This is a genomic window from Cytobacillus sp. T106, assembly GCF_040492155.1.
GTDB lineage: Bacteria > Bacillota > Bacilli > Bacillales > Cytobacillaceae > Bacillus_AB > Bacillus_AB infantis.
This window is the reverse complement of sequence record NZ_JBEUMK010000008.1, coordinates 1-115,343: the sequence shown is the minus strand read 5'-3', so window position 1 is coordinate 115,343 and position 115,343 is coordinate 1. Positions and strand designations below refer to the sequence as shown.

Below are 115,343 nucleotides of genomic sequence, written 5' to 3'. Positions count from 1 at the left end.
TACCCTTATGAGGTGTATGTGCAGATCATTGAAGAAATGCTGCAGATGAAGCCTGAACCTTCTGAGCCGCCATCCCTTGAAGCATTCCTGAGATACTTCAAGCTGGTAGCAACCAAGGAAATTGCAGTTGTATACAATATGACGGTTTCACAAGTAGAAAAAGAAATGAAAAAACTCCAATTGAAGCAGCTGGTCGAACAGCTCCCTGCAAAATACGGGACTTTTTGGAGATATTGCGGAGAATAACACAGGATATAAGAAAAGCCCTGCAGATGCAGGGCTTTTCTTATATTTCAGGATGGGAGTGTATGTTTCAATAATAGAAAGGGGGTTTGATCATTTGTGAACTATGTCACAAATACATCATATCATACTGGCTGCAGAATGAACAATAGATTGTTCATCTCTTCACAAAATTGTCACGAAATTATCCCCCGCTTTTTGCATATACATATACAAGCCCTGAAGCCTGAAACCATAACCAGGAGGTTAAGTATGCTTAAAAGCAAAGTCATCTTATTTCTGATCATACTGGCAGTCACTGCTGCTTTCATTCTGAATATATTGGGCCTCATGAAAATGCTGCCCCTCATCATCACCTCCCCTCTTTTATTCGTGGCCCTACTAATCCTGGTGCTGTATATAAATGAAAGGAGGCGTTTTAAAGGTTTTTAAGCGGAAGTGCGGAGGTGACTGCTCAGGTGAGACCAGCAAGTCTGGAGCAGTTTTAAAGGGATGCCGAGGTGAAGGTTTGCAGAGTTGCTAATATATGGCGGAAGTTGCTAATATAATTGAAAACTTGCTAATATATGGTGAAAGTTGCTAGTAAACCAGGAAAGTTGCTAATAAACAGGAAAAGTTGCTAATATCGTCCTGCAGCAGCTTCCTTCCTGCCCGATGCCCGCTCAACTCCGCCAGTCCCTCCCATCCCTGCTCGCAAATAAGAACGGAAACCCGCAAATAAACTCAGCAGAGTCGCAAATATATTAAAATTCCCGCAAATATCCTCACAAACTCGCAAATAAACGCCCTCCTCCTCCCAATCAAACTATCTCCAGTCCACTAATAATGCGCTAAATCTCCAGATTCAGCGCATTACTCACCTTAAGTCTTCACTGCCGCACTTCTCCAATATACATCAGCCCATCAAAATGCTTCACCGGCAGCATTTCTTCATTTCATATTGCAGTCCTAACTTGCAAACAGAAATATCAAAACATTAAATTTACCACTAAAAAAAGCACGCTAAATCATATACGATTTAACATGCTTTTTGAGTGGTTTCTCACATGGTGTGGACTTCACAAAGGGAATAAGTCCATCCCCTTTTCTGTTTACTGCTTAACCCTGTTCAAGAGTTCTTCCATCTCGTTCAGCTTCTCCTCGAATACCTTGCAGGCATCTGCAATCGGAGCAGGGCTTGTCATGTCAACACCCGCTTTTTTCAGCACTTCGATCGGATAATCCGAGCTTCCTGCTTTCAGGAAGTTGATATACCTTTCGACTGCCGGCTCACCTTCTTCGAGGATCTGCTTGCTTAGTGCAGTTGCGGCGCTGAAGCCTGTAGCATATTGATAAACATAGTAATTGTAATAGAAATGAGGGATCCGGGACCATTCCAGCCCGATTTCCTCGTCGATGATGATATCTTCTTCGCCGAAATACTTTTTATTAAGCTCATAATAATCCTGTGTCAGTGCCTCTGCTGTTAATGCCTCATTATTTTGGGCTTTCTGGTGGATCTGATGTTCAAATTCAGCGAACATGGTCTGGCGGAACACCGTGCCCCGGAACCCTTCTAAATAATGATTCAGCAGATAAAGCCTTTTTTGGTCATCATCAATCGTTTTCAGCAGATAGTCGTTAAGGAGGGCTTCATTGCATGTGGAAGCCACCTCTGCCACAAAGATTGAATAATTTCCGTAAGGATATGGCTGCGTTTTTCTTGTGTAGTAGCTGTGGACAGAATGCCCGAATTCATGCGCAAGGGTGAACAGATTGTTCACATTGTCCTGCCAGTTCATCAGAATATATGGATTTGTGCCATATGCACCTGAAGAGTAAGCCCCGCTTCTTTTTCCTTTATTCTCATGGACATCGACCCAGCGGTTTTCAAACCCTTCCTTTAATACTGAAAGATATTCCTCTCCCAGCGGCTCCAGTCCTTTTAGTACATAATCCTTTGCTTCATCATAAGGAATTTCCATCTTCACATCTTTGACAAGAGGTGTGAAGAGATCATACATATGAAGCTTTTCAAGGCCCAGGACCTCTTTTCTCAGCTTAATGTAGCGGTGGAGAAGATGGAGGTTGTCATTGACTGTGTTGACCAGATTTTCATAGACACTTTCAGGGATATTATTATCCGAAAGTGCAGCATGGCGCGCAGAATCATAATTCCTGACACGCGCATAGAAATTATCTTTTTTGACATTGCTGCTCAAGGTGCTTGAAAAAGTATTTTTGAATTTACCATAAGTATCATACACCGCCTTAAAGGCATCCCTACGGACCCGCTGGTCGTCACTCTCCAGGAAACGGATATAGCGGCCATGTGTAACCTCGACTTCTTCCCCGTTTTCATCTTTAATGGATGGAAATTCAAGATCGGCATTATTGAGCATGCCAAATGTGTTCCCTGGTGCATCAAGGACTTCTGAAGCCTGAGCCAGCAGCGCTTCTGCTTCTGCAGATAATACGTGCGGCCTTTGAAGATTAATTTCCTCCAAAGAATGCTTATAGAGTCTTAGCTCTTCTTTTTCATCAAGGAAGCTGCTGATCTTCTCTTCATCGATTGCCAGAATCTCTGGCACAATATAGGCAAGGCTGCTCGCTGCCTGGGAATACAGATTTTTAATGCGGTCATCCAGTCCCTGGTAAAAGGAATTGGTCGTATCCTGGTCATATCTCATATGGGCATATGAGTAGAGCCTGCCCAGCCTTTCAAGGAGATGATCCTGGTATTGAAGCGCTTCATACAGCTTGTCTGCGCTGTCCCCCAACTTGCCCTGGAACCCGCCCGCATCAGGAAGCAGCTGCTTCACTTCCTGGAATTCTTTTTCCCAGGCATCGTCAGTTGAAAAAATATCTTCAAGCCTCCATGTATCTTCCGGCTTTATTTCACTTCTTGAAGGCAATTTCTTTACCGCAGTTTCATTTGCCATGTCTATATCCTCCATTTCAGTTATTTCGTGGTCCGAATAAAAATTCGGTTCACTAGTTATTTCTACCTTTAAAGGGAAATTCCTTCTTTATTATAAATCTCTCCTTATTGTATGTCAGTGATGCTGTTTTCATTATTCCCCATTTCATATGGGAAGGGAGTGTCTTCAGATCTCGCCATTCCTGTATAAAAGCGCATTCTCAGTAGTCCGGCTTCATCCATTGTCTTAGGGATAGTCCATTCGTGAACGAGCCTGTATCTCCCCTCTCCTTCAAACTGAAAGACTCCGGATGCTGATAAATGGCAGAAATATTCTGTAACAGCCAGGCTGTATTCTCCTTCTGAAAGAGGGAGCTCCCTGACTTTCACATCTCCAGCACGTATGCGCCGCTTCAGAGACTGCAGGATTTCATTCTCAGTCACCTTCTCTCCAGGTTTCAGGCCTATGAAACAGTCAGTATGCAGATACGCCTGCCAGACTAGCGGAGGTGTTGAAATCCAGAGAGAATGAAGGACAGGAATGCCGATATGCGGCGGGAGCAGGGAGAGATGTAAGCCTGCTTGATATATGGCCATGTAGAAGGGATGTTTGAATGTATTGGGGGTCAGCGAATAGGTTTGCTGGAGCTTGCAGATTTCCTTCTGCCAGTCTGCCGGCGGAAAACGGACAATCCGCGGGGCAGTTATTAGATTTGGAAATTTCATTTGATGCAGCGGTATGACAGAGAAGTCTGTCAGGACATTACGGGTGGTAAGCGGGCAGATGTTGGAGAGGAAAATAAAGCTCTGTACATCGGGGCAGTAAGAAAGCAAATGATATGGAGCATCTGATGAACGATTGACAAAAGAATAATGGAATTCAGAGAAGCTTGCTTTTCGGGCTGAGGTCCGCCTGATCTCTTTTCCTCCGAGTATCCAGATGGGCGTGAAGCCTGCCTCTTTGTAAGCACTCGTCCTGCTGGCGAACAGCGATTCTGGAATAGGGGAGCACTGGAATTCAACGGCAAATTTCTTCCCGGCATATACAAAGCATATATCAGGGCGCTGTTTGATGCTTTTTATATAAGTTTCCAGCCTGGCATGCACATTATTGGCTATCAGCCACCGGTAAATATCCAGCTTTCCCTTCATATGGTACTCTGACTCATTTTCAAAGGATGCTTCACAGGAATGTTCCTTATAATGGGCAAAGTGGGGTATCTTCCTGGTTCCAACCTTAAGCATTACCTTTTCCCTGCATACTGGACAGAGGAAGCTGCCCTCCTTTACCTTGAGCTTCCGCAGTGTTTCCCTATCCGTGAAGTCAGCAGAGTTGATAAACTTGCCTGATTTACGGATTGCTGTCAGCATAATTCTCCTCCTTTCTTTTTACATTACTATATAATTCGCTGTTTGAAATCGATATCCTGCCAGAGATTACCCCTTCATAGAAAAATGCCGCAGCAGCTGCTGCGGCATTCTCCTCATATGTTATGGTCATAGATCCTAAAGCAGTGGTGACAGCAGGCGTGCAGTTGATTCAAGCAGCCTGTACCCAATATGCCGCTTTCCGAACAGAGCACCTGTAATTTCCTGAGAATCATTAAGATCAAGCAGATATTCAGAAGCAAGCTTTTGGGAACTGTGAGTTTTAAAAAGGAAAGCATTGACTTCAAAATTCAGGTGAAAGCTTCTCATATCCATATTCGATGTTCCGATAGAAGCCAGCTCATTGTCGACAATCACAATCTTGCTGTGCATAAAGCCTTTTTGATACTCATAAATCTTGACGCCTGCATCAAGCAATTCAGGAAAATAAGACCTTGATGCATGGAAAACAATACGCTTATCCGGTCGATGCGGCACCAGCAGGCGGACATCCACCCCGCTCAGGGCAGCCACTTTGATGGCGGTAAATATGTCTTCATCAGGGATGAAGTAAGGAGAAGCAATCCAGACGGACTCTTTCGCAGAAGTAATCATCGAGAAGAAGATGTTCTTAATGACACTCCATTCATTATCCGGGCCCCCGGCAATCAGCTGTACTCCGCCATGATTGTTCTCTTCGGGAACCGGAGTAAGATATTCAGCTGTCAAAAAGCTGTCATTGGTCATATAATACCAATCCTGCAAAAAAATGAGCTGCAGTGTACGGACCGCTTCCCCCTGCAGCATCAGGTGGGTATCACGCCAGAAACCGAAATGCGGATTGCGCCCCAGATACTCATCACCGATGTTAAGGCCGCCCATAAAACCTGTATTGCCGTCAATGACAATGATTTTACGGTGATTCCGGAAGTTGAATTTGCTGTTCAGGAGCGGCATTTTTACTGGACCGAATGCAACTGTCTCCACCCCGGATGACCTGAGGTCGCGAATATACTTCTTGGACATTTTCCAGGAGCCCACCGCATCGTACAAAAATTTAACCTTGACCCCTTCCCCCGCCTTTTGCATGAGTATCTCTTTAATCTCCATCCCGATTTGATCATGGCGGACAATATAATATTCCATATGGATATGATGGGTGGCATTCCGGAGAGATTCAAGGATCTGATTGAAGGTTTCTTCTCCATTTGTAAGGATTCTTGTGCTGGTAGCAAAGGAAATGGGGCTGTTCCCGATTTCATGGGCCAAACGGAAAAGCTTTCTTTGATGCTCCCCCATCTGCCGTACTTTTTCAGCATAATTTCTCCCATGGTTTTCCTGGACTTTCCTGAAAGCTTCTTTGTCCAAGAAATATTTTTTCCGGAACATCTTTTCCTTCCGGTAGTTCCGCCCGAAAAGGAGGTAGAAAATAAATCCGAGCAGGGGGAAACCGCCTAAAACCACGAGCCAGGTCAAAGTCTGTGAGGGGTGGCGGTTTTCAAGGAAAATGATGAACCCGATAAATATGACGGATAAAGTTACCAACAGGCTGAAGTAGCCCAGAAAGCCGCCATTGACCGGAAAAAATTTATTAATGGCAAAAAGGAGTAAGATCAGGAATCCGCTGAATATGGTAATCCTTACGGCGTTTTTCATTATGGCTGTCACCTGTCCCAACCGGCAAAATCATGCTGCCTTCTATATACAAAGAAAACACCGATTTCATTCAGAAATCGGCATTGTTTAATCAAAATATTTCCTGAGCTCCCCGAAGACATCTCCATCTATTATAAGCTTACCGTATTCTTCAATCCGGTGAATCGTCGTCTGGGTTTCATGCCCGAATTCAAGCAGGATGCTCAAAGCATTATCAATCTGCTCTTCATCAAGATCTTCCTCATCAGGAAATTCAACATACAGATAGTATTTATTTTCAAATGAATAAAGCTTTGTTTCCAAGGAATCCAGGCTGGAAGTTTTGGAAAGGGAAATGATATCTTCAAAATCATCAAATTTCAGAAGAAACTCAAGATTATCTTCATAAGAAGAGTCTTCTTCATCTTCATGCTTTGTGAAATGCTGATCCAGCAAATCCTCGATCCTCTCTTCAACAGGCAGATCTTTCAGCTTATCCTCAGGAACGGGAAGTTCAAATTTCTGGCCGTCTTTGGAAAGCTGCGCCTTGGTGACCAGCACCTCGAGCCCTTTATCCAAAGCTTGTACCTGAATCCATAAAGGCCCTTCCACCATGAACTCTTCTTCCTGATGCACTTCGTCCATCATTTCCCAAAAGAGTTCCTCGCTCCGCTCGCGGTTGTACCAGATTTCATCCCGGTCAAAGCCTCTCTCTTCTATATCAATATAAGAAATGTAAAACTTGACAGTATTATCATTAATCCGTTCAATTTCCATTCAGAACTCTCCCTTCCGGCGATTGTTGAAGGGACTAAATACCCCCATAAGATGTTGTTTATATCCTTTACCCAATATAGTTGGCTCTAATCTTTCTAGGAAGGTAACAGTATTGTTGCCTTATACTCCTATTTTATGACAAAAAGGGGATAAAGGGAATTAAAATGAAGCAGGTTTCAAAAAACCATTGTATGCCTATATGCTTCATTTTAGTACATTTAATCTTACCAAAATTTTTAATTGTGTACAAACAACTGGCTTGCCGGAAAGCCAATATGGCCCATATAATTAATCAGTCAAGGAAAGGAACAAAATAAAAAGCCCCTTATCTCAAAGAGATAAAGAGCTGATTCATCAGTTAACCATACGCTGTGCTTCCCGCAGCTGATACGTGCGTACTTTGCGCGGAAGGAATCGTCTGATTTCATCTTCGTTATAGCCAACCTGAAGACGCTTTTCGTCAATAATGATTGGACGGCGCAGCAGGCCGGGATTATCCTTAATTAACTCAAACAGCTCTTGAAGCGGCATGGTTTCCAGGTTCACGTCAAGTTTTTGGAACGTCTTTGATCTCGTAGAGATAATTTCATCCGTACCATCTTCCGTCATACGGAGGATTTCCTTGATTTCATCAATTGAAAGGGGTTCGGAAAAAATATTCCGCTCTTTATAGCCTATTTCATGCTCCTCAAGCCATGATTTCGCTTTCCTGCAAGATGTGCAACTTGGTGAAGTGTATAATGTGACCATTTTACAAATTCACACTCCTTAAATTAGACATATATAAAGATCTTTTACAAGAATTATACTCAGAAAATATGAACCCTTAATTAAAATTACTTTAAATTAGTAATTTATATTAATTATTATACACCATTAAAGATGCATTTGGTATCCCTTTTTAGAAATATGCTAAAAGACTTATGCAAAGGTTCTACAGTTCATTTTTCTTAAGCATTCTACTATATAAGACGTATGAGAAAGATAAAAGTTTCAAAAATTTTAATAGATTCCATCTTTCCCCGCTTGATGGCCATATTTATGTAATACTTATAATGGCCCGGTGCCGCATTTGACCTTTATATGTTTTATACCCATACTGTCCAGGCAGTAAACCTTATTTTAAATTCTCAATTAATTTATGAAAATGAAAATGCTGCTATCAAAAATAGCAGCACTTTTCCTAGAGCCCTTTGAGTACATCTCCAGAACTTTTGTCTTCTTCAAATGTCAGTACTTCCTCTACCGGCTGGTAGGATTCTCCGTAGAAATGAGCATCTTTATACGTATGAATCAGCTCATATGTCTTCTTCATGCTCTCGTAGATCAGTTCTTCCGATTCATTTCCAGGGGCCCAATAAAGGATTTCCATACTGTTGATTTCCTTTGTTGCCAGGGAACGCCTTCTATATCCGATCGATTGGGCATGCTCAAAGCCTTCCCGCTTGTAAAACTTGAGCCTTTTTTCTGTGTCGGTGTCTTCATAATCGACCGGCTCTACTTCAAGGATGATCGGTTTTCCCTTTTTCTTAAGCTTATCAAGGAGTTTATGGCCAAGACCCTGTCCCCTGGCTGCCTTTGAAACAAACAGGTAGTCGATGAACACGAAGTTATCCAGTTCAACATACATCAAAACATGGTTCTTTCCTTCGTCCTTATGGTAGATTTCAGAGCGTTCCTTGAGCAGCGTCTCCATATGCTCGCGGGATTTCATTTCTTCGATAGGGAAATATTGATTCAATTTTTCATACCAATGCATATTTTGGCTCCTTTTATTTAATAGTCCAGTCCGATAAGCATCCATCTTTCTCTACACTTCCCCGGCTGCTGCAGAGCTTAATTGCCCCGCTCTGAATCTCACATGTAAAATACACTAATAATTTGCCAAAATGTAAAGTATTTATACAATAGACCTTTTCTAATAACTGCTGTTCTTTTACAATAAATAGAAAGGACACTGGCATTTGGCATTACAAATTATTCGCAGCGCTGCTGTGAAAAGAAAGATGGAGGTTTATATGATTGAATTTGCTGCGGATTTATCGATTGTTGCCCTGCTCGTGATTGGGATTACTGCTATAATTGGAGTTGCAGCGAATGGAATCGGCGAGAAGCTGTTCGGCGGTAAACGAAAATCCGAATTTGTGGATCAATCCGCAAAGGTGCAGACTGGGTGGAAAAATGTAGGCGGCAGAAAGTAAAACTGATCCTGCCATATACTATGATACCGCATACAGCTTCTGTGTCAAATAACATCCTGCTATTAACGCTCTTTAGGATATAACAGCCATTAGCATGCGGTCTTGGCCTGAAAATGGCCGCTCAATTGAACAGAGATGAAGCCGGGTCAATTGCCCGGCTTTTCCTTTTTTATTCCCCTGGTGTATAGTCAACGCCTTCTGTGTAGGAATTGCCTGCATTCCAAAGGAGATATTCATTGATCCCCTGGTCTTTAAGGGCTTTAATCTGAGCTTCTACCTCTTGCTTTCCGTATGCCTTGTAATTCCCTGCCCCCAGCCACGATGCCGTAAAGTCCTGGAGCCATGGCCTTGATACAGGCGCCTCTTCCAGCTCTGCAAGCTTCTTCTTCTCAAGCTTAGAATATTCTGCCACAAGATTATATGGTTCCAGATCTGGCTTGCTGATCCCGAAATAGGACGTCCAATGACTCGGATAAATCATTGATGAAATTACATCAACATTGGAGGAAATCTTAGAGAAATTCTGGCCGATTCCGGGTGCTTCCGGCAGTGTTGCGCTGTAGCCAAAGATATCAACAGAAACTTGTACATCATAAGGCTTAAGCTTTTCCCTCGCATAAGCTACAAAGTCAGTGACAGCCTGAACCCTTTTTTGAACATTATCATCAGCGCCATTATACTCTCCAGTAGAATAAGTTAAAGTCTCTTCACGTTTTTCAAACCCTTCAGGAAAACGGACATAATCAAATTGAATTTCCTGGAATCCCATCTTAGCGGCATCAATGGCTATACCGACATTATAATCCCAAACCTCTTTCAGGAATGGGTTTACGAATGATTCACCTCTGCCATTTGACCAGACCTTATTCCCGTCCTTATATGACCATTCCGGCTTGCTATTGGCCAATACGCTATCCTTAAAGACTACCACACGGGCTATAGGATAAATCTTCTTCTCCTCCATTGTTTTCAGAACCGTTGCAGGGTCTTTTATATAGGGTTTGCCGATGGAGCTGTACGGGGATTTCCCTTCAGGAATATAGGTCAGATTGCCCCAGTCATCCTTTATATCGATAACCATGGCATTTAAGTCAGTTTTGCCGATCAAATCTACTAACTTATTAAATTTTTCTCCGCCGGCAGAATGCCCGGTAACATAGACTCCTCTTACAGCGTCAGGGTATTCAAAGGTATAGCCTGAGTCATATTTAAAACGTGCCATGGCTGCTGGCAGTTCTTTTTTCATTTCTATGTATTCTCTTACGGGCATGGAGCTGTTTGTCAGCTTTTCACTCTCTTCCGCACTGGCATGTATTGTGATGAGCGAAGACAAAGCAGCAGCAGCCGCAGTCATTTTCAGAGCCTTCATAGTCCGTCTCCCTTCTATCCTTGTATTTTCATTATAAAGGCAGCCTGCTTCCATTTACATATGTAAAAAGCAATAACATAGTACTCATTCCCTCTCTTCTTTCCTATTACACTTGAAATAAGGATTTTTTAAGATTTTAATAGGAATAATGAATATATAGAAAATTTATAATAGTAATTGTTGTCAAAATGTTGTATTATTATTACAAGAAAAATGCGTTAATGAGAAAAAGGGTTAAAGTGATACTTCACATTCCGAAATAGGTCGTTTTTACAGCTTAGCTATTTACATCACCTGCAACGATAATTCTAAAATTTTTGCTGTTCTTTTTATTTGATGTAATTAAAAGCCAAAAGACGATCTCGGAATGAGATCGTCTTTTGTTATTTTTTGTATTGGGCCTTATATTGTGCTGCTTCCTTTTCAGAGCAGTAAACATAATGTCCTGGTGCAATTTCCCGCATCTCCACTTGGTCACTGTCCGTATAATTGTGGACAGCAGGATCATAGCTTGTACGCTTTCTGGTCCTCTCAGTTTCTGGATCCGGAAGCGGAATGGCAGAAAGAAGGGACTGTGTATAAGGATGGAGCGGGTTATTGTAGAGATCATCGGCCGGAGCAATTTCAACCAGCTTGCCGAAGTACATAACTCCAATCCTGTCACTGATATATTTAACCATGGAAAGGTCATGGGCAATAAACAGATAAGTCAGCCCTTTTTCGCGCTGCAATTGCTTCATCAGGTTTACTACCTGTGCCTGGATGGAAACATCGAGAGCTGAAATCGGCTCATCAGCAATGATGAATTCAGGCTGTACAGCAAGAGCGCGGGCAATCCCGATCCGCTGGCGCTGACCGCCTGAGAACTCATGCGGGTAACGGTTAGCGTGCTCTTTGTTCAAGCCGACCGTTTCAAGAAGCTCATACACTCTTTCCATACGCTCTTTCTTACTTGTGGCAAGGCCATGGATGTCAATGCCTTCAGCAATGATATCAGCTACAGTCATCCTAGGATTCAGGGAAGCGTAAGGATCCTGGAAAATCATCTGCATTTTGCGGTTGAATTTCTTCAGCTCTTTAGCAGATTTCCTTCCGTGGACGTTCTCTCCTTCAAAAAGGACTTGTCCGTCTGTAGCATCGTACAGTCTGATGATCGTTCTTCCGGTCGTCGATTTTCCGCAGCCTGACTCGCCTACAAGGCCAAGCGTTTCACCTTTGTAGATGTCAAATGAAATGCCGTCTACTGCCTTTACCATATTAGGGCGGCCGACATTAAAGTGCTGCTTTAGATTTTTGATTTCAATTAACTTTTCAGCCATTTTATTTGCCCTCCTTCACTAAAACAGGCTTATCGAATGTGGAAGAGAGCTTGCGGATCCTGCGCTTGACAGCTTCAGGCGGTTCTACTTCCGGTGCATCCGGATGGAGCAGCCATGTTTTTGCAAAGTGCGTTTCAGAAATCTGATACATTGGCGGTTCTTCTTCAAAATCTATGGCCAATGCAAACTGGTTCCTCGCTGCAAATGCGTCTCCCACTGGAGGGTTAGTTAAATCAGGAGGAGTACCTGGAATTGCTGCAAGTTCAGTCTTTCCATCATTATCAAGGCTAGGCATGGAAGCCAGAAGCCCCCATGTATAAGGATGGCGCGGATCATAGAATATTTCATCAACTGTTCCCATTTCTACAATCTGGCCGGCATACATAACAGCAACACGGTCTGCTACATTGGCAACTACACCAAGGTCATGAGTAATGAAGATAATGGAAGTATCCATTTTGCTCTGAAGATCCTTCATTAGATCCAGAATCTGAGCCTGAATTGTTACATCAAGCGCTGTTGTAGGCTCGTCCGCGATCAAAAGCTTTGGACTTGCGGCAAGTGCGATGGCAATCATAGCACGCTGTCTCATACCGCCTGAGAACTCATGAGGATATTGGTTTACACGCTTCTCCGGCATTGGAATCCCAACAAGGCGCAAAAGCTCTGTCGCCCTATCCTTAGCAGCAGAAGATGACATATTCTGGTGCTTGATCAGCACCTCCATGATTTGGCGGCCAATTCTCATTGTCGGGTTCAGAGAAGTCATTGGATCCTGGAAAATCATACTGATTTCTTTACCGCGGATCTTTTCCATTTCCTTTTCCGATTTTGGAACGATATCGTCGCCATCAAGGAGAATTTGTCCTCCAGCAATTCTGCCTGGCGGCATTGGAATCAATTTCATGATTGTCTGGGAGGTAACACTTTTACCTGAACCGGACTCGCCGACAATCGCGAGGGTCTCACCTTTATGAAGATCGAAGGACACGCCGCGGACAGCCTGGACTTCTCCTCCATAAGTTTGGAATGAGACTCTTAAATCTTTTACTTCGAGTAATTTTTCCATTTATCTCACTCCTTATTTGCGTAGTCGCGGATCTAGCGCATCACGAAGTCCGTCGCCGATTACGTTAAATGCAAAGATGGTCAAGCAGATAAACGTTGCCGGGAAGAACAAGCGCCAAGGATAATATCTAAGTGCCGGAAGGCCGTCATTTGCCATGGTTCCCCAGCTCGCTACAGGCGGTGTCAGACCAAGACCCAAATAGCTAAGGAATGCCTCAGTAAAGATAGCTGATGGCACTGTAAGTGTCATGGTTACAAGAATAGGGCCCATTGTATTCGGGATCAGGTGCTTGAACATGATGCGCGAAACATTTGCTCCCAAAGTTCTTGAAGCAAGGACATATTCCTGATTCTTAAGTGAAAGGACTTGTCCACGGACAATACGTGACATATTGATCCATCCGGTAATGGTCATGGCAAGGATCATCGTGCCGACACTCTGGCCTAATACAACCATAAGAAGGATAACAAGCAGCAAGTAAGGAATCCCATAAAGGACATCCGCTGCACGCATCATATATTCATCTGTGCGTCCGCCTTTGAAGCCGGCGATGCCGCCCCATAGTACGCCAATGAAGAGGTCAATTAATGCAGCTGCCAAACCGATGAACAGGGAGATTCGTGCACCTTCCCATGTACGGGCAAATACATCGCGTCCCAGATCATCTGTACCGAACCAGTGCTCGGAAGATGGTGACTGATTTTTATTGCCTAGATCGTTTGATGCATAATCATATGGTGTCATATATGGTCCAAAGATCGCCATAAATACAAGGATGGCCAAAAGCACAATCCCAAACATGGCAAGCTTGTTTTTTCGGAATCTAAGTGTAACATCTTTCCAGAAAGATAGGCTTGGTTTACTGATTTTTTCTGCATCAGTTGTTTGTGTGCCAACAACTCTGAATTTATCTTTTGATAACTGTCCCATAATTTACTCTCCTTTCTTCCCGCCTGCAAGTTTGATGCGCGGGTCAATGAGTCCGTACGCAATGTCGACAAGGAGAATAGACACTAACAGAATGATACTGTAGAATACGGTAACTCCCATAATAACAGTGTAATCACGGTTTCCGATGCTTAATACAAAGTGGGAGCCGAGTCCCGGAATACCAAAGATCTTTTCAATTACGAAGCTGCCTGTAATAATACCTGCTGAAAGAGGTCCCATATAGGAAACGACAGGAAGCATAGCATTTCGGATTGTATGTTTAATGGTAATAACACCCTGGCTCAAACCTTTAGATTTAGCCGTTTTAATATAATCATTCGAGAGCACTTCCAGCATGGAAGAACGCGTCAGACGGGCGATAAACGCCATTGGAGATGCCGCAAGCGCCAACGCAGGCAATATCGTATGCATGAAGGACTCCCACCTGGCTACCGGGAAGACGCCAAGTTTAATCGCAAGGAAATATTGCAGGAATGTGGCCATGATGAAGGAAGGAACCGAGATCCCCATAACTGCAACGATCATTGCAGTGTAGTCCTGCCACTTATTGTGCTTGAGGGCTGCAATAACCCCTAAAACAACACCGATTGAAACTGCGATCAGAATCGCCTCGATACCGAGCATAAGAGATACAGGAAAACCTTCGCTGATTAAATCATTGACAGTCTGGCTCTTATACTTAAAAGATGGGCCAAAATCCCATTTTATGATTCTTAATAGATACTCCCCATATTGAACATACCATGGCTGGTCGAGCCCGTAGTGGGCATTCAGGTTTGCTTCAATTTCGGGAGGCAGTTGTTTTTCTGATGTAAATGGATTCCCTGGTGCAATGCGCATAAAGAAAAACGTTGCTGTGATGATAAGCCACAGCGAGACAATCATATAGATTAAGCGTTTTCCAATATATTTCGCCATTGTCAAACACCTCCAATTTTATTTCTGCTTCATTCAGAAACGAAGGTATATGGGGGAAAAACCCCATATACCTCTCGTTTAGACAGCTATTAGTATTAGCTATTCTTATTCAAAGTACGCCCATTTGTATTGAACGTCGCCAAGTCCGGAAACAGCTACGCCTTTAAGGCTTTCATCCTGAACCCAGTTGTTTGTGTAGAAATAGATAGGAGCTACAGGCATATCTTCCATGAAGATTGCTTCAGCATCTTTAAGCAGCTGCTGACGTGCTTCTGCATCAGCTTCTGTTGCAGATTGCGCTAACAGATCCTGGAATTCTTTGCTTTCCCATCCAGTATCGTTGTTACCTCCATCAGCATCACGGTAAAGCTCAAGGAAGTTGATTGCATCGTTGAAGTCTCCAAGCCAGCCCATACGAGCTACCTGGTAGTCAAGAGCGTGAACCTTATCAAGGTATACAGCCCACTCAGAGTTATCAAGTGTTACTTCTACGCCAAGGTTCTGCTTCCACATATCCTGGATTGCCTGAGCAATCTTCTGGTGTGCTTCAGAAGTATTATAAGAAAGAGTTACTGCAGGAAGCTCAGAAGCATCCTTGTAGCCAAGCTCTTCCAGACCTTTTTGCAAGAATTCTTTAGCTTTTTCTACATCATTGTCAGCAAAATAGCCTTCTTCATTTTCAGCGAACATTGACGGCGGAACGATAGCCATCGCTGGAAGCTGTTCACCCTGAAGGATGTTGTCGATAAGCTCCTGACGGTTGATTGCATATGTGAATGCCTTACGGATATTCACATTGTTGAAAGGTTCTGCAGTTGTGTTGAATTTGTAGTTGTAAACACCAGCGATAGGCTGTGTTACAAGGCGGTCTTCGTCTTTAAGGGCCTGCATAGCATCAGTCGGAAGTGCTCCAGTCGGTGCTCCTGCCCAGTCAAGCTCGCCGTTGTCAAGCATTGACAATTCAGTGTTTGGATCATTTACCATGATCATTTCGATCGAGTTAAGCTTTACAGTATCTTTATCCCAGTAAGTATCGTTCTTTTCAAGAACAATCTTGTCACTGTGTGACCATTCAGTCATCTTGAATGGACCATTTGAAGTATAATCGTCGCCTGCATCGTTTGCCCAGTCAGGGTTTGCTTGTGCAACCTTGCTGTTGATCGGCAGGTACGTATAGAATGCAGTCAATTCATCAAAGAATGGAGTAGGATTTGCCAAAGTTACTTTAAGCGTTTTTTCATCTACAACTTCGATTCCTACGTCATCAAGTGAACCGCCGCCAGTGTTGGCAGCTTCAGCACCTGCGATGTAGTAAAGCTGGTAAGCATACTCAGACTGGTTGGCAGGATCGATAGCCCACTTCCATGCATATGCAAAGTCTTCTGCTGTTACAGGATCGCCATTAGTCCATTGAGCATCCCTTAATGTGTAAGTATAAACTTTCTGATCTTCAGAAACTTCAATTTTCTCAGCTGCTGCCGGTTCAGGCTTTCCATCTGGATTGATGCGTGTCAGACCTTCGAAAGTCTGGCGAAGAACAGTACCGGAAGTTGCATCCTTTGCAAGGCCCGGGTGAAGTGAAGGCGGTTCAGAGTTAATGTTAACCGCTAAGTCCTGAGGTACGTCTTTCCCTCCGTCTCCATCGCTTCCGCTGCCGGCATCATCGCCGCCGCCGCTGCACGCTGCAAGGAACATGCTTAGAACAAGCAACATACTAAAAAAGATCGATAATCTTTTGTTCACGGTGTTACCCCCCTATATAATTTCCACAAATGCCTTTTGCAGGAATCTGTCCACGCTTCCATAAACAACTGTCCGCCTTGGATATATTGCTCAAATAGTCAGTAAATTAACTGTAAAAATAAACTGATTATCCGCGCAGCAAAAAAAGTAAGCTTATAACTCAAAAGACAAAGATTATCCTCTATTCTGACAATTCGAGAGAAAAATCAAAAGGATAAGCCAAAATTCTGTAAGCTATAAACTTACTACTAATCTCTTTATCCATAGGTTTTCAGAACTATATGCAAGAATGTTACAGATTCGTAAAGAATCATTTGTTACGTTTATTATATGTATTTTAAAACTTGTTTGCAAGGGGCTTTTATTTTTCAATGGAGGGTATAGTGAGAAAATTGTCGAAAAAATACTTTTAAATCAAGAGTTTGCTAGTTTTAATTTTTTTGAAATTTTTCTTAATTCCCCTTTTGCCGAAGGTTATTTGGACCTTGATTTTTCCCATATTTTTCTTGTTTTCCTATACGAATTCCAGGTGTGTTATTTCGAATTACCTTGATTTTTTCTGCAGTTTTGGTATATTTTAATGTATAAAACCAATACTGTTGATGATAAAGCAATGACAAAGAGTAGTACATTTGCTCAGGGATTAAAGAGAGTTTGTGGCTGGTGGAAACAAACATCCCGGCAAATCGAATGGACTTTAGAGCTCCGGCTGCGAAAGGCTGCTTCCTGCTGCCTATTAGCTTCCGGCGTATCCCGCGTTATGGGAAGCCCGGCCTGCAGGCAAGCCGGGGTTAAGAGGCCTCAGCCGAGGCACTTAGGGTGGCACCGCGGACCATTCGTCCCTATTTTTCAGGGGGACGAATGGTCTTTTTACGTCTTTTGCGGAATTTCCGCCACTTTTTCGGCTCACTTTTTGTCTGCTGATACATCCAAGGAGGAATATATATGAAAACCATTTTTTCCGGCATCCAGCCCAGCGGCACTCTTACACTGGGGAATTATATCGGTGCCATGAAGCAATTCGTGGAATTGCAAAACGAATATAACTGCTATTTCTGCATTGTCGATCAGCATGCCATCACTGTCCAGCAGGACCGGATGGAGCTCCGCAAAAATATCAGGAGCCTTGCAGCCCTCTATCTTGCTGTCGGGATCGACCCTGAGAAAGCAACACTTTTCATCCAGTCTGAAGTCCCTGCCCATGCACAGGCCGGATGGATGATGCAATGCGTTTCCTATATCGGGGAGCTTGAGAGGATGACCCAGTTTAAAGATAAGTCCCACGGAAAAGAAGCAGTATCTTCCGGCCTGCTGACCTATCCGCCGCTCATGGCTGCCGACATTCTTCTATATAAGACAGACCTGGTTCCTGTAGGGGAAGATCAGAAGCAGCACTTGGAGCTTACAAGGGATTTGGCAGAAAGATTCAACAAGAAATATAATGACATCTTTACAATCCCGGAAGTGCGGATCGCAAAAGTAGGGGCAAGAGTTATGTCCCTCCAGGATCCGGCTAAAAAGATGAGTAAATCTGATTCTAACAAAAAGTCTTTCATCTCTTTGCTTGATGATCCAAAGCAGATTGAGAAAAAAATTAAAAGCGCAGTTACGGACTCTGAAGGAATTGTAAAGTTTGATAAAGAAAATAAGCCTGGAGTTTCCAATCTCTTATCTATCTACTCCATCCTTTCCGGCAGGACTATAGAAGAGATCGAGGCGCAATACGAAGGAAAAGGCTACGGAGACTTCAAAGGCGATCTTGCAAAAGTGGTTGTCGATACAATCGTGCCAATCCAGGAAAAATACACTCAGCTCATGGAATCAAGCGAGCTGGATGAAATCCTGGATAGAGGAGCCGAAAAGGCTCAATTCACTGCCAATAAAATGCTGGCCAAAATGGAAAACGCCATGGGGCTCGGCAGAAAACGCCGATAATGAAAAAAAGGAGCTGTGATCAGCTCCTTTTTTCATTAAACCAAAGAGGGCATGGTTTTGTAATCCCTCTCCCCATAAATCAGGTCTTTAAATGGGGCTGTTGATTTCCGTTCCAGACACTTCGCTTTCCGCGGGGCGGAGTTGAGCCTCCTCACCGCAAGCGGTTGCGGGGTCTCAACTCTTCCGCTATTTCCCGCAGGAGTCTACGTGCCTTGCACTCCAATCAACAGGGTTTTCAAACTTTATTTGGTCTTTAGGAAAAAGATACTCCTTTTTCCTTCAGTATAGAATTATGCATATTAATTCACTTTCGAGCCATGCTCCATTTCCCACAGTTTCTCAAAAAATGGCTGCCCTTTAATGATATTTTCGCAAAAAGCTTCATGTTTTCCTGACCATCCCAGCTTCGTTTCCTCATACAGTGACTTCCAGGCCTGTTCGAATTCCAGCTGCTGGATTATAGTATATTTCTCTGGATTCCACTCTGTATACCAATAGCGGATTTCAGCTGTATTCCCAGATGAATGAAGCTGATCAAGAGCCATAAAGAGCAGCTGCTTCAGCTGCCTTTCTTTTCTGGTAAGGCCGTTCATCATTTCCGGGGCTGGCGAAAGGATGTGAAAATCCTTTAAACAGGATTGGTCGTTAAATGCATATTGGATGGTTTCCTGATTATCAAGCATTTCGTAAGCAAGCTGCTCCTGCCTTGGAATCAGCCGGCTTTTGCGGATGGGTATATTATAGCTGATCGTATCGACTGCCAATATGCCTGAACCGTCGGAGACGACAAAACAGTAATCAAGCTGTGTCCGTTCGTGGTTTTTTCGCAAATATGCTTTTTGGTAGATGTCGTTCAGCAGCTGTTGCGGCAGTTCTGATAAGTCGTTTTCTATGTAGTTGAAAAGGAGCGGCTCTACCTTTAACAATGGGACCTGATCAAGCAATTCCACACTGTCATCTTTTCTCCATTCATGAAAGTGGCATACATTATATCCGTTTTCTTCTCCTTCAAACCAGTTCACCCATACATCATGAAGATACAACATCTTATAACCCCTCACTTCAAGTAACTATTTGTCACTCAGTATGAACAGGAAATAGTTAATTTATTCCTCCACGTGCAACAGTTTACTCCTCAGTTCCCTGCGGAAAGTATACGGCCACTGTAATAATGACAATCCCGGCCGGGAGCAGTCCGCACTCAGGCCTTTTAAGAATGTATGAAAAATAGTCACTCAATTCATGCCCGGCAATTAAGAGATTTAAATAAGCCACCGAGCTGATCCCGCCTGCTACAGCCAGTCCAAAACCAGTAATAAAAATAAACAGCCTGAAGATCATTGGGCTGGATCCCTTCTGGCTTGTCCCATATATACTCCTGCTCTCTTGTTTTTTTACATATATATGATAGAAAGCGTTAAATCATACGGCAAAAACAAAAAAGACCCCCAAAAGGATCTTTAATTGCGGATTTCATTAAAAAAGGGTGAGCACCTGAAGTGTCTCGCCCTTTATGGTTCCGGCTGATGCCAGCCGCATTATCTATTTGACTTAGGGTTAAATGCGTCCTTCAGACCCTCGCCAACGAAGTTGATTGATAGTATTGTCAGTGTCAGAACCGTTGCGGGCGGTATCCATATCCACCACTTGCTGGTCAATACATCCGGACTTCTTGCATCCTGAAGCATATTGCCCCAGCTCGGAATGTTCATCGGTACACCGAAGCCGAGGAAGCTTAAGCCAGTTTCCGCCACGATCATGGCAGCAAGTGTCAATGTAGCCTGTACAATAATGGTAGACATTACATTCGGCAATAGATGCTTGAAGATCGTTGTAACTGACGAACAGCCGATAGAGATGGAACTCATGATATACTCGTTTTCTTTCTCTACCATTACCTTGCTTCGCACCAGACGGGCTATTCCGGTCCAGCTCAGCACACTAATGACGAAGATGAGTGTAGCTGTACTTGATTCTATGAAAATAGACTTTAGCACGATGACGAAAAGCAGGAACGGAAAGTTCATCATAAAGTCGGTGAAGCGCATAAGCACATTGTCAACCCAGCCTCCGAAGAATCCGGCTGTGGCTCCTACGATCGTTCCAATCACAACTACCGAAATGGTGATGGAGAAAGCAAGAGTCAATGACGTTTTTCCGCCATGGAGGGTCCTGGCAAATACATCTCTCCCAGACTTATCTGTGCCAAAATAGTGTTCTGCTGAAGGCTCTTTGCTGATTTCAGTCAAATTCAGCTTAGCCGTTTCCTCAATCGGCATGGACAGCGGCTCGGCAAATATTGATACTAAGACAATGAGCACAAGATAGCAGAGACTGATCATGGCAAGTTTATTCTTTAAAAATTTCCTGCGGGCGAGAGCCCATGGCGACTGGCTCTTGGGAGGCTTTACAGGCTCCTCAATAGCCGTTGTACTTTGCTGCGAAATTGTTGGTTCCATAACTCTCACCTACCTAACTTAAACGTATGCGCGGATCTACTATTCCATATAGTATATCTGCCACTAAATTTCCAATAAGCGTCAGGATGGTCAGCATCATGGTGATGGCCATCATAACGGAATAATCACGTGAGTTTACTGATTCTACAAACAGGTATCCGATTCCCGGATATGTAAAAATGGTTTCGGTAATAATAGCTCCCCCGAAAAGACCTGCAATGTCAAAGCCCAGCAGTGTAATAATCGGAATGACCGAATTTCTGAGGATATGCTTATTATAAATCGCGGATTCTTTCGTACCCTTTGCTCTGGCTGTACGAACATAATCTTTGCGAGAGCTTTCGATCATATCATTGCGCAGGAACTGGGTATATCCAGCCGTAGCCATGGTGCCCAATACAAGCGCAGGAAGAATTGTATGCTTGATTTTACTCAAATAATATTCAAAAGATCCTGGTTCAACTCCTGAACCGATACTTCCAGTCGCCGGGACCCATCCCAGCTGGAAAGAGAAAACGTAAATCGCCACTAGGGCTGCAACAAAGCTTGGAATGGCCAAGGCCAAATAGTTTATTCCTGATATTAGATAATCTCCTGGACTGTAGGCAAATCTGCCTGAGAACCTGCCCATCATAAAAGCTAGAATATACGTAATCATGAGTGAAGTAAAACCTAAGAAAACTGTGTTCGGCAGCCTGTCGCCGATCAATTCCATTACATCGCGCTTATGGATGAATGAATCCCCAAAATCCCCTTGAACCACTCCGCCTATCCAGCGGAAATACTGTGTATGGATTGGGTCATTCAAGCCCATCTTTTCACGCATTTCCTCGATATATTCCGGATCGGAATTTAGCGGGTCGATTTTTCCAGAGAGGGCGTCCCCTGGCATAAGCTTTGCCAGGGTAAACACCACAATGGAGATAAGGAAAATTATTGGGATCATACCTATAAGTCTTCGGATTGTGTATTGCAGCATACTCCATTCCCCTTATCTAAACCTTATTTCTTATTACTCAACAATGTGCCAGTTGTAGAACTCATCTGTGCCGCCTGGAGTTACTTTGACTCCGCCAACACGTTTGTTGATTGCCCATGCATCTTCCCTTTGGTCGAAGAAGATTACAGGAAGCTCTTCGTTAACAAGTTTCTGCCACTCGTTGTATACTTCTTTACGGTATTCGATAACATCCTGGTTTTTATCTTCAGGGAATTGAACACCCTTCTTGATAAGCGCATCGGATTCTTCATTCAACCAGCGCCACATATTCCACTTGTCAGTTGACAGCCAGATGCCGGATGGATCTGGATCATATGAAAGTCCCCATGCACCATGGAAAGTTTCAACAGATGGATCATCTGCTTCGATAGTGTCATAGAACAGGTTGAAGTCTTTCAGGGAACCGCCGTTAAGCTGAGCCTTGACTCCAACTTCACCCCAAGATTGAAGAATGAACTGAGCACGCGCTTCAGAAGTTTCAGCACTTGCCATCGCATCGAAGTTGATAGAGAAAGGCTTTCCGTCTGGATCTTCACGGAATCCGTCGCCGTCAACATCTTTATAGCCGGCTTCATCCAACAGGCTCTTTGCCTTTTCTGGATCATAGTCATAAGTGTTGATTTCTGAATCGTCGATCTTAGCCCATGAAACGGACGGGAATGGAACGTTAAGCGGTTTACCTAAACCGTTTGTGAAAGCATCGATATAAGCTTGGCGGTCCAGTGCATAAACCAATGCCTGGCGCACGCGCTTGTCAGAGAATTTAGGGTTATCCATTACAACTTTTCCTGATTTTGCATCATAGCGTCCCTGGTCGATACCGATATAGCTGTAAGACATAGCATCGATTGTTACAGGGTTGATATTGCCAAGTTCTTTAATTTGTCCCCACTGGTCAGAAGGAGCCTGGATAACATCCACTTCGCCGTTTTCGATCAGGCCGGCAGCAAGGGATGGATCAATGATTTTGTAGACAACGCCGTCAAGCTTGGCAGGGCCTCTCCAATAATCATCATTACGCTCATATTCAATCATTTCGCCAGGAACAATGTTCGTTACTTTAAACGGCCCGACACCAATCGGGTTTTTACGGACTTGGTCAGAGTCAGGAAGTTCTTTAGAAGAAATATCTCCATAATAATGCTTTGGTTCTGGAATAGACCAGATGTTGTCAATCAGGTTGACAGAAGGTTCTGTAACTGTAACTTCTACTGTCAGGTCATCAATAACCTTGATACCTTCAATCGTGTCAGCTTTTCCATCTTTGTATTCCTGTGCACCCTTAATCATCGCCACGTTTGCGAAACGTGCTCCCTCATATGTAGGATCTGCGATCAGGTACCAGGCATATTCCATATCTTCAGCAGTCAATGGTTCGCCGTCATGCCATTTTACGCCGTCTTTCAACTTGAAAGTTACAACAGTGTTGTCTTCATTGAAAGTCCATTCAGCAAGGTTAGGGATCGGCTGCAGCTCATCATTGTAAGCAACCATTCCTTCGTGCATGAACTGAAGGGCATTTGCATCGTCTTCCCCTTCATAATAGGCATAAGATAAAACGCCTTTAAACGCCTGAGTATAACCAAATGTTACTTTTCCGCCTTCTACTTCAGTTGTTTTAGCATCTGTGTCATCGTCTTTTTTATCAGTGTCATCGCCTGAAGTCTTTTCATTCCCAGAGCAGGCAGCAAGGAACATGGACATTACCAGCAGGACTGAAAATAGCCAAAATGCTGATTTCTTCATCGTTTTCCCCCCATAATTATCGTTTCTTTTTTTTCAAAATGGCCAAGCTTTAGTTATATAAGTGACATGCAACCCTATGTCCAGGCTTCACCTCCTTTAATTGAGGCTTGATCTTCGAGCACTCCGGCATTGCGTGTGCACAGCGCGGATGGAATGTGCAGCCGGAAGGCGGGTCGATCGGGCTTGGGACATCGCCTTCAAGGATGATCCGGTCTTTCTTTTTGCGCGGATCAGCCTCAGGGATAGCCGAGATCAGAGCCTGTGTATACGGGTGCAGCGGCTCTGCATATAAACTGGACTTATCTGCTACTTCAACAAGGCCGCCGAGGTACATGACGCCAATCCGGTCGCTCATATGCTTCACGACGCTAAGGTCGTGGGCAATGAAGAGGAAAGTAAGGTCAAACTCTTCCTGAAGCTCTTTCAAAAGGTTCAGCACCTGGGACTGGACTGATACATCCAGGGCGGAGACCGGTTCATCTGCGATGATGAGCTTAGGCTTCAGTGCCAGGGCCCGCGCGATTCCGATCCGCTGCCTCTGGCCGCCGGAGAATTCGTGCGGATATTTATAATAGGCATCTTCCGGAAGGCCTACCCTTGCCAGAAGTTCCATGACCTCAGGCTTCAGGTCCTTTTCTGAACGTTTTGTATAGTTGCGGATCGGCTCGGATATAAGATGGCCTACCATCATCATCGGGTTCAGGGAAGCATATGGATCCTGGAAGACCATCTGGAAATCCTTGCGAATCTTCCTGAGAGTTGTTCCGCGGAGATTTGTAATATCCTGGCCGTCGAAAATGATTTCCCCTTCAGTAGGCTCCAGAAGCCTCAGGATTGTCCTTCCTGTAGTGGACTTCCCGCAGCCGGACTCGCCGACAAGGCCGAGAGTCTCGCCTTTTTTGATTTCAAAAGATACATCGTCTACTGCTTTAACGGCAGCTACTGTCCTTCTCAGGATTCCGCCCTTGATAGGATAGTAGGTTTTCAGATTCTTGACTTCAAGCAGCGTTTCATTGGCGCTTTTGTCTTTTTTCAGTGCCGGGGATGTTGTTGCTGTCGTCATTATAATGTCACTCCTTCTTTCGGCCTGCTAGTTTCATAGAGCAGGCATGCTACCTCATGCCCATCTTCATTTTCAGCCAGCAGCGGGGTGACGGCAGTACATTCCGGCATTGCCTTTGGGCACCTGGCTGCAAACTTGCATCCCGTTTTAGGCATGTTTTTCAGTGATGGGACAATCCCCTTTATGGTGCTTAGCGATTCGACTTCTTCATCCATTTTCGGGATGGCGCCCATCAGCAGCTCTGTATATGGATGCTTCGGGTTATGGAAGAGTGTGTCGACATCTGTGCGCTCTACAATTCTTCCTGCGTACATGACAAAGACGTCATCGCACATTTCTGCCACTACCCCGAGATCATGCGTGATCAGGATGATGGACATATCATTTACTTCCTGTATTTCTTTCAGGAGCTCAAGGATCTGGGCTTGTACGGTTACATCCAGGGCAGTGGTCGGCTCATCTGCAATAAGAAGCTTCGGCTGGCAGGCAATCGCCATGGCGATCATAACCCTCTGCCTCATTCCTCCGGACAGCTGGTGAGGATACTCATCAACTATTTTTTCCGGACGGGAGATGCCAACGCTCTTCAGGAGTGCGATGCTTTTTTGCCTGGCTTCTTTTTTTGATAATTTCATATGGTTGAAGAGCACTTCCTGCAGCTGGAACCCTATTGAAAACACCGGGTTGAGCGAGGTCATCGGCTCTTGGAAGATCATTGCGATATCCTTGCCCCGTATTTTGTTGATCTGGCGTTCACCCATGTCTTCGAGGTGAACCCCATTGAAGACGACCTCTCCTGATTTGATTTTGCCGATCCCCTTCGGAAGCAGCTTCATGACGGAAAGGCTCATGACCGATTTACCGCAGCCGGATTCACCTACGATGCCTACTACCTGGCGCGGCTTGACTTTGAAAGACACATTATCGACTGCATTGTAGTATTTTCCATCGATAGAAAAAGCAGTCTCTAAATTATTCACCTCTAGCAAAGGTGCATCTGAATTGGAGTGTGATTTAAAGCTCATGGGACACCTCTTACCTTTTTGAATTGTCTGTTAATTCATTGTATTTGATTAAAATACTATTACAGATTTATTACAATTGCAAGATTTTTTTAAAATTTATTAACTTTCATTATTTCAGAAAAAACAGAAAGCCCTTAGTTTAGGGCTTTAAAGCGCTTTAATATACTAAAAGATTATAATTTGGTCTCCTAAAATTTCGGGTTTTAAATTAAAAGAAACTTTTGTAGAAAAGTTATTCTTTTCGAAATATTGTTTCACAATCCAGTATCCTGCAGCATATCCGAGCAGGTCCGGGTATCTGCCTTTTCCGAAAAGGATCTGATCATGAACATGATCCTTTTTGGTTTTTTTCAAGTTTTCTTTAATATATTTCTCCCACCAGTTTCCAAGCTCTTTTTCCGTATAGCGGGTGCACCATGCTGCCACATATGCTTTGCCGCAATTCATTTCAACCGCATATTCCGCCATTCCTTCCAGCACCATGGAGTCCATAAGGGTGTAGTCCTGGAGTTTTTTCTTTTGCTCCCTGATCCGGCAGACGTGATGGTACTCATGGATAAAAAGGGATTCCAGCTCCTTATCATCCTGGGCATGTTCAAAGAAAAGAAACATCTTATCGGGAAATGAGACCCCTGATTTTACCGTTCCTGAACGCCTGGCCCTGCTGCCGCTCCTGTTCACCGGAAAGATATAAACAGGTATATCCGGCCCGTTCCACTTTTTCCGGTATTTCTTAAAAAGCCCGCCTGCTGATTTCCAAGTGCCTTGGCCGGCCAATTCCTCGTACACCCTGAAATTCACCCGGTCCGGCCTGTACATCCCAAACCGTGTTAGATAACCATAAATAGGCTCCGGCTCCTTTTCCCCGAATTCATCCAGAAGCCGGCTGCAAATTTTCTCGGGCTCCCAGAAATCCTGTTCAAGCCATTTATCTGTTTCCATGATCCCCAATCGCCCTGCGCCTCCCTATAAGATAATCTTTATATTCTATGGGCTGACGGCAGGAATGTTTCCCTGAAGACTTGCAGAAATGCAAAAAGGCAGCACAGGCCGGAACCGGCGTGTGCTGCCTTTTTTGTTTCTATTTTTTATTCTGTATACTGTTTGAAAACGATGGTGGCATTATGGCCGCCAAAGCCCAGCGAGTTGCTCATTGCAGCCCTGATATCTTTCTTTCTGGATTCGTTTGGCACATAATCCAGGTCGCATTCCGGGTCAGGCGTTTCATAATTGATGGTTGGAGGGAGAATAGCATCCTTCATAGCGAGAAGCGTGAAGATTGCCTCTACCCCGCCTGCTGCCCCAAGAAGGTGGCCTGTCATTGACTTGGTTGAGCTGACGGCCAGTTTGTAGGCATGGTCCCCGAAAACTTCCTTGATGGCAAGCGTTTCAAATTTGTCGTTATAATCTGTGCTTGTGCCATGTGCATTGATATAGTCAATATCCTGCGGGGAGAGACCGGCATCATCAATCGCCATTTTCATCGCCCGTGCTCCGCCCTCTCCGGCAGGAGCTGGAGCCGTAATATGATAGGCATCGCCAGTAGAGCCATAACCGACGATTTCTGCATAAATTTTGGCGCCCCTTGCCTTTGCATGCTCAAGCTCTTCCAGAACAACAATCCCAGCGCCCTCGCCGATGACAAAGCCATCTCTATTTTTATCAAAAGGGCGGCTCGCGGTTTTAGGATCCGGATTAGTCGACAATGCGGTATTGGCACAGAAGCCGGCAACAGACATACGTGTGATCGGAGCTTCAGCCCCCCCTGTTACCATGGCGTCCGCGTCACCCCTCTGGATGACCTTGAAGGCATCTCCAATGGAATTGGTCCCTGTCGCACAGGCTGTGACCGTACAGGAATTAAAGCCTTTCGCCCCGAGGGTGATGGATACCTGCCCTGTCGCCATATCCGGGATCATCATAGGGACAAAGAACGGGCTTACCCTTCTGTATCCTCTGTTTAGGAAGGTTTCAAACTGATTTTCGAATGTTTCCATACCGCCGATCCCCGAACCGATCCAGACGCCAATCCTTGGCGCATTCTCATCATTGATCGTTAAATCGGCATCCTTTACCGCCATCAGCGCAGAAGCTACTGCATAATGAGTAAAGCGGTCCATTTTCCTTGCTTCTCTTTTATCAATGAACTCATGGGGGTCAAACCCTTTGATTTCAGCTGCAACCTTTGCAGGATACTCATCGCTGTTGAGCCTTGTCAGAGGCCCTACACCTGAATTTCCCTCTATTATATTCTTCCATGCAGTTTCTGCATCATTACCGACTGGAGTTACTGCTCCGATTCCTGTCACGACAACTCTTCTATTTTCCATTATTTACACATCTCCTTCTTTGCCAAGGATACTTTTTCTTCATACACTTCCGGCCGGCCCGGCTTTCAGGCTGGCATTCTGTTATCTGCCCCAGCGCATAGCAATGGCGCCCCATGTAAGTCCGCCCCCGAAACCGACCATGACAAGGAGATCTCCGTCCTTGATTTTGCCGGCTTCCAGTTCATCGACTATCGAGATCGGAATGGAGGCTGCTGATGTATTTCCATACTTATGGACAGTTTTGGACATTTTCTCTTCCGGCAGCTCAAGGCGCTGGCGTGCAGCTTCCATGATTCTTATATTCGCCTGGTGAGGGATAAGGAAATCAACATCTTCCTTGGACAGCCCCGCTTTTTCCAGGACATTCAGGCTGCTTTCCCCCATTTGCCTGACGGCGAATTTGAAAACTTCCCGGCCGTTCATGTAAATGTGGTCATTCTCATTCTGATACAAGTGCTTTCCGCCAGTGCCGTCCGCCCCAAGCTCAAAGGACAGGATTCCCTTATCATCTGATACCGGTCCTATCACTGCAGCGCCTGCTCCGTCGCCGAAAAGAACCGCTGTGTTCCGGTCTTCCCAGTTGGTTATCTTTGACAGCTTTTCCACGCCTATGACAAGGATATGTTTATATGCACCGGTTTCAATGAACTGCTTTGCAGTTATCATACCATACATAAAACCTGCACACGCAGCACTGATATCCATAGCAGCAGCCTTGACAGCGCCAAGCCTCTCCTGCAGCATACATGCAACAGTCGGGAACGGCTGGTCCGGAGTTACTGTTGCCACCAGAATCATATCAAGGCTTTCTGCAGAGACCCCTGAATTTTTAAGGGCGGCAACCGCAGCATTATAGGCTAAGTCGGAAGTATCCATATCGTCACCCGCTATCCGCCTCTGTTCTATCCCTGTCCTTGTTCTGATCCACTCATCGTTTGTATCAACCATTTTTTCCAAATCAAAATTTGTCAGTATCTTTTCCGGAACGAACTTTCCGATTCCAAGTATGCCTGCATTCATGGAAACCCACTCCTTCTCACAATTTAAAAGCCAGCCGGCGAATCAGCCGTATTTATACTCATATTATTATCAATTATTATGACTTGGTACTAATTTTAGCAAAAATAATAAAGAAGAAGCAACCTTTTTACTCGAAAATTTCTCTTGCGCCACGGCTTCTGCCCTATCACAGGAAATCCCGCGGCATACGTTATTATAAAGATATTCAGGGGAAGGGGAATGCACGATGGACACGGACAGCAGGGAAGAAAAGCAGCATTCGGAGCTGGACGGATTCTCCAGGTTCATGTTCGGCCCGAGGCAAAGGGTACAGGATGATATGGCAAATGAGGCTTCAGAGAGCAAAGGCCCATCAGTGAGACCAATGGGGGATTGGATACTAGGCGGCCCGGAGCGCAAGCCGGCAAACGGCCGGGAAGATGCGCGGGAGCCTGGCCAGATTGAAAAGATTCTCGATGGTGTAGACCTTGGACAGCTGATGGACAATATTGATACTCTGATGACTTCAGCCGGACAGCTGAAGCCGCTTTTTAAAAAGGTGACACCTCTATTCCAGCAGCTCCTGAAAAAAGGATAAGAAGAGTTTTCCATTAATTTGAATAAAAAACAAGCTGCCTGATTATGGGCAGCTTGTTTTATGTATCGATATCCGTTTTATTCCCCGCTTTGGGCATCCTGCCTGCCTAGCTCGTATGCCTCATTCATAACTTTTGTGAAAAGTGTCATAAATGGCTGGATCATCTCGAGCGACAGCTCAATACCTGCCTTTTCAAGCTCCTGCTGGGCTTCAGGCATATATTTCATGGCTATTTGCATAAACTCCATCGTTTTATCATTGGATTGCATAAGGACATTCCCTCCTTTTCCTCAACTTTGGCCAGGCAATTTGCCTGTCTCTTTATACCTTTCAATAGATGAGTTTAGCTCATCCCGATAATTTGGGTCAACATCCGGGCTGTATTTTCCAAGCGAAATCACACCATCATCAAAATCAAATGACAGATTCCCCGATTTAAGCTCCCCATTATTCATCCTTTCAGCCACCAGCTCATAAAGTGCATCTACATGCTGGATCGTACTCGTAAGGACGGTCGATTCCCCGAGGTCTGACTGGTCGGATATATAGCCGATCGCATACAGACCCAGTTCTTTTACTTTTTCGATCACAGGCACATTAAAGCCGTCGCCGGCAGGGTAAATCACATCAGAATGATTCCTGGCCATGACATCCAGAAGCTCCAGGGCCCTCTGTTCATTATCCCATTCTCCGACATAGCGTATCTCCACCTCTGTATCTTCATTCTGGTAGATGGCTCCCTCATAAAAACCCTCGACCTCAGGCTGCCATTCAAAGGCTGCCATCACTCCAACTTTATTGGTTTCTGACATTTCTGCCGCAAGCATCCCTGCAAAATAACCCATAGCATACCCTTCAAAATTCAAGCTGGTGGTGTTCTCATTATTGGCATCGCCATTAAAGCTGACAAAATGGATGTCAGGGTATTCATCCGAAATTTCATTGAAATATAAGGCGTACTCGTTTCCGTGGCCAAAAATAAGGTTTACCCCCTTCTGGGCGTACTCCCTTACAGCACGCTCAACAACGGGAAGAGAGTTCATTCCTTCTTTATAGAATACATCCACATCGAATTTGGACTGGATTTTCAGCATCCCTTTATAGCCTTTCGTGCCCCAGACCTGGTCATTGATCGTATCGGGCACCAGCAGCCCTGCTTTCTTCAGCTCTCCGCGGGGAGAAGCTTGTCCGCATGACGACAGCACCAGAAGGAGCAGCAGAATCGGGCTTATGAATTTCACAAAACGGAGCATGTATATCTGACCGCCTTTCCAAGTGCACTGATAAAGGCTCTCTAAATGGTGCCGCTGGCCATTAGAACAGGCCAGCAAAAAGGCAGTAGTGCAGCTTCAGTATTTAAGGACGGCACCGGCTGTTCCGGCACCGGATGAAAGAGTCATAAGACCCATAATTTCCTCGTCTTTTTTCATTTTACCCTTAATTCAGCGGAATGAAAATATTTTTCCTCCATTAGAAAACTTTGGGGCTGCCCGGCCCGCTTAGCCGGCTGGAAGAATCAACGCTTCTTTTCACATATTCCTGCTGCTTATCCAGCACAATATGATAAGGTATTTGTTCTTTGATGATTTTCCTGTCTGCTTCAGGAGCAATTGCGGGACTGCAATCGGCGGGCTCCTTCATGCCAAGATGCTTGGCACATTTTCCCCAGCGGCCTTTTTCCCCGCTCCATAACAAAAGAGACCCGGTTTCTTCTGTTGCGGCTGCTTCAATAATTCCTTCAGCGGCTTCCGCTGCATGTATTGCATCCCCTTTATGTTCAAGCATGGTGTTATCCTTATTTTCCAGCCCCTCGATTGCCCTCTGAAAAGCAAAAGCAGAAGGCTGCCATAGCCCGAACAGGGTAGGAAGATATATTTTCAGGGCTCCAGAATGGCAGTTTCCTTCGTTCCCGGCTTCATAATACTGGACGGGCATCAGGATAACAGGCTTGGAGCGTGTTTCTTCTATTGATGCCTCTAAATGTCCAAACATCCCTTCCCATAAGGAAAGCTCCGTTTCTTCCCTGAAATAAAAGTCATAAAGCGAAAGGAAGATGAGATAAGGTTCCTCAATGGAGCCATTTGCCTTCCAGTCTGCTTCGCTGAACACAGTAAAATTGGCATTGCGTCCAACCAGCAATTCTTTATCTGCTGTATACCTGTCATCCCCCCTGGAGCCTGGAACAATCCCTGTCACTTCAAGCCCGCGGTCCAGCAGCTTCATTGCCAAATGGAAACCCAAAAATTCGTATGCACCTACAACAATTGCCCGATTCATTGCACTTCCTCCCTGATACACCTACTTTTAGTATCCTATGCCGGTGAACTGGAAATATTTCTCCTTGGCTTGTAATCTCAAAGGGGATTGGCGCTGCTGCCAGACTGAAATCGAAGTTAAAAAATTGCTTTCTCTTATCATGAAGGCTTTGTTAAACAAGGTACACTCACACAGCATCATGTAAAAAAAGCCTATTGGATAATAGGCTCCTATAAAATCTTCTCATATGATTTTAAAAATTTGGCCATCTGGCTGCCAAGCTGCTGCTTTTTATCTGGGAGCATATAGCAGATTGATATGGGCGCCTTCTCATCCTTCCACTTGACAGAAAGTTCATTCAGCAGGCTTGACTGTTTATATGCCCTGCCTCCTGACAGTACATGGATGATTTTCACGGGGATCGGCGTGCGGTCCATTATTTCCTCTGCCGGCATGCTTCGCTCTGCCAGAGCCCGGGGCGAGTCAGACTCATGTGATATGGCAAGCTCCTTAAGAAGCTTTTTATAAAAGAATTTATGTTCCTTTTCCTGCTCCAGATGGTCCTTGAGTGAAAGGACAGGGTTCAGGAGGATGACAGAGCGGATCTTCCCTTCCATTTCCTTCATGAGCTTCAAGGCAGCCAGCGCTCCCATTCCTTCTGCGATAATGTGGATTTTTTCATTGATGATTTCTGTCCTCAGGACATGCTCATATAAATTCCTCGCCATTTCTACCGCTTTATCGCTGCCCCAATTCCTCCCGTACAGATTGGAATAGAACACTGTATATCCTGCTCTTCTCAGCAGGCGGAGAACCGCCGCCTTTCCTTCATTCTGCGTCCAGAAGCTGCTCTTTTCGTCAACGAAATGCCTCTCATCCCCAATGATCATGATACCGAAACCTTTTGGCCGCTCAGGATAGTGGATCATATTCCATTCGGTATCAAGTTTGAAGTTTCGGTGTTCCATTATAAAAACTCCTTTTACATATGTGATCATAATTAATGTATGAAAAGCATGGATAAATGCAAGGGAATATGCCTACCATCAGTGAAAAAGAGGAAACAGCCCCCGGCCCACGGGTGGTCATGGCTAAAAGGCGTTTATTATTTTTTCAGGTTGTGGTAATATGATATAAGATTACATAATGAGGTGAAAACAGTGAAATACTTTTGGACTCTTTTCTGGACTTTCCTGCTTGTAGAAATGCTGACATATGTAGTCAGTTCCATGATTGGCTCAACATTTGATTTTGTAACCGGTGCCATCCTCGCTGCAGGTGCCACTATCCTTATTCTTGTTCTGTCCGCCATTATCCCTGAGGAATCTGCAGGCAAACAAGGCTTGCATTAATCAGCCGCCAAAACCAGGTCATCCTGCATGAAGTAGGATGACTTTTTTTGGCTGCGGTCCTTCAGGACTTCCTTAAAGCATTAAGTCTGATGCCCCCATCTTCAATTCCTATTTCGACAGAGCTGTTATCCCGGATCTTTCCGGAAATGATTTCCTTTGCAAGCCTGGTTTCGATATTCCTTTGGATGAATCGTTTAAGCGGGCGCGCCCCATACACCGGATCAAATCCATTTTGTGCAATATATTCTTTTGCTTCATCCTTTATACTTATTTTAATGTGCTGGTCTTCAAGCCTCCTCTGAAGGTCCAGCATCAGCTTGCCGACAATCCCTTTAATGTCTCCCAGCGACAGGGGCTTGAACAGGATCATTTCATCGACTCTGTTAAGAAATTCAGGACGGAACCGGCTTCGTAATTCGGTCATGACCCTATCCCTTGTCTCCTCCGGGATTTCTTCGCCTGCCTGTTCGAGCAGATAAGCAGAGCCGATATTGGAAGTCATAATAATGACTGTATTCTTGAAATCAACCGTCCGGCCCTGAGAGTCCGTTACCCGTCCATCATCCAGCATCTGCAGGAGAACATTGAAAACTTCAGGGTGGGCCTTTTCAATTTCATCAAGAAGAATGACTGAGTACGGCTTTCTCCTTACTGCTTCTGTAAGCTGTCCGCCTTCCTCATATCCTACATACCCGGGAGGTGCGCCGATTAGTCTTGAAACCGCATGTTTTTCCATATATTCGGACATATCGATCCGGATCAGCTGTTCTTCATTGTCAAAAAGGGAGTGAGCGAGTGCCTTGGCCAGCTCAGTCTTTCCTACTCCGGTTGGCCCCAGAAAGATAAAAGAGCCGATCGGCCGGTTCGGGTCCTGGATGCCGGCTCTTGCCCGGAGAACGGCATCAGCTACAAGGCTGACCGCTTCCTCCTGGCCGATGACGCGCTGATGGAGAGTATCCTCAAGCTTGAGGAGCTTTTCCCTTTCACCCTCTACAAGCTTTGTGACAGGGATTCCGGTCCATCTCGCCACAATGCCGGCAATTTCATCTTCTGTTACCTCTTCGCGGAGGAGACGCTCTCCCTGCCTTTCCCCTTCTTCGGATTCCAGCTTCTTCAGCTCTTTCTCGAGAGCAGGGATAGATCCGTGCCGCAATTCCGCCGCTTTGTTGAGATCATAATTATTCTCAGCCTCCTGAAGATCCAGGCGGTATTTCTCCAATTGCTCTCTTTTTTCCTGAACCTTTTGGATAGCTTCTTTTTCAAGCTCCCATTTCGTTTTCATGGAGTATGCCTTTTCTTTCAGTCCTGCCAGTTCTTTCTGGAGGGCTTCAAGGCGTTCGCGGCTGCTGTCATCACTTTCTTTTTCGAGAGCCGCTTCTTCTATTTCAAGCTGCATGACGCGGCGTGACACTTCGTCAAGCTCAGCAGGCATAGAATCGATTTCTGTCCGGATCATGGCGCATGCCTCATCAACAAGGTCAATCGCTTTGTCCGGCAGGAAGCGGTCTGTGATATATCTGTCAGAAAGAGCTGCTGCAGCGACCAGGGCACGGTCATGTATGTTGACGCCATGGTGGATTTCAAATCTCTCCTTAAGCCCCCGCAGGATGGAGATGGAATCCTCTACATCCGGTTCGCTTACCAGCACCTGCTGGAACCTGCGCTCAAGCGCCGGATCTTTTTCAATATATTTTCTATGCTCGTTAAGTGTAGTGGCACCAATGCAGTGCAGTTCTCCTCGTGCAAGCATCGGCTTCAGCATATTCCCTGCATCCATTGCCCCTTCGGTCTTCCCCGCCCCTACAATCGTGTGGAGTTCATCAATGAAGAGGAGAATCCTGCCCTCACTTTTTTTCACTTCATTCAATACCGCTTTCAGCCTTTCTTCAAACTCGCCCCTGAATTTGGCCCCTGCAACAAGGGAACTCATATCGAGTGAGAATATCGTTTTATCCTTCAGCCCCTCCGGCACATCCCTGCGCACAATCCGCTGGGCCAGACCTTCTACAATGGCTGTTTTGCCAACGCCCGGCTCGCCGATAAGAACGGGATTATTTTTCGTCTTCCTGGAAAGGATGCGGATAACATTCCTGATTTCACTGTCTCTGCCGATTACAGGATCCACTTTTCCTGCCTTTACTTCCGCAACAAGATCTCTGCCATATTTCTTCAACGCTTCATAAGAAGCTTCCGGGTTTTGCGAGGTCACTTTTTGATTCCCCCTGATAGCCATAATGGCCGTATTTAATTCTTCAAAGCCAGCACCAATACCGGCCAGGAGCTTGCCAGCCTGGGTTTTTCCGCGCACAGCAGCAAGCATCAGATGCTCTGCTGAAAGATAAAGATCTTCAAGCTCCTGCATCATTTTCTCCGCCTCAGCGAGAAGCCTCTGCAGGGCGGCAGTTATATACAGTTTACCTTGTTCTGCTCCTCCGCCTGATACCTGGGGTTTTCTTGCCAGGCTATCCTCAAGACCGCTGCTGAAGCTTTTAGCAGAAGCCCCGGCTCTCTCAAGGATCGTGCTGACAAGGCTGTCTTCCTGTTCCATGAGGCTCAGGAACAGATGGGCTTCGTCTACTTCCTGATGCTGCATGATCGCTGCCTTTGACTGGGCATTCAAGAACCCCTGCTGCATCCTTTCCGTCATTTTGTTAAGATCCATTAAAAAACCTCCTTTGACCTTTATTGACCTTTATTTATATTATAGACTTTTGTACATGTATGTAAAGAATTTAGATGCCCTCTTATCTATTGCCTTTTCACTCTCGTTAAAAACAAGCTTTTACAGGTTATGCACCAGCAAAGCATACGGCCGGGCAGTTTTGGGAACATATGAAAAAAAACGAGGGGAATGATCCCCCCGCTTCTTAAGGCTTTCGCTGGTATGTCCAGATCCGGTTATGATTGGAAGCTTCCGGAAATGTGTCTCCCGCTTTCATTTTCAGCTGCTTCGGGTTATTGACATTGCTCCCGGTTTCACCGATTTCGATATAGATCCCGTTATTGGGAGCCTTCTGGCCCGGACGGAATTGGCGGTTCTGCCCCATCGTGCAACTCCTCCTTATAGTCAAAATCATTATTATTATATCCATCCACAACCGTGTTAAAGGAAGAAACAATTCCCACGCCCTGATATCGCTTTACACGTCCGGCTGGTTATAGTTAAATGAATAAGGATAAAAAAGAAAATTGGAGGATAAACAATTGGATTTTTTCACTTTAGTCAAGTATCTGCTTTTAGGATTATTCCAGGGATTCACTGAGCCTATCCCCATCTCCTCCAGCGGACATTTGGAAATTGCCGAGCACTTTATGGATTTAAAAATAGAAGGCATGAGCTTTGCCCTGCTTGTTAACGCTGCTTCTTTGATTGCGGTTCTCATTATATACAGGGAAGATATCATCAGGCTTGCCAAAAACGGCCTTGTGTACATAACAACAAAGGATAAAAGGGCAGAAGCTGATTTTCGCTTTATCATTTATCTGATCATCGGCACCATTCCTGCCGGCGTAATCGGCATCCTGTTTGAGGATTACATCGATGAGCATCTCGCCAATATTAAAACCGTGGGAATCACCCTGGTAGTAACTGGTCTTGCTTTGTGGCTGATCCGCAATATGAAAGGAAGGAAGAATGATGCAGGGCTCACGGTCAAGGATGCAGTCATTGTCGGCCTTGCTCAGGCAGTTGCACTCATTCCCGGCATCAGCCGGTCCGGGGCGACCATCGTAGCTTCCATGGGCCTTGGCATGAAGCAGGAAACTGCGCTTAGATTTTCTTTCTTGCTGTATATTCCAGTCAGTGCCGGAGGAATGATCCTTGGCCTTAAGGACCTGCTCGGCGACCCAAACTTAGGATCACTGGCCCTCCCCTACGCCATTGCCTTCATCGCTTCTTTGGTGGCATCCTATTTTTCACTGAAGTGGTTCATGAATATCATGGCTAAAGGGAACCTTATTTATTTTGCCATCTACTGCTTCATTGTTGGGCCAATCGTCTATTTTCTATCATAAGTCAAACTGACTGCCCTAAAAAATGATACCTTTGCCACAAAAAAAACCCAGAGTCCGCGGTCTCTGGGTTTTAAGTATTTATAAGAGCTCTGAGAGCAGCGCCTTCTGGGCGTGGAGACGGTTCCCCGCCTGCTGGAATACAGCAGAATGGCTGCCATCGATTATATCTGCAGCAACTTCCTCACCTCTGTGCGCCGGGAGACAATGGAGGAAGGTATAATCTTGTTTTGCAGCTGCTGCAAGCTGGGCATTTACCTGGTAAGACTTGAATATCTCAAGACGCTCGGCATTTTCCTGTTCCTGGCCCATGCTGGTCCAAACATCAGTATAAAGGATGTCAGCACCTGCAGCTGCTTCAATGGCACTATTCACTACTTCAATTTCCGCGCCGGTTTCTTTGCCAAACTGCTTTGCCAGCGCCAGCACCTTTTCCTGGGGTTCATATCCTGGCGGTGCTGCAATTGTCAGATTCATGCCTACCTTGGCTGCTGCAATCATCAGGGAGTGGGCTACATTATTCCCATCACCTGCATAAACAAGCTTTAATCCTTCAAGCCTTCCTTTCACTTCATAGATGGTCAGCAAGTCGGCCAGCGCCTGGCAGGGATGGTAAAGATCCGTCAGCCCGTTGATAACCGGAATATCTGCATGCAGTGCAAGCTCCTCAACTATCCCATGGGAAAAGGTCCTGATCATAATCGCATCAACATACTGGGAAAGAACTTTTGCTGTATCTGCAACGGTTTCCCCTCGCCCAATCTGCAGATCATTGCTGTTCAGATAAAGGGCACTCCCTCCGAGCTGGATCATACCAGCCTCAAAAGACACCCTCGTTCTTGTTGATGGCTTTTCAAAAATCATTCCCAATATCTTTCCATTCAAAGACTTGGAATCCTTGCCCAGCAGGGAGGCATTCTTCATCTTCCTGGCCTTCTGGACAAGACCCAGAATTGTATTTTTAGAGAAATCAGCCAGGGTCAAGAAATCCTTCCCCTGGATATCGAGGCTTTTATCAGCTGCTTGTGCGGTTATCATACATGTGTCACATCCTTAATGATTTGATTATGCCATTCCTGAAGAGGGCATACTTCCCATTCTTTGACCTGGAGAGATTCCAGGAAGGCATTGAGCGTTTCCGGCTGTGTAAAGACAGGGAGGCGGTTCTTGACAGCAAATTCTCTCAGCACAAAATCTTCCTGTGCTTCTCCCCTGCTGAAGACAGCAAGGATGTTTGCATCCATATCCCGGTCTCCACCTGCCGTCTGAAGAGTTATTCCTAAAAGGTCCAATGTCTCTTCAAGACCTTCCATACGATCTGTTTCGCCTCTTCCCGTCATGATGACAGCTGCTGCTGCAGGCTTTATTTCTTTATGAAATGCTTTTTTCACAGCTTCATTCAATGAAGTGGCCAAAGCAATTCCTTCTCCTGTCGACCTCATTTCCGGTGATGTTTTTGGATCAAGCCCTTTAAGGGCATAATTTGAAAATACCGGATATTTCACACAGACAAACGGCAGATTATCGTACACCGGCCCTTCTGATTCGGGCAGTTTATATTTCCCAAGCAATATTTTTGTCGCAATTTGTACAAGAGGGACATTTGCCACCTTGCTGACAACCGGCACAGTCCTGCTAGCCCTCGGGTTTACTTCAAGCAGGTATACTTCCTCTCCGTCAACAATATACTGGATGTTCATCAAACCTTTATAGGCCAGATCCTTAACAATTTTTTTCCCATACTCGAACATTTTTTTCTTAGCTGTCCCGGAAACGGACTGTGCCGGCAGTACGGAGAGGCTGTCCCCGGAATGGACCCCTGTTTTTTCGATATGTTCCATGATGACCGGGACAAGGATGTTGTCTCCATCAGCTGCAAGATCCAGCTCTGCTTCAGCAGCATGCAAAAATTGATCACAAAGCACAGGGTAGGTGATTTCCTGCTTTTCCAAGAAGCTCGACAGCTCGCTGCTGCTCCTGATTATGTGCATTCCTTTTCCGCCGATGACAAAAGAAGGCCTGATCAGGACTGGGTAGCCGATTCTTTCTGCTGCTTCTCTCAGCTCTGTGTCCCCTGCAGCAGTCTCTCCCTTGATCCTCGGAATCTCCAGCCTATCGAGGAGGCGGTAGAAAAGGTCGCGGTCTTCGAGGTCATCAATGACTGCCGAACGCGTCCCAAGCAGGTTGAGCCCTGCCTTTTCCAGCTTATCGGCCAGGTTAAGCGCAGTCTGTCCCCCCAGCTGGACGATGACATCTTTAATGCCTTCTGAATCGGCAACATTAAGGACTGCCTCCGGTGTCAGCGGTTCAAAATAAAGGCGGTCGGCTGTTGCAAAGTCTGTGCTGACCGTTTCAGGGTTATTATTGATCATCACTGTTTCAATGCCTTCTGCCTTCAGGGCAAATACCCCGTGTACAGAGCAATAATCGAACTCGATTCCCTGCCCGATGCGGATAGGTCCGCTTCCGATGATCAGCACCTTTTTGTTTTCGCTTGGCAGCTGCTCGTTTTCCCCATAATAGCTTGAATAATAATAATTGGACTGTGCTTCAAATTCAGCTGCACAGGTATCCACCATTTTGTATGAAGGCAGTATTCCCAATTGCTTTCTCTTCTTCCTGACTGACAGAGCATCTTCCTTCCATATGGATGCAAGATACTCATCGCTGAATCCTTTTTCCTTGAACACCTGCATCTGTTCTTTACAAACCGTTTCAAGAGAACAGGATGCAATTTCCTTTTCAAGGCTGGCAAGGCCGGCAAAGCATTGAAGATAAAAGAGATCGATTTTTGTAAGCTCATGGATGGAATGGATATGATGCCCTCTGCGCAGGAGCTCCATTACGATAAAGAACCTTTCATCAGTCTGGCCCTTCATCCTGGTGATGAGGCTATCATCTGTCAAGCCGCCCAGCCCGTAGTTTTTCAAATCCAGATTGCCGCCTTCAAGCGACTGTACTGCTTTTAGCAGCGCCCTTTCGATATTGCGGTCAATCCCCATCACTTCCCCCGTTGCCTTCATTTGAGTGCCAAGCCTGCGGTCCGCTTCTGAGAACTTATCGAATGGCCATCTCGGGAATTTTACGACCACATAATCAAGGGCTGGTTCAAAGCTTGCATACGTATCGCCAGTAACCGGGTTGAGCAGCTCGGACAGGCTGTACCCGACAGCCAGTTTGGCAGCCATCCTTGCAATTGGGTATCCTGTCGCTTTTGAAGCAAGCGCAGACGATCTGCTGACCCTCGGGTTCACTTCTATCAAATAATATTTCTTGCTTTCGGGATCCAGGGCAAATTGAATATTGCATCCTCCGATGATTCCGAGTGCGGAGATGATCTTGATAGACGCAGAGCGCAGCATCTGATATTCTTCATCAGTCAGCGTCTGGGAAGGTGCGATAACAATCGAATCCCCGGTATGGACGCCTACTGGGTCGATGTTTTCCATATTGCAGATAGTGATGCATGTATTATCTTTGTCGCGCATCACTTCATACTCAATCTCTTTATAGCCTGCAATGCTTTTTTCCACAAGGCATTGGGAAATCGGGCTTTCGAGGAGCCCTCCCTCGACGAGAAGCATGAATTCTTCCATCGAATGTGCGATCCCGCCGCCTGAACCGCCGAGCGTATAGGCAGGGCGGACAATAATCGGGAAGCCAGAAGCTTCGGCAAACCGCTTTGCTTCCTTTGCTTCCCTGACAATTTCACTGTCCGGTACAGGTTCATCCAGTTCTTTCATCAGCTGACGGAATTCCTCCCTGTCCTCGCCCTTTTTTATGCTGGCAATCGGGCTGCCGAGCATTTTGACTTTATATTTTTCCAGCACTCCTGTTTCGCTCAGTGCCATTGCCAGATTCAGGCCTGTCTGGCCCCCCAGCGAAGCCAGCAGGCCATCCGGGCGTTCTTTCATGATAATTTTTTCAAGTGAATCAACGGTGAGCGGCTCAAAATAAATCGTGTCCGCATAACTGTGGTCTGTCATGATTGTCGCAGGGTTATTATTGACGAGTATGACTTTATAGCCTTCCTCTTTCAGTGCCATGCAGGCCTGTGTCCCTGCATAGTCAAACTCTGCGGCCTGGCCGATGACAATCGGGCCAGATCCTATTACTAGTATTGAAGTGATCGTCTGGTCTTTAGGCATAAGCTGTAACTCTCCCATGTGCTGCATTGATTATTTCAATAAACTCATCAAATATATATTCTGCATCCTGCGGCCCGGGATGGGCTTCCGGATGGAATTGGACTGTACTGAGCGGAAGTGATTGATGAACAAGACCTTCAACTGACCGGTCATGGAGATTATGAAATCTTGTCTTCAAGCCGGTTCCCTTCAGGCTTTTCTCATCCACAACATAACTATGGTTCTGGGATGACATCATGACTCTTCCTGTGCGGGAATCCGCTATTGGATGGTTGGCCCCCCGATGGCCAAATGCCAGCTTCTTAGTGTCTGCACCAAGTGCCAAAGCTGCAAGCTGATGGCCCAGGCAGATTCCCAGGACTGGAAAGCTGAATATCAGCTTCTTGATTTCAGGCAGCATATCTTTCAGCTGCTTTGGATCACCAGGTCCATTTGAAAGCAGGATTGCATCCGGCTGCAGACCATTGATTTCCTCAAAGCTGGTGTTAAAAGGCACGGTTGTGATGCGGCATCCGCGTTTAAGCAGTGATTCAGCAATCGATTTCTTATTTCCATAATCGATCAGGACGATATGGATGCTTCCGGCACCGGCAGGAGTATGCACGGTTTGCGAGACAGCTCTTACTTTTAAGGAGCTTTTTTCATGTGAACAGCAGGTTTTTTCTTTTTGAAGCGACATAACAGCCGGCATTGTGCCTGCATTTCTGATTTTTTTTACGACTGCTCTTGTATCGATATGTCCCAGGAGCGGTATTCCCCATTTCTTCAAATACGCTTTAAGGCTGTATTTAGACTGGTAATGATGCGCACCTTCCGGGGTTCCATAGATAATGACCCCTGCAGCATGCGGCTTTCTGCTCTCAAAATCTGTTTCATTTACTCCGTAGTTTCCTATTTGCGGATAGGTGAACACAATAATCTGGTCTTTGTAGGACGGGTCCGTCAAAACCTCCTGATAGCCGGTCATGCCGGTGAAAAAGACAATTTCCCCCTCTGTATGCTCCGGCGGGGACTCAGAAATCCACTCACCTTCATATGTTTCTCCGCTGTTTAAATGTAAGTAGCCCTTCATTGTGCAAACACCTCTGCTAACGCATAAATATTATTTTTTATTAATTTTTATACATAACCTTTCAAAATAAAACAGCTTTTTCAGCTGTATGATATATTTCTTGCTTCTCTTATGAATGGACTGATGCAGTAGTCCGCAGTGTATCTGCAATAATGCCTGCAGCTTGCTCTATCTGTTCCAATGTGCATGTTAAAGGAGGAAGAAGCCTGATGACATGTGTTCCAGCCGGTAGGGCGATCAGACCTTTTTCTCTCAGCATCTGAAGAACAGGCTGAGCTTCATCCAAGAGTTCGATCCCTGCCATCATTCCGAGGATGCGGATATCCTTCACTCCCGGAATATCTGAGAGCGTCTCCTGCAAAACATTCTTGAAGCTGCCGCTCAGTTCTTTGAGGCTTGACTTGAATCCTTCATCCATGACGGCCTCCAGAGTCGCCGAAGCTGCAGCTATCGCTATCGGGTTCCCGCCGAAAGTAGATCCGTGGCTCCCCGGGCCAAATGCCTCTGCCAGATGTTCTTTTCCAAGCATAGCGCCTATCGGCAATCCGCTGCCCAGCCCTTTTGCCGATGTTATCATATCCGGCTGAATATCAAAGTGCATATACGCAAATGGCTTAGCCGTCCTGCCAATCCCTGTCTGGATCTCATCGATGATCAGGAGGATGCCCTTTTCTTTGCAAAATGCAGCAAGCTCCCTTACAAACGCTTTATCTGCAATATGGATGCCGCCCTCTCCCTGCACCATTTCGAGCATGACTGCCGCTGTTTCTTCATCTGCTGATTTTTTCACTGCATCTATATCATTGAAAGGAACATACACAAATGTTTCAAGCATCGGCCCATAGCCGTGTTTGATCTTCTCCTGGCCAGTAGCTGACATGGCCGCAAATGTCCTGCCATGGAAGGAGTTGAGAAAGGTAATGATTTTCGTTTTCCCGGTTGCCTTCCGGGCCAGTTTGATGGCCGCTTCATTTGCCTCGGCCCCGCTGTTGGCAAAATACGCCCTGTCCATCCCGGCATATTCACATAAAAGTGAGGCTGCTTTCTCCTGGCCTGATTGTTCAAAAAGATTGGAAACATGCCAGAAGTTTCCCAGCTGTTCCTTGACAGCTGCTTCTACCGCCAGTGGACGATGCCCAAGATTGCAGACGCCGATACCTGACGTGAAATCGAGATATTCTTTTCCGGCCTTGTCGATGATGGTGCATCCGCTTGCTTCTGTTGGTTCGATATCCCAGCGCTGGTATACAGGAAAAAGATTGCTCATGCCATTGTCCTCTCTTTGCAATTAATTTGTGTTCCGCCCCATGCACCGCCTGTATAAAACGGCTTTACTCCTGAAATGATCCGGACGCTTTTCACTCCCTGCCGGATAGCAGCCAGGGCCGATTCCACCTTCGGGATCATCCCGCCTGAGATGGTTCCATCCTGTATATATGCTGAAGCCTTTTCATCATCCAGCCTATCTATTAAAGCCCCTTCTGCCTTGATGCCTTCTACATCAGTCACAAACAGGCATTGCTCTGCATTCAGGGCCAGAGCCACGGCAGCCGCTGCGTAATCTGCATTGACATTGAGCTTCTGGCCTTCCTTTGTTTTAGCTAATGGTGTGAGAACTGGAAGATACCCGTTTTGCAGGAGAAGCTGCAGCACTTCAGCCGAAACATGATCAATCCTGCCGACAAAGCCCAGGTTTTCCTTATCAACATATTCTGCTTGGAGGATACCGTCCGGACCATTCATTCCAAGAGCATTGAACCCATTCTGCTGAAGCAGATCGGCCAATTTCCTGTTGGATTGGCCGGCAAGGACCATTTCAGCTGTTTCAAGGGTTCTTTCATCCGTTTTTCTCAGCCCCTGTACAAATTGGGACTCTATTCCTTTAAGCCTCAGCATATCATTGATCTCAGGACCGCCTCCATGAACAAAGATCATCTGATAACCCTGGATATTCAGATTCTTAAGGCTGTCAAAAAAATCGCTTGTCAGCTTTTCTAAGATACTGCCTCCGCATTTAATGACAATTAGACTCATTCGTGCCCCCTTAAGTGCGATAGCTCGCATTGATTTTGACGTAGTCATAGGATAAATCACAGCCCCATGCTTTTCCCCGGCCTTTTCCATTATGCAGGTCGACCGAAATCTTTATATTTTCCTTCTGGAGATAGGCATTTGCCTCTTCTTCCGAAAATGCTTGCGGTTCACTGTTTTTCAGCATGCATATCGGACCAATCCAGATATCCACATTTTCAGGATCCAGGCTGATATTGCTCTGTCCGAGGGCGCCGATGATTCTGCCCCAGTTTGCATCTGCTCCATATACAGCAGTCTTAACAAGATTAGATCCTACGATCTGCTTTGCTGCTGCGGCCCCCTCCTGATCGGAAACAGCACCGGCAACTTCTGCCTCAATCAGCTTCGTCGCCCCTTCACCGTCCTTTGCGATCTGCTTTGCCAGATTCTCACAGCAGGACCCGAGGAGGCCAAGGAATACATTCCATTCAGGGTGCTCCGGAGACAGAGGCTGATTCCCGGCAAGTCCGTTGGCCATAACCAGGACCATATCATTTGTAGAGGTATCACCATCAACCGTAATCTGGTTGAAGGTACTGTTTGTGACTTCCTTTAATGCTTTCTGCAGGACTGATTGAGAGATGCAGGCATCGGTTGTAACAAAACCAAGCATTGTAGCCATATTAGGATGAATCATGCCTGAGCCTTTGGCTGCTCCGCCCATCCGGATCGGAACACCGTCAATGTCTGCTTCATAAGCACAGCTTTTCATGACTGTATCGGTCGTTAATATGGCAGTCTGGAAGTCTTCTGCACTTTCTGCTCCATTTTTTGGCTCAAGCGCCGCTATTCCCGCCTGGATTTTCTCCATTTGCAAATACTCGCCTATCACACCAGTGGAAGCAACCGCTACCGAACATTCCTCAAGGCCGAATTTCCCGGCTGCCAGCTTCCTCATCTCAAGCGCATCCTTATATCCCTGCTGCCCTGTACAGGCATTTGCACAGGCACTGTTCACGATCACCGCCTGCAGCACTCCTCCGGCGGCCAGGCTTTCCTGGGTTACCTTCAAAGGGGCTGCCTGGAAAAGGCTTGTTGTATAAACAGCCGCACTGTTTGCCGGGACTGTGCTGATAATGGCACCAACATCCTTTTTACTGTACCTTAGCCCTGCGTGTACACCTGCAGATTTATACCCCTTTGGGCTGATAATGCTGCCATCCGGAATCTCCCTCACAGCACTTTCTTGTGACAATGCTTGCATGATTTGCCTCCTAAGAATTTTCTTTTAAAAAATACTATGCATTTGGCACCAGTAATTGAACAGTCCATAATGCTATAATCGACCAGTTCTTAACGGACGTTTGCCATCACGGAAATACTGGTATGAATTCAAGCCCCGCATTTTCCGGAAATCCGAACATCAGATTGGCATTCTGGACAGCCTGGCCGGCAGCCCCTTTCATCAGGTTATCAATGACTGCTACTATGGTAAGCCTTCCTGTCCGCTTATCTGCGCTAAGTCCGATATCACAATAATTGCTGCCTGTGACCTCCTTGGTGGCAGGGTAATTTCCCTGCTGCCTTACCCTTATAAATGGCGCAGCTTCATAAGCTTCCCGGTATGCGCTTGCTGCTTCTTCTGCTGTAATGCCTTCCTCCAGTTCACCATACATGGTTGCCATGATTCCACGTACGGCAGGAATCAAGTGTGTGCTGAAAGTGATTGGGGAAGTATCTTTATTCCACAGCTTGAGCTGCTGTTCAATTTCAGGTGTATGCTGATGCTCATTCACTTTGTAGATCTTGAAGTTTTCGCTCATTTCCGCAAACATGGTCCCTTTTGAAGGAGAACGGCCGGCACCCGATATCCCTGATTTTGCATCGATGATAATTCCCTGCGGCTTTATAAGCCCCCCTAAGAGTGCTGGAGCAAGGCCCAGCAAAGCTGCTGTTGGATAGCATCCGGGATTGGCTATGATATCCGCCCCCTCGATCTTTTCTCTATTCCACTCGCTCAGACCGTATACAGATTCTTCAATCACCGAAACGTCCGGTGGATCTTTCTTGTACCAGGATTTGTACTGATCCCCCGGCAGCCTTAAATCCCCGGACAGATCGATGACTTTAATATCCTTTCCTGCAAACTGGCCGGCAAGCTGGCCAGATGCACCTGAAGGAGCTGCCAGAAAGACCACGTCAGATTGCTCTGAAATCTTCTCTATATCAATTCCCTCTAAAGTTTGCCTGTTTATCTCAAGCAGATGCGGATATTCATTGGAAACAGGTGCTTCCCCCCTGGTAGAGTGTATGGATTGAATCCGGAAATAAGGATGGTGCTGTAAAATGCGGAGAAGCTCTGCCCCGCCGTATCCTGTTGTACCGATAATGGATGCCTTCATGGGCTCCCTCCCTCACCTTTGTATATTTAATCAAATATATTTATAAATATGTATAATGTTTCTCTTATTATAGAAATTTAGCAAAACAAAATCAACCATAAATATGTTAATTTTTAATTAAATATTCAAAATCATGAATGAAAATTCATATCATGCCTGATTCAAATAAAAAAAAGCCGCCCCGAAGGGTGGCTGTTCAACAAATCTATTGAGAAAGACTGATAACATAAGCAGCCAATTTATCTGCTGCTTCCGAAGATGACCAGACAAGATTCTTCCCGAAATAGGGATGCATATCTTCAGGCAAAAGGGGAGTTACGGCAGCATGGATATTGTCAAGACGGGACAAGTCTTCCGCCTCTTCCAGGTTCCGGACAATTACAGCTTTCGGATAGCACTCCTTTTTATATCCTTCGATAAGGATGATGTCAGGCCCGAAAGCAGACATCAGCTGAATAAGCCGCTCCAGGGGCCATTCCAGCCTGTCAGCCTGGATCAGGATGCTGCCCTCCCCTTCCGCGAGGCTGGCCAGCGCACCAGCTCTCATATGCAAAGAGGTATCTTTATCCTCAAGAACATCCGGTTTCCCCCCATGTCCATGATGCTTGATCGTCACGGCTGCAAACCCTCTCTTTTGCAGCTCTCTTATTACTGCCTGGACAAGCGTTGTCTTCCCGCTGTTCTTGAAACCCACAATCTGAAAAACAACGGGCTTTACCATGGCTGGCTGCTTCCCTGGTCATCCTCGAGCAGCAGCACATGTACTTCATCGCCCCTTTGGTATCCCCTTGTACCGCCGGGAAGCACCATAAGAGCATCTGCCCCCGCCAGGCTCATGACAATATTCGATTTATCCACGCCGCTTGGCACTGAGATGAGCCGGCCATTCTCGTATTCAAGCCGGCTCCGCACAAACCGTGTAAATGGATTCGGTTTTGGGAAGTCTTCCCCAAGAGCAGCCTGCACCATCCGTAAATGAATTTTATCCGTATACAGCATTCCCCGGATCACCGGCCTTACGAACAGCTCGAAACCCACATAGCAGGCAGATGGATTGCCTGACAGCCCAAATAACAGCTTTCCGCCAAGGCGGGCTACAGTTGTGACACTTCCAGGGCGCATGGCCACCTTGTTAAAAAGCACTTCAGCGCCAAGCTTTTGGTATATAGCAGGCAGATAATCATAATCCCCTACCGACACACCGCCTGTAGTGACCAGGATATCGGTTTTTTCAAGCGCTGCCTCTATGGCTGTAAAGCACGTATCAAAATCGTCCGGAAGCTTCCCATAATACTCGCAGGCGGCGCCCGAGCGCTCAATCTGCGCCATCACCATATGGGAATTGCTATTTCTGATTCGGCCCGGTTCAAGCGCCTCATCCACATCAAGCAGCTCAGTGCCTGTTGCAAACAGCCCGATAGCAGGCTTTTTGGCGACAGGCACTTTGCTGCAGCCGAAGGTGGCCAGCATGGCGATCACACCCGGATTGATTTTTTTTCCTTTTCTGAGCAGGATGTCTCCTTCTTTCGCATCCTCCCCCTGAAAAGAAACATTATCTCCTGATTTAAAGGACCTTTTTATGCTCATAAAATTCTTTCCGTCCCGCTCCTCTGTCCTGGCAAGCTCCAGCATAACCACTGCATCACATTCTGCGGGCATTTGAGCACCTGTCATGATTCTCGCAGCCTGGTATGCTCCCACTTGCACCTTTGCCACATAGCCAGCCCCAATATGGTCCACAACCTCAAATTCCACGGGGCTGTCAGCTGAGGCACCTGCTGTATCAGCTGCCCTGACGGCAAATCCATCATACGGGGAACGGTCAAAATGAGGCACATCATTCGCTGCCTTTAAATCTTCCGCAAGATAACGGCCATAGCTTTGATTGATTGGGACCCATTCAGTTTCCCCGGAAAAATCCATCTGCAGGATTTTATCAATAGCTTCCCTTACAGGGATAGGCTTTCTCCTTTCGACCATGCCTTTTCCACTCCTTATGTATTCATTTTTGAAAGTGCTAAAAAACAGCAGGATATCCTGCTGTTTTCTCCGCTGTCTATTTAAGAAATTGTCAGAACTTCATGACTGGCGGCAAGCTCGACAAAATGGGCCATGCCGCTGATTTTCCCGGCATACAGCTTGTCCCCGACACCATAGTGATCCACGCATGTCTTGCATGCAAAGATGCCGACTCCTTTTTCCTCCAGCTCTTTTGCATGAACCGAAACAAATGATTCCCCTGTCAGGGCATATACGCCGCTATTCATGAAAAAGATTGCCGCAGGAAGCTCCTTCTGCTGCTTCAATAGGGTAAAAAAGGTTTCAAGCACACCGGAGCCAAGCTCTGCATCTCCTTTGCCCAATTGATCGGAGCTGACCAGTATAACCTTGTTTTTCATATTATTGTACACCCAGGGCTATCTTAGCATAGCGGGACATTTTATCCTTTGTCCATGGCGGGCTCCAGACAATGTTCACTTCTGTATTTTTCACTTCAGGTATATCTGAAAGAGCAGCCTTTACCTGGTCAACAATCGTTCCGGCAAGCGGACAGCCCATGGAAGTGAGCGTCATATCGACTACAGCCGTTCCTTCGTCTTCCATTTTCACATCATATACCAGTCCAAGATTGACTATATCTACACCAAGCTCAGGGTCGACTACAAGCTCAAGGGCCCCCATGATGCTGTCTTTTAATTCCTGATCCATGCTAATCACTCCTTAGCAGTTATTATTAAGCTGATTCTATGATAACAAAAAGCCGCGCTCTTGAAAAAACTTATGACTCCAGGCCGGAAGGTCCATCCCCTAAATACGTTTCAAACCACTCAACCGTTTTGAGCAGCCCTTCTCTTGATACTTTATGCCCGGCGTTTTCGTCTGTCAGAAAGACAAGCTTTTCGGGCATCTCTTCATAGTTTGTTCTAATCGATTCATAAAAATGATAAGTATAGTGATAAGGGACAACCTGGTCTTTCTTTCCGTGCCAAAACAATATCGGCCTCCCTGCAAGTTTTTCAGGCTGCTGGCTGATATCCAGCTCTTTCAGTTTTTGCAGCAGTCCGGCCAGTTCTTCTTCTTTAAAAGGAAGATCAATTCCGTGCTTCTTCAGCTCGTCGATCTGCCAAAGGGCAAACTTCTCATAATAAGGCATGCCCATCAGGCTTACTGCCGTTTTAATCCAGTCATACCGCGTCAGGGCGCCCATGGTAACAATGCCGCCCATCGAGGTTCCGGCAAGTCCTATTTTTCCTTCATCAATCAGGCCCTCTGATGCAAACGCATTTTTAATTACATTCAGCTCTTCTATCTCAGTGAGCACAATTTCCCAGAATTTCACGTTCAGATCATTTCCGGTCAGGCCTGTGCTTCTTTCCCCATGGTAGAGAGCCTCCGGAAGGACAACCCGAAAGCCTTTCTCCGCGAGCAGATAGGCATAATGGAGATTATGCTCTTTCGCACTTGTAAAACCATGTACAAATACAATGAATGGCAGTTTTTCACCGAACTTCTCTTTGTCTGCGAGATGCAGCACAGGAATGCCTTCCACTTTTCTATTTTCAATAATAATCATGGTGTTCCTCCCGCGTTCACATAAAAAAGATCATTTTTTCTTTAAAAATGCGATTTTTTTTACAAAATAAATATTAAATTGGTACGATAGTGGTAAATACACATACAGGAATCGGCTGGGCATGGCAGACCCCCGGACTTCCCGGAAAAAACAGCTTCCCCGGAATTTCCTTATGTAAATTCTTTCTATATCTTTAGTGTAGCATGCTGACATTTATTTGCCTAAAGCTTTACACTGAGATTATCCTAATACAGAAATGAGAAGGAGACTTTATGGCAGAAAAACATTTAATTGCATTGGACTTAGATGGAACCTTATTAAAAGACGATAAAACCATTTCCGCAAAAACAAAGCATGTGATCCAAAAAGCCCGGGAGGCAGGGCATGTTGTCATGATTGCAACCGGGAGGCCTTTCAGATCAAGCCAGATGTATTATCATGAAATGGGGCTGGATACTCCTATTGTTAACTTTAACGGCGCCTTTATCCACCACCCTAAGGACAGGAACTGGGGGGTATACCATACCCCAATGGATATAAAAGTGGCAAAGGAAATTGTCGAAGCCTGCAGCGGCTTTTCATTTCACAATATCATTGCAGAAGTGATTGATGAGGTATACTTCCACTACCATGATGAGAAACTGCTCGACGTTTTTGGCATGGGAGACCCTGAAATAACCACGGGAGATTTAAGGAGATTCCTCACAGATTCACCGACCAGTATGCTGATCCATACCGATGAGGAACAAGTCAAAACCATCCGGAGCCATTTATCAGAGGTCCATGCCGAGGTTATTGATCACAGGCGGTGGGCTGCTCCATGGCATGTCATCGAGATCGTAAAATCCGGTTTGAACAAAGCCGTCGGGCTGAAGAAGGCCTCCGACTACTTCCAGATCCCGCCTGAAAGAATCATTGCATTCGGGGACGAAGATAATGACCTGGAGATGCTTGAATATGCCGGACGCGGAATTGCCATGGGCAATGCAATCGATGTGGTGAAAAATGTCGCAAATGAAATGACGCTGACCAATGAGCAGGATGGAATCGGCGTGTATCTCAATGATCTGCTGGGCCTGAACGCCTTAAAATAATTTAACATGGGCCCTGCCGCTGACCGGCAGGGCTTTTCCTCTTGTTCCCTCCTTTAAATAAACATGCCCTGGCGCATAATAACAAAGAGGCAGCAGAGCTGTTTCATATTTCCTTAGGAGGGGATCCGAATGGGCAAACGCAACAAATCGAAACGCTTTGTACAGCAAGGTGCAGATACAGTAAGCAAGCATGATTCCCGCATACCCTATCACACCACATATGCTGAAGCTGAAGCGAGGAAGATGGCGAATGTACAGGAATCTTCTCTTGGAGGAATTTAGCGATGGGAAACAGGCTTTATCAGGAAGCGCAGAGATTTGTCCAGATGGCCTCACAGGCAGGGCCGGCTGAACAGCAGCAGACGATTGCGAAAGCCAAAAACGCACTCCATTCAGCTTATGCGAACTCCACAAGAGCTGAACAGGAGCAGCTTCGCGAGCTGCAGGACCAGCTGGACCAGCTTGCAGGCCGCTGACGAATAAGAGCATGCCCGCAGTGCGGGCATGCTCTTATTAATTATCGGAAATTTTCCAGGACTGCAGCATAGGTATGGATGACCCTGCCTTCTTTATCCTTTTCGTACAAGCTGAGGATGACTGTGCCATTTTCGGGCAAGGATTTTTCCGGTATGTTAATTTTGAAATGGAAAGGCGACCAATCGGGAAATTTTGAATCAGAAGGGCCTGCTGCCTCCCCAGCAAGCACCTGATGGCCGTCTTCGGCTGTATAGTAAAACCTGCCAGTTTCAGCAGCTGCTTCCCCTCTCACCTCATAAACACCATTCTCCCCGCTTACCTCCACTTTCCTGAATGCAGGGTTCTCCTCCGGGACATCGAGCTGGGCTTTATCCCTCAGCACCACTGATGCATGGGTTTCACCTTTCCGTTTGAGCGGGATGGACAACTCGGCTGAATAGGATCCTTCCCCAACCCTTCCAGATGCAGTTTCATAGTCCCAGGATTCGGTCCAGGATACAAATTCCCCGGGATTCAGCTTCAAGTACTGTATGGCCTGCAAAAAGGACTTTCCTGCCGAAGCATCATACACGATTTCACCGCTCTTATCGCGAATGATCAGATCATATCTTTGTGAGGTTGGGAACTCAAAAACCTGTGCCTGATCAGAGCTGTTGATAAGCCCCACCTTAATTTCAGCCGATTCCGGGCCGGGATTCAGGCTCAAGGAAACCTCAGGACCGCCTTCCGCATTTGCGCCTGATCCATTCATCGGGAGTGAAGCAAAGATCATGAACAAGACTGCTGCAATTCTTAACATGACAATACCTCCTTTTTATCAATCTTTCCTGAAAAAGCCGAAAATCCCTGCTGTTTCAACAATATTGGTGAATGCATAAGGATCGACATCCTTTATGATCCTTTCAAGGTCAAAAAGCTCATAGCGGGTGATGACGATGATCATCATTTCTTTATTTTCATTCGTAAAAGCCCCTTTTGCGGGAATGGTCGTAATGCCGCGCACAAGCTTATCGTGGATGGCCTGCTTCAGCTCGGCCGATTTTTTCGTAACAATCATGGCAGTCAGCTTTTCATGCCTTGTATGGATGGCATCGATCACCCTTGTAGATGCATAAAGCGTCACAAGCGTATATAAAGCTTTTTCCCAGCCGTAAAGAAAACCTGCAGTAATGATGATGATGGCATTTAAAGTAAAGAAATATGTACCGACAGGACGGTCTTTCATTCTTGACAGGAGCATCGCGACGATGTCCATTCCTCCAGTAGATGCCCCCCATTTAAGTGTCATCCCTACGCCAACAGCAGCAATGACGCCTCCAAATACTGCATTCAGAAGAATATCCTCTGATACATGGATCACAGGAATGAGCTCCAGGAATAGGGACATAAGGAAAACGCTTAAAAAGCTGTACACTGTGAAAGACCTGCCCACCTTTTTCCATGCAAGGATTGTTACAGGTATATTCAGGACGAACAATAAAATACCTGTTGAAGCAAAGCCGCCCAGAATGCTGGAAAGCAGCTGCGCGACACCTGTGAACCCGCTGGCATAAACATTGGCCGGGATCAGGAAAAAATTCATCGCAATCGCATTAAGGATGGCGCCTATAAGCACCACAACAAATTTCTTGGTTTCTAATAAAATCATACAGAACCCCCTTAAAACACTTGGTGTTTCTTTACCCTATATTGTGTTTTTTCAACACATTTCATTGTATTTTTTCCCTTGATTCTATAAACTAAAAGCATATTAACGTGCTGAAAGCAGGTGACCTATATGTCAGTAAAAATCATGGCTGACAGTGCAAGTGATTTACCATTGCATTTTTTCAAGGACAATGATGTCCTGCTCTTTCCTCTGCAGGTTCTTCTGGATGGGCAGGAATACAAAGACTTGATCACAATTGAACCAAAAAAAGTTTATGATAGCATCAGAAGCGGCCAAACCCCGAAAACCTCCCAGGTTTCTCCAGTAGATTTTGAAAAGGAATTCAGGGAGCTTGCGAGGAGCGGCCGGGAAGGCATCTACATCGCATTTTCCTCCCAGCTTTCCGGTACATACCAGACAGCAGCCATGGTGCGGGATCAGGTAAAAGAAGATTATCCTGACCTTAGCTTGTCCATAATAGACACAAAATGCGCATCTCTTGGAGCGGGATTGATCGTAAAAGAGGCGGCAAGGCTTTCTGCCGAAGGGGCATCACTGGAAGAAATCGAAAAGGATATCCTTTTCCGGAGCCGCCATATGGAACATCTTTTCACTGTCGAAGATCTGGATTATCTCGCAAAAGGCGGGCGTGTTTCCAAGGCTTCCGCTTTTCTCGGAGGCCTGCTGAATATCAAGCCTCTCCTTCATGTAGAAGACGGGAAGCTTGTTCCTATTGAAAAGATCCGTGGAAAAAAGAAGCTGCTTCGCCGAATGATCGAGGTTGCCAAAGAGCGGGGCAAAGGCTTCTCAGGACAGACGATTGCCATCAGCCATGCAGACAATCTTGAAACAGCTGAAGAAGTAAAAGAGATGCTGATCGAGGAGCTCGGAGCCAAGGAGGTATTGATCTCTGACATTGGGGCAGCCATAGGATCCCACACAGGGGCCGGCACTATTGCACTCTTCTTTTTAAATGAAATAGCATCATAAATCTACATACTCCTTCTGATTGCGGCAGACACTAAACCGACGGCGATCAAGCCGGAATAAAGGAGGTTTTTTCTATGCCGCACACTTCAGACAATGATAAAAAAGCACAGGACAATAATGCCCTGAGGCATGAGAAAAATATGATGCGCGAAAAAAACAGAAAAGCCGGGAAGCATCAGTACTCGAAAAAAACTGATCATCTCTAAGCAGCCAGGGCTCTTTATGGATGACTTTCCCGAAACAGAAAAAAGCAAGCGCCCAGCGCTTGCTTTTTTCTATGATTGCTGCTTTATATATGTCCAGCCGTCCTCCTGATAGACCTTCCCTTCCTTCATCAGTCTTCCAAGAGCACGCTTAAAGGATGATTTGCTCATTTGGAAGCGGTCCTGGATTTCGTCTGCCATACTTTTGTCTCCATAAGGCATGGATCCATTCCGCTCTTCCAGATAAGAAAGGACTTTCTGTGAATCAGCGTCAAGCGCCTCCTCTTTACGGGGCAGAAGGGAAATATTGACTGTTCCATCTTCCTTTACGTCAATGATCCGCCCCTCGATTTTCTCGCCAAGGCGAGGCTCTGTCTTCCTCTGGGACTCATGGATAAACCCCTTGAATCCTTCTGCCGTATAAGCCCAGCTGCCTACTTTAGCGGTCCTGTAGATATGGCCGTGGACGTTCTTATTAAAGTCTTTCCGCGTAGCTTTAATGGAAATCTCCTCGATAATGGGGTCCTTCGCATGCTTCACATACACCCGGTTATTTCTATTAACACGGAGGGTGATATAGAGAAGATCGCCCTTCTGCGGCCAGACTGACAGGTGCAGAGGCAAATCTTCCTGGCCGAGAAGCATTTCTTTTTGGATCCCGATATCGATAAATACGCCGAGATCCTCCCTTACATCACTGACCTTTGCCCAGCCATACACTCCCACCCGGATCTCCGGAAGAGTATCCGTTGCCGAGATGCGTTCCCTTGAATCTGTATAAAGGAACACTTCGACCTTTTCATCCACCTCATACTCTTTTGCCGCTTCATTTATATGCAATAATACATCTTCATCACCGTCTGTCAGAAAATAACCGAAAGATGATTTTCTTGATACGGTTAAAGTTGTGACTTGTCCGATATAGTCTGCCAAAGGCATGTAATTTCCTCCTCAATGGCTTTATTGTCTGCTGACAATCTGAAAGTTGTTTGAACTGCTATATTTTACTATAATAAACGAATAAGGTAAAACGGTTTCGAAGAAGGAGCGGCCGGCTTTAGGAAATATCCGGCCAAAGGCTTCAATACAGCCGGTTAAATATAAGGATTAACGGAGGTCTAACCATGTCAAAAGAAAGCTCATTTGATATTGTATCCAAAGTAGATTTATCTGAAGTGACAAATGCAATCAGTATTGCAATGAAAGAAGTCAAGACCCGGTATGACTTTAAGGGCAGTAAAAGTGATATTACCCTTGATAAGGAAGAGCTTGTCCTGATTTCGGACGATGAATATAAGCTTGACCAGCTGAAGGATGTACTGCTCAGCAAAATGATTAAACGCGGAATTCCCATCAAAAATCTGGATTATGGAAAAGTCGAAGCCGCTTCCGGGGGCACAGTGAGGCAGCGCGCTAAGCTTATGCAGGGGATCGATAAAGATAATGCAAAGAAAATCAACACCCTCATCAAAAACAGCGGCCTGAAAGTAAAGAGCCAGGTGCAGGACGACCAGGTCCGGGTAACAGGAAAAAACAGGGACGACCTTCAGCAGGTAATAGCTGCTGTAAGAGAAGCCGACCTGACAGTCGATGTGCAGTTTATAAATTACAGATAGAAAAGCGGAAAAGCCTTGCTCGATAAAGGAACGCGTACTAAGAACGCCACGTCCTGTGGCAACGTCCGCATGACCCACATCCTGTGGGCATCAAGCTTAAGACGAGCAGAGCGGAAGGCGCTTGTTTAGTTAAAATCCCCGGATTCCAGAGGCATGCCGGGGATTTTAATTTTATTTTACAAACACATACATCAAAAGCTCATCAGAATAAGAGCCATCAAAGTTCTTCACATGCCTGATCCTTCTGCCTTCCTCCTGGAATCCCATTTTTTTATATAAATGAATGCCCCGTTCATTATGTGAGAACACTTCCAGGCATACTTTTTCAATGCCCGGCTCCTCTTTCACCCATTCCAGGCAGGTGCCGATCAGCTGCTTTCCGATGCCTTGATTGCAATATTTTTCTTTAATGGATATTCCGAACATTCCGATGTGGCTGACTTTTTTGCGTGTTTTCCGGGTAAAGTTCAAAACTCCGGCAAGCTCTTCTCCGCTCCAGGCAGTCAAAAGCAGATTCCCAGGCCGTCCATGATCAATGATCCATTGCCTCTCTTCTTCAACGGTTGCCTGAAATTCCTCGGGCACCGTCAGCATATTCTCTGATTCATGCAAAATTTGCCGTGTATGGAGAAGCAGCTTTTCAGCATCCTCCTGCCTGGCCCGCCTGACTGTTACCATAAAAAAATCCTCCCCTTTTAAACACAAGAAATTTTTTCCATGTTTTTATCACATACTAGCATGGAATACACCTAATATCTATTAAAAAATTGGAGGTTTTTCACAATGGCGAACGAACAGAAAGATAATCAGAACGGATTCATCCCTCAGCACCAGAACCAGCAGCCGGGGGTTGAGGATAAAATGACCCCAGAGCCTTCTTATATTGACCCGAATTATAAGGGTTCAGGAAAACTTGAGGGCAAAGTGGCCATTGTCACTGGAGGAGACAGCGGGATCGGCAAATCTGTTGCTATTTATTTTGCAAAAGAAGGTGCTGATGTGGCTGTTGTTTATCTGGAAGAAACTGAAGATGCAAAGGAAACCAAACAGGAAGTCGAAGCAGCCGGCCGCAAATGCCTTCTCCTTGCCGGCGACCTTGGAGATGAAAGCTTTGCAAAGGAAGTGGTCTCCAAGACGCTGGATGAGTTCGGGAAGGTAAATATCCTTGTCAATAATGCGGGTGAGCAGCATCCGCAGACAAGTCTGCTGGATATCAGCACAGAACAGCTTGAAAAGACATTCAGGACAAATATTTTCTCTATGTTCCACCTGACAAAGGCTGTACTGCCGCATCTTGACAAAGGAAGCTCTATCATCAATACGGCTTCCATCACAGCGTATGCAGGACATCCTAAGCTGATAGACTATTCTTCCACAAAAGGAGCGATCGTTACATTCACCCGCTCCCTGTCCACAAACCTGGCTGATTCAGGGATCAGGGTCAACGCAGTTGCACCAGGGCCGATCTGGACGCCGCTCATTCCTTCCACCTTCACAGAGGAAGATGTCGCCAAATTCGGAACTGACACACCGCTCGGCAGAGCCGGCCAGCCGTACGAACTGGCACCAGGCTATGTATACCTCGCAAGCGACGACTCCTCCTACGTATCCGGCCAAATGCTTCATATTAATGGCGGGAAGGTTGTTAATGGTTAGAAAAGCGGAAGGCGCTCGCTCACTAAGGAACGCAGACTAAGAACGCCACGTCCTGTGGCAACGTCTGCATGACCCACATCCTGTGGGCCTCAAGCATAAGACGCTTTAGGATAGAAGGCGTTCTTTGCGTTCTCTGCCTTCAATCCTAAAGTGGCTTATGACTCGAGGGGCTAGCGCCTGGAGCTGGACAAGTAGAAAAGCGGAGGGCGCTGCACCTTTATAAAAACAATTGCAGATCAATCATGCCAGCCGGAAGCACAACTTCCGGCTGGCCTTTTATTATCGGAAAAATGATTATATTATCGAAATCAAAATTTTATTATCGAAATATGCATTTTTTTATCGAAATCCTAACACCGATCATCAATAGCATCACCGTCTTCTGAACCAAAAAAGCTGCCCCGCGGCAATTTGCCGGGAGACAGCTTTTAACCTTATCTTGCAGTAACACTGCAGGAATGCCTTTTAATAATCTGATGCGGAATGATAATCCTTTTGGTCGGCTCTTTTGGATCCTCCACCATCTGGATCAGGCTTTTGGCAGCCTGGTATCCAAGGTCGAAAATATTGATGTCGACTGAGGTCAGCGGCGGCCGGGACATTTCTGACAGAAGGACATTATTGAAGCTGATGATAGAAATATCATCAGGCACGGATATCCCCATTTCATCCAATGTATTAAGCACACCGAGCGCCATAAGATCGTCAGCTACCACCAGGGCTGTCGGGGGCTTTTCAAGCGATAGAAGCTCCCTTACTGCCTCCTGGCCGCCTTCCTTAAGGAATTCTTCATGGATGACGTAATCGTTGTCCAGCTCAATGTCCGCAGCTCTTAGAGCCTTTTCATAGCCCAGCAGGCGCTCAACGGTGACAACCAGATTCAAATCCCCGCCGACAAAGGCAATATGGGTATGCCCCAGCTCAATTAAATAGTCGGTTGCTTCTTTCGCAGCCCTGAAATTGTCGTTGTCAACATGTGTGATTTCCTCTACATCACGGAACGGTTTTCCGATGACGGTGAACGGATAATCTCCATCCTGTAAAAATGACAGGACCTTATCTTCAATTTTCGAATACAGAAGGACGACCCCATCCACCCTGCCGCCCTGCACCATCTGGACAACTCCGTTATAAATTTCTTCATCTGTTTTGCCTGTCGTCATATGAAGGGCATAATGCTTTTCATGGGCACCTTCGCTTATGCCCCTCAGAACAGTCGGGAAAAAAGGATTCTGGAATACGACGTCAGTGGAGCTTGGCATAATTAGTCCAATTGCCTGTGTGGACTGGCTGGCAAGGCTCCTGGCGATGAAATTCGGATGATATCCCAATTTATCCATCGCTTTCCTGACCTTTTGCTTCGTTTTTTCACTGATCCGCGGGCTATTCGCAATCACGCGGGAAACTGTAGAAGGGGCCACATTCGCCAGTTTTGCCACGTCTTTTATGGTAACGGCCATTCCCTTCCCCCCTTATCCATAAGAGTAAACCGCTGCTATTTCTAATTATGAAAGTATAAAATAATGGCGGCCTTCCTCAATTTTTCCAGGGAGCAGCGTGCTGCTTCCTATCTTTAACCTGACATTTTCTCTGCTGTGCACAGCAAGCTGAACAGTGCTCCAGACAGGCTCATAAGTGCCTGCGATTGCAGAGTTCAGATAGACCGTCCCTTCCTCACACTTCACTTTAAAGCAAATCTCCCTATATTCCCCTTCTTCATAAGCGAAAGTTTCCCCGTCATCTTCATAAAGGGTATAAGAGCATTCTGACCCTTCTTCATAATAAAGATGAAGTGTCAGGGGACCTGCTGCACCTGCTTCCCCATGGGCAGCCATCGTTCCTTTTTTGATAAAAATCGGCAGCGTTTCCAAAGGAGCTTTAATCAAATGGTGCTTTTTCCCCTCATAGGTGCTGCCAGTCCAATAGTCTGTCCACATACCTTCAGGCAGATAGACGGCCCTGTGGAAGGTGCCCGGCTGCATGATCGGGGCAATGATGACATTGTCGCCGATCATGAATTGATCAGATAGATTCCAGGTATGCTCATCCTCCGGAAATTCCAGGAATAATGGCCTCATAACAGGAGTGCCCTCTTTATGAGCCTCGGCAAATAAAGAATAAAGATGGGGCATCCATGTATAGCGGAGCTCAATATATTTTCTAATGATAGCTTCATATTTCTCCCCGAATGCCCATGGTTCCTGCCTTGCTGATCCTAGTACACTGTGATTCCTGAAAAACGGGGTGAATGCGCCTGCCTGTGTCCATCTCGCGAGAAGCTCCCCATTGGAATCATGGGCAAAACCGCCTACATCCGGGCCAGAGAAAGGAATGCCGGAGACGCCAAGGTTCATAACCATTGGCAGCGACATCTGCAGATGTTCCCAAAAGCTCCGGTTATCCCCTGTCCATACGGCCGCATACCGCTGGACACCCGAATATCCTGCACGTGTAAGCAGAAATGGCCGCTTCCCCTTCAAATTTCTCTTCATGCCTTCATATGTCGATTTCCCCATCAGAAGGCCGTAGAGATTATGAAGCTCCTTATGTGTTCGGGGATTTCCATCGTTATCATGCATGACTTTCAAATCCATTGTTTTACTTTCATTAAAGACCGCCGGTTCATTCATGTCATTCCAGATGCCTTCAATCCCAAGCTCTGTATAGTACGAATGGAGGCTTCCCCACCAGTCGCGCACTTTTTTGCTTGTGAAATCAGGGAATGCACTATTTCCGGGCCAGACGTCTCCGTAATATACATTGCCCTCCAGATATTTGCAGAAAAGATCTTCCTGGATGCCCTGTTTATAGACCATATATTCCGGATCTTCCTTTACGCCCGGATCAACAATCGGAACGATGTGTATGCCCATTTCCTTCAGATCACTGATCATTTTTTCAGGATCAGGGAATTTATCACGGTCAAATGTGAAAACCCTGTATTCATCCATATAATGAATATCCAGATGGATGCTATCCAGCGGAATCCCTTTCTCCTTAAAAGCTGCCGCCAGCTCCATCACTTCCTGCTGGCTTTCATAGCTGTACCGCGATTGGTGGTAGCCGATTGCCCACTTGGCCGGCAGGGGCATTCTGCCTGTCAGCGATGTGTATTGACGAATAACATCCTTCGGCGAAGGTCCAGCCATCAAATAATAATCAAGCTGGCCGCCATCGGCTGAAAAGGAATAAAACTCATCTCCGCGCATATCAAACTCTGCCCGGAAAGTATTATCGAAGAATATGCCATGGGCTTGCCCTTCCCTCAAGGTAAGAAAGAAAGGGATTGACTGGTAGAGCGGATCTGTTTCCGGATTATGCGGGGCATATACGTCACTATTCCACATAACCAGCTTTTCCCCTCTTTTATTAAGAAAGCCCGTTTTCTCTCCAAATCCGTAAAATTGATCGCTCTCCTCCATATTCTTGAAGCAGATGACCTCTTTAGAATGCTTATAGCCCATCCCTTTTTGATTTTCTCCGGCTAAAACCCTGCCTTCTGCATCTGCCACGGTAATTCGAAGAGGGGATTTGGTCAGCTTGACAGTCAGACAAGAGGTTTTCACCTCTGCCTGGTCTCCTGATTCATAATGCTCGAGCTTAACTTCCTGCAGCCCCCCAATGACGGCAGGGCTCGTTCCCGCATCCGCTTCGCCAAAAAAATTCATAGTGATGCGGACGATTTCATTTGCGTAGAATACAATCCTGAGTTCCCCTGTTTCTGTCCGGGCCTTCAGGCCATTCCTGCACTCTTCTATAGCAAGGACATCTCCTGCTTCCTGGTAATCACTGTTTTCTATCTTTCTGCTCTTTCCTGGATGTATGGCAAAACTTGTATCATTCATGTAGCCGACTCCTCCTTCAAATCCCTTCTGATATGACCGGGATTGGGAAGCTGCCGGCAGTGCCGGCTGGGGTCAGGAAACAGGCTTCCTCTTTTTCGACCTTCTCCAAAGAAGGATAATAAAGACGATGAAGGCTGCATAGACCAGTCCCATCACTGCCAGATAAGGGATATTCAAACCTGTCTTCTCTGACAGCGCATAGATTTCGGCTTCTTCCCGGTCAACGATCAGCTTATATTTTCCCTCATCAGACCTTACAAGATCCCCGCCCAAAAGGCCTTTCAGCTGCTTATCGCCTTCAAGCAGGCCGGAATCAAGGGAGACGGTCTGCGTTTTGACGGTATTATTGATGGCCACGACAGTGGTTTCATCCTCATAGGTCCGCTTGTACACTGCCATGCCATCCTTATTGTACAAAGGCTCCATTGTGCCCCTCGTAAGGGATGGTAGCTGCTGCCTTAATGTCCCGATATTCGAGATGTATTCCACAAGCTCCTGGTCTGTCCGGAAATCCATTTGGCGGCGGTTATCGGGATCTTCCCCGCCATCAAGTGCTATTTCACTTCCATAATAAACAATGGGAATCCCCGGTGACGTGTACAAATATGTGAGGGCCAGACGCCATCTCGGTCCCGGATGCTCATTGTTGGTTACTGCATCGCGCGTGAAACGAACGGTGTCATGATTGTCCATGAACGTTCCCATTAAATAAGGTTGATCGTATTGGGCCTGATTCCTCTCCCAGCTGGCAAACAGCCAGTCAAAGGGCTGCCCGGGCTTTTCAAATGCCGTGCGCAGATGCCCGTTCAGCGGATAATCGACAAATCCGTCGATCCCTGCTTTCTCATACTGTGCAATATAAGCAGGGTCATCGATCCATACTTCGCCGAGAAGATAGAAATCCTCCTTGGCGCTTTTTACTTCTTTCGCGAAATCCTCCCAGAAGTCAACTGGCACATGTTTGACCGTATCAAGGCGGTATCCGTCAATATCGGTTTCCTCTATCCACCATTTGGCTGCATCCAGGAGATATTGCCTGGCCTCCGGATTCTCCTGTGCGAGGTCAGGAAGATTATAGATCCAACCATTTTCAAGCTCATCCTGATTTTCCCAGTTGGTTATTTCCTTTTGTTCATGGAACCAGTCCTGCTTGTCCGGATCATTCACCCAGGGATGATTGGGTCCGACATGATTGACAACAAAATCAAGGATGATTTTCATATCACGCTTATGGGCTTCTTTTACAAGCTTTTTAAACGTCTCGATAGATCCGAAGTTTTCTTCCGTTTTGTAAAAATCATTGATCCAGTAGCCATGATAGCCGTCTGCTTCATTTTCGAAAATCGGCGTCAGCCAGATGGCTGTAAAGCCCATATCCTTCAGATAATCTAGCTGGTCAATGATACCCTGGAAGTCCCCTCCGTGATAGGCTTTCGGGTCACTTGCGTTTGTTTCCAGGTCATTGCTGAAATCGCCGTTGTTAAAACGGTCGACCATTAGAAAATAAATTGTTTCATCCTGCCATTTACGCTCTTCTTTTTCAACTGCTCCTACCGGTAGGGCGCAAAAAAGAAGAAACGGAATTAAGATGAGAGCCATGACTCCTTTTTTCATCTCCGCTCCTCCTTAAATATCAAGCTGAGCTGCCATAAGGAAACACCCCTTTAAGCAGCCCAGCCCTAAAGTCACTAACCCTTTAAGATTAGCCTTTTGTGCCCCCGGCAGTCAAACCTGAAACGAAATATTTCTGGAAGGATAAGAATAAAATTGAAATCGGGATTGCAATGAGGACAGATCCGGCAGCGAACGTTGTGAATTCGGCTCCATACTGTCTTGATACAAGCTCATACAATCCAACGGCAAGTGTATATTTTTCAGGTGTTCTTAGCATGACCTTTGCCAGGATGAAGTCCGTAAACGGAGCAATAAACGTAAAGAGTGCAACGACTGCAACAATCGGTTTCGCAAGCGGCATGATGATCTGCCAGAAAATCCTGAAGTGGCCTGCTCCATCCATCCTTGCACTTTCATCCAGCTCTTTAGGGATGCTGTCGAGATATCCTTTCATCAGCCAAGTGTTCATTGGAATGGCCCCGCCTACATAAATGAGGATGAGCCCGATATGGGTATCCAGCAGGTTTGTTACCTGTGCAAGGACGAAGATCGCAATCAATGCTGCAAAGTTAGGCACCATCTGAAGAATCAGGAACGTGGTAAGTCCATTTTTCCTGCCGACAAAGCGGTACCGTGAAAAAGAGTAAGCCATCAAGCTGATGGTAATGACAGATGCCAGCATGGTGATCACGCAGATTTTCAACGTGTTCCAATACCAGATCAGATAATTGCTCTCTTCCGGGTTGAATATCGTCTTATAATGGGCAAATGTCGCGTTTTTCGGGATGAGTGATGAATTGGTCAAGCTTGTCCCCGGCGTCAGTGATGCTCCAATGGCCCACAGAATCGGATAAATGATGATGACCGCCATAAAAAGAATGACAAGATAGGTCAGTGACAGCCTGATGAATTTCTCTTTTTTTGTAGTCATATCACATCATATCCTCCTCTTTGAAAGCTTTTGTCCTTCTGAACTGCCATAATGCCACGGAAATGACTATCGCAGATAGAATCATCGTGATGGCTGCAGCCATTCCGTACTCAGACTTCGTGACAGTCAGATTATAGATCCACGAAATCAGGATATCGGTGCCGCCTGCATTTTGATCTGAGATAGCAGGGCCGCCCATATTGAATAGATAGATAATATTGAAGTTATTAAAGTTAAAGGTATATTGCGTAATCAGGATTGGTGCGATGGACAGCATGATCAGCGGGAACGTAATATTCTTGAACTTCTGCCAAATCGTCGCTCCATCGACTGTTGCCGCTTCATAAAGCTCATCCGGGATCGCCTGCAGCACACCTGTGACCATCGCAAAAATGAACGGGAATCCAAGCCAGGTCTGGATCATGATGAGAGCGATCCTTGTCCACAGGGCCTCTGTCATCCAAGGGATCGGACCGATTCCAATGAAATCCAGGACTACGTTATTGATGGCACCGAACGTTTCATTGAACAGGCCGGAAAAAATCAGGATGGATACAAATGCCGGTACGGCCCATGGCAGGATCAGGATTGTCCTGATGATCGCTTTTCCTTTTAGATCCTTCTGGTTGACAAGTACTGCCAGGAAGACCCCAAGGGCGATCTGGAATGTTGTCGCACCGAACGTCCAGATGATCGTCCAGGCAAACACGTTTACGAAAGTATCACGCCAGATATCCAATGTGACCAGTTTGGCGAAGTTGTCTAATGCCACCCAGTCCATCAGCTTCGCTGGCCACTGATGATACAGGTTGTAGTTTGTGAACGAAAGCAAAAGCACGAACACAATCGGCAGGATGACCACGAAAACCAGCAGGAAGAATCCCGGAGTGATCATCAAGTATGGGAATCCGGAATCTATCAATGTATGATATTGCTCTTTTATCGAGCTCAGGTGCTTGCCCAAGTCCCGTTTCTTTCCATTTTTATAGGCATCGCGAATGTTGATGAACATAAATCCTGCCGCGAATAGAAGAAGGATGACGGAAATGATTCCGTATACCAGGAGGAAGATGGAATTATCCCTCGGCAGCTTTTCTCCGAGAGTGACAAGTCCCCAAAGGCCAATATTGAGGAAGTCTTTAAAAGCAACGATGAATGATAGTGTTAGAATTAAAAAGGCGATGCCTTTGACAAATTGTTTATTATACATTTGGCCAAGTCCCGGGATGATGGACAGGCCTGCAGCAATTTTCCGATGGTTTGAACGGTATGCTTCTTCCATTGAAAGGATGCCCCTTTCTATCTGATTCCCATAAAGGGCGATTTTTTTATTGATTTTTTTTTGCGGCACTATTGTCTTCTGAAAGAGCCGAAGCTATGCCTGTTGGAATCTATTAAAATCCTGCTCTCTTTGACGCTTAATAAAATGGGAGGCAGTACTCCACCAAGGAGTACCGCCTTTTCCCTTTATTGCTATAGATCAGTTTCCGCTGTGGTTCGCTTCGATCTGCTGTTCAATAGTCTTCACAGCATTATCAAGCGCTTTTTTGGATTCTGATTTACCGGTAATGATTGTTTCTACCGCTTTTTTCATAGGATCCCAAACTTCAGCCATTTCCGGTACACTTGGCATTGGAACAGCATACTGTGACTGCGCCATTACTGCTGCAGCACCTTCGTTATTCTTAACGAACTCAGGATCTTCCATCAATGATTTCAATGGCGGGATCTCGCCAGTCAGCTCAAAACGCTTCTTGGCATTTTCTTCGTTTGTAATGAACTCAACGAATTTCTGGGCCCATTCCTGGTTTTTGCTGAAGTTAGTAACAAACCATCCTTTAACACCCATGAATGTCTTGACAGGCTCGCCATTTGGAAGCTTCGGCAGAGCGGCTACACCATAATCGATGCCTGCATCTTTATAATCCTGGAACGCCCATGGGCCGTTTTGGACTGCAATGGCTTTTCCTTCTTTAAAGAGGCCGTTCATATTATCGTTTGATTTTTCTCCGATGATTCCTTTAGGGAATAATCCTTCTGCGTACCACTTTTTGATATAATCTGCTGCTTCTACAGAAGCATCGTTATTCAGGCCGATATCAGTCACGTCCACTTTGCTGTCTTTCTCGCCGAATACATATCCGCCGAACCCGGAGAATACGCCGTGTGCATGATAGAAGTCATCCCAGATTGCAAGGAATCCGTAGTTTCCGTCTTTTGTTACTTCCTGAGATTTAGTATAGAGATCTTCCAGGTTTTCCGGAACTTCAGGAAGCAATGCTTTGTTGTAAATGAAAACCGGTGTTTCAGTAGCTTTCGGAAGTCCGTAAAGCTTGCCTTCATATTTCAGGGCTTCTACTGAAGAGCTTGTAAATTGGTCAAGGATCTCGTCGCTTACTTCAAGTTCCTTAATATACCCTTTTACCATCGCAGGGCCAGTGCCGTCATGAGACATTGTGATAACATCCGGCGCATTGGCTGTGTTGCCATCCAGGGCAAGGTTTTCCTGCATCTTTGTTATATTCAATTCTTTGAATTCAATTTTGATGCCGTGTTCTGCTTCAAACTTGTCTGCCGCATCTTTAAGAGCGACTCCTTTATCTGTATCTTCCCAGACAATCAGCTTTTCAGGTTTGTCTGAGCCGCCTTCTGTTTTTTCTCCTGCAGTGCCTGTTTCTTCATCTTTAGGACCGCAAGCAGCCAGCACTCCAAAAACCAGGACAATCATCATAAATAATGATAAAGCCTTCTTCATTTTGACCCCTCCAAAGAAATTATATTTTTCTAGTACAACCGTTTGCACAAATCGCTGCATAAAAGGCAACTGAAAGCGTTATCAGGCCATTCAAAAAAAATAACCGCTGATGACCTTCAGAACAGCCGCCTGTGAAAACGATTGCACAAACTTTAACTTTATTATACTTGCTATTTTCATTTTGACAACCCCCTTTTTTAACATTATCGCTAAAAAGTTTATATCTGATATAAGAGCTCCAGCTTGAATGAAAGCCTGTTCTTTGATAAATTTTAAAAAAGTCAACTTGCGATGCAATCGATTGCACAAGAGAGGGGAAAATTTATGCTGGAAAGGTCGTCAATATTTCACCAGCCTGCTGACAGCTTTGCTTATGCCTATAGCGAAAACATACTCCATATCAGGCTGAAAGCCAAGAAAGGCAATATCGAGGAAGCTGAACTTATTTACGGGGACCAATATGAATGGAATGAAGATGGCTGGGTAAGCCGCCGGATCCCGATGAAAAAAACGGGATCAGACCAATTATTTGATTACTGGCTGGCTGAGCCCGAGCCAGAGTTTAAAAGGACAAGATACGGCTTTTGCCTGAAGTCAGGAGACGAGCAGGCCGTTTATACAGAAAAAGGCTTTTTTGACTCCCTTCCTGAAGATCCCGGCAGCCTCTTCTGCTTCCCGTACCTGCACGCAAGCGAGGTTTTCAGGGCTCCGGAATGGGTGAAGGATACGGTATGGTACCAGATTTTCCCGGAAAGATTCGCTAATGGTGATGAATCTTTAAATCCGCCGGATACAAAGCCGTGGAGAAGCGAGGAGCCCAAACCTGATAATTTCTTTGGCGGTGATTTCCAGGGAATCATTGACCATATAGATTATCTTGCCGGACTGGGTATTACCGGGATTTACTTCACACCCATATTCAAGGCATACTCCAATCATAAATATGATACAATAGATTATTATGAAATCGATCCCCAGTTCGGAGATAAAGAAACTTTCCGCGAACTTGTGAAGATTTGCCATGACAAAGGAATCAAAGTTATGCTCGATGCTGTCTTTAATCACAGCGGATATCAATTCCCCCCCTTCCAGGATCTTCTGGAGAACCAGGGGGATTCCCAATATAAAGATTGGTTCCATGCTGGAGAATTTCCGCTGGAAGGCGGAGAACGTCCAAACTATTCCACCTTTGCGTTTGTCGAGTCCATGCCAAAGCTCAATACGCAAAATCCGGAAACAAAGGAATACCTCCTGGAGGTCGGGCGCTATTGGGTCCGGGAATTCGATATTGATGGCTGGCGACTGGATGTTGCCAATGAAATCGATCATCAGTTCTGGCGCGAATTCCGTGCTGAAGTGAAGAGCATCAAACCGGATCTTTATATCCTCGGGGAAATCTGGCATGATAGTATGCCTTGGCTCAGGGGCGACCAGTTCGATGCTGTAATGAATTACCCATTCCTGACAAATGTTCATAATCTGTTTGCTAAAGAAGCAATCAGCCCCCGCCAATTTGCGGAGAATATGATCTCTGTTATCCATATGTATCCTGATAATGTTAACGAGGCTGCTTTCAACCTGGCTGGAAGCCATGATACCCCGAGGGTTCTGACGGAGTGCGGGGGTTCGCTTGAAAAGGCAAAGCTGATATTCACATTTATGATGACCTATATCGGAACCCCTTGCATTTATTATGGAGATGAAGTGGGACTTTCCGGCGGCATGGACCCGGGATGCCGGGAATGCATGCCTTGGAATGAAGAAGAATACAGTATGGAAATGTTTGAACATATAAAAAAGCTCATCCAATTGCGCAAATCAGAGCCTCTTCTGGCAAACGAGGGAAGCCTTGAGTTTCTGGAGCTTCCTGAGGAGAGTACAGTTGCTGCATTTGCCAGAAGTTCGGGTAACAGGAAGATTGTCATCCTCTTGAATGCTTCAAGTGAAGAAGCATCCTTCTCCCTCCCTTTTCCTTTAAAAGGGAAAAAAATCACCGATCTGCTGACAGAGGAAGAATATGCGGCTGAAGCAGATTCCCTGTCTGCCGTATTGGAAGGCTACGGGGCTGCCATATTGTCCTTTGAGCTATAAAATTTCAAACCAACATTTATAAGGCTGGCACTTCTGCCAGCCCTTTCTTTGCGCATAATGACTTCCCGGGGGAGGCACTCTTTTATCTCAAAGAATCACACCGAATTGTTTAGGAGATATGCAAAATGAAACAACCGAAAAAGAACTTAACTTTATTTGCCCTCACCTGGCCTATTTTCATTGAAATACTGCTTCATATGCTGATGGGGAATGCTGATACGCTTATGCTGTCCCAGTATTCCGATAACTCTGTTGCTGCTGTAGGGGTTTCAAACCAAATTCTGTCACTCATCATCGTGATGTTTGGATTTGTAGCAACAGGCACCTCCATCCTGGTTGCCCAGAACCTGGGTGCAAAACAGCTTGGGAAAGCCGGTGAAATATCGGTGGTGTCCCTTGGGACCAACCTTTGCTTCGGCATACTGCTCAGTGCAGTCCTGATTATTTTTGGCAAGCCCATGCTGAAGCTGATGGATCTTCCCTCGGAACTGATGGATGAAGCAAATGTTTATCTTGTGATCGTCGGCGGCTTTTCCTTTGTCCAGGCACTCATCATGACCATTGGGGCCGTCATCAGAAGCTACGGATTTACAAGAGATGTTATGTATATAACCATCGGGATGAATATACTGAATGTCATCGGAAATTACCTTTTCATCTTCGGACCTTTTGGGATTCCTGTACTGGGCGTAGAGGGCGTGGCCATTTCTACTGCAGTCAGCAGAACGATCGGCCTTGCTGCTTCCATCCTGGTCCTGATTAAGCGTACGGAAGGAGAACTGCCCTTCAGGCTCCTTTTCCGCTTCCCGAAGGAACATCTGCGGAACCTCCTGCAAATCGGCATCCCTTCTGCTGGCGAACAGCTGTCTTATAACGCCTCTCAGATGGTCATCACCTATTTTGTTGCAATGATTGGGACAGAAGCTTTGACGGCAAAGGTTTATGCCCAGAATCTGATGATGTTCATTTTTCTATTCAGCCTCGCCATCAGCCAGGGAACCCAGATTATGATCGGGCACATGATCGGGGCAAGAGAATTTGCATCAGCCTATCAAAGGTGCATCAGAAGCTTGAAGCTCGCAATTGCGATTTCAGTGGGAGCAGCTGTCGTTTTCACCTTTTTCTCAGACTCATTGCTGGGAATCTTTACGGACAATCAGGATATCATCAAAGTTGGAAGCACGCTGATTCTTTTGACCATCATCCTTGAACCCGGCCGTTCCTTCAATCTGGTCGTCATCAGCTCGCTAAGGGCGGCTGGCGATGTAAAGTTCCCTGTCTATATGGGCATCCTGTCCATGTGGGGTGTGTCTGTCACCATTTCTTATATCGCCGGGATCCATTTTGGACTCGGGCTTATTGGGGTATGGATCGCCTTCATTGCAGATGAATGGCTGAGGGGCATCCTTATGCTTTGGCGTTGGCGCTCCAAAGTATGGATGGAAAAATCGTTCATCGGCAGGGCCGGCAAGGAGGAAGAAGCTGCCGGCTAAAGAGACAGCAAGGCCTGGCGGCAGCCAGGCCTTTCTTATATTGTAGCGAGGAGCCTTGCTTTTTCTTCCTTCGTCACATAATTTCTTGCTCCAAATGAGTTATATCCGTTCTTCCGGATTTTATTAAGGATGGCCCTGTAAAGGACGGCAGCACCCTTGACTGGCGTCCTGGAAGAAGGAGGATACAAGTGGATCGTTTCCAGCGCTTCTTCATAATATTGCTCGGCGATTTTCGCCAGCTCCTCGAACAGACCGAAAAAAGCGGCATTCAGCTGGCCTGACTGCAGTTCTTCCTCCTTATATCCGTGCTTCTCCATCAATGCTGCAGGAAGATAAACCCGATCTCTTTTGAGGTCTTCTCCAATATCGCGAAGTATATTGGTAATCTGCATAGCCTGCCCCAGCTTAATGGCGCCATGCTTCAGCTGTCCCGCATTTTCAGGCGCAAGGACAGGAAGCAGCATCAGGCCGACCGTACTCGCCACATGATAGGAATAGTGAAGAAGTTCATCGACAGTATAATATCTTGATTTGTATAAATCCATCTTCTGACCTTCAATCATTTCAAAGAAAGGAGTGCTGTCCATGTCAAAGCTGACAAACACATCTCTGAGCGCCGTCCACAGCATAACATCTTGATGGGGCAGCCCGCCTTCGAGGAATACGGCAAATTCTTTTTCAAAAGCAGCCACCTCTTCCTCTGGACACGATCCTTCATCCACAATATCATCAACCCTGCGGCAAAAAGCATAAATGGCCCAGACAGCCCTTTTTTTCTCAGGCGGCAGGAAAGAAAAAGCCCGGTGAAATGTGGCTGAATTCTTTTTAATGACCTCTTCACAATATTGATAGGCCGCTGCAGCTTTATCCAACGATCGACACTCCTTCCGTTTGTGAATTCTTCTTATGCTCATGCTTTATATGGTCAGCCAGCATTTTTGCTCCCTGGAGGACAATAGGAATCCCCCCGCCAGGATGGACGCTCGCACCGACCGCATAGATGTTCTTTTCCTTGAAAGGCTTCAGCTGAGGGCGGAAGATACCTGACTGGAACAGGGAAGGAGCTATCCCAAAGCTTCCTCCTCCATACAGTCCCTCGCGGAGAGCATCCTCAGGAGTCCTGATCTTCATCCATTCTATATGTTCCCGCAGACCGGGGAAGCTATCCTTTTCAATCCGGCTGATGATCCTGTCAACATACTCATCCTTGCTGCTCCAGTCGATATGTTCTCCTGATGGAGCGGGTATGAGTACATAAAGGACGCTTTTCCCTTCAGGGGCAAGGGAATCATCGATCGCTGAAGGATAGAATGTATAATAAGAGGGATCATCCGGAAGCTGCTGCTGTTTGAAGATCTCCTCCATGCTTTTATTGAAATCACGGCCGATGAAAAACTGGTGGACCATCGCTTCTTCATAAACCTTCCCGATCCCGAAATATAGAAGCAGGCAGCCGGAGGAGGCTTTATAATTCTTCCTGCGGTCCAGCAGCTCTTTTTCCGCTACAGGAAAATCTCCGTTGAGGATAAAGGAGTCGTATTTTTCTTCCTGTCCATTGACGATGGCTCCCTTGGCCTCCCTGCCATCAGTGAGCAGCTTTTCAACACGGCTCCCAAGGCGGATTTCTATTCCCTTCTTCTTAAGCAGTTCTTCAAGCTTTCCAATCAGGCTGGCATAACCCCCTTTCACATAAAAAATGCCATGCTTGTGCTCACTATAAGACACAAGACTGTAGATGGCAGGGGTGCTCAGCGGATTGCCCCCGATATATAAAGTCTGCAGGGCATAGGCAATCCTCAGTCTTTCATCCTTGAAATAAGATGAAAGCTGTTTATCGACACTTTTGTGGGCGTTCATTCTCGCTAAAGAGGAAAGTGTCTCTTTATTCCAGAAGTCTCCCTTCTCCAAAAAAGGGCGTTCAAGAAACTGAGGCCTGCCCGTATGGAAACGATAGTCCATATCCTTCATAAACCTTTGAAACCCCGCGAGGCTTTCAGGGAATTTCCGGCTTATTTCCCGTTCCTGCTCGCCTATGTCAGCATGCTTGGTATAATCGGTTCCGTCCGGAAAAGTAATTTTATAGAGCGGATCCAGCCTTATCATTTCATACTGATCCCTCCCAAGCCCTGCTTCTGCCAGGATACTTTCAATCATATCAGGAAGCAGGACGATTGTTGGCCCCTGATCGATCCGGAAGCCGTCTTCCTCCATAAATGCAAGCCTTCCTCCAAGCTTATTTTCCTTTTCTAAGATGACGACTTCATGGCCATTGTCTGCCAGCAGCAGTGCAGATGTCATACCGCCGATCCCTCCGCCGATAACCGCCGTTTTCATAATGCTTCCTCCAGTCCCGGCAAGCTGCGGCCATCTTGTTCCGGCAATTCCAGCCCGTCTTTTTCCAGTATCATTTTTGCCGTAATCCTCGCCGACTCCAATATGGTCGGCAGCCCGCTGCCAGGGTGGGTCCCTCCGCCGACCAGCCATGTATTCCCCGCTTCCTCAAATCGGTTATGCGGCCTCAGCACCATCATTTGTGAAAGCTGATGCCCAAGATTAAAGGTCGCGCCTTTATAGACATGCAGATCTTCTTCCCAATTTTTAGGACTGATGATTTTTTCAAATTCTATATGATCCCTTAAGCCTTTAAAGCCGGTCTTCCTTTCTACAATATCCAGAACAAGATTCCTGAACTCTTCCTGCCTGCTGTCCCATTCAACGCCGCTGAAGTTATTCGGAACAGGTGCAAGGATATAAAGTGCTGATTTCCCTTCCGGCGCCAGTGTCGGATCTGTGGCAGATGGATTCTGGATATAGATGGAAGGGTCTCCGGACAAGCTGAGTGTTTTCGTAATTTCTTCTACATTCCTTTTGTAATCCCCGGCAAAGCAGATGGTGTGGTGCGGGAGGTCATACTGCTTATCGAGCCCGAGGTAAATCATGAACGTTGAACAGGAATATTTCTTTTTTTCGAGTTTGCGGGTTTTATATTTTTTCAGACTCCCCTCATTCAGGATCGTGCTCATCGCTTTGGCAAAATCGGCATTGATGATGACTTCATCAGCAGGTACCTTCTCACCTGATTCCAGGATGATGCCCCTGCTGTCACGGCCTTCCATCCAAAGGCTCTTCACGCCCTTGCCGAGATGGATCCTGCCCCCGTGCTCCATGGTGACTTTTGCCATCGCTTCGGGCAGCTGGTTCAAGCCTCCGATCGGATGGTAGATCCCATACTCATGCTCCATAAAGGAAAGGATCGAAAAAGCGCCAGGGCATTCCCAAGGAGACATCCCGAGATATTTAGATTGGAAAGTAAAGGCGAGCCGAAGCGTTTCACTGTCAAAATAACGGGAAAGCACATCATAAAGGCTCTTTCCAAGAGAAAGCTCAGGCAGCGCTTTAATGACCTTCCAGCTTAAATAATGCCGGTACCTGTCCATCCGTGATTGCAGGATGGGCATCAATGCTGACATTTTCCTCTCTGTATCTTCCATGAAACGGAGATAGCCGCTGCCGTTCCCTGGAAACTTTTCTTCTATTCTGCGGACCATTTCATTCCGGTCGCTTGTCATATGAATTCCAGTATCCTCAAAGACCAGTTCATACATCTCTTTTAATTCCTTAAGGTGCAGATAATCAGAGAGTCTTCGGCCGCTGGCTGCGAAAAGCTCTTCAGCAATATGGGGCATACTGAGAAAAGTAGGCCCGATGTCAAAAGTAAAACCGTTCTTCTTTATGCTCCCTGTCCTGCCCCCCAGATATGACTGCTTCTCATAGACATCCACCTCATATCCCCGGCTGGATAGGAGCATGGATGCAGCGAGCCCCCCGGGTCCGGCCCCGATGATTACGATTTTTTTAGCCATCTTCTGGCCTCCTTTTAAATTCCGATATTATACAATAGTTATACAAACATTATACAGAGATACTTTGAAACTGGCAATCTTTAAGGTATCAGGTCTCTTCGGATACAAAGAAAAGAACCTGCAAAAAGCAGGCTCCAGGGTCAATCAGCAATATTAATGTTGTATTCTTTAAACCATATTTCCATCTGGACAAGATGGGCAAGAAGCTGGGGCCCTGTCATCAGCTGGCCGAACCATGGCTCCTGGAAGGAATTCCCTTCTGTTTCGGTTATGTTCTTCAACTGTTCTTCATCAAAGAATTCATACAGGGCAGAGCTTCTGTCTGCCAGTATTTCGGAGAGCATGCCCTTTACAGCTTTCGTATACTCAGGATTATGGGTTTTCGGATACGGGCTCTTTTTGCGGTATAAAACCTCATCCGGAAGGATCCCTTCAAGAGCCTTGCGCAGGATTCCTTTTTCCCGGCCGCCGAGCATCTTCATCTCCCATGGGATATTCCATGCATATTCGACCAGCCTGTGGTCAGCAAACGGGACCCTTACCTCAAGGCTCGCTCCCATGCTCATCCTGTCTTTGCGGTCCAGCAGCGTCGTCATGAACCAGATCTTATTAAGGTAGAAAAGCTCCCTCCTTCTTGCCTCCTGAGCGGTTTCCCCTTCAAGCACAGGCGTCTCAGCAACGGTTTCCCTGTACTTGCTGTGCATATATTCTTCAAGCTGGAGCTTCTCCCTCCAATGCGGCTTCAGCAATTGCTGTCTTTCCCGGATCGAACGCATCCAAGGAAAGCCGCTGCGGTTCAAATCATCCTGGCGGTGAAACCAGGGATAGCCACCGAATATCTCATCAGCGCATTCACCTGAAAGACTTACGGTAAAATCCTGTTTGATTTTTTTACAGAACCACAGGAGAGAGGAATCGACATCAGCCATTCCCGGCAGATCCCTGACAAGGACAGCTTCCCTCAAATGTTCTGCCAGTTCGCATTGAGAGATAATGCTCGTGTGATGGATGGTCTGGAATTCTTCGGTCATCTTCCTGATAAAAGCTCCGTCAGAGTTAGGCTGGAATTCATTTGCCTTAAAGTGCTTATCATTATCTTCATAATCGATGGAATAGGTGTGCAGCGGCCCTTTTCCCTCTTCTTCATAGGCACGGGAAGCTACCGCAGTAATGGCACTCGAATCGACCCCGCCAGACAGGAAGGTGCATAACGGCACATCTGACACGAGCTGCCTTGTGACAGCATCTGTAAATAAATGCCTCACCTTTTCAGCTGTTTCCTCCAGATTGTCCGTATGCTCCGCACTTTTCACATTCCAATAGCGCCAGATTTTTTGCCCTTCCCTTGATAATGCCAGCGCATGGGCTGGCCTAAGCTCTTTTATTCCTCTAAAGACTCCGCTGCCAGGGGAACGGGACGGCCCGAGGCCGAATACTTCAGCCAGCCCTTCACGGTCAATCTCAGTACGCACTTCCGGATGGGCCAGGATCGCTTTAAGCTCAGAGCCGAAAATGATCCCCTTTGCAGTTTCTTTATAAAAAAGCGGTTTAACGCCCAGACGGTCTCTTGCAATAAACAGGCGATTTTCCTCCTCGTCCCATACGGCAAAGGCAAATATCCCATTCAAGTGCTCCAGGCAATTTTCTTTCCATTCTATATAAGCTGTCAGCAGAACTTCTGTATCAGAATGAGTGCTGAAAGAATATCCTTTTATAAGGAGTTCTTTTCGGATATCTTCTGTATTATAAAGCTCGCCATTATAGCAAATTGTATAAACGCTGCCTTTTGCCTGCCTGGACATCGGCTGTTTGCCGCCGGCAGGATCAACGACGGAGAGCCGTTTATGGCCAAATCCCGCATGGATACCGGTCCATACGTTTGTGTCATCCGGCCCGCGCTTTGCAAGTGTTTCCGCCATTTTCCCGACTGCTGCAGCCTCTTTTCGCAAATCTCTGCTAAAATCAATCCAGCCCGTTATCCCACACATTCTTCATCATCCTTTCGTCAGCGGAAATCAGGTAACATCCTTTTGCATGATGCCATTGTATGCAGGGCCTAGGAAATGGTTAATTGTCCCGTAAGGATGATTATTCAAAAATAATAATGTCAGAAAATCTGACCATCTTATTGATTTAGGCAGAGATACAGAACCGCTTTAATAGAAAGTTAGGTTTGCCGCATTACGCTTGCCTCCTTTTTCATGAACTCCTATTATTATTTCTGCCCTTTGAGGGCTTCATGAACATTCTTAAGGATCCAATGTAAATATATAAACTATTCAAGTATACTGATTGGCTATTTTTTTACCTGTGATCTTAACATTCACCAGGACTCCTGCCAGTACGATAGTCAGCGATTTTCATTCTTTGGAAGAGCTTAAGGTTATAAATTCCTGACTTTATGTCTAAAAAGGATGTTGAAGGAATCATATGGAGGTACAAGATGAACAGACAGCAGCGAACCAAACTCTATGAGTTCCAAACCCGGGCATTCACGCTGGGCACAGTCGAATGCATCAACGAGCAGTGGGTTTTTTTCGATGAAGAAACAGAAGAAGCCTCAATATTGGATGAATTCCTCCATCAGGAAATAGAAGTATTGCGGTATAAGCGGTGGAAAAAAGGTGTCTTATTTGAAAATGGGCGAATCGGACTTGCGGATGAAGTGATTTCACTGAAAAACCAGGACAGCATCCGGATGAAAAAACACCTCACCTTCTCTCTCGAAAGATTGCTGGATGAAGTGAATGATGATGCCTTTTATCAATTTGTCACCACCTTGAATTCACTTCAATTCTCAATCTTCGACTGCATTTACTGCTATAACCACTTGAACTTCCTGAATGACAGCGAGCGGAAAAACGGAGTCAACTTCATTGTTTTTGATAACCAGGAATGTATCTGCAATGTCCAGCACCATTTCTGCTATTACGAAAAAAAGAGCGACCGGTTCGAATTCACACTCAACACAGGAAAAAGACTCGTTATTGAAAAGATTACTCCTTGATAGAAATAAAGGCATGGATTTGAATAATCCATGCCTCTTCTATCTTCTCTTCCCTCATACATGTCTCTTCTCAATCAGCCTTATCCCAAGCCCCATGAGGATTACGCCCATCAATAGGAGAATCGCTACTGGATAAAGCATATCCAGGATTGAGTGGCCGGACACTACAGCTCCCTTCATCATCTCCATTCCATAAGTAATAGGTATGAAGCGCGAAATGCCGATAAGCAGCTCCGAGCTGACAATTTCAATCGGCCAGTACGCCCCCCCGAGCATAGCAAAGCTGACGCTGATCAAAGGAATGATGCTGTTGAACTGGCTCATTGTTTTTACGAGCCCCGTCAGGAAAATGGAAAGCGCGACAATGGAAAACAGATACGGAATCACAGCGATCAGCACCGTCCCGAACCTTCCATTAAAATCGATACCTGCACCGAATTTAAAGACAAGAAACACAAAAATGATTTGGATGTACCCAACTAAAAAGCTCCAAAGCAGATTCGCCATGTACATTTCCGCTTTAGACGTCGGTGATAAGATGAACCGGTCCCACAGTCCGGACTGCTTATCCCGAAGGATCTCGGCAACAGTAAAAGCCACCGTATAAATGGAAAAGAATAAAGTAAAGCCGAATAAAGACTGCAGCGGCTGGCTGTATTCAGCAGCATCTTTCTGATTGAAAGAGGATAGGCCAAGCTGAAAGGCCGGTTCTTTTTCCGCCTTCTGAAAGACCTTTTCAGCAGCTTCCGGATCGTCAGCAAGCTGGACAATCTGCTGTTCCTGCACTGATTTCATATAATAGCGTCCGATATACTGATTCAGCAGCTGCAGATTTTGCGAAGCCCCCGCATGGTAAATTACATAGGAATCCTGACCAAGCTCCAAGGCAGCCTCCGCGTTTCCTTCAGCCACTTTCTTCTTTGCCTCGTCTTCAGTCTGCAGGACGAACGAGAAAGTATCTCCATTGTTCAACTCTTCTATGATTTCCTCATTGCTTCCATCTGCCGAAGAATACATCGGAATCTCTATTTTCACAAATGCGGACTGCCCGGTAAGATAGGCAAACGCCATGCAGATGATCGTAGAGGCAATTAAAGCACCAGGATTCCTCAATGTCAGGAGGATCTTCCCCCATAGCATTCCAATCATGCCGCCTCCCCCTTTCTAGGCTGCAACAGCAGTGCAGCGAACAGCAGTATGGCAGAAAATACAGCAAGGGACCAGAGCTGGCCGGCCGTTTCTCCAAGCGGATAGCCCTGAAGGATTTTCATGTAAGCTGATATCCCCGCTCCCCCGGGCGAATAAGACCCAAGACTTTCAAAAATGCCGCCCAGCTGGGAAACAGGAAAAAAGCTCCCTCCCACAAAAGCAAATACAGGGACAAGAAAATTGCCAAACACCCGGCCGGCCCTTTCTGAACTGCTTCGATAGTTTACTGCAGAAAGCAGGCTGGCAAAACTTCCAATCATGATAGAAATGACGCCTGTAATGATCAGATAGTCCATGATATCAGGATAAGACACATCAAAAATGAGTGCCGACAGGCCGAAAAGAATATTCAGCTGCAAAAAACAAACGATGGCCGCAGCAGAAAAGATGCCTGAAAAGAAAATAGAATTGGGAACATCCGCAAGAAGAATCCTGTTGTAAAGATGTTCTTCCTTCTGGGTATAAGCAAAGCTGGCTGCCGTGGTTGCCACGTAGAAGACAAACATCATACTCATTCCAATGGCATAATAGCTGACAGAGCTGACATCCTTTACTTTGCTGACAGATTCAATTGCGCCAAGTTCATCGATGCCAGCCTCCTTGATATCAACAGCTGAAATCCCAAGCGTCTGGATTCCCTGCCATAAGGAGATCTGCTCCTGGAAATTGGCCAGAAAATCACGTATTACCCCTGCCCTGAGTGCATCTGAATCATTCAGCTGCAATTCAAGCTCCGGAAGGTCACCTTCCTTCAACAGGCTGTGCCGGTAATAATCTGTGGTAAAGCCTGACGGAATCGTCAGCAGCGCGCTGTATTCCTCCTGGCGCTCTGAATCCAGCTCCTCTGAAATATAATCCACGCCGATGCTCCGGCTGAATTCTTCATCGCCGAAAACTTCCTCAATCAATATGGCAGCAGGGTTGAACATTTCCACTGCATTTACAGCTTCTTCCTTCGCTTCATCGGGCATAGGGAAATTCTTTATCATGGCGGCTGCTTCTGCGGCACCAGCTTCATAATCATCCTGGACCCATACTGCAAGCTTGATATCAAGATCCGGGATTTCATCGCTGTTCAGCGCTCCGAGCGCATTCCCCAGGATGCAGATCAATACAAACGGCATCAGAAGAAGGATGATCAGTTCACGCGGCTTGCGCCAAAAAAGCAGGAGATCCTTTTTGATCATTTGAAAAAGCATATCCTTCCCCCCTAATCCCTGAGCTGCCGTCCGGTCAGATGCAGGAATACATCTTCAAGGGTAGGCAGTTCTATATTGACAGCTGTTACAATTGTGCCGGTTTGCTCAGCTGAACGGAATATATCCTTCAGCAGATGGACCTGTTTAGGAACGATGATGGTCGCAGTCTGCTCTTGTACAGACAGCTGCCTGATTGCGGCATGGTCCTCCAGCAGGCGGATGAATTCCCCTCTCATCAGGTCAACCTTTATATTGATTGCCTGTTCAGCAGAGAGGATGCTTTTTATTTCATCCTTTGTCCCGGAAGCGATGATTTCCCCATGGTCCATGATGTAGATCCTGTCGCACAGATATTCTACCTCTTCCATGTAATGGCTCGTATACAGGACAGTCATATTCTTTTCCCTGTTGAGCCGCTTTACAGTATCAAGAATATAATTCCTGGACTGGGGATCGATGCCTACGGTAGGTTCATCCATAATGACCAATTCTGGTTCATGCAGGAGCGCAGCACCGATATTCAGGCGCCGTTTCATGCCTCCTGAAAATGTTTTTACCAAATCCTTTTCCCGGTCCTCAAGGCCGATCATTTCCAGTACTTCTTCTGTTTTTTGTTTTAGCCTCTGTTTGGGCAAACGGTGGATCCTCCCAAAGAATTCAAGGTTCTCCCTTGCCGTCAGTTCATTATAAAGAGCAATTTCCTGCGGGACGACCCCGAGGATATTCCTTAGTCCGGACGGCTTCTGGAGGATGCTTTCATTTTTGACCCTTACATCCCCGCTCGTTGGCGATGTAAGGGATGAAATCATCGATATGGTTGTTGATTTGCCCGCCCCATTCGGGCCAAGGAGCCCTACAGTTTCTCCTTTTTCCAGATATAAATTCACGCCATTCACTGCGGTTTTATTCTTAAATTTCTTTATAAGCTCTACAGCCTCCAGCATTCCATCTCCCCCTTATCACCTTCAATATACAGCTTCAATGGAAAGCTGCACTACTGTCTTCCGTCATTAAAACCAGCCTCCCGATGTGACCTCCGTCACTTTTCAAGGAGATTTCCGATAAACAGGCATGGAAAAGGGGCTATCCCTATAGCCCCTGGTTTTTTTCGCAATATATTGCAGAATGAGGCAAACTAGAGACTGGCCCGCCATCCCTGTCCATACTTGTTTTAGAAAACATCTGCCAATCTTAGAGAATATCATTCTTGACTGCAAAAATCGCAAGCTGTGTCCGGTCCCGCAGATCCAGCTTCTGCAGAATCTGGGTCAAATGATTTTTTACTGTTCCCACTGACAGATACAGCTCATTTGCTATTTCCTTATTAGTTTTTCCATGCCCGATTAGCCTGGCAATATCACGTTCCCTGGGAGTAAGCGGAACTTCTGCCTCTTCGTGGCATGAATGGTCCAGAAGCTTCGGCATAACTTTAGCCGCAACCTGTTCGTGGATGCTGATGCCGCCTTCCAGGCAGCTCCTGATTGATTGCAGCAGGCGGGGTCCGTCAGAGGTTTTCAGCAAAAACCCATTTGTTCCCTCCCTTAAAGTCTGCAGTGCATAATCTTCGTCATTGAAAGTAGTCAAAATCAGTATCTTTACGGCTGGCCACCTTTTTTTGATCATCCTGGTCGCTTCTATGCCATTCATGACGGGCATTTGGATGTCCATCAGGATAATGTCAGCTCCATGGGATTCCATCTTTTCTATCGCTTCCTGGCCGTTTTCCGCTTCACCGGCTACAGAAAAGGCACCATCCTGTTCAATGATCATCCTCAGCCCCTGCCTGACAATCACTTGATCTTCAACTATTAATATCCTATTCAATTTTTATCCCCCTTTACAGGAATGGACCCCATGATGACAAACTGGCTGCCATCACAATAGATCTGGACAGTGCCTCCTGCCACATGGACCCTTTCCCTGATGCTTTTAAGGCCAAAGCTTTCGTGAATGGGGCCTGGGCTATGAAAGGCATTCCTGATTTCAAAGGATACCCCCCCAACAGAGGAGACACCCAGAATGACATCAACTTCTCTAGATTCGCTGTATTTAAGGCAGTTCGTCAAAGCCTCCTGAATGATCCGATATAAAGCTATGCTATGTATATTAGGAAGGACAAGGCTTAAGACCCCTTGCTTTGTTGTAAAACGGATCCGCAGGCTGCTTTCGCTCTCCAGCTTCCTCACCAGCTGGATGATGGCAGGGATTCCTTCAATCGCCTCTGATTTAAGGGCCCGTACTGCCCGCCTTGTTTCCTCCAGGCATTCCTCCACTGAATGCTTCATTCTGGCAATGCTGGTGTTATGCTCCTTAAGCAGCATGCTCTGCATTTCCATTCCCAGCGCTGTCAGCTTATGTCCGACAGAATCATGGATATCACGTGCAATTCTTGTCCTTTCTTCTGCCCTTGCTGCCCCTTCATTCTTAAGAGCCACCCGTTTGGCCTTCCGGTATTCTTCAAGCACCTGATCAAAAAGCTCCCTTAGCTCCTCAAGTCTGCAGCGCGCCGAATTCAGCCCGATGCAGGCGGCATATCCCACGCTCAGTGCGGCAATGGCCAGCGTGACCGCTATGACGGAAGGCCTGAGGAAAATCATGGTGAAGGCCGCCAGTAAGGCTGTTCCGCCCAGAAGGCTGTAAAAAGCGGCCGGCCGGATCGACTGGGCTGCTTCGTACAAGTAAAAAATCGCGGCCAACAGCAGAAAAGGCCATGCAGACCTATCCAAGTAAATGGCAATCAGAGGGAGATTGAGCATCATCAAGGAATAAAGGATGAGCTTCCTTTCAGTGACTGCAAGCAGGAAATAAGCTGCGAAAGATAAGGAACAGCTGAAAAGATAAATGGGGCGGGCTGTGTTTTCAATGAAAAAGAACAGACCGGCCCAAATAGCCGCCATAATCAGGAATCGTATATAAAAAGGTATCATCCGGTCCTCCTTCAAACTCAAGTACTACAGCCTGGACGGCCGATCAGACAGCAGCACCATGTCCAAAAAGTTTTCAAAACCCGTCAGGATTTTTTCCGGCTGCTTCCTCATTTTCTCGCTTTTTTATAGCTTCGAGCACTTCTTTCTGGGACAAAACCGGATGGCTGCTATACTTTCCGAATGCCTGGACAGCATAAGTGATTACAATCAGCACAACAATAAGAATGATCAAGATCCATGCTCCTGACATACTTCTCCCCCCTATACGGATCCAGTTCTTTGAATAATCTAGGACAGATTCAAAGCAGCTTTTTTGCCAAGCTCTTCTTCAAACTGTTCAGCGCCAAGCGGCCTGTGTATAAAGAACCCCTGGGCAAAATGGCATTTCAAGTCCTTCAGCAGGCGCATTTGCTCTGCGGTCTCCACTCCCTCGGCAACCACCTTGACATGCAGGCCTAGCCCCATGGTGATGATTGCATTCACAATGGCAATATCAGGCGAGCCGGATCGAAGATTATCTATGAAAGATCGGTCAATCTTCAATGCATCTATAGGCAAATGCTTCAAATAGCTCAAAGAGGAATAGCCAGTCCCGAAATCGTCAATGGCAACCCTTATGCCGTTCCTCTGGAGCTCCTGTATCACAAGGATGCTGTTCTCCATATTCCGGAGCATTGAGCTTTCTGTCAGCTCCAGAACCAGAAACTGCGGTTCAAGCATTGTTTCCTTCAATACCTGAAGGACCTTATGCACAAAACCCGGCTGCTGGAACTGATGTACAGAAACATTAACAGACACAGTTAAGCTCCCGAGCCCCTTATTATGCCATTCTTTCGTCTGTCTGCAGGCGGTCTGCAGCACCCAATGGCCTATTTCATTAATCAGGCCGGTTTCTTCAGCCAGCGGGATAAAATCACCCGGAGATACCAGTCCAAGCTTCGGATGATTCCAGCGGATCAGCGCCTCGCTCCCATATATGGCACCAGTTTCGAGATTGGTCAGGGGCTGATAGCAGAGAAAGAACTCTTTCTTCTGCAGGGCTTTTCTCAGATAGCTCTCCAGTTCCAGCTTAAGCAGCGTCTGCTCATTCATCTCCGTCGAATAGTATGTAAGCCTGTTTCCCCCCTGATGTTTTGAACGGTTCATGGCAATATCGGCATTTTTCATCAATGTTTCTTTTTCATGTCCATCACCGGGATAGAGGCTGGCACCTATGCTCCCGGTTATAAAGAATTCCTGCTCCCCGTAATAGACTGGGGAGGAAATTGCCTGCAGAATATGATTGGACAGCTTCGTGACCCGGGAGGAGTCCGCCTCCTTCGCAAGGATAAGCGTAAATTTATCTCCGCTGAACCGGCCGAAAAAGGATCCGGGAGGGAGGATTGCTTCAATCCTTCCGGCTATCTGCCTGAGTATCTGGTCGCCGGCATAATGTCCCAGGCTGTCATTAATCAGTTTAAAGCGGTCTATATCCATAAAAAGAACAGCAAGCGGGCGCTTCTTCTTCTTTGCCTTCTGCAGCAGATCATCAAGTTCTTCCATGAACTTCAGGCGGTTTGGCAGCCCTGTATCTTTATCATAATAAGCAAGCTGGGTCATTTCCTGTTCAATTCTCTTCTGCTCGGTGATATTCCTTCCGATGCAGTATATGCCTGCAGGCTCACCCTCCACAGTAATTGGGATATTCTTCAGTTCATAAAGATTCCTGGCCCCATTTTTTGATTGTATCTCGAGGTTATAATACTGCTCTTTACCATTCACCGTCCGGTAGAAATGCCTCCTGACCCTGGCCACATCCCGGCTGTCGATGAACCTGAGCGCCGGTTTCCCGATCACCTCTTTTTCATTGAAACCGAAGTTGCGCTTAAAGGCTGGATTAATGCTTGTAAAATTGCCCTGCATATCTGTCGAATAGACAAAATCGGCGTTGTTGTCAAAAAGGGACCGGTAATATTGCTCCGAAACACTTAAACTATTATTCAGCATCTTTATATCATCCTTGGAAGCATGCATCAGATGGGTTAAAGCAGAGAGGGTACGGAAATGCTTAGGTTTGGCATATTCACCAAACCCTTTGCGGACCTTCGTCACATGCTGCACTCCTTCTCTGATGGAAAGGTATGTGAAGGCATGTCCCACCATCTTCGGAGGACCATCTTCCTTTGCGGCAATTTCTCCATATGTAAAAAGTCCTGATACAGGAGCAATTTCCTGTAACCACGACAGCTCCTTATGAGTAAAATCAAGGAGGAATCCTTTTCTTGCAAGGCATGCATAGACAAAAAAGGCTTCAGCAGGCTTCCTCGCCAAATTTCGCAGATCTTTAACAGATGCCTCGATAATTTCATCAATATTCTGATAAGCAAATGCAAGCTTTTGTCCTTCTTTTACAGGGCGATTTACTTCAACTGCCCCATTTCCCAAAACTTTTGTTATGAAAATGGAGGCCTTTTCTTCATCCCCCTCCAGCAGAAAGGGAAATTCAATCCCTGATGCCGGCAGGCCCCTGACGAGCTCTTCCCCAAGATATTGCTTCAGAATCTGCAGCGGTTTCTTATCATCAATGCTAAAAATCTGATTATGCCGGGCTTTTGTGACTTTAAAGCTTTTGCCGATTTCCTGCCACTTGTAATTGCTGCCCGCTTCAACGATAAGCCCTTCGTTCTGGAGCACAGCCGCGGAGACTCCCCTCCCTGACGTTTCTCCGCCGGCAAAGACAACAGTTTCAGCCATATTCCTGTGATTCCCTGCCGCTCCTCCTGCAACTGCTATATCAGGACGGATATCATATACACCATCAAGGACTGCCTGCATATCAAGGTCAAATCCAGCCGAAAAGAGGATCAAGGCTTTGGCATCATATGAGGCAAGCGCCGAGGCAATGCTTTTGCCCATTTCAAATGGATTCCTGTAATCCCCGCTTTTAAACAGTCCTGTTTTCACCTGGGTTTCCTTGAATAATGAGAAAGTGATGACCGTCTCTCCTTCAAGCATTTTCCCATTGTATACCTCACCCGCAGAAGTACAGCCGATCATGGCTGCAGAAGGCAGATGTTCCTTCATTGTTTCCTGTATCTCATAAATATCCCTGCAGTCTTCTGCACCTGAGAATACCTGCACAAGGACATTAGGATATTCGCTGATTGCGTTTTCCTGTATATATTGAATCAGCCTGCTTTTATGTATATATCTACAGCTTAAAGTTAATATCATGATCTCCACCACAATTATGTTATTTTATCTATATGATAAAAATACCATATTTACCGTTAGATAACATTGCTATTATAGAAATATTGTATGAATAGATGTTTTCGCAGCATGTTAGAAGAGGAGCCGGAAGAGGAAAATACGGCAGGAGCGGTCTATACAGACCCAAACAAAAAAACTGCCGGAGCAGTTTTTTTGTTCTGTGCTTTTTATGCAAAAGGATGGAATCCAAGCGGCAGCCTCAGTCCGAGGTAGATAACCAGAATGGCAGCCACAACGAACTGGACCCATAGGATGGAAGTTTTCTTTCCTTTTGTAGTGCGGATGATGATCATTTCAATCATGGCAATCACCCATAAGCCAAGAAGTGCCTTCAGTACATACAGAAGATCGATATTGATCCCCGAAGTCAGCATCCAAATGCCCGTACCGATGATCAGCAGGTAAAAGAGCCTTAAGATCATCTGAACGACCTTTACACCTTTTGCTTTGCCGCTGTTATGCATTCCAAGCGCTGCGAAAAATAAGACAAGTGCTACAACCCAGGTAAAAATATGAGCGTGTGTCATTCACCAGGCCTCCTATTAAAAATTCGTTTAAATCATACCATATCTGCATGGAAAAGCCTAAGATAAACACAGCGCTTTAAAGAGCCGGCCATGATTTTGTGACATTTGTGTTAAAAAAATCATATTTTCCAGCTTAACCCTCTATCCTGTTGCGGAGCGTCCCTATTTTTTCCACGGTAACTTCCATTACATCTCCGGGGTTGAGAAAGCGCGGAGGCTTGAATCCCTTCCCTACCCCTGCGGGTGTGCCAGTAGCAATGATATCTCCCGGCTCAAGGGTCATTCCCTTTGATAGCTCGGAAATGATGACCTCAATTGGAAAAATGAAGTTTTCCGTATTGGAGCTTTGCCTTACCTCCCCATTGATCTTTGTCTCAATATCCAGCCTGCCTGGGTTTTCAATGGCAGATTTATGGACAATCCATGGACCCATCGGACAGGTGGAATCAAGGCTTTTTCCAATAAAAAATTGCTTATGCTTTGCCTGAAGATCCCTGGCCGTTACATCATTGATGATCGTGTAGCCGAAAACATGGCTGAGGGCTTCTTCCTCACTGATGCCCCGCCCAGCCTTTCCGATCACAACAGCCAGCTCGCCTTCATAATCCAGCTGCTCCGTCACTCCCGCATGCGAAAGCACTTCCTCTTCCGGACCCGAAACAGTTGTCGGCGCCTTTGTGAAAACCATGATATGCTCAGGTATGTCATCCTTGCTTCCCATTTCAATGGCATGCTCAGCATAGTTTTTCCCCACGCATAATATGTTTTTGACGGGCTTCGGAATTGGGGCCAGCAGCTTCACTGATTCGAGCGGAAGCAGAAGCTCCTTCCCTGCTTCATTGCCTTTGGCCCAATTCAGGAGCTCACTTGCATTATGTACGAATTCTTCCCCCATGGAGACTGCCTCCAGGAGCGAATCAGGGATCCCCTTGATCCCGCCCCTTCTTTCTTCCGCCTTAGCGAGGGGAAGAATCAGATCAGTCCCTTCTTCCAGGACCCCGATAAAAACACCTCTTCCATCTTCAGCAGTTGCAAATCTCAACCTCATCACCTCTATCTTTTTATATTTCTAGTATAATACAAATTTTCTGAAAGCGCCTTGATGGAAAACTGCGGACAGAAAGAGACCTGCAGGGCTTTCCTGCAGGCACATTCCTAAGGCCGGGTAAGACTGAGAAGGTATTCCTCTGTTTCCTCCGGACTATGGAATATATATACTTCCTTCCCTTTCGCAGCGGAAAGTTTGGCAAGGATGGCCGGTGCATTATCCTTCTTATAGCGGGCAATCCACTTTAAAAACTGCCAGTCGAGCTGTTCCGGGCATCCCTCTGCCATATCCGGCCTTGTGCGGCCATGATTCATGACTCTTCGTTTCAGGGCTCCATACAAACAGCGGACTGTAGAATAGTTCAGAAAGAAGATAGAATCAGATGCTTCCACCTCATGTCCATTGTTCCTCCATAGTTTCCATCAAGGATCCATTGCTCCTTCCGCATCAAACCTTTCTGAATCCGGATCCATTCCTCCCGCTCCGTCGGCACCCAGCCCTCGTGCCAGAAAAGGGAATCCAGATGGATCACTTCAATACCGGTCATTTCCCCAAGCCTTTTAGCGAAGGTTGATTTACCTGCCCCCGCAGAGCCGATGATGATGGCCTTTCTCATTTGCTTCTCCTGATCGGCGGCACTGACAGATAGGTGGCGCTTCTCCAGAGCCATTCAAACGGACCGTACTTGAACCTGGTAAGCCATAGCCTGCTTAGAAGGATTTGGAACAGATAGATCCCAACAGCAAGCAGCGTGCCGCCAGCCATAGAAATATCTCCATAAAAACCGAGGCCATAGCCGTAAAAAATCAAAGTACAGACAATCGATTGAAATAGATAATTGCTCAATGACATCCTCCCTACCCAAGTGAGCGGCATCAGCAGACGGCTGCCTTTTTCCGTATCAGCCAGCAGCGCAATCATAATTGCATAGGAGGCAGCAAGGAGCGGGCCCCCGAACAAATCCTGGAAATACTCTGTTGCCAGGTTGTCAGGACCAATATAAGGCACCAGTTTGATCAACAGTCCTGCGGCAAAGAACACCGCAAACATAATGGCTGCCCTCTTTTGGAAGTTCGCCAGCTTTTCCAGCAGCTTCAGCTTTGCCGCTCCGGCTCCGATCAGGAAAAGAGGCATAATCGACAGGAGCAGGATGATGAATGAAACCTCATTATTTACCATATACCAATCTGTGATCCTCTGTGATGTGATTTCCGCAAATGTCCCGTCCTTGTATACTTCACTCGATGAGACTGCTGATTCCAGGTCATATAAAGAAGTTTCGCTGTCCGGGACAAACAGGACTGTCACCAGCATCAGCAGGCCCATAAGCAGATTGGGCAGGATATACAGCAGTATTCCCGTTATCAGAAGAGCCTTCCCGGACAACCGGAAGAATAATAGGGCTATCAGGCCGAATACCGCATAATTCACCAGTATATCTCCATGCCAGATGAGAAATGCGTGCAGAATGCCCGCTGCCAGAAGGACAAGGAATCTTCTTGACCCTATGGCCGCAAAGCTGTAGCCCCTGTCTATTGCCCTTTCCCTCAAAATGATCACCCCGTATCCGAACAAAAGGGAGAATAAAGGATAGAAGCTCGCTTGGGCAAAAATATCGATGAAAGCATATACTCCTTTATCAAGAGAGCTGTCCCACCATCGATGAGGATCCAGATACAAAAGCGGGGAGTGGAAGGACATCATGTTTACGAGGAAGATGCCAAGTATAGCAAAGCCCCTCATGATATCAAGTGAAGCAATCCGGTCTTTTTCTTGTACAGGCAATAATTTATCAGGCATACAAATCTCCTTTTCATAGTCTACCTATTAATAATAGATAGGCAGGCTAAGAAAGTCCACCAGGATTTGCCAAGCCAGCCTTTTTGCCATAAAAAAAGGCCACAGTCCGCGGCCCTTTCTCATGTTTGCTTTAGTTGACAAAACGCCCGCCTTTTCCGTCAGCCTTCCAGTATTCTTGACGGAGCCGGATTTTCTGTATTTTTCCGGATGCGGTCTTCGGAAGCTCCTTCACGAAGGTCACACCTGTTATAGCTTTAAAATGAGCCAGCCTTTCCCTGGTAAACAGGATGAAGTCTTCTGCGGCTATTTCTGCATCTTCCTTTTTCACAATGAAGGCATGCGGCGTTTCTCCCCATTTTTCATGAGGCACGGCAATGACAGCAGCCTCGAGTACAGCCGGATGGTCATAGAGCACCCCTTCCACCTCAATGGAAGAGATATTTTCCCCTCCGGAAATGATGATGTCCTTCTTTCGGTCTACAATATCTATATTGCCGTGAAGATCCACAGTGGCCATATCTCCTGTAAAAAGCCAGCCGCCGCGGATCGCTTCCATCGTCGCCTCTTCATTCTTCCAGTAGCCTTTCATGACTCCATTGCTTCTTGTGATCACTTCACCTATTTGCTTACCGTCATACCTGACAGCTTCTCCGTTCTCATCAACAACCTTCACTTCACAGCCAATCATGCTATAGCCGGCTTTTGCTTTCATTCGGTATTGTTCTTCCTCCGGCAGATTTGATAGATGGGACCGGATAGAAGAAATTGTGCTGAGCGGGGAAGATTCCGTCATTCCGTACACCTGGATGAATTCCCATCCCAATTCCCTTTCTGCCTTTGCAACAAATGCCGGCGGAGGTGCAGAACCGGCAATGACTACACGAACATCTCCTCCTGCCGGCAGCTTGCTGCTGCCATGATATTGCAGCAGCGAATTAAGAACCGTAGGCGCCATATGGAGGACTGTCCCATTGTGCTTCCTCAGAGCCTGGAAGATGGTTTCAGGATCTGCCTTCCTCAGGCATACCTGGGATGCGCCGTTTGCAGTGTAATAGAAAGGCGACCCCCAGCCGTTGACATGGAACATAGGGAGCACATGAACAAGGACGTCCTTGTCGGTTACCCTGAGATGGTGCATCGTGCTTAAAGCATGAAGATAGTTATTCCGATGGGTGAGCATGACTCCCTTTGGATTTCCGGTCGTTCCGCTTGTATACAGCAGGTTGCAGACGTCATTCTCATCCAGCTGCACCCGGGGAAACCGGCCCTCTTGCTGCTCTTTGAGCCAATCATCATATCCCACTTCTGCCGTTTGGTCATTTTTATAATGGACAATAATTTTTTCAACTGTCTGGAGCTGTTCCTTGACCGGCAGGATAAGATGATAAAGATCCTGATCGGCAAACAGGACCTTCGCCCCGCTGTGGTTCAGTATGTAAAGATAATCCTCCGGCTTCAATCTGATATTAAGCGGGACCATGATGCCGCCTGTCTGGAAAACACCATAAAACCCTTCCAGCATCTCCACTGAATTCGGCGCAAGATAGGCAATCCTGTCGCCTTTTTCCACCCCAAGCCCCTTTAAGCCAAATGACAGCTTGTTCACCCGGCTGCCCAATTCTTGGTAGGTAAAGCTCCGTTCATCGGCAAAAATGGCTTCCTTATCAGCATACAGCGAAACGGCGCGGTCTAAGAATTGTGTGAGCAGCAATGGTACTTGCATAAGCAGCCTCCTTAAAAGTCTGAATTTACTGTCATTTTATCATATCTTACTTTTAATTACACAGCAGGATAGCTTCAGCACCATTATTTTGGGCTTTTTTATCACACTCCTGCCATAGGCACATACGATAGTACAGAAACTAATAGTCAAAGGATGTTTTAATATGCCGGCAATCGTAGGAGTCGCACAGGTAGTATCAATCGGAAGCAGTTCTGTCTTCCATATCGGGGATGTCTACAAAATCATGCCTCTTTCCAATGCCAAAACCTTTTCCGGCGCTGGCTCGTTCAATACCGGAGATGGTCTCAATGTCTATAACAGGCAGAGCACGACCAATACGTTTGACCAGGACGGGGTCGATCAGGGCAATTATTTCAATGCTTGACATAGGGTGATACTATGAATTTCTATATACAGCAAACAATACAGATTAACAACATTCGTATAGGCGGATTGACTAACTCATCAGTCTTCCAGATTGGAAGTGCAGGAATCATTAAGCCTGCTTCCTTTTTGTATAATACCGGGGGATTCTTGGAGCCTGCACCCCAGGCATCGTCTCCAGGGGGAACGCCAATCGAAGCGCCGGCAGTTCCCCTCACGCCGAGTGCCCCCGCTTATGCCAGGTAACGTCCAGGAAAACTATACAAGAAAAGGGGTGGCCGCTTGAATCAGGATTTTTACACGTATATGCAGAAACTCCATCAGTTTGTCCAGTATCAGGACAGCAGGATCAAAAAGCTGGAGAAATTGGCCGGCGAACTGCAGCAGCAGCTGATTGCACTCAAAGACCGCCCGCCGATACAGGTTGATACCATTGAATACAAATTCGACCAGCTGAAGGTTGAAACCTTGGAAGGGACACTGAATATCGGATTGAATCCGTCGGAGCTCCAGGGAATAGAAGACTTTGCCGTTAAAGGCAGCAATGTCTCTGTTCCGGCCAACCCGCAGGGGCAGATGCAAAGAATCGTGGAAATTGAGGAAGATATCGAAGCTTTCCTTGAGAAAGATCTGCCGCAAGTCTTTGCAGAAGCAGCCGCTGCTCTGGATATGGAGGCGGACTCTTCCTATCTTTCTTTCATAAAAGAAGATGTTAAAAAACAGCTGCCCAGCAGGGTTGATTACTATGTGAAGCAGGCTCAAAATAATCAGCAGATGGCAAGGAATCCCGAAGGCTGGTGGAAAGAGGCAGCTTCCCTGATAAAAGGGGAGATCCGCAACGGAGTGAAAGCCTTCCTTGGGAATCTGCCCGAAAATATGAAAGGGATGAAGAAAGAATGAACTTCGAGGTTTATAACAGAGACTTGAATGTAGGCAGCATCCGCGTACTCGGTGTATCAAGCTCCTCTCTGCTCATGGTCGGGGACACCCAGACCATCCAGCTTGCCTCAACCTTTGATACTCCGGCGGAATCCCTTATAATAGGACCCTTCGTGCCGCTGACTCCGGAGTGATGACATGCTTCAGAGAACAGCAATAGTCAATAAACTGAATGTGGATACCGTCTCTTTTTCCTCCATCTTGCAGGTGGGAGATTCTGAGTTTATACAGGCGTTTTCAAGAGCGCTTGCCGTACAGCGCCAAGCTGAGGTCTTTTTCGCAAATGAGGGAAGGTACAGTGATTATTCTATCTTTACAGAGCCCCTTCCCCTTCCAGCCCTTGAAGATCCCCTTCAAATGTATGTACATCAGGGCAAACCAGCCATTAAAGTGGATTCTATAGATATTATCGGTATATCAGCTTCATCACTGGTTCATATCGGAAACAGCGGCCATGTTTCTATGGAGTCGCGCGTCAAGCATATCCGCCAGCTCCTGCCTCTTCAGGAAACCTGACCGAAGGGGCGGAGAAGCAATGCCAGAAAAAAGGAAGTGGTACAATGCCTGCAATCATCGGACCTGTGCAGATTGTCAACGTTGGAGGGGGAATTGTGCAATTCGGGGATGCCCTGTACATCTCCCCAAAAAATAACTCCAAATCAACGAGCGGCCAGGGCGCCTTCAATACGGGCGGATTCATCATCACAAATAACGGCCTCAATGCCAGCAATGTACTTGACACCAATCTGATAGATCAGCCAAACGTCGGGAATAACTAAGGGCTTCCGTTCCTTCCGGCGTCATAACAGCAGCCTTTGCAATCTCAATTTTTTCTTGCATTCGATTTTTTAGCCTTCGTCAGCTTTGATGAAGGCTGTTTTTTAATCCACTTCAGATACTTGGCTATCTGGGGATCATCCTTCAAAAGTTCGATCGTATTCAGCCTCACTGCCAATTCAGAATTCGGGTATAAAGCATGGATCTGCTTATGACACGGAATGCATAGATTGGCCGTCGGCAGGAATGTTCCGCCGAACTCCTTCGGTGTTAGATGATGGACCGTCACTGCGACAGGCTTACGTCCGCAGAGCTCGCATATACCCTCTGCATGGCTTTTTTTCCCCATGTGGTCAGCTCCTTCCCCAACTTCATCTTAATGAACAAAAAAGCAAAAGAGTCTCCCCTTTTGCTTTCCTATTATCCCTATTCCAGCTTTAAAATATGGCCTCCGTCAAAAAAGAATAGATACCTTTCATCAACAGGGTCCTTAGTAATAGCCTCATAAGCTTTTGCATACAGGCTTATCTGAACATCATACCGTCTTTTGAGGACCGGCATTGCCTCCTCAAATCCGCCCGTGTAGCGCCCATGGATGCTGTCAGACTTATAATCAAGCAGGACTGTACCGTGCTCATCCTCGAAAATGCAGTCAATGATCCCCTGGACAAGCACCGGTTCTTCTGTGCCCTTCCAGTCCGGGTAGGCGGTTCTTGCCGGCAATGCCAGGTTGAAAGGAACCTCCCGCTGGATCCTTGCAGCCTTTCTCATCCTCTGGCCAAGAGGCGATTGGAAGAATCCCGCGATGAGGGCCGGGTCTATCACCTGGACTTGCTCATCCGTGAGAAGCTCCCGATCTTTCATCTCCGCCAGCTGTCTCTCAATGGACTCTTCTGTCACCGGATTGGAAAGGTCTGCATGCTGCATGACCATATGCATCGCCGTGCCCCTTTCGGCAGGTGTCATTGATTTCTCCTGCATGAACCTTGGCCGGTTCAGGATCGGCTTTTTCAGATTCCTGACGAGATCGCTGCCGCTCTCTTCATCCTTCACTTCACTCTGCCGCTTCATTTCTGAGACAGATTGCTTTGACTTATGGGAAGCTGCGGAAGGGTAGCTGTACTGCCAGGAAAGTGAATTCTTTATTTTTTCTTTAAAAGGGGACTCAGCCGGGACCGGTTTGCCTTCATATACGCTGTCAATCCACTGCTCCCCGGCTTCATCACTGTCCTCCTCCTGAGCAGGAGTGGCGGCTGCCTGCCTGACCTCAACGCTCCAGGATGAAGGATGTAAAGCGATTTCTCCCTGGCTTCCTGCTGCGGCATCCTCCTGCCCGCTTCTCAGTGGCTCCCCGTCCCGGTGGCGGATAAGTGCGGGGCCGATCCAATCAAGATAGCTGGAAGCAGCCGCCCGGTCATATTCATCCAGCAGCCAGCTGTCTTTTTTGGCACCCTGCTGCCAGCCGGCCAGTTTTTTGTCCGCATTTTTCACGCTTGCCACAAGAAAAAGATGTTCTTTGGCACGAGTCAGTGCTACATACAGAACGCGCATTTCCTCTGCCAGCATTTCCATCTTCTTTTTCCTTTTAAAAGCAAGCTGTGGCAGGGATGGATAGGAAATCCGCTTCTCCGGATTCACATATTTGGCCGCAAATCCGTATTCCTTATCAAGCAGATAGGGTTTTTTCAAATCCATCGTATTGAACTGCCTTGCCAGGCCTGCAGCAAAGACGACAGGAAATTCAAGCCCCTTGCTGCTGTGGATGGTCATCATCCTCACCACATCCTCCTGTTCGCCGAGTGCGCGCGCTGCACCAAGGTCATCGCCCCGTTCCCTCATCCGTTCAATGAAACGCAGGAAGCGGAAAAGGCCCCTGAAGGAAGTTTCCTCATATTGGCGTGCCCGGTCATACAGTGCCCGGAGATTAGCCTGTCTTTGCTTGCCGCCGGGCATCCCTCCGGCAAAGTCATAGAAATGCGTGTCCCGGTACAGCTGCCAGATCAATTCAGAAAGACCGCCTTTCCTCGCCATCGATCTCCATTCCGCAATATCCAGGAAAAACGGCTTTACTTTATCATACAGATCCCCGCTTTTCTTTGTTTCACAGAATGCCTTCATCGCTTCATAGTAGGAACCCTTTTTATCGGCGATGCGGATCTGGGCAAGCTCTTCTTCGTTAAGGCCGACTATCGGAGACCGCAAAACAGAGGCAAGCGGGATATCCTGATGCGGATTGTCTATCACTTTTAAAAGGCTCATCATAATGGCGATCTCGGTAGCTTCAAAATAGCCTGAAGACAGATTTGCATAAATCGGAATTCCCTGCTTTTTGAATTCCTCCATAATCTGCGGAGCCCATGTCATCGACCTTAGAAGGATGACAATATCGCGGTACATTAAAGGACGATATGCTCCCGATTTCGGTTCATACACTTTTTTCCCGGATGACAGCATTTCTTTGATTTTCTCAGCCATCAGCCTTGCTTCATGCTGTGATTGCTCGAGATCCTCAAGGTCATACCCTGCATCCGTTTCATCTGCTTCCCCGCTTTCGGCCTTCTCCTGTCCGTCCAGGTCGATCAGATGAAGCTCAACAGGATACGGAAGGTCTTCAGGATACGAAGCTCCCTTTACAAGCTCGGCAGCCTGGTCATAATCGATTTCCCCTACTTTTTTTCCCATCACCTGTTTGAAAAGGAAGTTGGTCCCGTCAAGCACTTCCTTTCTGCTGCGGAAGTTTCTTGCAAGGTCGATCTTTAATCCTGTTTTCTCTCCGTCCACAGTAAAGCGAGTATATTTGCCGAGGAACAGATTGGGTTCTGCCAGCCTGAACCGGTAAATGGATTGCTTCACGTCTCCAACCATAAACAGATTGCCAGTCTCCTCCCCCTCCTTCGTCACGAGCTGCAGGATTGCTTCCTGGACCATGTTGGTGTCCTGGTATTCATCAACAAGCACTTCCCTGAAATGGTCCCGGTAAGTAAGAGCTGGCTCTGAAGGCAGGATGGCTCCCTCCTTCCTTGCAGAAGGATCAGAAAGGATTTCCAGGCAAAAATGCTCCAGATCAGCAAAGTCAACAAGTCCCTTCTCACTTTTCACACTGTTGAATTTCTCTGAAAAGGACCGGACGAGCCGGACGAGTACATCGATATGCGGCTTCATCTCCCCAATATCCCGGATGAAGCTTTCCGGCCTGCGCGAAAAGAATTCCGCCTGCAGATCCTGGATCATTTTCTTTGCCTTATCTCTATACTTTTGGGCCTGCTTGACCAGATCGGGATCATATTCATCGCCTTTGCAATTTTTCGCACGGCCAAAGCTCCAAAGCTGCATGGCTTCATTTAAACTGGACCAGGAATCATTGTTTGCGGCAATCAAGGTCTCAACTGCCCTGATATCGTCCATATAATTCTCTGCCCTTGGAGCAGGCCCGCCAGGCGTTTTGGCAAGCTCAAGCGCATTTTCCAGCAGCTGCCTTGCTCCCTCAAGCTGCAGTCCGATATCAAACAAGACGCTTGACATGAACGGAAGCTCTTCCAGTTTTGCATCACTGCTGACTTCGTACATGTCCGAGATTTTATCGAGATATTGATCTGGTGCCGGATTGGACCGTGCAAAATCGTACAGTTCCCTGATGATATCCTGGAGGGCTGTGTCACTCCTGTCGCTCGTGAAAGCATCGACCAGCCGGTAAAAGTCTTCATTGTTTTCCTTGCCGTATTCTTCTTCGAACAGTTCTTCAAGGACTTCATCCCTGAGGAGCTGCCCCTCTGTCTCATCGGCAATGCGGAAGCCGGGATCGATATCGATCAGATAATAATATTTCCGGATCACTTCAAGGCAGAATGAATGAAGAGTGGAAATCGAAGCCCTGCTCAGCAGGCTGAGCTGCTTGCGCAAATGCGCAGACTGCGGATCCCTGTTTATCGCTTTCTCAAGTGCCTCCCCGATCCTGTGCCTCATCTCTGCGGCAGACGCATTCGTAAAGGTCACGACGAGGAGCTCATCCACATTGACCGGCTCTTCCCTGGATACGATCTTATTGATGATCCTTTCAACCAGCACTGCCGTTTTTCCGGAGCCTGCAGCTGCAGCCACAAGGATATCCTGGCCCGAAGCCATGATTGCCTTCCACTGGTCATCTGTCCAGGCTGCCCCCTCCGGCTTTGGAGGAATAATAGCTTTAGCCATTCTCTCCCGCCTCCTTTCGTATCTTATCCATCAGTTCTTCATTTGACTTAGGGGAAAGCACCCTGTACTCATTCGATTCAACCGATTCATCAAACTGGCAGACTGACTTGAACGAACAGAATGTACAAGGCACCTTGTCCTTCATTTTATAAGGGGAAATATCTGCTGATCCGCTGATGATCGCGTCCCCGGTTTTTGTGTAGGTTCCCCGGACAAATTTCCGAAGGCTCTCGAAGTCGTCCCTTGTGGCGACCTTGGACTTTTTCGTGATGGTGCCGTCCTTTTTAAATCCAGCCGATATAATCGAGGAGTCGCCGGAATCAAGTGTCTTGTCCATGAGCCTTAATACATTTTCATCGCCGAGAAGAAGGCCGTTCATTTTGAACTTCTTAAAGATCTCCTCTTCAATCTCATCGAGTGTGAGAAGCTTCGGAGAGTTCACAATCGGATTATGGACATGGAAGTACATGACTCCTGCAGGATCGGCCTTTTTCCCTGCTATATCCCCTGAGTGGGTGATGATGATGTCCAGGTAGGTAAGCATCTGCAGAGCAAGCCCATAGTAGACTTCACTGATATTCAGATCCCTTGCGCTGGATTTATAATCGATCACCCGAAGGTATACGCCATTTTCATTCTCCGCTTTATCAACCCGGTCAATCCGGCCGACCAGCTCCATGTTCGTCCCATTCCTCAACTTAAAGGACAGAGGCGGAAGTTTATCCTTAGGGCCAAAGCCGAGCTCAAGGCCGACTGGGGAGAACCCGCTTGCCCTGCTGTGCTCGCTCAGTATATACGAAGCCCTGCTGATGATATTTTCGAGCTTACGCTTGATATAAAAGTGGCGGTTCGAGCTCAGCAGTATCTCATTCTGAAGCTTTGGCGCAAGCATCTCCACCGCTTCTTTGGCAAGCTTCTCGCATTCCTGCCTTGTCATGTCAGACCAGGACATCCTTTTATCCATGACGGTCTCAGCTATGAATTTCAACGCAGCATGGAACAGATCTCCGATATCCGGCGCTTCCAGGCGGAAGACCTTCCTGTCCCGGAGCTTCAGGCCATGCTGGGCAAAATGTGAAAATGGGCAGCTGTGGAAAAGCTCCATCCTTGATACACTTGCCTGGATCGTTTCCCCGTAAAGCTCCTTGGCAGCCTCTTCCGAAAGCCTGGCCGTTCTGTTTTCGTAATGCAGGCTGGAAAGTACTTTTCTGGCCGTGTCCCCGAGCCTTGGATGGGCATGATAATAATTGTAGACATCCCACCAGATTCCGCTGATTTTATAGCCTCTTTTATTCATCTGGAGCTGGGAAGCCAGATAAGAAAGACTCGTATCCTCGTTCATGGCGAATAATAGCTGCTCCTCCTCAGGAAGTTCGAACGGATCGGCCATCCACATCAGCTGCCCCGCCTCCGGGAACAGTTCGTTTGCCCGGCTGATATAAGGCGACGGCATCAGTGCCTTGCCCTCTTCATTGGCGAGCGGATAGCTGATGTACAGATGGGAGGAAGGTGTGGAAAAGGCGCGATAAGCCAGAAAATCCTCATCCAGGAGCCTGACCTTGCTGCCATGGGCAATTTTAAGCCCTGACTGCAGAAGCTTCTCCCGGTCAGCATCAGCAAGCACTCCTTCCTCAGTGAACTTGCCAGGCAGGACACCCTCATTCAGCCCGATGACAAACGCTGCCTTTATATCCGACAAACGAGATTTGTCCAGGTCTGCTGCGAGCACCTGGTCCATAGCCGGCGGAACAAGAGAGAAGCGGAGAGATTCCATTCCTGAATCAAGGATTGAGGCAAACTGCTTCATGCTGATCTTCTCATCCCCGAGCATTTCTACAAACTGGTCCAGAAGCTCCATGACAGCATTCCAGGCCTGATCATGTTCCCTTGCCTTTACAAGATTCCCCTTATCTTCCTCTTCCAGCTTCCAGCGCTCCAGCTTCGTCGGTATATCCAATTCCTCCAAATAAAGATAGACAGCCTCGCACAGCCTTCTTCCGCTGTCGGCCTTCTTAAGCCTCCTGGAGAGCCGGAGTATCGGTGCAGCGATCAGGTCCCTCATTTGATTCAGCTCTTCTTCCCGCTCTTTTTCCAAGTCGGTCTGGACGATCTGCTCAAATTCAAGCCCCCTGATGCGGCGGTAATTCCAGCGGTCCTTTTTTGTCCACTTCTCGCCCTGGACACCATATGCCAGAACATAGTTTTCAAGCTTGTCCATTTTTTCCCTGATCACGCCAAGATCCGCCCGGGACGGAAACAGCAGTTCGGTTTTGACTGCGCGAAAAACAGGCTCATACCTCCAGTAGCCGGTAATGACCTCAAGTGATGAGCGGATAAGCTCAATAAGCGGATGGTTCATCATCGTCCGCTTTTGATCGATAAAAAACGGAATCCCGTAATCATCAAAGATGGTTTCAATGATGTCATGGTAAACTGATCCATTCCTCATTAAAAGGGCAATGTCTTTAAATCGGTATCCCTCTTCTGCTGCCAGTCTCTTAATCTCTCTGGCCGCACCTTCTATTTCTGCTCTCCTGTTCACTGCCTGTGCAATATGGACGTTTGCTTTTCCTGCAAAAGGCTCGGCAGGCCTGCTGCTGAAGGCTCTTTCCATATGGCGGAGCGAGTCATTGTCCCAGCGCTGCTGACCATTGAGTAGCACTTCCTGTTCCATCTCGGCCCCGGCCATCCCCGCAATCTCATAGACCGACTGGTATGATTCTGCCGACATCCTGAAAAGATGAAGATCTTCCGGGACTGCTGTTTTATATGGCCTGTCAAGCGTAAATGTCACCGTCACTCTTTTGCAGACTCTGATAAGCTGCTGGATGATCATATATTCCTGGGGCGTATAGCTGTAAAAGCCGTCGATATACACCTCGGCATTTTTCAGGTACTCCGACATCCCTGCTTTTTCAGTAAGAAGGCGGAAATAGTCTTCAGAATCTACGTACTTGCCAAGAAGGCCTTCTTCGAACTGCTTATAGATCAATTCCATATCATGCAGCTTGTCCTGAAGCCCCCTGCTGCCCCTTCGGGATTCAAGTTCTTCCCGTTTCCCTGCAAGAGCTCCCGGCTCAATGCAGTACCGTTTGAATTCTGTCAGCATCTGCTCCATTTGGCCGATAAAGCCGTTCTTGCCTGCCGCCCGCTGAAAGATTTTCAGTTCATCTTTTTTATCTTCAATTATTTTTCTGATGAGCATATTAACGCCGGTGCTGTTCAAATGATAGCGGCTGATCCCGCCTGTTTCCTGCAGCACCTTCCAGGCAAGCCTTGTAAATGACAAGACCTGTGTACGGATCATCCCGCCAAGCCCCGGGGTTGTGATGAGCTTATATTCCGAAAGAAATGTCATCTGCTCAGGCACCAGATAAACAACTGGATGGCCATTCGGCTCGATTTTCATTTTCTCCCTGATTTCTTCAAGGCAGAGCGAAGTCTTGCCGCTGCCGCTCCGGCCTAATATAAAACGTACAGACATCCGTGGTCCTCCCCTATTATCCATCTTCCGGATTCCGTCCGGCCGTGAAGGCTTTTCGGATACCCTTCATTCTGCTATTTAAGTGCGAAAAAGGCGCAGCTTGTTCTGCGCCTTTGGAAATAACAACTCTATTTTTATACCAGACAGCATGGAAGCGGCTGCCCTTATTTATCTATTATTATACTATTTTTCCGTCACTGTTGCCAATGGGATACACCTGGATGGGAACAACTTTCCAGCACATCCCCGCGTGCATATATTGATAAAAACAAAAGAGACAAATTCATAAAGAAACGCAGGCTGTAGCGTAAGCATAAGAATCTTCAAGCCCCAAAAATTTCAAAAAAGGAGGGATAACTCACGCTATGAAACCAGGTTTGTCCGTCTCCGGAGCCCTGCTTGTCATTTCCGGGATACTGGTCGCTTCGAATATTTATACCCTCATTCCCATATACGGTGAAATGGCCGCCTCTCTCCATGCAGATGAAGGAGCAATCATCACAGCCGGAAGCCTTTTTTCCATCTTTTATGCCATCGGCCTTTTAACATTCGGCCCCCTGTCAGACAGGGCAGGCAGAAAGAAGGTCATTGTCTTTGGGATGCTCGCTTCTGCGCTTGCCACCTTTGCGGTCGGACTTTCCGGCAGTGAAGTCAGCCTTTACTTCCTCCGGTCACTTCAGGGATTTGTTCTCGGAAGTTTTGCACCTGTGGCTTTTGCCTATTCTTTCGACTTATTTTCGGGCCGCGGGAGAACGCTTCTGCTTGTGCTCATCAATACGGGCTTTCTCCTTGCAGGCATACTCGGCCAGCTGATCAGCTCTGTCCTTACCCTGCATTATGGCTGGCAATCTGTCTTTTTATTTTTTTCTGTATGCTATCTCGCGCTATTCATTTTGGCCTGGATTTTGCTGCCTGCGACAGGAAAGCCTGCAGTCCGGGAAAGCGTCTTTTCATCCTTTGCGGTCCTGCTGAAAAATACCAGGCTTCTGTCATGCTATGTGATTGCTTTTACTCTGCTGTTTTCGTTTGCAGCTTTCTATGACAGCCTTGCGCGGCAATTCAGCGGCACCTTCCAGGAACTGTTCCTTCTTAGGGCGGCAGGCATGGCAGGCGCCATTTTATCCCTTTTCACCGGCAGATTAATTGAAACATTCGGGGTTTACCGCACACTAATAACCGGCCTTTGGCTTGGGATCCTGAGCATGTGCCTTCTTCTCACAGGGGCGGAAATGCTTGTTATTCTATCAGTCTCTTTCGTCGCCTCGATCTCTCTCTTGATTCCTTCGATCATCACATTGATTGGATCATTGGGCGGAGAGCGGCGCGCCAAAGCTTTATCACTCTACTCTTTCGTTCTCTTAACCGGGGCGAGCCTTGCCTCGCCAGCTGCCGCCATCCTGCCTTTTGCAGGGGTGCTCATTCTTCTGCTATGCTGTTTTGCAATTGATTTGGTGATAGTTCATAGGCTTGAGAAGGCGGAGAGGGATTTGTAGGGAGAAGGGGAACGGGCAAAGCAACCCTTCTTGCTTCTGTCCGAGGCTGACCGATTTAATCACCCTGCCGGTCATTTCTGCCAGCCGCGATTATCCTGTCAGCACAAAAAGGCCCGGAATCTGTCATTCCGGACTTTTCTGCCATTCTCTGCGGAGGAGTCCATAGAGGAACATATCATATCTTTGCCCGTTTCGTTCCATAAACTCACGGAAGGCTCCTTCTTTTTTAAAGCCGAATTTTTCATACAGCCTGATGGCCCGGCTGTTATAGGAAAACACGGTAAGCTGAAGGCGATGGAGATTCAGTTCATTGAAGCTATAGTCAATCAGGCATTGAAGCTATAGTCAATCAGGCATTGAAGCGCTTCTCTTCCATATCCTTTCCCCCAGTGCTCTTCGCTGCCGATGCCCAGGCTGACCCAGGCAGTCTTATGCGTCCAAAGCACACCATTAACCTCAGCAAACCCGATTACCTTTTCAGTGTTTTTATGGATGACAGCAAATCGGAACGCATCACTGGTTTCCTCCAGCCATTGCTTTTTCAGGTCATCCTTCGTTCGCGGCTTTACAGGCACCGCATCAAGATGGCGCATAAAAAGCTCTCCTGTATGCCACTCTAATATGTTTTCCAGATCTTTTTCCGCAAAATAGCCTAGTCTGATATTTTCGCCTTCCAGCATTTTCTCTGTAATCATAAGGATCTCCCCAGTTGTTTCCAGCAGGCTTTCAGCCGCCGGGAGTACCCTTTTATTCGATAGGGATGCCGAATTATCCTTCTTTAGCAGCTGCCATTTCTGCCGCAGTCATTTTCAGCTGCTTTTTGTCGATCTTTCCCACATGGGTCTTTGGAAGTTTATCAAGAAAATAAATGAATTTAGGTACTTTATAAGCAGCGAGCTTTTGCCTGCAATAACCCTTTATCTCATCTTTGGTCATGGCAGCTGCTTCCTTCAGCACAATGAATGCCGTTACTGCTTCCCCCCATTTCCGGTCATCGATCCCAATGACAGATACTTCATCCACTTGCGGGCAGGAGCCCAGCCACTGCTCCACTTCGAGCGGATATACATTTTCCCCTCCGGTGATGATCATATCCTTCTTCCGTCCGACTATATAGAAAAATCCTTCATCATCGACTTTTGCGAGGTCACCGGTATAGAGCCAGCCATCTCTTACTGCGTCCTTTGTGGCCTCTTCATTATTCCAGTAGCAGGAAAAGACATGGCGCCCCTTTATCAAAACCTCTCCAACTTCTCCACTTCCTGCCTCGACGCCTGTTTCTGCCAAGACCTTGACTGTGTTGAACAGCATCGGCCTTCCGATGGATCCTTTTTTCAGCACAGCTTCCTGCGGGGAGATATAAAAATTATTCGGCCCGGCTTCCGTCATGCCGTAGCCCTCTTTGAAGTGCAATCCTTTCCTCCTGAATTCTTCATAAATCGAAAGCGGACACGGAGCACCTCCAGAAAGAAATACCCTCATGGATTCAAACGAGCCTTCCTTAAATTCATCTGTATCTATCAGCATATGGTACATCGTAGGCACAAGCAGGATGATGGTGCACTGATATTCCCTGATATAACGGGCTGCATCAGACGGATTGTAATTCCCGGCGAGCACGACTTTGCCTCCGGCCAACAGCAAAGGCAGAGTAAGGGCGTTGATGCCCCCGGTATGGAACATCGGCAGATAAGTGATGGTCGTATCCTGGTTCGTAAGCCCCCAGCTGACTGCCGTATTGACGGCATTCCACAAGATCGCCCGGTGGGAAAGCACAGCTCCCTTCGGCTTCCCGGTCGTCCCCCCCGTATAAATCATGGCAAGGGGATCCTCCTCATCGACCTGCCATGGAGGAATGAATGGGCGGCCAGGCATCCTGAAGGGTGTTTCATCCAGGCAGACAGACTCATATTGATGCAGCTGCAGGCGTGATGCGAGTTCAATGAATGAATAATGATAGCCTACAATTACGGGGGTGCAGTCTGCCAGTATAGCCTGGATCTCTTCCGCCGCAAGCCTCCAGTTGACCGGCACGAAAATAGCCCCGATTTTTCCGCAGGCAAACAGAAAGTCCAGACAGCTTATATGATTAGGCGCAAGCAGCGCGATCCTGTCACCTTTTGCAGCTCCCCTTTCAAGCAGCCAGCCCGCCAAAGCCTCCGCCCTGCTGTTCAACTCTTTATATGTCCAGGATTTCCCCTGTTCAGCGTCAATAACTGCCACGGAGCCGGGCGACAGCCCCGCTCTATTGGTCAGCCAGTCGATTTCCCTCCACAATGCAATCTCTCCTTCATCTTTGATATGGAGAGTGTAAATAACATCAGTTGCAGAAGAGTTACACCTGGATGATTTTCCATACTCCGGAAATAATAAAGCTGAGTTATTAATCCGAGAAAAGAGGTGCGCCTTTGAAAAAGATGGATTCTCCGCCAGCCCTGCTTGTCCTGGACGTGCAAAAGGGCTTTGACGACCCTTATTGGGGGAAAAGAAACAATCCCGCCGCAGAACAAGTCATCGGGCAGCTGCAGGATGAGTGGAGAAAAAGAGGCTGGAAGATCATTTACTCGCAGCATTTATCGGTTCAGCCGTCTTCTCCTTTGTATCGTGATAATCCAGAGGGTGTGAGCTTTAAAGATGCCAATGCCCCGCTGCCGGATGAGAAGGTTTTTCAGAAAGAAGTGAATTCTGCATTCATCGGTACAAGCCTGGAGTCCTATTTAAGAGGCGAAAATATCCAGAATGTCTGTATAACCGGCTTATCGACGCAGCATTGCGTCTCAACCACTGCAAGGATGGCGGGCAATCTGGGCTTCACCACCTATCTTGTTTCCGATGCTTGTGCCGCGTTTGAGGTTAAAGGTACTGGAGGCACGGTTTATCCTCCTGAGCAGGTGCATGAGATTGAATTGGCGATGCTGAATAAGGAGTTTGCGCAGGTTGTGACTGCTGGGGAGCTGATGGGGTTACTAGTTTAATTTGCAATAGTTGGACTTAGGGCAAATGCAGGGAAAAAGGATTTATTCACTAGCTTATGAATATCTTTTTGAATGGGGGCTGTTGATTTGCGTTCCAGGCACTTCGCTTTCCGCGGGGCGACGCTGAGCCTCCTCACGCTGGGCGCTGCGGGGTCTCAGCATTGCCGCTATCTTCCCGCAGGAGTCTGCGTGCCTTCCACTCCAATCAACAGGGTTTTCTATACTTTTTGGGCATAAAGTTCCCCTTAGAAAGACAGGATAATTTCACCCATCCCTTCTGTCTGTAAATAGAAAGAGAGGCATCTCGTGCCTCTCTTGTTATCTTTCTATAAAAACCGAGGCTCCCATGCCTCCGCCGACGCAGAGGGAGGCGATGCCTTTTTTCAGTTCTCTTCTTTTCAGTTCATGCACCAGGCTGACGATGAGCCTTGCTCCTGTGCAGCCGATCGGGTGTCCGAGGCTGATGCCGCTGCCGTTGACGTTTACCTTGCTCCTGTCCAGGCCAAGCTCCTTTTCAACAGCGAGATATTGGGCTGCGAATGCTTCATTCACTTCGATCAGGTCTGCATCCTCCAGAGACCAGCCAGTCTGCTGCAAGCCTTTCCTGACTGCCGGCACAGGTCCCCTTCCCATGATTTTAGGGTCGACGCCTGATACTGAAAATCCGGCAATCCGGGCTAGCGGCGTAAGCCCTTTTGCCATTGCCGTTTCTTCGGACATCAGCACCAGTGCTGCTGCCCCATCATTCAGGCTGGAGGCATTCCCCGCCGTCACGGTTCCATTTTCCCGGAAAACAGGCTTTAGGCCGGCAAGCTTTGCTGCTGTGAGGTCAAGCCGAGGGTTCTCATCCCGGGATACAACGGTTTCCCCTTTCCTGTGCTTGACTGTTACAGGGGCAATTTCTTCTTCAAAATAACCTTTTTCAATGGCGTTCAGGGCGCGCTGATGGCTCAGCAGTGCCATTTCATCCTGCTCTTCCCTTGTTATCCCATGAAGCTCTGCCAGATTTTCAGCAGTTTCACCCATCATAATATGGTGGATCGGATCCTCGAGAATTTCCCATACAGAATCGGTAATTTTACCATGCTGCATCCTCGCTCCCCAGCGGTGATCTTTTAGGAGGTAAGGGCTTGAACTCATAGCCTCCACACCGCCTGCCACTACGATATCAGATATGCCAGCCTGGATTTGCAGAGCTGCCGAAATGACCGCCTGCATGCCGGATGCACACTGCCTTTGGACAGTGAATCCCGAGGTCTCATCCGGAAGCCCTGCCAGCAGCGCTGCGGTCCTGGCCGTGTTGGGCTGGTCGGTCCGCTGGATGCAATGACCGAGGATCACCTCATCGATTTCATGATTTTCCAAACCGCTTCTTTTTACAGTTTCCTTTATGACTGGTACAGCCAGGTCGGTTGGCAGGAGATCCTTGAATGCACCTCCGAAGGTTCCGACCGGAGACCTTGCAGCTGATACGATAACTACAGTCCTCATTTTTCTACCTCCCGTCAAACTATTCTTACATCATAATGCCGCCGTCCACATGCAGGACGGTTCCATTAATATAATCAGATTCATCAGAGGCAAGGAATAAATAGGCATTGGCAATATCCTCCGGGCTGCCCAGGCGACCAAGCGGCACCATCTGTTTCATTTGCCCGATCACCTTCTCAGGCACCTTTGCTGTCATTCCTGTATGGATGAAGCCGGGGGCGACGGCGTTGACGTTGATCCCTTTTCGGCCCAGCTCCTTTGCCCAGGTTTTTGTCATGCCCACAACCCCGGCCTTTGCGGCAGCATAATTGGTCTGGCCGATATTTCCATAAACGCCTGATACAGATGAAGTGCTGATGACCTTCCCTTTCCCCTGTTCAATCATGCTTGGGATCACAGCCTGGGTGCAATGGAATACACCGGTCAGGTTGACGTCAATCACTTTTTGGAAATCCTCGGCAGCCATTTTGGCCAGCATGCTGTCACGGGTGATCCCTGCGTTATTGATCAGAATGTCGATTCTCCCATACTCCTCAAGCACCTGCCGGACCAGTTCGTCAATGCTTTCCCTTTTTGATACGTCTACCTGAATAAACCTGGCATGAAGTCCTTCTCTATTTAACTCCCCTTCTCTTTCCCTGCCGATTTCCTCATCAAAATCGGCCAGGACCACATTGGCCCCTTCACGTGCAAATCTTTCGGCTGCGGCAAATCCAATACCGTTGGCCGCCCCGGTAATAATGGCTGTTTTCTCTTTTAGTCTCACTTTAATACCTCCAGCTCTTTATCCAAAAATTCCGACATCACATCAGTCAGCTGCCCGATATCATCGACAAGCGGGGAATGGCCGCAATCCTTCAATTCTGCAAAGTGTGCATTGCTTCCGATGTCCTCAAGGATTTCCCGGGCCATCCCCGCTGTTATTACCTGATCACGGTCGCCTCTCAGGACCAGCACCGGCACCTTAATTTTATCCGCGTCCCCTGTTCCGGGTTCTTCACCATTCGGGACGGAACCTATATTGAAAATATTAAGAGAATGATAGACTTCAGCAAGATTCCGCTGTGTCAGCATATCATCCAGATACTCTTCATATCTTGCAGGCTCCGGCTGATTTTTATCATAAATAAGGGCATCCCACATCGCCCTTAGAAACATCCTGTCCCCTCTGTCATAAGCCGACTGCACAGGAATTGTCTTGCTCTTATCCGCCCTTATTTGTTCCAGGCTGGTCAGGCGTGCTAATGAATCAGGCACAGCATCCCCTGACGTCCCGTAAAACGGGTATCCCCTTGTGGAAGCTGAGGCCAAAAGAATCAGGCGATTGCATAGGCCGGGATTGTCTGCAGCAAGCTGCATAGCAACCGCACCTCCCGTCGACCAGCCGGCAACGGAAAAATCGGAGAGGCCAATGGCATCGCAAAAAAGCTTTACATCATCCGAAAAGTCTTTGATGGAACGGATTGGCTCGAAATAACTGGATTGGCCGAACCCTCTAAGATCGATCGCATACAGCTTATATTTCGGGTCCAGATGTTCAAACACAAGGTCCCAATGCTTCGAGGAAGTCATATTGCCATGGATGAGCAGCAGCTTCTGCCCGCCGCCTTCCCTTTCCCTCCAGCTGATGGTTTCCCCGCTGCTCAAAACAATCTTTTTCAGTTCTTCATTCTTGCTCACTTTCCATCTTCCCCCCATCTAATGACAGAAGCTCCCCAGGCATAGCCGATGCCCGCACTGACCAGGACAGCTATTTTCCCGGGTGCCAGCCTTCCCTCTTTTTCAGCAAGCTCCAATGACAATATTTGATCAAATTGGCCAATATGCCCAAAATCCTCCAGGTAAATGGATTGCCCCTGTCCAAGGCCAAGCTCCTGAAGGACAAAATCGTGGGCGGACCTTTTCATATGGAGCATCGCAAGATAATGGATATCATCCTCTGCATAGCCGCTTTTTGCAACCGCTTTCCTTATTACCTTCAGGAAGTTTTCCATGGACTTCTGCTCCAGCCTTTGCTTCATCCCTGCCGGATCCATTACATCAAGCTGGTAAAGACCGTTTTCAAGCGCCTCTGCCGTTAAGGGGTTCTTAGTCCCTCCGGCCACTACCGCAACATCCTCTGAAAAAGATCCATCGGTTATGATGGCGCTTTCAAGCAGCCTGTTTGAGGACAGTCCTTTTTTCAAAAGGATCGCACCGCCCCCTGCTCCCAGATTAAACATAAACCGGGTCCTTTCATTTTCGTAATTAATGAAGTCCCCGTTCCTGTAGCCGCCGGCAAGCAGGACTGTCGATATGCCGGGATCTGCTGACATCATATCCTTCGCTGTCTTCAGCCCCATTATAGCGGTCCCGCAGCGGAGGGCCATATCAAATGCATAGGCATTATAGGCCCCGACTTCATGCTGAAGCTTAATGCCTGCTGTCCATAAGGGATATTCTTTATATTCTTCGCCGATATAAATGACCAGATCAATTTCCAGCGGATCAATTCCAGCTTTCCTGATTGCTTCGCGGGCAGCCCTGATTCCCATCTCGCAGGTGTGATCCTCTGCGCCTGGAACCGGCTTCTTTTTGATACCCATTTTATTTTCAACAATATGAAGCGGGATTCCTGCTTTTTTGGCAATTTCTGCACTTGTTATATATGTTTCCGGCAAATAAATGCCTGTTGCCGCTATTCCGATATCCAGATTTTCCGCCTCCTTATTGCACCGGCCCCATCGCCCCGGCTGCCAATTTCATATAATCATTGGCTTCTTCCAGCGTTTCAAAGAATGTTTCCCTGTCTTCCTGCACATGCGTCACCTTAATCCTCCAATTCCTTTTGCCTGGTGTTCCTTCCTGATCACTCAGATAAATCCGGATAATGAACGAGGCAACCTGGCCATGAACCATCTTCTCCCCCCTAGCCGGCAATCTTTTCTTCTTTTTTGTCTGCTTCTTTTCCCGTGCGTTTCCATCGCTTCCCTTTGAGCGTCCCGAGAATCCCTTTCGGAAAGAACATCACGGCCAGTATATATATGATTCCAAAGAAGATGATCCACCGTTCAAAAATCCAATGGACCTTTGCAAGTTCTGTCAGCCCGTGGTGGGCAAATTCAATAATCCCCGCCCCGATGATAGCCCCCGCCAATGTTCCGACCCCGCCTATAATCGTCATCAGCAGGGCATCAAGAGTGATATCCATCGTAAATACGCTCGTGTTGACAAAGCGGAGGGATATGCTGTACAGCATCCCGGCAATCCCTGCTATAACACCGGCTGCAACACTTGCGGCAATTTTGTACTGAATTACATTATAGCCAAGGGACTCTGTCCGCTGTTCATTTTCACGGATGGCCTGGAGCACCCTTCCGAGCGGAGAATGGGTGAACCGCGACAATATCATAAAAACGAGAATCATAGCCGCCAGGCAGATGAAGTAGAAGTCTGTCCGGTCTTTTAATAGATCCGGGACCCGGAAGGTAAATCCGTCGTTTCCGTACGTAACGGTTCTCCACTTCTCGGCAAGAACCAGGAAAAGGCCGGCAAATGCCAGGGTCAGCATGGCATAAAAATGGCTTTTCAGCCTTAGTGTCAGAAGGCCGACTGCATAACTGAGGACTGCGGTCAGAACAATTGTCAGCAGCACAGCCAATAGGAGGTTCACCATCGTCGGTTCCATTCTTTTCATCATCACGCCTGCTGTATAGGCCCCGATCCCGAAAAACATGGCATGGCCGAAGGAAACAATCCCTGTATATCCAAGCAGGATATCGTAGCTCATGGCAAAAATGGCAAAAATAAAGATCTGTGTAAACAAGATCAGCATGGTCCTTGATTCATATACAAATGGAAGCAGCATCAATGCCGCTGCTATAAAGGTGTAGATCATGGCCTTTTTATTATCAATGGTATGCTTCATACTCCCCGCCCCTTCAATCTGAATAGCCCCTGCGGCCTGAAGATAAGCACGGCAGCCATCAGCAGCATGTTAACGGCCAGGGAAAGGGATGGAACATAATAGGACATGAAGGCTCCGGCAAGCCCTACCAGAATGGCAGCAAGAATGGATCCCGAGAAGCTGCCCATCCCTCCAATTACAACAACGATGAAAGCAAGGATGGCAAACTCCATCCCCATCTCCGCATGGATGACACCCGAATACGGGCCTAAAAGCACCCCGCCCAATGCGGCCATTCCCGATCCTGCCATGAAAACAATCATAAAGACTCTTTTAATATTGATCCCCAGGGACTGGACCATCTCTTTATCCATGACACCGGCCCGTACAACGAGTCCGATTTTTGTGTTGCGCAAGATATATTGCACCCCGAGGAAAACGAGCAGGCCGACGATGATGATGAATACCCTGTATTTAATAATGATCACTCCGCCAAGCTCCCAGCTTCCGGCCAGGTAGGATGGCGGAGAAGCTGACAGCTGATTGGGGCCCCAGACAACCTTAAGAAGCTCAGATAATACAAGCATCAGGCCAAGTGTGATCAATATCTGCTGGACATGATTCCCGTATACCGGCTTGATGATCCACCGTTCAGTCAAAAAACCCAGTATGAGCCCGGTCACGACTGCCCCGATGATCCCTGCAGCAAAACTGCCTGTCTGGGCAAATATCCATGTCCCGCTGTAGGCCCCCCAAGCAAACAGTCCGCCATGGGCAAAATTAAGGACATCCATCAGTCCGAATATGAGCGTCAGCCCTGCCGCCAGCAAAAAAATCAGCATACCGGTCGCAAGCCCGTTTATGGCAAGGTTAATAAGCACCTCCATCTTATACTCTCCTTTCTAGGCAATGCCCAAATATTTTTTCCTCATAGATTCATCTTCCTTCAGCACTGACATCGGGCCGCCCCCTACCGTTCTTCCATCATCAATAATGTAGAAGCGGTCGCCAACCGTACTCGCCATCATAAAGTTCTGCTCCACAAGGACGATCGTGGTTTTTTCCTTCATTTGCATGATTGAATCCATTACTTTTTCAACCATGATCGGTGCGAGTCCTTTGCTCGGCTCATCAATCAGCATTAAATCATTATCATTCACATAAGCCCGTGCGATGGAAAGCATCTGTTTCTGTCCTCCGCTTAAAAGGCCGCCCGGCTTTTTCCAGAATCGTTTTAAATCCGGGAAAAGGTCCAGGGTCCAATCCAGCTTTTCCAAAGCGGAAGGAGTCTCTTTCCGCATGGCCACCTTCATATTTTCCTCAACTGTCAGCCCCGCAAATATCCCCTGGTCCTCCGGCACATAGCCAAGCCCTTTTCTCGCAATCTCATAAGGAGGCAGTCCGCCGATTTCTGTCCCTTTCCACTCTATGCTTCCTTTGCTCAGGACATTGTGCCCCATGATGGTTCTGAGGGTGGAGGTCTTCCCTGCGCCGTTGCGGCCCAGAAGCACGGTAACATCCCCTTTTGCCACTTCCAGCGAGACTCCCTGCAGGATATGATACTGGCCTATATACGTTTCGACATCTGACAGCTTAAGCTGAGCCTGCATGCTCAAAACCTCCCAGATATGCGGATTGCACCGTTTCATTTTCCATGATTTCCCGAGGAGTCCCCTTAGCCAGAAGCGAGCCATTGAACAGGACCATGACGCTGTCTGATAAATCAAGGATCATATCCATTTTGTGTTCAATCAGAATGATGGTCCTCCCGCTCTCCTGCTTGATTTTCCTGATGACTTCAAGGATGGCCGGAACCTCTTCCAGCGACATTCCTGCTGTCGGCTCATCCAGAAGCAAAACCTCGGTATTCAGGGCGAGGAGCATAGCGATCTCGAGCTTCCTTTTCTCGCCGTGCGCCAGATTGGCGGCGGCTGCATCCTGTTTTTTATCAAGCAATACCAGCTTCAGCCATTCAGACGCTTTTTCTTCAAGCTCTTTGTACATTTTGAAATGGCGCAGCATCTGATAGCGGATGCCTGCCTGCGACTGGACTGCAAGCCTTACATTCTCCAACACAGTCAAACTTGGAAATACATTGGTAATTTGAAAGCTTCTTCCGATTCCCCTTCTCGTCCTTTCAACAGGAGAAAGCTTTGTGATGTCTTCCCCTCGCAAATGGATAGATCCCCCTGTAGGGGCGAGCTGACCGCTCAGCAGGTTGAAAAACGTCGTTTTGCCGGCTCCATTTGGACCGATAATTGATAAAAATTCATTTTCCGGGACAGCAAGCGAGACAGAATCCACTGCTTTATGGCCTCCGAATGATATTGATAAATCTTTTGTTTCTATGATTGGACCCACATGCCCACCTCCACTTTATATTCAGCTGCCTGCGGCATACTCCAAAAGAATGCCCGGCTCTCCCCGGATCCGCTTTGCAGCAATGGACTCAGGCCTGCTGCCGGAGTCCATTGCCATTACTGCATTTTATAATCCGGTTTTCACTTACTTGTTCAGTACAGGAGGCGCTGTCTCTTCAGGTGACAGTTCCCTCACAAGCACCGGTACAGGGTATGGGACACCATCCTTTTTCTCCAGCTTGATTGCGTACAATGCCTGAAGGGCCTGGTGGTCTTCTGCCCTGAATGTCATCTTCCCCTTCGGCGTCTCGAAGCTCATTCCTTCCATTGTCTCAATGAGCGTGTCTGCATCTGTACTGCCCTCCGTTTTCTTCAGTGCTTCAACGATGGAGATCGCGGCGCTCATGCCTCCTGGAGTGAAGAGATCCGGCACATCCCCGTCAAACCGCTTTTTATGCTCCTCTACCAGCCAGCTGTTGATTTCGTTATCCGGAAGATCGTGATAGTAGACGGAGAACCCTTCCATCCCGATCAATGGCTCCATTGTCGCAAGGGCAGCAATATCCGGTGCGCCTGTGGAAATTTTGATGCCTTTATCCTGGACCTTCATATCAGCGATCTGATTCCAGGGTGAGTTGGCCCCCGCCCAGATAACAAACAGATAATCCGGCTTGGAATCAATCACTTTCTGGATGTTTGCAGTAAAGTCGGTTGCGGCAGGATCCGCGTATTCTTCATGGACAATTTCAGCGCCAAGCTTCACCGCTGCATCCCGGAATGCAGCCACACCGTCGCGCCCGAAAGAATAATCAGGAGCAAGCGTCGCTATTTTTACACCTTCACCAGCGATGGCTGCAGCACCAGCGACTGCATCCTGAGAAGAGTTGCGCGCGGTCCGGAAAATATAAGGATTGAACTCTGAGCCTGTGATGCTGTCAGCTACCGCCGGCTCGACGACCATGATTTTCTCATATTCTTCTGCGAGGGGAAGAACAGCCAATGTATCACCGGAGCTGGAGGATCCGACCAGGAAGTCAACTTCATCTTCCTCAAGCAGCTTTGTCGCCTTTTGGACGGCCACTTCCGGCTTTGTTTCAGTATCCTCTACAATGAATTCAATCTTCCTTCCAGCCACTTCATTTTTACCGTCTGTTGCATATTCCAGGCCCAGCTCAAAGCCGCGGAGTGTCTGTTCCCCATATGACTCAAGCCCGCCTGTCTGCGAGGCCAGCACGCCGATTTTGATCGGATCGCTCTTCTCATCCCCGCTGCCTCCCGATTCTTCTGAACTGCAGGCACTCGAAAAGACCACCATCAGCGACATCAGGCAGCCCAATGCCATTTTCCCTGTATTCTTTTTCATCCTTTCTCCCCCTTGAAATCAATTGTTTGCTGCAAATCTTCCTGCCTTCATCCTAATCAGCCCCAGTTACAAATCGGTTACAGCCAAGATATATTCTTAATTTCTATTGCCGGATGAAATAGACCTGCCCGATCTGGAAATTCCTGCAAATGGTTTAATACTTAAGAAAAGCGGAAAAGAGATAAGAAATCTATTGATCTTAATTTCCGTCTGAGAGGAGACGAAAGATAATGAAAACAGTTTATGGATTGATGACACAGGATGGAAGCGCAAATGAACTGCTGTGGGACTTAGGCTTTTGGGAAACAGAAGAGGCAGCCAATGAATATTTAAAGACCAATCTTCCGCTTTCAAAAGGCATCTGGGTAGAGCTTATCAAGGTAAATGACCCTATTCCTGAAACTGTTGAAGCATTCGAAGAAGACAAAATGGTTGCCTGCTCATTCTGTGATATTGAATACAATGCCGCCGACATCCTCATTGCCGACGTCAATGTCCACATCTGTGTATACTGCCAGCCTGCTTATAAGGCGCAGCTTGTTAAATAGAAAAGCGGA

The 115,343-nt window shown here is 46.8% G+C and carries 109 protein-coding genes and 1 other annotated feature (1 of these 110 running past the window's edge); of the genes, 26 read left to right on the top strand and 83 right to left on the bottom strand.

The genetic code is table 11. The features are described from left to right. Together ABU165_RS15405 and ABU165_RS15400 are read left to right on the top strand one after the other, a co-directional pair. On the top strand, window positions 1–246 hold the 3' portion of the coding sequence (locus tag ABU165_RS15405; RefSeq protein WP_009794112.1) for a ClpXP adapter SpxH family protein. It extends 633 nt beyond the left edge of the window; only the last 246 of its 879 coding nucleotides appear in the window; its start codon lies off the left edge, out of view; the stop codon is at window positions 244–246. Between the two features lie 249 nt (window positions 247–495). Then, complete coding sequence (locus tag ABU165_RS15400; RefSeq protein WP_009794111.1) at window positions 496–675, top strand: hypothetical protein; 180 nt, start codon at window positions 496–498, stop codon at window positions 673–675. 659 nt (window positions 676–1,334) lie between these two features. On the opposite strand, the gene pepF is transcribed toward ABU165_RS15400, so the two are convergent. The 6 genes from pepF to ABU165_RS15370 all read right to left on the bottom strand — a co-directional run bounded on the left by pepF (window position 1,335) and on the right by ABU165_RS15370 (window position 8,681). After that, a complete protein-coding gene (pepF, locus tag ABU165_RS15395; RefSeq protein ID WP_022543611.1) occupies window positions 1,335–3,164 on the bottom strand; it encodes an oligoendopeptidase F in 1,830 nt (609 codons plus the stop codon). A gap of 104 nt (window positions 3,165–3,268) precedes the next feature. Further along, window positions 3,269–4,513: a competence protein CoiA gene (locus ABU165_RS15390; protein ID WP_318060239.1), complete on the bottom strand. Its 1,245-nt coding sequence runs from the start codon at window positions 4,511–4,513 to the stop codon at window positions 3,269–3,271. Window positions 4,514–4,648: 135 nt separating this feature from the next. Continuing rightward, window positions 4,649–6,166 (bottom strand): cardiolipin synthase, encoded by a 1,518-nt coding sequence (gene cls, locus ABU165_RS15385; RefSeq protein WP_129611882.1) that lies wholly within the window; start codon window positions 6,164–6,166, stop codon window positions 4,649–4,651. Between the two features lie 87 nt (window positions 6,167–6,253). After that, complete coding sequence (gene mecA, locus ABU165_RS15380) at window positions 6,254–6,922, bottom strand: adaptor protein MecA (protein WP_094768239.1); 669 nt, start codon at window positions 6,920–6,922, stop codon at window positions 6,254–6,256. Between the two features lie 354 nt (window positions 6,923–7,276). Then, complete coding sequence (gene spxA / locus ABU165_RS15375) at window positions 7,277–7,672, bottom strand: transcriptional regulator SpxA (protein ID WP_009794105.1); 396 nt, start codon at window positions 7,670–7,672, stop codon at window positions 7,277–7,279. A 433-nt stretch (window positions 7,673–8,105) separates the two neighbouring features. After that, a complete protein-coding gene (locus ABU165_RS15370) occupies window positions 8,106–8,681 on the bottom strand; it encodes a GNAT family N-acetyltransferase (protein WP_022543610.1) in 576 nt (191 codons plus the stop codon). Window positions 8,682–8,940: 259 nt separating this feature from the next. On the opposite strand from ABU165_RS15370, the gene ABU165_RS15365 reads away from it, so the two are divergent. Continuing rightward, the gene (locus ABU165_RS15365) at window positions 8,941–9,123 is read left to right on the top strand and encodes a hypothetical protein (protein ID WP_022543609.1); all 183 of its coding nucleotides are present in this window, start codon (window positions 8,941–8,943) and stop codon (window positions 9,121–9,123) included. Between the two features lie 169 nt (window positions 9,124–9,292). Here ABU165_RS15365 and ABU165_RS15360 read toward each other — a convergent pair whose 3' ends face one another. The 6 genes from ABU165_RS15360 to ABU165_RS15335 form a co-directional block, all read right to left on the bottom strand. Further along, window positions 9,293–10,492 carry a putative glycoside hydrolase gene (locus tag ABU165_RS15360; protein WP_318060238.1) on the bottom strand — a complete coding sequence of 400 codons (1,200 nt, stop codon included), beginning with the start codon at window positions 10,490–10,492 and terminating at the stop codon, window positions 9,293–9,295. A 383-nt stretch (window positions 10,493–10,875) separates the two neighbouring features. Continuing rightward, complete coding sequence (locus ABU165_RS15355; protein WP_009794101.1) at window positions 10,876–11,811, bottom strand: ABC transporter ATP-binding protein; 936 nt, start codon at window positions 11,809–11,811, stop codon at window positions 10,876–10,878. Window position 11,812: 1 nt separating this feature from the next. Further along, on the bottom strand, window positions 11,813–12,880 hold the full coding sequence (locus ABU165_RS15350) for an ABC transporter ATP-binding protein (RefSeq protein WP_009794100.1): 1,068 nt from the start codon (window positions 12,878–12,880) through the stop codon (window positions 11,813–11,815). Between the two features lie 12 nt (window positions 12,881–12,892). Beyond that, window positions 12,893–13,810, bottom strand: coding sequence for an ABC transporter permease (locus ABU165_RS15345; protein ID WP_009794099.1), 918 nt, complete (start codon window positions 13,808–13,810; stop codon window positions 12,893–12,895). Between the two features lie 3 nt (window positions 13,811–13,813). Then, window positions 13,814–14,749 (bottom strand): ABC transporter permease, encoded by a 936-nt coding sequence (locus ABU165_RS15340; RefSeq protein WP_009794098.1) that lies wholly within the window; start codon window positions 14,747–14,749, stop codon window positions 13,814–13,816. A 105-nt stretch (window positions 14,750–14,854) separates the two neighbouring features. After that, window positions 14,855–16,492 carry a peptide ABC transporter substrate-binding protein gene (locus tag ABU165_RS15335; RefSeq protein ID WP_022543608.1) on the bottom strand — a complete coding sequence of 546 codons (1,638 nt, stop codon included), beginning with the start codon at window positions 16,490–16,492 and terminating at the stop codon, window positions 14,855–14,857. Window positions 16,493–17,096: 604 nt separating this feature from the next. Beyond that, window positions 17,097–17,339, top strand: a binding site (T-box leader). A gap of 98 nt (window positions 17,340–17,437) precedes the next feature. On the opposite strand from ABU165_RS15335, the gene trpS reads away from it, so the two are divergent. After that, window positions 17,438–18,427, top strand: a complete 990-nt coding sequence (gene trpS / locus ABU165_RS15330) for a tryptophan--tRNA ligase (RefSeq protein ID WP_148950148.1) — start codon at window positions 17,438–17,440, stop codon at window positions 18,425–18,427. Window positions 18,428–18,726: 299 nt separating this feature from the next. Here trpS and ABU165_RS15325 read toward each other — a convergent pair whose 3' ends face one another. The 10 genes from ABU165_RS15325 to ABU165_RS15280 form a co-directional block, all read right to left on the bottom strand. After that, the gene (locus tag ABU165_RS15325) at window positions 18,727–19,473 is read right to left on the bottom strand and encodes a YjbA family protein (protein ID WP_009794093.1); all 747 of its coding nucleotides are present in this window, start codon (window positions 19,471–19,473) and stop codon (window positions 18,727–18,729) included. Window positions 19,474–19,555: 82 nt separating this feature from the next. After that, window positions 19,556–19,768: a YuzI family membrane protein gene (locus ABU165_RS15320; protein WP_148950147.1), complete on the bottom strand. Its 213-nt coding sequence runs from the start codon at window positions 19,766–19,768 to the stop codon at window positions 19,556–19,558. Window positions 19,769–19,965: 197 nt separating this feature from the next. Further along, the gene (gene opp4C / locus ABU165_RS15315; protein ID WP_009794091.1) at window positions 19,966–20,886 is read right to left on the bottom strand and encodes an oligopeptide ABC transporter permease; all 921 of its coding nucleotides are present in this window, start codon (window positions 20,884–20,886) and stop codon (window positions 19,966–19,968) included. 13 nt (window positions 20,887–20,899) lie between these two features. Then, window positions 20,900–21,865 (bottom strand): oligopeptide ABC transporter permease, encoded by a 966-nt coding sequence (gene opp4B / locus ABU165_RS15310; RefSeq protein ID WP_022543607.1) that lies wholly within the window; start codon window positions 21,863–21,865, stop codon window positions 20,900–20,902. Window positions 21,866–21,898: 33 nt separating this feature from the next. Continuing rightward, window positions 21,899–23,632: an oligopeptide ABC transporter substrate-binding protein gene (gene opp4A / locus ABU165_RS15305; protein ID WP_094768242.1), complete on the bottom strand. Its 1,734-nt coding sequence runs from the start codon at window positions 23,630–23,632 to the stop codon at window positions 21,899–21,901. A gap of 49 nt (window positions 23,633–23,681) precedes the next feature. After that, complete coding sequence (locus ABU165_RS15300) at window positions 23,682–24,695, bottom strand: ABC transporter ATP-binding protein (RefSeq protein ID WP_009794088.1); 1,014 nt, start codon at window positions 24,693–24,695, stop codon at window positions 23,682–23,684. Then, the gene (locus ABU165_RS15295; RefSeq protein ID WP_318060237.1) at window positions 24,695–25,720 is read right to left on the bottom strand and encodes an ABC transporter ATP-binding protein; all 1,026 of its coding nucleotides are present in this window, start codon (window positions 25,718–25,720) and stop codon (window positions 24,695–24,697) included. The genes ABU165_RS15300 and ABU165_RS15295 overlap by 1 nt, the downstream gene beginning before the upstream one ends. A gap of 165 nt (window positions 25,721–25,885) precedes the next feature. Next, window positions 25,886–26,662, bottom strand: coding sequence for a DUF2268 domain-containing putative Zn-dependent protease (locus ABU165_RS15290; protein ID WP_094768304.1), 777 nt, complete (start codon window positions 26,660–26,662; stop codon window positions 25,886–25,888). A gap of 146 nt (window positions 26,663–26,808) precedes the next feature. Beyond that, window positions 26,809–28,050, bottom strand: a complete 1,242-nt coding sequence (gene fabF, locus ABU165_RS15285; RefSeq protein WP_009794085.1) for a beta-ketoacyl-ACP synthase II — start codon at window positions 28,048–28,050, stop codon at window positions 26,809–26,811. Window positions 28,051–28,131: 81 nt separating this feature from the next. After that, window positions 28,132–29,070, bottom strand: a complete 939-nt coding sequence (locus ABU165_RS15280; RefSeq protein ID WP_009794084.1) for a beta-ketoacyl-ACP synthase III — start codon at window positions 29,068–29,070, stop codon at window positions 28,132–28,134. Between the two features lie 226 nt (window positions 29,071–29,296). On the opposite strand from ABU165_RS15280, the gene ABU165_RS15275 reads away from it, so the two are divergent. After that, window positions 29,297–29,647, top strand: a complete 351-nt coding sequence (locus ABU165_RS15275) for a hypothetical protein (RefSeq protein ID WP_009794083.1) — start codon at window positions 29,297–29,299, stop codon at window positions 29,645–29,647. Between the two features lie 77 nt (window positions 29,648–29,724). Here the strand turns inward: ABU165_RS15275 and ABU165_RS15270 are convergent, their stop codons facing one another. From ABU165_RS15270 to ABU165_RS15255, 4 genes are all read right to left on the bottom strand, one after another. Then, window positions 29,725–29,916: a ComZ family protein gene (locus ABU165_RS15270; protein ID WP_009794082.1), complete on the bottom strand. Its 192-nt coding sequence runs from the start codon at window positions 29,914–29,916 to the stop codon at window positions 29,725–29,727. 21 nt (window positions 29,917–29,937) lie between these two features. Next, entirely contained in the window at window positions 29,938–30,900 is a 963-nt protein-coding gene (locus ABU165_RS15265) for a BMP family ABC transporter substrate-binding protein (RefSeq protein WP_009794081.1), read from the bottom strand. 217 nt (window positions 30,901–31,117) lie between these two features. Next, window positions 31,118–31,924 carry a Rossmann-fold NAD(P)-binding domain-containing protein gene (locus ABU165_RS15260; RefSeq protein WP_318060236.1) on the bottom strand — a complete coding sequence of 269 codons (807 nt, stop codon included), beginning with the start codon at window positions 31,922–31,924 and terminating at the stop codon, window positions 31,118–31,120. Between the two features lie 209 nt (window positions 31,925–32,133). Further along, window positions 32,134–32,871, bottom strand: coding sequence for a lipase family protein (locus ABU165_RS15255; protein ID WP_306009293.1), 738 nt, complete (start codon window positions 32,869–32,871; stop codon window positions 32,134–32,136). Window positions 32,872–33,063: 192 nt separating this feature from the next. Here ABU165_RS15255 and ABU165_RS15250 point away from each other — a divergent pair, with 192 nt between their 5' ends. Continuing rightward, window positions 33,064–33,255: a YjzD family protein gene (locus tag ABU165_RS15250; protein ID WP_022543604.1), complete on the top strand. Its 192-nt coding sequence runs from the start codon at window positions 33,064–33,066 to the stop codon at window positions 33,253–33,255. A gap of 61 nt (window positions 33,256–33,316) precedes the next feature. On the opposite strand, the gene clpB is transcribed toward ABU165_RS15250, so the two are convergent. Then, the gene (gene clpB, locus ABU165_RS15245) at window positions 33,317–35,917 is read right to left on the bottom strand and encodes an ATP-dependent chaperone ClpB (RefSeq protein WP_318060235.1); all 2,601 of its coding nucleotides are present in this window, start codon (window positions 35,915–35,917) and stop codon (window positions 33,317–33,319) included. Window positions 35,918–36,122: 205 nt separating this feature from the next. Continuing rightward, entirely contained in the window at window positions 36,123–36,302 is a 180-nt protein-coding gene (locus ABU165_RS15240; protein WP_009794074.1) for a YjzC family protein, read from the bottom strand. A gap of 157 nt (window positions 36,303–36,459) precedes the next feature. On the opposite strand from ABU165_RS15240, the gene ABU165_RS15235 reads away from it, so the two are divergent. Further along, a complete protein-coding gene (locus ABU165_RS15235; protein ID WP_022543603.1) occupies window positions 36,460–37,269 on the top strand; it encodes an undecaprenyl-diphosphate phosphatase in 810 nt (269 codons plus the stop codon). Window positions 37,270–37,347: 78 nt separating this feature from the next. Here ABU165_RS15235 and argF read toward each other — a convergent pair whose 3' ends face one another. The 12 genes from argF to ABU165_RS15175 all read right to left on the bottom strand — a co-directional run bounded on the left by argF (window position 37,348) and on the right by ABU165_RS15175 (window position 50,475). Further along, window positions 37,348–38,304 (bottom strand): ornithine carbamoyltransferase, encoded by a 957-nt coding sequence (argF, locus tag ABU165_RS15230; protein ID WP_318060234.1) that lies wholly within the window; start codon window positions 38,302–38,304, stop codon window positions 37,348–37,350. Then, window positions 38,301–41,414 (bottom strand): carbamoyl-phosphate synthase (glutamine-hydrolyzing) large subunit, encoded by a 3,114-nt coding sequence (locus tag ABU165_RS15225; protein ID WP_129611888.1) that lies wholly within the window; start codon window positions 41,412–41,414, stop codon window positions 38,301–38,303. Before ABU165_RS15225 ends, argF begins: the two co-directional genes overlap by 4 nt. After that, complete coding sequence (locus tag ABU165_RS15220) at window positions 41,407–42,486, bottom strand: carbamoyl phosphate synthase small subunit (RefSeq protein ID WP_009794070.1); 1,080 nt, start codon at window positions 42,484–42,486, stop codon at window positions 41,407–41,409. The genes ABU165_RS15225 and ABU165_RS15220 overlap by 8 nt, the downstream gene beginning before the upstream one ends. A gap of 109 nt (window positions 42,487–42,595) precedes the next feature. Continuing rightward, the gene (locus tag ABU165_RS15215; RefSeq protein WP_318060233.1) at window positions 42,596–43,753 is read right to left on the bottom strand and encodes an acetylornithine transaminase; all 1,158 of its coding nucleotides are present in this window, start codon (window positions 43,751–43,753) and stop codon (window positions 42,596–42,598) included. After that, a complete protein-coding gene (gene argB / locus ABU165_RS15210; RefSeq protein WP_094768251.1) occupies window positions 43,750–44,520 on the bottom strand; it encodes an acetylglutamate kinase in 771 nt (256 codons plus the stop codon). Before argB ends, ABU165_RS15215 begins: the two co-directional genes overlap by 4 nt. A 10-nt stretch (window positions 44,521–44,530) precedes the next feature. Then, the gene (gene argJ, locus ABU165_RS15205; RefSeq protein WP_276537397.1) at window positions 44,531–45,763 is read right to left on the bottom strand and encodes a bifunctional ornithine acetyltransferase/N-acetylglutamate synthase; all 1,233 of its coding nucleotides are present in this window, start codon (window positions 45,761–45,763) and stop codon (window positions 44,531–44,533) included. A gap of 106 nt (window positions 45,764–45,869) precedes the next feature. After that, the gene (argC, locus tag ABU165_RS15200; RefSeq protein ID WP_101550883.1) at window positions 45,870–46,901 is read right to left on the bottom strand and encodes an N-acetyl-gamma-glutamyl-phosphate reductase; all 1,032 of its coding nucleotides are present in this window, start codon (window positions 46,899–46,901) and stop codon (window positions 45,870–45,872) included. Window positions 46,902–47,106: 205 nt separating this feature from the next. Next, entirely contained in the window at window positions 47,107–47,622 is a 516-nt protein-coding gene (mobB, locus tag ABU165_RS15195) for a molybdopterin-guanine dinucleotide biosynthesis protein B (protein WP_318060232.1), read from the bottom strand. Then, window positions 47,616–48,881, bottom strand: a complete 1,266-nt coding sequence (locus ABU165_RS15190; RefSeq protein WP_101550885.1) for a molybdopterin molybdotransferase MoeA — start codon at window positions 48,879–48,881, stop codon at window positions 47,616–47,618. The genes mobB and ABU165_RS15190 overlap by 7 nt, the downstream gene beginning before the upstream one ends. An 80-nt stretch (window positions 48,882–48,961) precedes the next feature. After that, window positions 48,962–49,300: a DsrE family protein gene (locus ABU165_RS15185; RefSeq protein ID WP_009794063.1), complete on the bottom strand. Its 339-nt coding sequence runs from the start codon at window positions 49,298–49,300 to the stop codon at window positions 48,962–48,964. 1 nt (window position 49,301) lies between these two features. Next, complete coding sequence (locus ABU165_RS15180; RefSeq protein WP_009794062.1) at window positions 49,302–49,610, bottom strand: metal-sulfur cluster assembly factor; 309 nt, start codon at window positions 49,608–49,610, stop codon at window positions 49,302–49,304. 70 nt (window positions 49,611–49,680) lie between these two features. Continuing rightward, complete coding sequence (locus ABU165_RS15175) at window positions 49,681–50,475, bottom strand: prolyl oligopeptidase family serine peptidase (protein ID WP_253616551.1); 795 nt, start codon at window positions 50,473–50,475, stop codon at window positions 49,681–49,683. A 272-nt stretch (window positions 50,476–50,747) separates the two neighbouring features. Between ABU165_RS15175 and ABU165_RS15170 the strand changes: the two genes are divergently transcribed. From ABU165_RS15170 to ABU165_RS15160, 3 genes are all read left to right on the top strand, one after another. Beyond that, window positions 50,748–51,569, top strand: coding sequence for a Cof-type HAD-IIB family hydrolase (locus ABU165_RS15170; protein WP_148950144.1), 822 nt, complete (start codon window positions 50,748–50,750; stop codon window positions 51,567–51,569). 129 nt (window positions 51,570–51,698) lie between these two features. Beyond that, complete coding sequence (locus ABU165_RS15165; protein ID WP_009794059.1) at window positions 51,699–51,851, top strand: hypothetical protein; 153 nt, start codon at window positions 51,699–51,701, stop codon at window positions 51,849–51,851. 2 nt (window positions 51,852–51,853) lie between these two features. Continuing rightward, a complete protein-coding gene (locus tag ABU165_RS15160; protein ID WP_009794058.1) occupies window positions 51,854–52,045 on the top strand; it encodes a DUF3813 domain-containing protein in 192 nt (63 codons plus the stop codon). 41 nt (window positions 52,046–52,086) lie between these two features. Here ABU165_RS15160 and ABU165_RS15155 read toward each other — a convergent pair whose 3' ends face one another. After that, complete coding sequence (locus ABU165_RS15155; RefSeq protein ID WP_009794057.1) at window positions 52,087–52,845, bottom strand: BsuPI-related putative proteinase inhibitor; 759 nt, start codon at window positions 52,843–52,845, stop codon at window positions 52,087–52,089. Between the two features lie 18 nt (window positions 52,846–52,863). Next, window positions 52,864–53,694, bottom strand: a complete 831-nt coding sequence (locus tag ABU165_RS15150; RefSeq protein ID WP_009794056.1) for a YitT family protein — start codon at window positions 53,692–53,694, stop codon at window positions 52,864–52,866. 129 nt (window positions 53,695–53,823) lie between these two features. Here ABU165_RS15150 and ABU165_RS15145 point away from each other — a divergent pair, with 129 nt between their 5' ends. Next, window positions 53,824–54,684, top strand: coding sequence for a DegV family protein (locus tag ABU165_RS15145; RefSeq protein WP_009794055.1), 861 nt, complete (start codon window positions 53,824–53,826; stop codon window positions 54,682–54,684). A 74-nt stretch (window positions 54,685–54,758) separates the two neighbouring features. Further along, window positions 54,759–54,890 (top strand): DUF3941 domain-containing protein, encoded by a 132-nt coding sequence (locus ABU165_RS15140; RefSeq protein ID WP_009794054.1) that lies wholly within the window; start codon window positions 54,759–54,761, stop codon window positions 54,888–54,890. Between the two features lie 69 nt (window positions 54,891–54,959). Here ABU165_RS15140 and ABU165_RS15135 read toward each other — a convergent pair whose 3' ends face one another. Then, window positions 54,960–55,826 carry a CvfB family protein gene (locus tag ABU165_RS15135; protein WP_009794053.1) on the bottom strand — a complete coding sequence of 289 codons (867 nt, stop codon included), beginning with the start codon at window positions 55,824–55,826 and terminating at the stop codon, window positions 54,960–54,962. A gap of 185 nt (window positions 55,827–56,011) precedes the next feature. Between ABU165_RS15135 and ABU165_RS15130 the strand changes: the two genes are divergently transcribed. Beyond that, window positions 56,012–56,503, top strand: coding sequence for a YajQ family cyclic di-GMP-binding protein (locus tag ABU165_RS15130; protein ID WP_009794052.1), 492 nt, complete (start codon window positions 56,012–56,014; stop codon window positions 56,501–56,503). A 171-nt stretch (window positions 56,504–56,674) separates the two neighbouring features. On the opposite strand, the gene ABU165_RS15125 is transcribed toward ABU165_RS15130, so the two are convergent. After that, the gene (locus ABU165_RS15125; protein WP_318060231.1) at window positions 56,675–57,181 is read right to left on the bottom strand and encodes a GNAT family N-acetyltransferase; all 507 of its coding nucleotides are present in this window, start codon (window positions 57,179–57,181) and stop codon (window positions 56,675–56,677) included. 105 nt (window positions 57,182–57,286) lie between these two features. On the opposite strand from ABU165_RS15125, the gene ABU165_RS15120 reads away from it, so the two are divergent. After that, a complete protein-coding gene (locus ABU165_RS15120; protein WP_094768259.1) occupies window positions 57,287–58,159 on the top strand; it encodes an SDR family oxidoreductase in 873 nt (290 codons plus the stop codon). Window positions 58,160–58,593: 434 nt separating this feature from the next. On the opposite strand, the gene ABU165_RS15115 is transcribed toward ABU165_RS15120, so the two are convergent. From ABU165_RS15115 to ABU165_RS15090, 6 genes are all read right to left on the bottom strand, one after another. Next, window positions 58,594–59,619, bottom strand: a complete 1,026-nt coding sequence (locus ABU165_RS15115) for a LacI family DNA-binding transcriptional regulator (RefSeq protein ID WP_009794049.1) — start codon at window positions 59,617–59,619, stop codon at window positions 58,594–58,596. A 45-nt stretch (window positions 59,620–59,664) separates the two neighbouring features. After that, window positions 59,665–62,004, bottom strand: coding sequence for a glycoside hydrolase family 31 protein (locus ABU165_RS15110; protein WP_318060230.1), 2,340 nt, complete (start codon window positions 62,002–62,004; stop codon window positions 59,665–59,667). A 72-nt stretch (window positions 62,005–62,076) separates the two neighbouring features. Then, the gene (locus ABU165_RS15105) at window positions 62,077–63,618 is read right to left on the bottom strand and encodes an alpha-amylase family glycosyl hydrolase (RefSeq protein ID WP_318060229.1); all 1,542 of its coding nucleotides are present in this window, start codon (window positions 63,616–63,618) and stop codon (window positions 62,077–62,079) included. A gap of 88 nt (window positions 63,619–63,706) precedes the next feature. After that, window positions 63,707–64,549, bottom strand: coding sequence for a sugar ABC transporter permease (locus ABU165_RS15100; protein ID WP_009794046.1), 843 nt, complete (start codon window positions 64,547–64,549; stop codon window positions 63,707–63,709). A 1-nt stretch (window position 64,550) separates the two neighbouring features. Beyond that, a complete protein-coding gene (locus tag ABU165_RS15095) occupies window positions 64,551–65,831 on the bottom strand; it encodes a carbohydrate ABC transporter permease (RefSeq protein ID WP_009794045.1) in 1,281 nt (426 codons plus the stop codon). Between the two features lie 198 nt (window positions 65,832–66,029). Beyond that, window positions 66,030–67,304, bottom strand: coding sequence for an extracellular solute-binding protein (locus ABU165_RS15090; protein WP_022543601.1), 1,275 nt, complete (start codon window positions 67,302–67,304; stop codon window positions 66,030–66,032). A 327-nt stretch (window positions 67,305–67,631) separates the two neighbouring features. Here ABU165_RS15090 and ABU165_RS15085 point away from each other — a divergent pair, with 327 nt between their 5' ends. Next, the gene (locus ABU165_RS15085) at window positions 67,632–69,395 is read left to right on the top strand and encodes an alpha-glycosidase (protein WP_129611929.1); all 1,764 of its coding nucleotides are present in this window, start codon (window positions 67,632–67,634) and stop codon (window positions 69,393–69,395) included. 125 nt (window positions 69,396–69,520) lie between these two features. Continuing rightward, window positions 69,521–70,888 (top strand): MATE family efflux transporter, encoded by a 1,368-nt coding sequence (locus ABU165_RS15080; protein WP_009794041.1) that lies wholly within the window; start codon window positions 69,521–69,523, stop codon window positions 70,886–70,888. Window positions 70,889–70,923: 35 nt separating this feature from the next. On the opposite strand, the gene ABU165_RS15075 is transcribed toward ABU165_RS15080, so the two are convergent. From ABU165_RS15075 to asnB, 4 genes are all read right to left on the bottom strand, one after another. Further along, window positions 70,924–71,760 carry a phytoene/squalene synthase family protein gene (locus tag ABU165_RS15075; RefSeq protein ID WP_101550894.1) on the bottom strand — a complete coding sequence of 279 codons (837 nt, stop codon included), beginning with the start codon at window positions 71,758–71,760 and terminating at the stop codon, window positions 70,924–70,926. Further along, a complete protein-coding gene (locus ABU165_RS15070) occupies window positions 71,753–73,222 on the bottom strand; it encodes a phytoene desaturase family protein (protein ID WP_129611892.1) in 1,470 nt (489 codons plus the stop codon). The genes ABU165_RS15075 and ABU165_RS15070 overlap by 8 nt, the downstream gene beginning before the upstream one ends. Then, complete coding sequence (locus tag ABU165_RS15065) at window positions 73,219–74,751, bottom strand: phytoene desaturase family protein (RefSeq protein WP_009794038.1); 1,533 nt, start codon at window positions 74,749–74,751, stop codon at window positions 73,219–73,221. Before ABU165_RS15065 ends, ABU165_RS15070 begins: the two co-directional genes overlap by 4 nt. Window positions 74,752–74,891: 140 nt before the next feature. Beyond that, a complete protein-coding gene (gene asnB / locus ABU165_RS15060; protein WP_311224618.1) occupies window positions 74,892–76,739 on the bottom strand; it encodes an asparagine synthase (glutamine-hydrolyzing) in 1,848 nt (615 codons plus the stop codon). A gap of 455 nt (window positions 76,740–77,194) precedes the next feature. Here asnB and ABU165_RS15055 point away from each other — a divergent pair, with 455 nt between their 5' ends. Next, window positions 77,195–77,758, top strand: a complete 564-nt coding sequence (locus ABU165_RS15055; RefSeq protein ID WP_094768267.1) for a DUF2777 domain-containing protein — start codon at window positions 77,195–77,197, stop codon at window positions 77,756–77,758. 54 nt (window positions 77,759–77,812) lie between these two features. Here ABU165_RS15055 and ABU165_RS15050 read toward each other — a convergent pair whose 3' ends face one another. The 13 genes from ABU165_RS15050 to ABU165_RS14990 all read right to left on the bottom strand — a co-directional run bounded on the left by ABU165_RS15050 (window position 77,813) and on the right by ABU165_RS14990 (window position 91,443). Further along, window positions 77,813–78,907 carry an ABC transporter permease gene (locus ABU165_RS15050; RefSeq protein WP_129611895.1) on the bottom strand — a complete coding sequence of 365 codons (1,095 nt, stop codon included), beginning with the start codon at window positions 78,905–78,907 and terminating at the stop codon, window positions 77,813–77,815. Beyond that, window positions 78,904–80,166, bottom strand: a complete 1,263-nt coding sequence (locus ABU165_RS15045) for an ABC transporter permease (RefSeq protein ID WP_318060228.1) — start codon at window positions 80,164–80,166, stop codon at window positions 78,904–78,906. The genes ABU165_RS15050 and ABU165_RS15045 overlap by 4 nt, the downstream gene beginning before the upstream one ends. Window positions 80,167–80,177: 11 nt before the next feature. Beyond that, window positions 80,178–81,110: an ABC transporter ATP-binding protein gene (locus ABU165_RS15040; RefSeq protein WP_009794033.1), complete on the bottom strand. Its 933-nt coding sequence runs from the start codon at window positions 81,108–81,110 to the stop codon at window positions 80,178–80,180. 247 nt (window positions 81,111–81,357) lie between these two features. Beyond that, a complete protein-coding gene (locus ABU165_RS15035; RefSeq protein WP_094768270.1) occupies window positions 81,358–81,990 on the bottom strand; it encodes a response regulator transcription factor in 633 nt (210 codons plus the stop codon). Further along, a complete protein-coding gene (locus ABU165_RS15030; protein ID WP_022543596.1) occupies window positions 81,987–83,093 on the bottom strand; it encodes a sensor histidine kinase in 1,107 nt (368 codons plus the stop codon). Before ABU165_RS15030 ends, ABU165_RS15035 begins: the two co-directional genes overlap by 4 nt. A gap of 73 nt (window positions 83,094–83,166) precedes the next feature. Next, window positions 83,167–83,343 (bottom strand): hypothetical protein, encoded by a 177-nt coding sequence (locus tag ABU165_RS15025; RefSeq protein ID WP_009794030.1) that lies wholly within the window; start codon window positions 83,341–83,343, stop codon window positions 83,167–83,169. A gap of 38 nt (window positions 83,344–83,381) precedes the next feature. After that, window positions 83,382–86,306, bottom strand: coding sequence for a bifunctional diguanylate cyclase/phosphodiesterase (locus tag ABU165_RS15020; protein WP_318060227.1), 2,925 nt, complete (start codon window positions 86,304–86,306; stop codon window positions 83,382–83,384). Between the two features lie 206 nt (window positions 86,307–86,512). After that, window positions 86,513–86,872 (bottom strand): YisL family protein, encoded by a 360-nt coding sequence (locus tag ABU165_RS15015; protein WP_009794028.1) that lies wholly within the window; start codon window positions 86,870–86,872, stop codon window positions 86,513–86,515. A gap of 133 nt (window positions 86,873–87,005) precedes the next feature. After that, entirely contained in the window at window positions 87,006–87,914 is a 909-nt protein-coding gene (locus tag ABU165_RS15010; RefSeq protein ID WP_318060226.1) for a fumarylacetoacetate hydrolase family protein, read from the bottom strand. A 113-nt stretch (window positions 87,915–88,027) separates the two neighbouring features. Further along, window positions 88,028–88,234, bottom strand: a complete 207-nt coding sequence (locus ABU165_RS15005; RefSeq protein WP_318060225.1) for a P-loop NTPase family protein — start codon at window positions 88,232–88,234, stop codon at window positions 88,028–88,030. A gap of 47 nt (window positions 88,235–88,281) precedes the next feature. Further along, window positions 88,282–88,536: a P-loop NTPase family protein gene (locus ABU165_RS15000; RefSeq protein ID WP_318060224.1), complete on the bottom strand. Its 255-nt coding sequence runs from the start codon at window positions 88,534–88,536 to the stop codon at window positions 88,282–88,284. Next, window positions 88,533–89,720 carry a DUF418 domain-containing protein gene (locus ABU165_RS14995; protein WP_129611900.1) on the bottom strand — a complete coding sequence of 396 codons (1,188 nt, stop codon included), beginning with the start codon at window positions 89,718–89,720 and terminating at the stop codon, window positions 88,533–88,535. Before ABU165_RS14995 ends, ABU165_RS15000 begins: the two co-directional genes overlap by 4 nt. A 130-nt stretch (window positions 89,721–89,850) precedes the next feature. Beyond that, entirely contained in the window at window positions 89,851–91,443 is a 1,593-nt protein-coding gene (locus ABU165_RS14990; protein ID WP_318060223.1) for a long-chain-fatty-acid--CoA ligase, read from the bottom strand. Between the two features lie 163 nt (window positions 91,444–91,606). On the opposite strand from ABU165_RS14990, the gene ABU165_RS14985 reads away from it, so the two are divergent. The 6 genes from ABU165_RS14985 to ABU165_RS14960 are packed head-to-tail and all read left to right on the top strand — an operon-like array spanning window position 91,607 to window position 93,545. After that, a complete protein-coding gene (locus ABU165_RS14985) occupies window positions 91,607–91,828 on the top strand; it encodes a spore germination protein (protein WP_009794022.1) in 222 nt (73 codons plus the stop codon). 14 nt (window positions 91,829–91,842) lie between these two features. Continuing rightward, window positions 91,843–92,073, top strand: a complete 231-nt coding sequence (locus ABU165_RS14980; RefSeq protein ID WP_009794021.1) for a spore germination protein GerPB — start codon at window positions 91,843–91,845, stop codon at window positions 92,071–92,073. A 36-nt stretch (window positions 92,074–92,109) separates the two neighbouring features. Continuing rightward, window positions 92,110–92,727, top strand: a complete 618-nt coding sequence (locus ABU165_RS14975) for a spore germination protein GerPC (protein WP_022543592.1) — start codon at window positions 92,110–92,112, stop codon at window positions 92,725–92,727. Next, window positions 92,724–92,900: a hypothetical protein gene (locus ABU165_RS14970; RefSeq protein ID WP_009794019.1), complete on the top strand. Its 177-nt coding sequence runs from the start codon at window positions 92,724–92,726 to the stop codon at window positions 92,898–92,900. The genes ABU165_RS14975 and ABU165_RS14970 overlap by 4 nt, the downstream gene beginning before the upstream one ends. Before the next feature lie 4 nt (window positions 92,901–92,904). Next, the gene (locus ABU165_RS14965) at window positions 92,905–93,282 is read left to right on the top strand and encodes a spore germination protein GerPE (RefSeq protein ID WP_009794018.1); all 378 of its coding nucleotides are present in this window, start codon (window positions 92,905–92,907) and stop codon (window positions 93,280–93,282) included. Between the two features lie 44 nt (window positions 93,283–93,326). After that, window positions 93,327–93,545: a spore germination protein gene (locus tag ABU165_RS14960; protein WP_009794017.1), complete on the top strand. Its 219-nt coding sequence runs from the start codon at window positions 93,327–93,329 to the stop codon at window positions 93,543–93,545. Window positions 93,546–93,589: 44 nt separating this feature from the next. Here the strand turns inward: ABU165_RS14960 and ABU165_RS14955 are convergent, their stop codons facing one another. From ABU165_RS14955 to addB, 3 genes are all read right to left on the bottom strand, one after another. Further along, complete coding sequence (locus tag ABU165_RS14955) at window positions 93,590–93,892, bottom strand: HNH endonuclease (RefSeq protein WP_009794016.1); 303 nt, start codon at window positions 93,890–93,892, stop codon at window positions 93,590–93,592. A 77-nt stretch (window positions 93,893–93,969) separates the two neighbouring features. Then, window positions 93,970–97,734, bottom strand: coding sequence for a helicase-exonuclease AddAB subunit AddA (addA, locus tag ABU165_RS14950; RefSeq protein ID WP_318060222.1), 3,765 nt, complete (start codon window positions 97,732–97,734; stop codon window positions 93,970–93,972). Further along, window positions 97,727–101,218, bottom strand: a complete 3,492-nt coding sequence (gene addB, locus ABU165_RS14945; RefSeq protein WP_129611902.1) for a helicase-exonuclease AddAB subunit AddB — start codon at window positions 101,216–101,218, stop codon at window positions 97,727–97,729. The genes addA and addB overlap by 8 nt, the downstream gene beginning before the upstream one ends. 365 nt (window positions 101,219–101,583) lie before the next feature. Between addB and ABU165_RS14940 the strand changes: the two genes are divergently transcribed. Further along, window positions 101,584–102,711, top strand: a complete 1,128-nt coding sequence (locus ABU165_RS14940) for an MFS transporter (RefSeq protein WP_318060221.1) — start codon at window positions 101,584–101,586, stop codon at window positions 102,709–102,711. Window positions 102,712–102,834: 123 nt separating this feature from the next. On the opposite strand, the gene ABU165_RS14935 is transcribed toward ABU165_RS14940, so the two are convergent. The 3 genes from ABU165_RS14935 to ABU165_RS14925 all read right to left on the bottom strand — a co-directional run bounded on the left by ABU165_RS14935 (window position 102,835) and on the right by ABU165_RS14925 (window position 104,988). Continuing rightward, window positions 102,835–103,017: a GNAT family N-acetyltransferase gene (locus ABU165_RS14935; protein ID WP_318060265.1), complete on the bottom strand. Its 183-nt coding sequence runs from the start codon at window positions 103,015–103,017 to the stop codon at window positions 102,835–102,837. Between the two features lie 20 nt (window positions 103,018–103,037). Further along, window positions 103,038–103,406 (bottom strand): GNAT family N-acetyltransferase, encoded by a 369-nt coding sequence (locus tag ABU165_RS14930; RefSeq protein ID WP_318060220.1) that lies wholly within the window; start codon window positions 103,404–103,406, stop codon window positions 103,038–103,040. Between the two features lie 73 nt (window positions 103,407–103,479). After that, complete coding sequence (locus ABU165_RS14925) at window positions 103,480–104,988, bottom strand: class I adenylate-forming enzyme family protein (protein ID WP_148950129.1); 1,509 nt, start codon at window positions 104,986–104,988, stop codon at window positions 103,480–103,482. Window positions 104,989–105,128: 140 nt separating this feature from the next. Between ABU165_RS14925 and ABU165_RS14920 the strand changes: the two genes are divergently transcribed. Then, window positions 105,129–105,686, top strand: coding sequence for a cysteine hydrolase family protein (locus tag ABU165_RS14920; protein ID WP_248137364.1), 558 nt, complete (start codon window positions 105,129–105,131; stop codon window positions 105,684–105,686). A 318-nt stretch (window positions 105,687–106,004) separates the two neighbouring features. Here the strand turns inward: ABU165_RS14920 and ABU165_RS14915 are convergent, their stop codons facing one another. The 10 genes from ABU165_RS14915 to ABU165_RS14870 form a co-directional block, all read right to left on the bottom strand. After that, the gene (locus ABU165_RS14915) at window positions 106,005–107,177 is read right to left on the bottom strand and encodes a thiolase family protein (RefSeq protein ID WP_318060219.1); all 1,173 of its coding nucleotides are present in this window, start codon (window positions 107,175–107,177) and stop codon (window positions 106,005–106,007) included. Between the two features lie 25 nt (window positions 107,178–107,202). Then, window positions 107,203–107,943, bottom strand: a complete 741-nt coding sequence (gene fabG, locus ABU165_RS14910; protein WP_009794008.1) for a 3-oxoacyl-ACP reductase FabG — start codon at window positions 107,941–107,943, stop codon at window positions 107,203–107,205. Further along, window positions 107,940–108,875, bottom strand: coding sequence for an intracellular short-chain-length polyhydroxyalkanoate depolymerase (phaZ, locus tag ABU165_RS14905; protein ID WP_009794007.1), 936 nt, complete (start codon window positions 108,873–108,875; stop codon window positions 107,940–107,942). Before phaZ ends, fabG begins: the two co-directional genes overlap by 4 nt. Beyond that, window positions 108,854–109,837: a 3-oxoacyl-ACP synthase gene (locus ABU165_RS14900; protein ID WP_318060218.1), complete on the bottom strand. Its 984-nt coding sequence runs from the start codon at window positions 109,835–109,837 to the stop codon at window positions 108,854–108,856. The genes phaZ and ABU165_RS14900 overlap by 22 nt, the downstream gene beginning before the upstream one ends. 46 nt (window positions 109,838–109,883) lie before the next feature. Then, window positions 109,884–110,075, bottom strand: coding sequence for a hypothetical protein (locus ABU165_RS14895; RefSeq protein WP_009794005.1), 192 nt, complete (start codon window positions 110,073–110,075; stop codon window positions 109,884–109,886). A gap of 10 nt (window positions 110,076–110,085) precedes the next feature. After that, the gene (locus tag ABU165_RS14890) at window positions 110,086–111,084 is read right to left on the bottom strand and encodes a branched-chain amino acid ABC transporter permease (RefSeq protein ID WP_148950125.1); all 999 of its coding nucleotides are present in this window, start codon (window positions 111,082–111,084) and stop codon (window positions 110,086–110,088) included. Next, a complete protein-coding gene (locus ABU165_RS14885) occupies window positions 111,081–111,950 on the bottom strand; it encodes a branched-chain amino acid ABC transporter permease (RefSeq protein ID WP_009794003.1) in 870 nt (289 codons plus the stop codon). Before ABU165_RS14885 ends, ABU165_RS14890 begins: the two co-directional genes overlap by 4 nt. Window positions 111,951–111,965: 15 nt before the next feature. Next, on the bottom strand, window positions 111,966–112,673 hold the full coding sequence (locus tag ABU165_RS14880) for an ABC transporter ATP-binding protein (protein ID WP_009794002.1): 708 nt from the start codon (window positions 112,671–112,673) through the stop codon (window positions 111,966–111,968). After that, window positions 112,657–113,424: an ABC transporter ATP-binding protein gene (locus ABU165_RS14875; protein ID WP_009794001.1), complete on the bottom strand. Its 768-nt coding sequence runs from the start codon at window positions 113,422–113,424 to the stop codon at window positions 112,657–112,659. The genes ABU165_RS14880 and ABU165_RS14875 overlap by 17 nt, the downstream gene beginning before the upstream one ends. A gap of 144 nt (window positions 113,425–113,568) precedes the next feature. Beyond that, window positions 113,569–114,786 (bottom strand): substrate-binding domain-containing protein, encoded by a 1,218-nt coding sequence (locus tag ABU165_RS14870; protein ID WP_148950123.1) that lies wholly within the window; start codon window positions 114,784–114,786, stop codon window positions 113,569–113,571. 230 nt (window positions 114,787–115,016) lie between these two features. Between ABU165_RS14870 and ABU165_RS14865 the strand changes: the two genes are divergently transcribed. Further along, window positions 115,017–115,334, top strand: a complete 318-nt coding sequence (locus ABU165_RS14865; protein ID WP_009793998.1) for a hypothetical protein — start codon at window positions 115,017–115,019, stop codon at window positions 115,332–115,334. The last annotated feature ends 9 nt before the right edge of the window (window positions 115,335–115,343 follow it).

Bases quoted from the DNA above. Each gene is read 5' to 3' on its own strand.
- ABU165_RS15100 (WP_009794046.1), bottom strand. From the start codon at position 64,549: ATGACTACAAAAAAAGAGAAATTCATCAGGCTGTCACTGACCTATCTT.
- ABU165_RS15360 (WP_318060238.1), bottom strand. From the start codon at position 10,492: ATGAAGGCTCTGAAAATGACTGCGGCTGCTGCTGCTTTGTCTTCGCTC.
- ABU165_RS15015 (WP_009794028.1), bottom strand. From the start codon at position 86,872: ATGACACACGCTCATATTTTTACCTGGGTTGTAGCACTTGTCTTATTT.
- ABU165_RS15110 (WP_318060230.1), bottom strand. From the start codon at position 62,004: ATGAATGATACAAGTTTTGCCATACATCCAGGAAAGAGCAGAAAGATA.
- fabF (WP_009794085.1), bottom strand. From the start codon at position 28,050: ATGGAAAATAGAAGAGTTGTCGTGACAGGAATCGGAGCAGTAACTCCA.
- ABU165_RS15050 (WP_129611895.1), bottom strand. From the start codon at position 78,907: ATGATTGGAATGCTATGGGGGAAGATCCTCCTGACATTGAGGAATCCT.
- ABU165_RS15320 (WP_148950147.1), bottom strand. From the start codon at position 19,768: ATGATCTTCAGGCTGTTTATTTTTATTACTGGTTTTGGACTGGCTGTA.
- ABU165_RS14985 (WP_009794022.1), top strand. From the start codon at position 91,607: ATGCCGGCAATCGTAGGAGTCGCACAGGTAGTATCAATCGGAAGCAGT.
- mecA (WP_094768239.1), bottom strand. From the start codon at position 6,922: ATGGAAATTGAACGGATTAATGATAATACTGTCAAGTTTTACATTTCT.
- ABU165_RS15255 (WP_306009293.1), bottom strand. From the start codon at position 32,871: ATGGAACACCGAAACTTCAAACTTGATACCGAATGGAATATGATCCAC.
- ABU165_RS14920 (WP_248137364.1), top strand. From the start codon at position 105,129: ATGGATTCTCCGCCAGCCCTGCTTGTCCTGGACGTGCAAAAGGGCTTT.
- ABU165_RS15350 (WP_009794100.1), bottom strand. From the start codon at position 12,880: ATGGAAAAATTACTCGAAGTAAAAGATTTAAGAGTCTCATTCCAAACT.
- ABU165_RS15390 (WP_318060239.1), bottom strand. From the start codon at position 4,513: ATGCTGACAGCAATCCGTAAATCAGGCAAGTTTATCAACTCTGCTGAC.
- ABU165_RS15175 (WP_253616551.1), bottom strand. From the start codon at position 50,475: ATGATTATTATTGAAAATAGAAAAGTGGAAGGCATTCCTGTGCTGCAT.
- ABU165_RS15225 (WP_129611888.1), bottom strand. From the start codon at position 41,414: ATGCCTAAAGACCAGACGATCACTTCAATACTAGTAATAGGATCTGGC.
- ABU165_RS14870 (WP_148950123.1), bottom strand. From the start codon at position 114,786: ATGAAAAAGAATACAGGGAAAATGGCATTGGGCTGCCTGATGTCGCTG.
- ABU165_RS15280 (WP_009794084.1), bottom strand. From the start codon at position 29,070: ATGAATGCAGGCATACTTGGAATCGGAAAGTTCGTTCCGGAAAAGATA.
- ABU165_RS15365 (WP_022543609.1), top strand. From the start codon at position 8,941: ATGATTGAATTTGCTGCGGATTTATCGATTGTTGCCCTGCTCGTGATT.
- trpS (WP_148950148.1), top strand. From the start codon at position 17,438: ATGAAAACCATTTTTTCCGGCATCCAGCCCAGCGGCACTCTTACACTG.
- ABU165_RS15025 (WP_009794030.1), bottom strand. From the start codon at position 83,343: ATGTCAGGAGCATGGATCTTGATCATTCTTATTGTTGTGCTGATTGTA.
- opp4A (WP_094768242.1), bottom strand. From the start codon at position 23,632: ATGAAGAAATCAGCATTTTGGCTATTTTCAGTCCTGCTGGTAATGTCC.
- argB (WP_094768251.1), bottom strand. From the start codon at position 44,520: ATGAGTCTAATTGTCATTAAATGCGGAGGCAGTATCTTAGAAAAGCTG.
- ABU165_RS15005 (WP_318060225.1), bottom strand. From the start codon at position 88,234: ATGAATCATGGCCGCACAAGGCCGGATATGGCAGAGGGATGCCCGGAA.
- ABU165_RS15140 (WP_009794054.1), top strand. From the start codon at position 54,759: ATGCCGCACACTTCAGACAATGATAAAAAAGCACAGGACAATAATGCC.
- ABU165_RS14865 (WP_009793998.1), top strand. From the start codon at position 115,017: ATGAAAACAGTTTATGGATTGATGACACAGGATGGAAGCGCAAATGAA.
- ABU165_RS14930 (WP_318060220.1), bottom strand. From the start codon at position 103,406: ATGATTACAGAGAAAATGCTGGAAGGCGAAAATATCAGACTAGGCTAT.
- cls (WP_129611882.1), bottom strand. From the start codon at position 6,166: ATGAAAAACGCCGTAAGGATTACCATATTCAGCGGATTCCTGATCTTA.
- ABU165_RS15130 (WP_009794052.1), top strand. From the start codon at position 56,012: ATGTCAAAAGAAAGCTCATTTGATATTGTATCCAAAGTAGATTTATCT.
- clpB (WP_318060235.1), bottom strand. From the start codon at position 35,917: ATGGATCTTAACAAAATGACGGAAAGGATGCAGCAGGGGTTCTTGAAT.
- addB (WP_129611902.1), bottom strand. From the start codon at position 101,218: ATGTCTGTACGTTTTATATTAGGCCGGAGCGGCAGCGGCAAGACTTCG.
- ABU165_RS15340 (WP_009794098.1), bottom strand. From the start codon at position 14,749: ATGGCGAAATATATTGGAAAACGCTTAATCTATATGATTGTCTCGCTG.
- ABU165_RS14890 (WP_148950125.1), bottom strand. From the start codon at position 111,084: ATGAAGCATACCATTGATAATAAAAAGGCCATGATCTACACCTTTATA.
- ABU165_RS15215 (WP_318060233.1), bottom strand. From the start codon at position 43,753: ATGAGCAATCTTTTTCCTGTATACCAGCGCTGGGATATCGAACCAACA.
- ABU165_RS15290 (WP_094768304.1), bottom strand. From the start codon at position 26,662: ATGGAAACAGATAAATGGCTTGAACAGGATTTCTGGGAGCCCGAGAAA.
- ABU165_RS15345 (WP_009794099.1), bottom strand. From the start codon at position 13,810: ATGGGACAGTTATCAAAAGATAAATTCAGAGTTGTTGGCACACAAACA.
- ABU165_RS15190 (WP_101550885.1), bottom strand. From the start codon at position 48,881: ATGGTCGAAAGGAGAAAGCCTATCCCTGTAAGGGAAGCTATTGATAAA.
- ABU165_RS15065 (WP_009794038.1), bottom strand. From the start codon at position 74,751: ATGGCTAAAAAAATCGTAATCATCGGGGCCGGACCCGGGGGGCTCGCT.
- argC (WP_101550883.1), bottom strand. From the start codon at position 46,901: ATGAAGGCATCCATTATCGGTACAACAGGATACGGCGGGGCAGAGCTT.
- ABU165_RS15125 (WP_318060231.1), bottom strand. From the start codon at position 57,181: ATGGTAACAGTCAGGCGGGCCAGGCAGGAGGATGCTGAAAAGCTGCTT.
- ABU165_RS15145 (WP_009794055.1), top strand. From the start codon at position 53,824: ATGTCAGTAAAAATCATGGCTGACAGTGCAAGTGATTTACCATTGCAT.
- asnB (WP_311224618.1), bottom strand. From the start codon at position 76,739: ATGTGTGGGATAACGGGCTGGATTGATTTTAGCAGAGATTTGCGAAAA.
- ABU165_RS15295 (WP_318060237.1), bottom strand. From the start codon at position 25,720: ATGAGCTTTAAATCACACTCCAATTCAGATGCACCTTTGCTAGAGGTG.
- ABU165_RS15070 (WP_129611892.1), bottom strand. From the start codon at position 73,222: ATGAAAACGGCGGTTATCGGCGGAGGGATCGGCGGTATGACATCTGCA.
- ABU165_RS15080 (WP_009794041.1), top strand. From the start codon at position 69,521: ATGAAACAACCGAAAAAGAACTTAACTTTATTTGCCCTCACCTGGCCT.
- ABU165_RS15260 (WP_318060236.1), bottom strand. From the start codon at position 31,924: ATGAATCGGGCAATTGTTGTAGGTGCATACGAATTTTTGGGTTTCCAT.
- ABU165_RS15105 (WP_318060229.1), bottom strand. From the start codon at position 63,618: ATGAAAAAAGGAGTCATGGCTCTCATCTTAATTCCGTTTCTTCTTTTT.
- argJ (WP_276537397.1), bottom strand. From the start codon at position 45,763: ATGCAAGCATTGTCACAAGAAAGTGCTGTGAGGGAGATTCCGGATGGC.
- ABU165_RS14880 (WP_009794002.1), bottom strand. From the start codon at position 112,673: ATGCAGGCTCAGCTTAAGCTGTCAGATGTCGAAACGTATATAGGCCAG.
- ABU165_RS15000 (WP_318060224.1), bottom strand. From the start codon at position 88,536: ATGAGAAAGGCCATCATCATCGGCTCTGCGGGGGCAGGTAAATCAACC.
- addA (WP_318060222.1), bottom strand. From the start codon at position 97,734: ATGGCTAAAGCTATTATTCCTCCAAAGCCGGAGGGGGCAGCCTGGACA.
- ABU165_RS14990 (WP_318060223.1), bottom strand. From the start codon at position 91,443: ATGCAAGTACCATTGCTGCTCACACAATTCTTAGACCGCGCCGTTTCG.
- ABU165_RS15355 (WP_009794101.1), bottom strand. From the start codon at position 11,811: ATGGCTGAAAAGTTAATTGAAATCAAAAATCTAAAGCAGCACTTTAAT.
- ABU165_RS14965 (WP_009794018.1), top strand. From the start codon at position 92,905: ATGCTTCAGAGAACAGCAATAGTCAATAAACTGAATGTGGATACCGTC.
- ABU165_RS15155 (WP_009794057.1), bottom strand. From the start codon at position 52,845: ATGTTAAGAATTGCAGCAGTCTTGTTCATGATCTTTGCTTCACTCCCG.
- phaZ (WP_009794007.1), bottom strand. From the start codon at position 108,875: ATGGGGGGAAGATGGAAAGTGAGCAAGAATGAAGAACTGAAAAAGATT.
- argF (WP_318060234.1), bottom strand. From the start codon at position 38,304: ATGATAACCGCACAAGCAGCTGATAAAAGCCTCGATATCCAGGGGAAG.
- ABU165_RS15090 (WP_022543601.1), bottom strand. From the start codon at position 67,304: ATGAAGAAGGCTTTATCATTATTTATGATGATTGTCCTGGTTTTTGGA.
- ABU165_RS15275 (WP_009794083.1), top strand. From the start codon at position 29,297: ATGGACACGGACAGCAGGGAAGAAAAGCAGCATTCGGAGCTGGACGGA.
- ABU165_RS15400 (WP_009794111.1), top strand. From the start codon at position 496: ATGCTTAAAAGCAAAGTCATCTTATTTCTGATCATACTGGCAGTCACT.
- ABU165_RS14995 (WP_129611900.1), bottom strand. From the start codon at position 89,720: ATGCCTGATAAATTATTGCCTGTACAAGAAAAAGACCGGATTGCTTCA.
- ABU165_RS15040 (WP_009794033.1), bottom strand. From the start codon at position 81,110: ATGCTGGAGGCTGTAGAGCTTATAAAGAAATTTAAGAATAAAACCGCA.
- ABU165_RS15120 (WP_094768259.1), top strand. From the start codon at position 57,287: ATGGCGAACGAACAGAAAGATAATCAGAACGGATTCATCCCTCAGCAC.
- ABU165_RS14940 (WP_318060221.1), top strand. From the start codon at position 101,584: ATGAAACCAGGTTTGTCCGTCTCCGGAGCCCTGCTTGTCATTTCCGGG.
- ABU165_RS15160 (WP_009794058.1), top strand. From the start codon at position 51,854: ATGGGAAACAGGCTTTATCAGGAAGCGCAGAGATTTGTCCAGATGGCC.
- ABU165_RS15220 (WP_009794070.1), bottom strand. From the start codon at position 42,486: ATGAAGGGCTACTTACATTTAAACAGCGGAGAAACATATGAAGGTGAG.
- ABU165_RS15240 (WP_009794074.1), bottom strand. From the start codon at position 36,302: ATGGGGCAGAACCGCCAATTCCGTCCGGGCCAGAAGGCTCCCAATAAC.
- ABU165_RS15325 (WP_009794093.1), bottom strand. From the start codon at position 19,473: ATGTTGTATCTTCATGATGTATGGGTGAACTGGTTTGAAGGAGAAGAA.
- ABU165_RS15055 (WP_094768267.1), top strand. From the start codon at position 77,195: ATGAACAGACAGCAGCGAACCAAACTCTATGAGTTCCAAACCCGGGCA.
- ABU165_RS14885 (WP_009794003.1), bottom strand. From the start codon at position 111,950: ATGGAGGTGCTTATTAACCTTGCCATAAACGGGCTTGCGACCGGTATG.
- ABU165_RS15095 (WP_009794045.1), bottom strand. From the start codon at position 65,831: ATGGAAGAAGCATACCGTTCAAACCATCGGAAAATTGCTGCAGGCCTG.
- ABU165_RS14955 (WP_009794016.1), bottom strand. From the start codon at position 93,892: ATGGGGAAAAAAAGCCATGCAGAGGGTATATGCGAGCTCTGCGGACGT.
- ABU165_RS15135 (WP_009794053.1), bottom strand. From the start codon at position 55,826: ATGCCTTTGGCAGACTATATCGGACAAGTCACAACTTTAACCGTATCA.
- spxA (WP_009794105.1), bottom strand. From the start codon at position 7,672: ATGGTCACATTATACACTTCACCAAGTTGCACATCTTGCAGGAAAGCG.
- ABU165_RS14970 (WP_009794019.1), top strand. From the start codon at position 92,724: ATGAACTTCGAGGTTTATAACAGAGACTTGAATGTAGGCAGCATCCGC.
- ABU165_RS15265 (WP_009794081.1), bottom strand. From the start codon at position 30,900: ATGCTCCGTTTTGTGAAATTCATAAGCCCGATTCTGCTGCTCCTTCTG.
- ABU165_RS15020 (WP_318060227.1), bottom strand. From the start codon at position 86,306: ATGATATTAACTTTAAGCTGTAGATATATACATAAAAGCAGGCTGATT.
- opp4C (WP_009794091.1), bottom strand. From the start codon at position 20,886: ATGGAACCAACAATTTCGCAGCAAAGTACAACGGCTATTGAGGAGCCT.
- mobB (WP_318060232.1), bottom strand. From the start codon at position 47,622: ATGGTAAAGCCCGTTGTTTTTCAGATTGTGGGTTTCAAGAACAGCGGG.
- ABU165_RS15150 (WP_009794056.1), bottom strand. From the start codon at position 53,694: ATGATTTTATTAGAAACCAAGAAATTTGTTGTGGTGCTTATAGGCGCC.
- ABU165_RS15045 (WP_318060228.1), bottom strand. From the start codon at position 80,166: ATGCTTTTTCAAATGATCAAAAAGGATCTCCTGCTTTTTTGGCGCAAG.
- ABU165_RS15185 (WP_009794063.1), bottom strand. From the start codon at position 49,300: ATGAAAAACAAGGTTATACTGGTCAGCTCCGATCAATTGGGCAAAGGA.
- ABU165_RS15030 (WP_022543596.1), bottom strand. From the start codon at position 83,093: ATGATACCTTTTTATATACGATTCCTGATTATGGCGGCTATTTGGGCC.
- ABU165_RS15170 (WP_148950144.1), top strand. From the start codon at position 50,748: ATGGCAGAAAAACATTTAATTGCATTGGACTTAGATGGAACCTTATTA.
- ABU165_RS14895 (WP_009794005.1), bottom strand. From the start codon at position 110,075: ATGGTTCATGGCCAGGTTGCCTCGTTCATTATCCGGATTTATCTGAGT.
- ABU165_RS15370 (WP_022543610.1), bottom strand. From the start codon at position 8,681: ATGCATTGGTATGAAAAATTGAATCAATATTTCCCTATCGAAGAAATG.
- ABU165_RS15300 (WP_009794088.1), bottom strand. From the start codon at position 24,695: ATGACGACAGCAACAACATCCCCGGCACTGAAAAAAGACAAAAGCGCC.
- ABU165_RS15115 (WP_009794049.1), bottom strand. From the start codon at position 59,619: ATGGCCGTTACCATAAAAGACGTGGCAAAACTGGCGAATGTGGCCCCT.
- ABU165_RS14915 (WP_318060219.1), bottom strand. From the start codon at position 107,177: ATGAGGACTGTAGTTATCGTATCAGCTGCAAGGTCTCCGGTCGGAACC.
- ABU165_RS15180 (WP_009794062.1), bottom strand. From the start codon at position 49,610: ATGGATCAGGAATTAAAAGACAGCATCATGGGGGCCCTTGAGCTTGTA.
- ABU165_RS15165 (WP_009794059.1), top strand. From the start codon at position 51,699: ATGGGCAAACGCAACAAATCGAAACGCTTTGTACAGCAAGGTGCAGAT.
- ABU165_RS15270 (WP_009794082.1), bottom strand. From the start codon at position 29,916: ATGCAATCCAATGATAAAACGATGGAGTTTATGCAAATAGCCATGAAA.
- opp4B (WP_022543607.1), bottom strand. From the start codon at position 21,865: ATGCTGCAATACACAATCCGAAGACTTATAGGTATGATCCCAATAATT.
- pepF (WP_022543611.1), bottom strand. From the start codon at position 3,164: ATGGCAAATGAAACTGCGGTAAAGAAATTGCCTTCAAGAAGTGAAATA.
- ABU165_RS14960 (WP_009794017.1), top strand. From the start codon at position 93,327: ATGCCTGCAATCATCGGACCTGTGCAGATTGTCAACGTTGGAGGGGGA.
- ABU165_RS14980 (WP_009794021.1), top strand. From the start codon at position 91,843: ATGAATTTCTATATACAGCAAACAATACAGATTAACAACATTCGTATA.